The organism is Pseudodesulfovibrio sp. 5S69 (assembly GCF_037094465.1).
GTDB classification, from domain to species: Bacteria; Desulfobacterota; Desulfovibrionia; order Desulfovibrionales; family Desulfovibrionaceae; genus Pseudodesulfovibrio; species Pseudodesulfovibrio methanolicus.
The window spans coordinates 3,128,426-3,243,768 of record NZ_CP146609.1; the positions used below are offsets into that span (position 1 = coordinate 3,128,426).

Sequence of the window (115,343 nt, forward strand, 5' to 3'; positions counted from 1 at the left end):
ACCCTTTCTCCTGGACCTGGCGTCAATCATGTCCGCCTACGTATTCCTGCGCATGGACGGCGTTCCCGTTCCCGGCTTCCGGTCCGGGGCGGTCCGTATGGTCCTCGCCCTGAGCGCATGGCTGTTCATCGTGTTCGCCCGGGTCGTGGGCCGCGCCAACTTCGGGCAGTGGTCCCCGGCTGTGGAAAGCGCGGGTCTGTCCCTGCTCATCGTCCTTTTCCTGGCCGCCATGCTCCTGGCCATCGTGGACCTGTTTACCGGCTTCGGCACACTCCTGCCGCACCGTGCGCCGAAGCTGCGCGGGCTCGCCCTGGCCGCAGCCCTGGTCCTGTCCGGCATCGCCCTGGTCCAGGGCATACGCGCCCCGGTCGTCACGGAATACGAGGTCGCCCTGCCCGGCCTGCCCGAAAATCTCGACGGCCTGGTGGTGGCCATGGCCTCGGACCTCCACGTGGGCACTCAGGTGGGCCCGGACTGGCTCAAGGCCCGCGTGGACCAGATCATGGCTCTCAAGCCGGACATGATCGTGCTCCCCGGCGACATCGTGGAGGGCCACTCCCGGCGGCTGAACGAACTTCTGCCCGCCCTGCACGGCCTGCACGCGCCGCTCGGGGTGTACGCAGTACCGGGCAACCATGAGAACCACGGCTCCCCGGCGAGAGCTCTGGGCGTGCTTGCCGAGGCGGGCATCACGCTCCTGATGGACGGCCGGGTCTCGCCGGCGCCCGGACTGGTGGTGGCCGGCGTGGAGGATCTCAGCTCCATCCCCTGGGAACGCCGCCATCTCGACCCCGTGGCCCTGGCCCTCGGGAACCGCCCGGCCGGAGCAGTCATCCTGCTCTCCCACACCCCGCGACGATACGAGCAGGCCGCGTCCCTCGGGGTCGGGCTGATGCTCAGCGGACACACCCACGGCGGCCAGGTCTGGCCCTTCAATTATATGGTGCGGTTTTCCTATCCGCTGGTGGAAGGAAGATTCGGGATCGGCCCCATGACGCTCATCGTCAGTCGTGGGGCGGGATCGTGGGGGGCGCGCATGCGTCTGTGGAAGCCGGGAGAAATCCTCAAGATCACCCTGCGTGCGGACTGATCGCGCCCGGCGCCTCATGGCCGGACGCGATGCAAGGGGCCGCTCGGTCATCCGCAGCCAAGGAGCGCGCGCTCCATGGCCCGGGGCTCTTCGGCATGGGCCGGGGACGCATCTTCTCCCCTGGCCAGGCCGGACACCGCCAGATGGCGCTGGATGGCCTGCTGTTCCTTGAGCCAGTTGGGAGCGATCTTGCCGCTCTCCACGGCCAGGATGGTGTCGCCCAGGAACAGGGCCTCGTCCAGGTCATGGGTCACGTGCAGGATGGGAATATTCAACTCGCTCTTGAGCTCCTTCAGGCAACTGCGCAGGTTGCGCCGGTTGGCCACATCCAAGGCCGAAAACGGTTCGTCCAGGAGCAACAGGACCGGGTCGCGGGCCAGGGCCTGGCAAAAGGCCGCCCGCTGGCGCTCGCCGCCGGAGATGCCCGACGGCCTGCTCGATTCCAGATGGCGGATGCCGAACATGGACATGAGCTCGTCCACCCGGCCCTCGTCGGACGCGGCAAAGGCCACATTCTTGCGGATGGTCAGGTGCGGGAACAGGGTGTAATCTTGGAAGACCAGGCTCAGGCCCCGCTTGCGCGCGGGCACGAATATCCGCTTTTCGGCATCGGCCCAGACCGTGTCCCCAAAGGTGATTCTTCCCCCGTCCGGACGTTCCAGTCCGGCCAGCAGCCGGACCAGAGTGGTCTTGCCCGCGCCCGAGGGTCCGATCACCGCCGTGAGTTCGCCGGGGGCGCAGGAGAAGGAGAGGTCGAGGTCGAAGTGTTTCAGCCGTTTGGTCATATCGACGTTGAGCATTATGCACGCCTCGCATTAATCTTGTTGATTATCAGAAGCACCGCGAAGCAGACGGGGATCAGGGCCGCCGACATGCGGAAAGCGTCGTCGAAGCGCAGGGCCTCGACCGCCTCGAAGATGGCCACCGAGGCCACCTGGGTCTGACCGGGGATGCTGCCGCCGACCATGAGGATGACGCCGAACTCGCCGAGGCTGTGTGCGAAGACCAGGATGGACGCGGCGGCCAGGCCGCCCATGCAGTTGGGCAGGACGATGCGGAAGAAGGTGGACAGCGGGGACAGCCCCAGGACCGCCGCGCTCTCGAGCAGCCTCGGGTCCAGCTTTTCCAGAGAGGCCCGCAGGGGCTGGACCGCGAACGGCAGGTTGAAGACGAGCGAGGCCAGGAGGATGCCCGTAAAGCTGAAGACCAGCCGGTTCCCGGTGACGTCCTCCCACAAGCCGCCCAGGTAGCCGCGAGGCCCCATGACCACGAGCAGAGCGAAACCGAGAACCGTGGGCGGCATGACCATGGGCAGGGTAACCACGGCGTCGAGGAGGCTCTTCCCCTTGAACCTCCCGAAAGCCAGCAAGCTGGCCATCGGGGAGGCCAAGATAGGGATGAGCAACATGGTCCAAATGGCCAGTTTGGCCGAGAGGATCAGTGGTGTCCAATCCATGAGCTATTTATATCCGTACTTGAGCTTCATCGCCTGCACCTCGGGGGTGGCCAGGAACTTGACGAACTTGGCGGCCGCATCGGCATGAGGAGCGGACTTCAGCACGCAGGCGGCCTGGATGACCGGCGGGGCTTCGTCGACCACGGTGAAGCAGCCCTTCTTGCCCGCGTCGGTGAAAACGGAGGAGTAGGCGCAGAAGCCCACGTCCGCGGAACCGGTGGAAGCGAACTGGAAGGCCTGGGAGATGGACTGGCCGAAGACCAGCTTGGGCTGGACCTTGTCCCAGATGCCCACAGCCTGCATGGCCTTCATGGACGAGGTGCCGTAGGGCGCGGTCTCGGTGTTGGCGATGGACACGCGCTTCACGGCGTCGTTGACCACGGTGGCCTTCCAATCGTCGCCACAGAAATTCTTGTCGCTGGACCACAGGACCACCTGGCCCTTGGCGTAGACGAAGGGCTTCTCGGCCAGGCCGTCTGCAAAGAGCTTGTTCGGGCGCTTCTCGTCGGCGGCCAGGAAGATGTCGAACGGTGCGTCGTTGATGATCTGCCCGTACAGCTTGCCGGTGGAGGCGTAGGTCGCCTGAGCCTTGAGGCCGGTGGCCTTTTCAAAGGCCGGGATGATCTCCTTCATGACCGGGGTGAAGTTGGCCGCCTGGGCGATGAACAGGTCCGCTGCGAACGCCCCCGAAGGAACGAGAAGGCAAAGGACAAGTACCAGTGAAAAAATGCGTTTCATGTCGACTCCTGAGGTAGGTTTTCTAGTTTGAACCGGTTTTGGGAACGTGAACTTTGAATATGAACATCCGCACACTTCGGACAAGCGTGTCACGCAAACTCCAAAAAACGTGACAATCATTCGGCGACCGCTTCCGGCCCCTCCGAGCCGCCGCCCGTCCAGATGGAAAAAAATCAAAAAAATGCTTGCCAACCGCACGGTTCTCTTATAGACAATCTCTTCCTGACCGTGCCGAAGTGGTGGAATTGGTAGACACGCATGGTTCAGGACCATGTGGTCTTACGACCGTGGAAGTTCGAGTCTTCTCTTCGGCACCAGAATGAAACAGGGCCGCGACCAAACAGGTTGCGGCCCTTTTTCCGTTGGCAGGCCCCCGAGGAGATGGACAGGTAATGGGAATTCGGATACATGCCTGCGACACGGTGATCAGTTAGCATTCTCGTCAGCGTGGCGGGATGCGGGCCCGCTGCCGGTTGGCATATCGTATGTCCGGAGCCCGCTGCCAAAGGCCATTTGCCAGGTGCACGAGGCAGGACCGTTTCATCACCTTTTTTCATGCCAATGCCATCGTTCCCGTATAGTATTGCACGGAATCGGACGATACCGCTGTTGCCGTGACATTCAAATACGTTGGGGGTCCAATGTTCGCCAATTTGAGCTTGAAGGTTAAAGTGCTGGCCCTGGCCCTGCTCGGACCGGTCATCGTTGCCGTGGTGCTGTCCGTCCACCAGGCCATCCAGATCCGCAACGACGCCGAGAAAGGCATCGTCCAGCAGAGCCGCGCGCTCATCCTCATGGCCGAGGCCGCCCGAAACGAAATGGCCAAGAAGCTCAAAATGGGCATCATCGTGCCCTTCGACCAGCTCGACACCCAGGACAAGCTCCTGGAGTCCATCCCGGTCATCACCGCCATCAACATCGCCAAGCAGCAGGCCAAAAAGCTGAAATACAACTTCCGGGTCCCCAAGGTCGCGCCGCGCAACCCGATCAACAAGCCCACGCCCTTCGAGGAGAAGATCCTGGCCGAACTCAAGGCCAAGGACCTGGTCGAGAAGGTCGTCATCGAAGACAACGCCATCCACTATTTCCGGCCCATCCGCCTGACCAAGGAATGCCTTTACTGCCACGGGGACAAGCGGGGCGACCGCGACCCGGTCGGCGGCGTCAAGGAAGGCTGGAAGGAAGGTGAGATCCACGGCGCGTTCGAAATCTCGACCCCCCTGGACGAGGTCAACGCCAGCGTGGCCAAGGCCGAGCTCTACGCCGCGCTGGAGACCGTGGCCGTGCTCCTGGCCGTGGGCATCCTGGTCTGGGTCCTGGTCAAGCTGATCATCGTCGGCCCGCTTTTCCGCATCCGCACCTATGCCAAGGCCGTGGCCAAGGGCGACATCGATGCCCGGCCCGAAGGAAACTTCGCCGCCGAGTTGGGCGTGGTCAAAGAGGCCATCCAGACCATGGTCGGCAACCTCAAGGCCAAGATGTTCGAGGCCGCCCAAAAACAGGATGAGGCCGAACACGCCCAGGGCGTGGCCGAAAAGGCCATGGAAGAAGCCAAGGCCCAGGAGGCCAAAACCAACGCGCTGTTGACCACCATGCAACGCATCGCGGGCGAGGCTTCGCTCATTGCCGAGCAGGTCACCTCGGCCGCCGACGAACTCTCCTCCCAGGCCGAGCAGGTCAGCCGGGGTGCGGACGTCCAGCGCGACCGCACCACCCAGACCGCCACGGCCATGGAGGAGATGAACGCGACCGTCCTCGAAGTGGCCCGCAACTCCTCCAACTCCGCCGAGTCCGCGTCCAACGCCCGGACCCAGGCCCAGGAAGGGGCCAAGGTCGTACGCGAGGCCATCGACGCCATCCGCGAGGTCCACGACCTGACCGCCACCCTCAAGCAGTCCATGGGCCAGCTCGGCAACCAGACCACGGACATCGGCCAGATCATGAACGTCATCGAGGACATCGCCGACCAGACCAATCTGCTGGCGCTGAACGCCGCCATCGAGGCCGCCCGCGCGGGTGAGGCCGGGCGGGGTTTCGCCGTGGTCGCCGACGAGGTCCGCAAGCTCGCCGAAAAAACCATGGCCGCCACCAAGGAGGTCGGCAACGCCATCCAGGTCATCCAGGATGCCGCCTCCGCCAACATCCGCAGCGTGGACCACGCGGCCCTGGCCGTGGAGCAGGCCACCGACCTGGCCAACCGGTCCGGCGAGGCCCTGGAATCCATCGTCAATTACGCCGACGACACCTCCGGGCAGGTCCAGTCCATCGCCACTGCGGCCGAGGAACAGTCCGCGGCGTCCGAGGAGATCAACCGGGCCGTGGAAGACATCAATCTCATCGCCACCGAAACCGCGGAAGGCATGAACCAGTCAGCCGAGGCCATCAACGAACTGGCCCGCCTGTCCAACCAACTCCTCAAACTCATTGAGGAAATGAACGCCCACTAGTTCGGCCGCACGACCGGCAAAAACGAGGCGCGGGGCAGATTGCCCCGCGCCTTTTCTTTTTTTTCCGGAAGACGGCCTTCTCAGGGAGCGGCCTTGACGCGTTTTCGCCAGTCGCTCAGGCCGTACCCGTCGAGCAAGCGCGCCAGGCGTCCCGACGCCCGCAGTGCCTTCATGCCCTTGTCGAACAGAGCCGCATACCTCACGGACATCGGATCGGCGGGCGAAAACGCGATGTAGAGCTTTACGTGGTCGCCGTCATAGCCCGCGTACTCGATGGAGCCCAGGAAGCCCTCGGAGTGGGCGATATAGCAGACGACCTGCGCATCGTCCGCGACGACATCCAGCCGCCCCTCCAAATAGCTGGAGGTTGTGCAGAGCGGGCTTCTCCCGGCTCGCCCGGTAGATGTCGATCTCCTTGCTATGGGCGTCGTAGAAGGCCTCTATATTCGGGGCCAGGCCGTATCCGGCGGGAATGCCGAGTCGCCTGCCGAGCAGGGACCTCGGCCCCATATACCGCCAGGGATCGCCGGTCCTGACGAAAAAGGCGAAGTAGTCCATGCCTATTTCCTCTCTCGGAAAGACAAACCCCTCGGCCTCTTCCCGGTCCGCGCCGATGACCGCCGCGACATGTCCCCGGCGGGCCTCCTCCAAGGCACGCTCCCAGCCCATGATGCGATAGTCGACGGCTATTCCGGCCGGTTCGAAGATGGCTCGCAGAATGTCCACGGTGTAGCCCTCGCGCCCGTCGCCGGGACCGCAGTTGTACGGGCACCATTCGTCCGAAGCCACGATGAGCGATTCGGCCCATGCGCCGGAGACACTGAAGAAGGCCGTTGCCAGGCAGAGGAGAAACACCAAGGAATACATGGTGCCACTATCCTCCGCGCCGCCGCGGAGGGAAATTATAAAATCGCCGAAAGGGCGACTCTCTCCCGCGGCCATATCCGCTTGTCATCGCCCGCACGTTTCATTATGATTCACAATCTGGCGAACCGACGTGCAACACAGGGGAATTCCATGGCCATAGCCGACCCGGCCGCATTGATACGGAGTCTTTCGAACAAGCAGGGGCTTGCCGCCCTGCTGGACGTGTTGCCGCTGGCCGTGGCCATCATGGATCGGGACGGAACGCTCTTGGCGGTGAACCGGAACTACGAGTCGCTGACCGGGGTGACCGGCGAGCGGGTGCTGGGTATCCGCTGCCTGCACGCGTTGCGCTCGGACTACTGCATGCGCAACTGCCCGGTGCTGGCCGGGTGGACGGACAAGCGCACCCGGACCCTGGAGGCGAACATCATCAACCGCGACCGGGAGAAGGTCAGCGTGCACCTGACGCTCGCCCCGTTGGTGGCGGAGGACGGCTCCATCCGGGGCGTCATCGAGACTTTGATGCCCGCTTCGGTGCACGTCCTGGACGAGATCGTCAGCGGGGTTTCGGGGCTGGGCGAGTTGGTCGGGCGCAGCCCGGAGGTGCGCAAGATCTTCGCCATGACCCCGTCCATCGCCCAGACGGATTCGCCGGTGCTGATCACCGGGGAGACGGGCACGGGCAAGGACATGCTGGCCGAGGAGATTCACAAGGAGTCGGACCGGGACGGCCCCTTCGTCAAGGTCAACTGCGGCGCGCTGCCCGTGCCGCTGCTGGAGGCCGAGCTGTTCGGCCACGCCAAGAACGCCCTGCCCGGTGCGGACCACGCCAAGCCCGGCCGGTTGCGCATGGCCCACGGCGGCACGCTGTTCATCACCGAGATCGGGGACCTGCCCCTGCCGTTGCAGACCAAGCTGCTCGCGTACATGGACGACCACGCGGTCCGGCCCATCGGCTCGACCAAGGTGGTCCACACGGACGTGCGCATCATGGCGGCCAGCCACTACGACCTGGAGGACATGGTCCGGCGCAAGCGGTTCCGGCGCGACCTCCTCTACCGGCTGAACGTCATCCGGCTGCACCTGCCGCCCCTGCGCGAGCGGGGCGAGGACCTGCTCCTGCTCCAGGACCACTTCCTGAAGATGTTCCAGGTGCGCTACGGCAAGAAGGTGGACCGTTTCTCCAAAAACGTGGAGACGCTGCTGCGCTCGTACGAATTTCCGGGCAACATCCGGGAGCTGCGCAACCTGATCGAATACGCGGTCAACTTCTGCGACACCAACGTGGTCCGCATGCGCCACCTGCCGGGCTACATGCTCCACGGGCCGAACCTGCCCGAAACCCTGTCCGTGCCGCCCAGGGCGGCGGAATCGGGGGCGGTCCGCGCTGCCCCGCCCGAGCGCTGGGAGGATGTGCAGCGCAAAATGATTCTGGAGGCATTGGTCAAGACCGGCGGGCGCAAGACCAAGGCGGCCGAGCTGCTCGGCTGGGGCCGCTCCACCCTGTGGCGCAAGATGAAACACTTCGGCATCGAATAGGCGGCCCCCCATGGAAAACATCCTCATTCCCCTGATGGACAACGAACTGTCCCCCCGCTTCGACCTCGCCCCGGAGGTGCTGATCATCTCCATCACCCGCGAGACCAGCGCCATGGGCACCCTGAGCGAGCGGGTCATCAACTTCGAGGCCCCGTCCGCCGAGGCCATGTACCGGCTGGTCATGGCCGAAAATATCCAGACCATCATCTGCGCGGGCATGGAGAAGGAGGTCTTCGAATTCCTCAAGCGCAAGGGCGTCAAGGTCGTGGACAACGTCTGCGGCCCGGTGGACCCGATCCTCGAAGCCTATCTTGCCGGCCGGCTTTCGCCCGGCCAAAACTATTTCTGACCCGTCATTACGTTCCGTTTTGTTTCATTATGGCACAAATCTGTGTTCCAAAAGAGTTCCAAAACGTTTCAATTCGTCCTTGCGAAAAGTTTCACGTGATACGCTTGACGCAAGGAACCAATTGCTATCTATAGGAACGCGGACCAGATGATCGTTTCAGGTCACGAACTTCGTTCGTGCCGCGTCGATGGGGGTCGATGCCGATCCGACGGTCCGAGGCCGTGTTCACCGCAAGACGCCCCGTTTCTTGGCAGAGCGGGCGCCTCAGCCATGTGCCAACCGTACTTCTTGGGAGGAAGAATTACATGAAAGTCAAAGAACTGATGACCCCGGTGAGCGCCTACCAGACCCTGGGCCTGGACGCCACGCTGGGCGACGTCGCCGCCATCCTGAAGCCCGGCAGCCACCGGGACATCCTCATCGTCAATGAACAGGGCGCCTTCGCCGGGGTCCTGACCATGTCCGACATCATCACCGCGCTGGAACCCAACTACAAGAAACTCTTCAAGAAAGACCTCGCCAGCGACACCCTTTCCAACCGCTACGTCGCCGAGCAGTTCAAGGAATTCAATCTCTGGTCCGACACCCTGACCAACATCTGTGCCCGGGGCATCAAGATCAAGGTGACGGACGCCATGCACGTCCCCGAGGAAGGCCATTACATCAATGAGGACAACGACATCGAATACGGCGTGCACATGTACATGATCGGCACGCCCCAGCCGCTGATCGTCCGCAACGACGGCCAGGTCACCGGCGTGCTGCGCATGTCGGACGTCTTCAAGGAAATCATCGGCCGCATGCACACCTGCGCCCTGGCCGACTAGGCCTTCGGTCCAACGAGGAGACAATCATGGAGACAGCACGTACCGCAAAATCCGCCTTCGATTGGAAACGCCTGGTGTTCATGCTCACGGGCGTCCTGCTTTTCGCCATCGTCTACTACAGCGCGCCCTGGCCCGATGCCATCGACCCCATGGGCGAACACTTTCCCCTGTCCGTGGAGGCCAAGGGCGCCATCGCCGTGTTCCTGCTGGCCGGCACCTGGTGGGTCTTCGAAGTGGTGCCCATCGGCATCACCTCGCTGATGATCGGCATCCTCCAGGTCATGTTCCTGATCCGCCCGGCCAAAGTGGCCTTCAAGGACTTCATGGACCCGTCGGTCCTGTTCATCTTCGCCTCCATCATGATCGGCCTGGTCTTCACCAAGACCGGCCTGACCAAGCGGCTGGCCTACAAGATGCTCGACATCGTGGGCGAGCGCACCTCGATGATCTACCTCGGCGTGTTCGTGGTCACCGCCGCCCTGACCCACATCATGGCCCACACCGCCGTGGCCGCGACCATCTACCCGCTGCTGCTGGCCATCTACGCCCTGTACGGCGAAGGCGACCGGCCGACCAAGTTCGGCAAGGGGCTGTTCATCGGCATGGCCTACGTGGCCGGCGCGGGCTCCATCGTCACCCTGCTCGGCGCGGCGCGCGGCGCGGTGGCCCTCGGCTTCTTCAAGGAGATCGTCGGCGTGGACGTGGGCTTCTTCGAGCTGACCTACTACATGGCCCCCATCGGCTGGGCCATGACCTTCCTGCTGTGGGGCTTCTTCATGATCGTGTGCAAGCCCGAGAAGGACCGCATCCCCGGCCTGCGCGAAAAGGCCCGCGAGCTCAACGCCAAGATGGGCGGCCTGACCCGCAACGAGATCCTGGCCGCCATCATCGTCGCCTCGGTCATCATCATCATGTCCCTGCGGGCCTTTGTCCCGGCGCTCAAGGCCGTGGACAAGACCGCCATCATCCTCTGCTCCTCGGTCCTCTTCTTCATCTTCAAGATTCTGGACCTCAAGGACCTTGAAGACATCCCCTGGAACATCATCCTGCTCTTCGCCGGGGCCATGTCCATCGGCTTCTGTCTGTGGGAGACCGGAGCGGCCAAATGGATGGCCGTCAACTGGCTGGTCATGTTCCAGGACGCCAACTGGTTCGTCTTCGTCATGTCCATCGCCTTCTTCGTGATGATCATGACCAACTTCATCATGAACGTGGCGGCCATCGCCATATCGCTCCCCGTGGCCCTGGTCATCGCCCCCTATCTGGGCGTTGCCCCCGAAGTCATCCTGTACGCCTCGCTGGTCATGGCGGGCATGCCCTTCCTGCTCCTGGTGGGTGCGGCGCCCAACGCCATCGCCTACGATTCCGGCCAGTTCACCACCGGTGAATTCTTCGGATGGGGCATTCCGGCATCCCTGCTGCTCATGGTCCTGGTCGGCGCCGCCATCCTGGTCATCTGGCCGCTCATGGGCATGCCCATCACCCTCCCGGCCGGAGGCTAGACTGTCCGGGATGCATTCCGTAGTTACCACGACGGCTGCCGCGCCCGCGCGCGGCAGCCGTTTGTGCAACAACCTCCAAACAGGGTGAGCCACATGGAAAAACTCGAAGAACTGTTCGATCACATAGCGTCAAGGGTGAACGTCAACCTCAAGCCCATGGGCATCGACGTCCGCTCCATCCTCCAAAACTCCGTGCCGCGTGAACGCCATATCCTCTATTATGCGTTCTACGCCCTGACCGAAGACCATCCCATCAGCTTCAAATTCAAGAACTCCAACCTCGCCGGGACCTACTTCCTGGGCAAGACCCTGGTGGACAGCTCGGTCCTGTACAAGTCCAACGTGCGCGGCGACGAGCTCAAGCGCAAGGGCGACGTGGTCGAATTCAACGGGGTCAAGACCAAGCTCTTCTACGACGAGGTCATCCGGATCATCAATTCCTACCTGGTCAAGACCCTGGTCCACAACAACTCCAAGAACCCGGAGACACCCGAGGTCTTCCGCATCCTCAATTCGGCGGCCATGCACTACTCCAACATCCACGGAACCACGCTCGAAGGCGTCTACCTCGGGGCCTTCGCCACCGCCGACCTGTCCATCATGCACAACTGCGTCATCGGCGACTACGCCTACGTACAGGCGGGCGACCTCTCCCGGCTGACCGTGGCCCCCGGCCGCGTGTGGATCAAGTCCGGCGACCTGTTCGAGTTCGACTACCTCTATCCCGAGGGCGTCATCGAGCAGTACGTCAAGCTGGACGAAAACGGCCGCCTGACCGGCAAGTTCGTAGACTACGTGGACGAGTTCAAGGAAGACTTCGTGCCCATCTACTCCACGGCCCGCCCCGAGACCGAATTCGACGTGCCGGAAACCGCCTATGTCTCCCCCTACGCGGTCCTCAAGGGCCAGTGCGAGGTGGGCGAGAACGCGCTCATCGTGCAGCGCGCCCACGTGGAGGACTCCTACATCGGCAAGGGCTCCAACGCCCAGGAGAACTGCTACATCAAGAATTCCGTGTACGAGGGCGACGACGTGACCGCCCACGGCGGCAAGGTCATCTGGACCAACGCAGGCAAGAACGTCTTCGTGGGCTTCAACTCCTTCCTGCACGGCACCCAGGCCTGCCCCATCACGGTCGGCCGCGACTCCATCGTCATGCCCCACACGATCATCGACCCGGTGGAGTGCATCGAGATCCCCCCCAACTCGGCGGTATGGGGATACGTCACCCGGCAGGCCGACCTCAAGACCCAGTCCATCGACCTGGACGAGTTGTCCAAGATCACGGACATCACCCTGGGCAACGCGACCTTCAAGGGCGACGGCAAAGCTTTCGTCGATGCGTTCAGACACCGCATCGACCATATACGCGAAGAAAACGGCGCATACTTCGACGGGTCGGACAAGACCCGCGGACATGCCCAAAAGACTCGGGACGCAGCCTTCAATATCCTTCAGCCCTTCCAATCGGGCCCGGATGCTGGCATGTACCCGACAATGACCATCGGGGACTAGATCTTGCCTTCGAGACAGATCCCGGCAATCCAACATCAGGAGTAACCGAACATGCCTCAGACTCTGACCCAGGCCTTTAGCAAAAACTTCCTCGGCAATGCGCCCAACTGGTACAAGATGGCCATCATGATCTTCCTGATCATCAATCCCATCCTCATGCTCACGGCAGGGCCGTTCATCGCGGGCTGGGTCCTCATCGCCGAGTTCATCTTCACCCTGGCCATGGCGCTCAAATGCTACCCGCTGCCTGCGGGCGGCCTGCTGGCCATCGAAGCCGTGATCATGGGCATGACCTCGCCCCGGACCGTCTACCATGAGGCCCTGACCAACTTCCCGGTCATCCTGCTCCTGATCTTCATGGTCGCGGGCATCTACTTCATGAAGGACTTCCTGCAATACACCTTTACCCGCATCCTCACCCGGGTGCAGTCCAAGATCATCATCTCGCTGCTCTTCTGCTTCGCGGGCGCGTTCCTGTCCGCTTTTCTGGACGCCCTGACCGTCACCGCGGTGATCATCGCCGTGGCCTACGGCTTCTACAACGTGTACCACCGCTTCGCCTCGGGCAAGACGCCCACTTGCTCCCACGACCTGTGCGACGACGTCGCCATCAAGGAGCATGAGCGCGCCGACCTCAAGGAATTCCGGGGATTTCTGCGGAATCTGATGATGCACGGCGCAGTCGGCACCGCGCTGGGCGGCGTATGCACCCTGGTGGGCGAGCCCCAGAACCTGCTCATCGGCGAGGTCATGGGCTGGCACTTCGTGCCCTTCTTCCTCAACGTGGCCCACGTCTCCATGCCCGTCCTGGTCATAGGCCTGCTGACCTGCATGACCGTGGAGAAGTTCCACCTCTTCGGCTACGGCGCGAAGCTGCCGGGCAACATCCGCTCCCACCTGCTCGAAACCGCCATCGAGATGGAATCCAAGCGCGGCTACCAGGGCAAGGCCCAGCTCATCGTCCAGGCCCTGATCGGCGTCTGGCTCATCCTCGCCCTGGCCTTTCACCTGGCCGAGGTCGGCATCATCGGCCTGTCCGTCATCGTCTTCCTGACCGCTTTCAACGGCTTCATCGACGAACACCAGCTCGGACCGGCCTTCGAGGAGGCCCTGCCCTTCACCGCCCTGCTCGTCGTCTTCTTCTCCATCGTCGGCGTCATCCACGACCAGCACCTGTTCGCCCCGGTCATGCACCTCGTCCTCGGCCTTGAGGGCCAGGCCCAGCTCGCCGCCTACTACACGGCCAACGGGCTGCTCTCCATGATCTCGGACAACGTCTTCGTGGCCACGGTGTACATCTCCGAGACCAAGCTGCACTTCGTCCAGCTCCTGGCCGCCGTGCCCGGCGTGACCGACGCCGGCGCCCTGATGGACAAGCTGACCGACCCGCTCCTGGCGCGCACCGACGTCATCGCGTCCCTGCCCGCAGGCATCCAGGACCAGGTCTCCAAGATGATGACCCACTTCGACCACCTGGCCGTGGCCATCAACACCGGGACCAACATCCCGTCCGTGGCCACCCCCAATGGACAGGCGGCCTTCCTCTTCCTGCTGACCTCGGCGCTCGCCCCGGTCATCCGCCTGTCTTACGGCCGCATGGTCGTCCTGGCCCTGCCCTACACCATCACCATGTCCATCACCGGCCTGGCCGCCACCTACTTCTTCTCCTGGTAGCCACCGGCCCTACGACAAGCAGACAGGGCCCCGCGCTTCGGCGCGGGGCCCTTTTTTGCGCGACCCCCATCCCGATATTGCGCAAAGGGAAGAGGACATGCCCCCGATCGCGCAACGATTCGATCAAAGGATAACCGCAGGAATCCGCGGACGGATTTGACACGACCGGTGGAGGTCTGTTCGGATAGGCCTTCACGCCCCGAAGGGATTCGGCCCACCGGCGGGCCGCCCTCCGCCAACCCGCTGCGCGCCCGCAGCCCGAAACAAGGAGAAGGCATGCCCCACATGTTCGCCAACCGGCCGAGGCTGTACAATCCCCTCCGAGACAGCGAAGACGCCGAGGCACAATTCAGGTGGGCGACCGTCAACGCCGTGTTGTACAAGGCGGGCGGGCTGGTCTTCATCCTCGGCAGCGTCCTGTTCTTTCCGAGCCTGCAACGGTACTCGGACATCGGGGCCTGGACGTTCCTGGCCGGCTCGCTGCTCTATCTGGTGGTCACGGCCCATGACTACTTCGAGGTCCGGCGCAACTGGCGGCGCAAGGACGAGCACACGCCCTACGACGTGCTGGAGCGCGTGGCCGCGTCAGGCTATCTCCTGGGGACGCTGCTGTTCACGGTCGGCAGCGTCCTCTTTCTCAACACCGTGGACCGAACCGCCGCCGGGGCCTGGTGCTTCATCCTCGGCAGCCTGCTGTTCGTCGTGGGGTCCGGGATCAACATCCTGCAGATACTGCGCTCCGACAACATCGTCACCATGCAGCTCATGAACCTGACCGCGGTAAGCTTCGTGGTGGGATCGGTCCTGTTCATGGTGGCCTCGATCCCCTACCTGTGGGACTTCCAGGCCCAGGCGGACCGAGTCCACATGTTCCGCTTCCTGGCCTGGCAATATCTGGCCGGGAGCGTCCTGTTCTTCATGGGCGGCGTGTTCGACTACCGGCGCGCCTGCGTTCTGGTGCGGGAGACGTTGGAGGCGATCGACGAGGAAGACTAGGCGGGACGAAGGAAACCACCGGCCGGGAACGCCGAAGACCCGCCCGCGGAGTAGGTCCGAGCGCGCGCAAAAAAAGGCGCACCCGCCATGCTGGTGGCGAGTGCGCCGGAGAGTCCGTTTTTTCGGACACGGTGGCCGCCCGGGCTGTCACGGCCCGGTCCGACCGGAATTGCTAGTCGTCCAGTTTGGGCGAGCTGTCCAGATGTTCCTTGCACAGCCAGACAATGGACTGGCTGTCGGTATCGAAGTGGGGGCTGACGCCGTGCGTGGCGCCGCAGACCGCGCACCTGTACTCGTTCTCGCACTTCGGATAGCACTCGATGGAGTTGAGCATCTGGTTGAAACGGCTGATGATCGGGAACATGGGATGGTCCGCATGCCGCTTTCGATCCTTGCTGTTCAGCTTGCCGTTGTCGTTTACCTTGACGGTAATCATACGGGAGCGGTTGATGAGCCCTTCCTTCTTGTTCATAACCACTTTGGTCGGCTCTTCCCAGCGGCAAATGATCCGCTTCCGCTCCTGATCAAAACGCATGGACATGGCATCCTCCTTGGCGCGGCCGTCCTTCCCTCTCAAGCCGCGTGGGTTCGGATTCACCCCTTGTGCATCGGCCCGGCGGAATCGCCGCGGCCGAGCCTTCTCAAATTACGTAGTCTACTGCCTTGCGGCCGGAGGCCACCTTCTTCACGAAGGCGACGCAGGCCTGATGCTCGGGGTGATCCTGATAGTGGTTCAGGGCATCCACATCGTCGTGCTCCGAACACAGAATCACGTGGCACTCGGGGTCGGCGGCCACGATGTCCGCGCTGACCTCGATATGCCTGAGGCCCTCGATACGCCCGGCGAGCGCCTCCAAAATTTCCTTCATCTTCGCGCCGTTTTCTGCTGCCGTCTGGCCTTCGGCTTCATCCTTCAACGTCCACATGACGATATGTCTGACCACTTGAACTCTCCTTGAAATGTAACAATTCAGACAGTATAGACAAAACGGCGTACGATAGACACTTGTTTACACAAATCAGAATAAACACTGTTTACCATTTTGTCACCCCAATTCTCGGAAATATATCATTCCCTTGACCATATTCCCGGGAGATGGTGAGGCTCCCGGAATGCGCCGCCTTGACATTGCAACGCAAAGGCCCAACCTTTGCATGCATCTTGGCAACGCCATTTGCCAGACTTTCATATGCACAAGAAATGCCAAAAAGAGCCACCATGCGTAAAATACTCTACTTGACCCTGCTGCTTTCCTGCCTCTGCATCCTGCCCGCCAGGCCGGTGCTCGGCGCGGTCGAGAAACCCAAGAAAAGCGTCCTGTGCCTGAACTCCTACCACGACGGCTACCAGTGGTCCGACGCCATCATGCGCGGCATCCGCTCCATCCTGGAAAACAGCCACTACAAGATCGACCTCCAGATCGAATACATGGACGCGAAGCGGTACAACTACGAAGACGTGACCCGCATGCTCCTGCGGTTGTACAAGGAAAAGTTCAAGAACGAGAAGTTCGACCTGATCATGACCTCGGACAACGACGCCTACTCGTTCGCCACCCAGTACCGGGACATCCTCTTTCCCGGCGTCCCCCTGGTGTATTGCGGCGTAAACTTCCTGAATACCGACGACACGGACTCGGACAACGCCACGGGCGTCATCGAGAGCTTCGACCTGTCCAAGACCCTGGACGTGGCCCTGCGCCTGCATCCTGACAAGCGGCACATCACCGTGGTCGGTGACTCCTCCACGGCCGGGGCGGCCATCAAGCGCCAGGTCCAGAGCCAGCTCGCGCGCTACAAGGTCCCCCTGGTCGCCGAATACTGGACCGACATGTCGCTCAAGAACGTCCTCGACCGGGTGGCCCACCTGCCGTCGGACACCTTCCTCTTCTTCATCCCCTACTACCAGGTCATCGACGGCCGTTTCCTGACCGCCGAGGAGGCCATGCAGGCCATCTACACCCGGTCCCCGGTGCCCATCTACACAGCCTGGGAGTTCCTGGCGGGCAGCGGCGCGGTGGGCGGCAACATGCTTTCCGGCTACCTGCACGGCCAGCGGGCCGCCGAGATCGCCCTGGAGATCCTGGACGGCAAGAGTGCGGACGACATCCCCGTGTACCGCGAGACCACCGGGCACTACATCTTCGATTACAAGGTCATGCAGCGGCTCCACCTGGATATGGCCCTGCTGCCCAAGGACAGCCACATCATCAACGCGCCCAAGGCGTTTTACGAGCTCTCCAAGGAACTGTTCTGGACCATCATGGTCAGCTTCGTCCTGCTGGTCCTGGTGCTCATCTTCCTGATCCTGACCATGCTGGAACGGCGCAAGGTGGAGCGCAAGATCAAGGATCAGCTCGCCTTTCAGGAAACCCTCATGGACACGGTCCCGCAACTGGTCTCCTGGAAGGACGCCGACGGACGCTATCTCGGCACCAACCGGGCGTTCTCGGAGTTCTTCGGCCTGGAGCACGGGCCGGGCATCGTCAACCGGACCACGTACGACGTCATCGCGGACCTGGACTACGCCTCCTGGGCCTCGGGTGCCGACCGGTCCGTGATCAACAAGGGCCAGGCCTTCCGCAAGGAGCGCCGCAAACTGGCCGACGCCGAGGGCAATCCGGCCTGGATCGAGGTCACCAAGGTGCCCATCAACGACCGCTCCGGCCAGATCGTGGGCGTGCTCTCCATGGCCGACAACATCACCACCGAGCTGAACCTGGAAAAGCAGTTGCTGCAATCCCAGAAGATGGAGGCCATCGGCACACTGGCCGGCGGCATCGCCCATGATTTCAACAACATCCTGACCAGCATCATCAACTCCACCGAGCTGGCCGTGGGCGACCTGGACCCGGAATCCATGACCACCAGAGATCTGGAGCGGGTCCTCAAGGCCGCCCGGCGCGGCGGCCGGGTGGTCAAGCAGATCCTGGCCTTCAGCCGCCCCTCCACCGAAGGGTTCCGGCCCACGGACGTGGGCGCGGTCATCGCCGAGGCCATCGGGCTCCTGGAATCCTCCATGCCCCGCAAGATCGAGGTCCGCTCGCTCATCAAGGAGAACCTGTCCTGCGTGCACGCGGACCCGACCCAGATTCACCAGGTGGTCATGAACCTGTGCACCAACGCCTTCCACGCCCTGCGCCGCACGGGCGGAACCATCGAGGTCCGCCTGGACCAGGCCGAGGTGTCGAACGAGGACGCCGAGATCCTCGGGCTGCATCCGGGCGAATACGTCCGGCTGGCGGTGGAGGACAACGGGCCGGGCATCCCTCAGGACATCGTGGACAAGATATTCGACCCGTTCTTCACCACCAAGGACAAAACCGAGGGCACCGGGCTCGGGCTGGCGGTCGTCCACGGCATCGTCCGCAGTCACAAGGGCGGCCTGCGGGTGGACCCGCGCGAAGGCGGCGGCACGACCTTCTCCATCTACCTGCCCAAGGGCGACGAGGACCTGTGCGGCGACGTGGACCTCTCCGGGGTGCCGCACAATCTCGGGGCACACATCCTCTTCGTCGAAGACGACAGCGACCAGCTCCAGACCACGCCGCGCCTGCTCGAAACCATGGGGTATGTCGTGGAGGGCCAGGAGAGCCCGCTTGCGGCACTGCGCCGGGTCAACGACATGCCCGGCGAATTCGACCTGGTCATCACCGACTACGACATGCCCGGCATGAGCGGGACCCAACTGGCCAGGCGGCTTGCGGTCATCGATCGCGAGCTGCCCGTGATCCTCATTTCCGGACGCGAGGACGCGGTCTCCGCAGCCGCGGACTTGCCGAACATCCGTCTCGTGGTTATCAAACCCTATGACAAGCAGGATTTGTCCCGAGCCATCAACACGGTGTTGAGCAACCAAAAACAAGGGGAGTGACGTGGCGGAGATACTGATCATAGATGACGACCTCGACGTCTGCGAGACCATGGAGAGCCTGATCACCAGGCTGACCCATGAGTGCACCTCCGCTCATACCCTGGACTCCGGGCTGCGGTTGATGCACAAGAGGGCCTTCGACGTGATCTTTCTGGACGTCCGGCTGCCCGACGGCAACGGGCTCGACATCCTGCCCGACATCATGGCCCTCCCCGACCCGCCCGAGGTCATTATCCTGACCGGCAAGGGCGACCCGGACGGCGCGGAGTTGGCCATCCGCGGCGGGGTCTGGGACTACCTGCTCAAGCCGTCCAGCATTCGCGAAATCTCCCTGACCCTGGGCCGGGCGCTCAAGTATCACGAGGAGAAGCGCGGCCGGGACGGCGACCGCGGCCTGGAACTGAACGGCGTGGTCGGCGACAGCCCGATCATCAAAGTCAGCTTCAACCTCCTGTCCCAGGCGGCCCGGTCCGAGACCAACGTGCTCATCACCGGCGAGACCGGCACGGGCAAGGAGCTGTTCGCCTCCACCATCCACGCCAATTCCAAGCGCAAGTCCGGCAACTTCGTGGTCGTGGACTGCGCCGGGCTGACCGAATCCCTGCTGGAGTCCACCCTGTACGGCCACCGCAAGGGGGCCTTCACCGGGGCCCAGAGCGACCGCATCGGGCTGGTCAAGCTGGCCGACGGCGGAACCCTGTTCCTGGATGAGGTGGGCGAGATGCCGCTGTCCATGCAGAAGGCCTTTTTGCGCGTCCTGCAGGAACGGACCTTCCGGCCGGTGGGTGACACCCGCGAGCAGACCAGCGACTTCCGGCTGGTGGCCGCCACCAACCGGGACCTGGACGAAATGGTCGAAAAGGGAACATTCCGGTCGGACCTGCTGTATCGTCTCAAGACAATGCACATCCACCTGCCGCCGCTCAGGGACCGCCCCGAGGACATCAAGGCCCTGTGCACCTACCGGGTCAGCCAACTCTGCCGTCAGTACGGCATGCCGACCAAATCCTTCGGCTCGGACTTCAACCCGGCCCTGGAGAGCTACGACTGGCCCGGCAACGTGCGCGAGCTGTTCAACATCCTGGAACGGGCCGTGGTCACCTCGGGCAACGAGAAAACCCTCTACGCCATGCACCTGCCGCGCGAACTGCGCATCCAGATCGCCAAGGCCCAGATCGAACGCATGACCAATGCGGCGCCCGAAGAGGAGCCCCCCGCGCCCTACGCGCAGCCTGTCCAAAAAATCGGACAGGACATCTTCGAGGACATCTTCGAGCAGGAGCTGCCCACCCTGCGGGACTTCAAGAGCACCGCCGAGAAGGTCTACCTGGGCGAACTCATCCGCCAGTGCGACGGCGACCTTCCCCACATTCTCGAGGTCTCCAAGCTCTCCCGTTCCCACTTCTACGGCCTGCTCAAGAAGTACGGCCTGTCCCTCTAGGAGCCCCCATGGCCGACTTCGATTCCTATTGCGACTTCTGCGCCGTCCGCGACAAGGACGACGTGGACCGCGTCTACCACGACACCCGGTACGGGTTTCCCATCACCGACGACACCGAGCTCTTCGCCCTGTTGGTCATGGAGATCAACCAGGCCGGGCTGAGCTGGCGGACGATCCTCAACAAGGAACAAAATTTCCGCAGCGCGTACGACGGGTTCGATATCCCCACCGTGGCCGCGTACGGCGAATCGGACCGCGCCCGGCTCCTGGACGACGCGGGGATCATCCGAAACCGCCTCAAGGTCAACGCCGCCATCCACAACGCGAACGCCATCCTCGACCTGCAACGGGAGCACGGCTCGTTCAAGAACTGGTTGGACGCCCACCATCCCCTGGACAAGGCGGACTGGGTCAAGCTTTTCAAAAAGCGCTTCAAATTCGTGGGCGGTGAAATCGTGGGCGAATTTCTCATGAGTTCCGGCTACCTGAAAGGAGCGCACGTGGAGTCCTGTCCGGTCCACGAAAAGATCCTCAAGGCCGGACCGGCCTGGGCCGGAGCCACCGCACGGTGACCCCTGAATAAGCCCGTATTCCGGCATATCCCGGCCTGTCCTTTTTTTTGGACAGGCACTTTTTTGGCCCCATCCCGCCAGCCTCGGACAAAAAGAGTCCATGGTCCGGGACATTATCATGTCCAGAACGTGCATTCCGTCCTATTTTTCAGACTGCCCGCATTGCCGGAATCGCTTCCCTTCGAGCGACTATACCCATAACTAGTTGCAATTCCGGTTGATTTAAATTTTCACAAAGTTGGCACGGTTGTTGAGTAAGCCCTGTGTCTTCAAATGAACGGGTCCGCTCGGCGGACGCCAATAATTCAGACGACCACCAATAGGAGAAGAATCGAATGTCCAAGATGAAAACGATGGATGGCAACACCGCCGCCGCATGGGTGGCCTATGCCATGAGTGAAACCGCCGCCATCTACCCCATCACGCCCTCGTCCACCATGGGCGAGATCGCCGATGAATGGGCCGCGCAAGGCCGCAAGAATATTTTCGGGCAGACCGTCGAGGTCCGCCAGTTGCAGTCCGAGGCCGGTGCCGCGGGCGCCGTGCACGGCGGCCTGGCCGGCGGCGCGCTGACCACGACTTTCACCGCCTCCCAGGGCCTGCTCCTGATGATCCCGAACATGTACAAGATCGCGGGCGAACTGCTGCCCTGCGTCTTCCACGTGTCGGCCCGCGCCCTCGCGGCCCACGCCCTGTCCATCTTCGGTGACCACCAGGACGTCATGGCCTGCCGCCAGACCGGCTTCGCCATGCTCGCCGCCGCCTCCGTCCAGGAGGTCATGGACCTCTCCCTGGTGGCCCACCTGTCCACCATCGAGGCCAGCGTGCCCTTCGTCTCCTTCTTCGACGGTTTCCGGACCTCCCACGAGATCCAGAAGATCGAGACCATCGACTACGACGACATGAAGCCCCTGCTGAACATGGACAAGGTGGCCGCCTTCCGCAAGCGCGCCATGAACCCGGAACACCCGGACGTTCGCGGCACCGCCCAGAACCCGGACATCTATTTCCAGGGCCGTGAAGCCTCCAACTCCCACTATGAGGTCATCCCGGCCATCGTCGAGGAGTACATGGCCAAGGTCTCCGCCCTCACCGGCCGCGACTACAAGCCCTTCGACTACGTGGGCGCCGCCGACGCCGAGCGCGTGATCATCTCCATGGGCTCCTCCTGCGAGACCATCGAGGAAGTGGTCAACCGCCTGGTCGCCGAGGGCGAAAAGGTCGGCCTGATCAAAGTCCGACTGTATCGCCCGTTCTCGGCCAAGCATTTCCTGGCCGTGCTGCCCGAAACCGCCAAGTACGTGTCCGTGCTCGACCGCACCAAAGAGCCGGGCGCCCTGGGCGATCCGCTGTACCAGGACATCAGCACCGTGTTCCTGGAACAGGGCAACGGCCCCGTCCTCACCGCCGGCCGCTACGGGCTGGGCTCCAAGGAGTTCACCCCCGCCATGGCCAAGGCGGTGTTCGACAACATGGCGGCGGACGCCCCCAAGCTCCACTTCACCGTGGGCATCGAGGACGACGTCACCAATGCCTCCCTCGTCACGACCGGGACCCTGGACACCACCCCTGAAGGCACCGTCCAGTGCAAGTTCTGGGGTCTCGGTTCTGACGGGACGGTGGGCGCCAACAAGCAGGCCATCAAGATCATCGGCGACAATACCGACATGTATGCACAGGGCTACTTCGCCTACGACTCCAAGAAGTCCGGCGGCATCACCATCTCCCACCTGCGCTTCGGTGACGAACCCATCCAGTCCACCTACCTGGTCACCGCGGCCGACTACGTGGCCTGTCACAACCCGAGCTACGTGCACCTGTACGACGTGCTCGACGGCATCAAGGACGGCGGCACCTTCGTGCTGAACTGCGCCTGGACCGCCGAGCAGATGGACAAGGAGCTGCCCGCCTCCATGCGCCGCACCATCGCGGAAAAGAACCTCAAGTTCTACACCGTGGACGCGGTCAAGATCGCCGGCGAAGTGGGCCTGGGCGGACGCATCAACATGGTCATGCAGACCGCCTTCTTCAAGCTGGCCGACGTCATCCCGTTCGACCAGGCCGTCGCCCTGCTCAAGGGCGGCATCGAAGCCGCCTACGGCAAGAAGGGCCCGAAGATCGTCGAGATGAACTGCGCCGCCGTGGACAAGGCCTCCGACGCCATCGTCGAGATCCCGGTCCCGGCCGCCTGGGCGACCCTGGCGGACGACGTCAAGGCCGACGTCGACGAGCCCGATTACGTCAAGAACATCATGCGCCCGGTCCTGGCCCAGAAGGGCGACGACCTGCCGGTCTCCGTCTTCTCCGAGGACGGCACCGTGCCGCTGGCCACCTCCAAGTACGAGAAGCGCGGCGTGGCCATCAAGGTCCCCGAGTGGATCATGGAAAACTGCATCCAGTGCAACCAGTGCGCCTTTGTCTGCCCGCACTCCGCCCTGCGCCCGGTGCTGGTGACCGAGGACGAGATGAAGAACGCCCCGGCCGCCTTCGCCACCCAGGACGCCAAAGGCAAGGACGTCAAGGGACTCAAGTACCGCATGCAGGTCAACACCATGGACTGCCTGGGCTGCGGCAACTGCGCCGACATCTGCCCGGCCAAGGAAAAGGCGCTGGTCATGAAGCCCATCGCCACCCAGACCGAAGAGCAGGTGCCCAACTTCGACTTCACCGAGACCGTGTCCTACAAGGACGCCTTCAAGCGTGATTCCGTCAAGGGCTCCCAGTTCAAGCAGTCCCTCATGGAATTCTCCGGCGCCTGCGCCGGTTGCGGCGAGACCCCGTACGTCAAGGTGCTGACCCAGCTCTTCGGCGAGCGCATGATCATCGCCAACGCCACGGGCTGCTCCTCCATCTGGGGCGCCTCCGCTCCCTCGACCCCCTACTGCACCAACCGCGACGGCTTCGGCCCGGCCTGGGGCAACTCCCTGTTCGAGGACGCGGCCGAGTTCGGCTTCGGCATCGAGATGGGCGTGAACAACCGCCGCAAGACCCTGGTCGCCAAGTGCGAAGAGGCCCTGTGCGGCGCCCCCGCCGACGTCAAGGCCGCCCTGGAAGGCTGGCTGGCCGCCAAGGACGATGCCGAGGCTTCCGCCGAGGCGGGCGAGGCCCTGAAGGCCGCTCTCGAAGGGACCTCCGACGAGAACCTGAAGGCCATTGCGGCCGACGCCGACCTGTTCACCAAGAAGTCCGTCTGGATCTTCGGCGGTGACGGCTGGGCCTACGACATCGGTTACGGCGGCGTGGACCACGTGCTGGCCTCCGGCAAGGATGTAAACATCCTGGTCATGGACACCGAGGTGTACTCCAACACCGGCGGACAGTCTTCCAAGGCCACCCCGCTCGGCTCCATCGCCAAGTTCGCGGCCGCGGGCAAGGGCACCGGCAAGAAGGACCTGGGCCGCATGGCCATGACCTACGGCTATGTGTACGTGGCCTCCGTGGCCATGGGCGCCGACAAGCAGCAGATGCTCAAGGCCTTCAAGGAGGCCGAGGCCTACAAGGGCCCGTCCCTGATCATCTGCTACGCCCCGTGCATCAACCAGGGCATCAAGAAGGGCATGGGCAAGACCCAGCTCGAACAGAAGCTGGCCGTGGCCTCCGGCTACTGGCCCCTGTACCGCTTCAACCCCGAACTCACCGAGCAGGGCAAGAATCCGTTCACCCTGGAGTCCAAGGCTCCCGACGGAACCCTGCAGGAGTTCCTGTCCGGCGAAAACCGCTACGCCATGCTGGAGCGCTTCCATCCGGAGCTGTCCAAGGCGTTCCGCGAGAAACTGGAAAAGGACTACGCCGATCGCTACGCCATCCTCACCTATCTTGCCGATGCCGATTACGGCAAGGGCGAGATGGGCGAGCCTGCCGCCTGCGAAACCGGCGTGTCGGCCGAAGCCCCGGGTTCCGGTGAACCCTGTGACGACGGCAGATAATAGTTAGAGGCATGTGCGGGACGGGGTTGTTGCGGAGGCTTCTGCCTGACCCGTCCCGCACATCTGTTGAAACCGTGAGGGTCGCCCCTCACACCCATGGAGGTTTGTTTAATGTCTATTGAAGTGCTCGCGTTAATCGCGCTGCTGCCCATCCTGGTGGCGCTCGTGCTCATGGTCGGCCTGCGCTGGCCCGCCACCAAAGCCATGCCCCTGGCATGGCTGACCGCCGCAGCCGGCGCGGTCCTGGCCTGGAGCCTGCCCGTCGCCTATGTCGCCGCCCTCACCCTGCAAGGATTCGTGACGGCCATCGGCATCCTGATCATCGTTTTCGGTGCCATCCTGATTCTCCGCACGCTGCAGCATTCCGGCGGCATGGAGACCATTCAGCACGGCATGCAGAACATCACCCCGGACCGCCGCATCCAGGCGATCATCATCGGGTACATGTTCGCCGCCTTCATCGAAGGCGCCGCCGGTTTCGGCACCCCGGCCGCCCTGGCCGCTCCGCTGCTGCTCTCCCTGGGCTTCCCGCCCCTGGCCGCAGCCATCATCTGCCTGGTCTTCAACTCCTTCCCTGTGACCTTCGGCGCGGTCGGCACCCCGGTCGTCCTGGGCCTCAAGTTCCTGGCCCCCAGCGTGGACGCCGCAGTCAAGTCGGGCGCCGCCGTGAACTTCTCCAACATGGGCGACTTCATCATGGTCGTCGGCCAATGGGCCACCCTCATGCACCTGGCCATGATCTTCATCCTGCCGATCTTCATGCTCGGTTTCATCACCCGCTACTTCGGCCCCGAGCGTAGCTGGAAGCCCGGCTTTGCCGCCTGGAAGTTCTGCATCTTCGCGGCCGTGTCCTTCTCCGTGCCCTACCTGATCTTCGCCTGGATGGTCGGTCCCGAGTTCCCGTCCCTGATCGGTGGTCTCGTCGGCCTGGGCATCATCATCGTCGGCGCCAAGAGGGGCTTCTGCATGCCCAAGACCTCCTGGGACTTCGGCGACTCCTCCAAGTGGGATCCCGAATGGACCGGTTCCGTGTCCGCGGACGCCTCCGAGTTCAAGGCCCACATGAGCCAGTTCAGGGCTTGGTTGCCTTACATCCTGATCGGCCTCATCCTGGTCGTCACCCGTATCCCGCAGCTCGGCCTCAAGGCCATGCTGGCCAGCCAGGCGATCAAGTTCACCGCCATCCTCGGCTTCAAGTCCGTCAATGCCTCCATCGCCTACCTGTACCTGCCCGGCACCATTCCGTTCATCCTGGTCGCCCTGCTGACCGTGTTGATCCACGGCATGCCCGCCGAGAAGGTCAAGCTCTCGTGGGTCCAGGCCATCAAGACCATGAAGAACCCGACCATCGCCCTGTTCGCGGCGGTCGCCCTGGTCTCCATCTTCCGCGGTTCCGGCATCGCCGACGCCGCCCTGAACCCGCACTCCTACCCGTCCATGCCTCTGGCACTGGCCAAGGCCGTCGCCGCCTTCACCGGCAACGCCTGGCCCATGTTCGCCTCCTTCGTGGGCGGCCTCGGTGCGTTCATCACCGGTTCCAACACCGTTTCCGACCTGCTCTTCGCCGAGTTCCAGTGGGGCGTCGCCTCGCAGCTCGAGCTGCCGCGCCAGATCATCGTGGCCGCGCAGGCGGTCGGCGGCGGCATGGGCAACATGATCTGCATCCACAACATCGTTGCCGCCTGCGCCGTTGTCGGCCTGTCCGGCATGGAAGGTGCAATCCTGAAGCGGACCGTATGGCCCTTCCTGCTGTACGGCGTCGTCGTCGGCATCGTGGCCTCGCTGATGAGCTTCGTGTTCCTGCCCAACCTGTTCTAACATTAGGAGATCAAAAGGGAGGCGGGCCGTTCGTCCGCCTCCCCTTGGACCAACCCGAAGAAGTGTCAAGCTGCTTCACCCCATTACGAAACAAGCCCCGGAGGACCCCCGGGGATCATAATTTTTCTTAGGAGTCGATCATGACCAAAGAAGCTATTATCAAAGAATTTGAAGCCATAGCCGGCGCCGACAACGTTATGACCGGCGAGACCGACCGTCACGCCTATTCCTATGACGCCGCCGTCCTCGACTCTGTCATGCCCGCACTGGTGGTTCGTCCCACCACCAGCGAAGCCCTGGGCGCCGTGACCAAGCTGTGCAACGACAACGGTCTGCCCCTGACCGTGCGCGGCGCGGGCACCAACCTGTCCGGTGGCACCATTCCCCATCCCGGCGGCGTGGTGGTCCTGACCAACGGACTGAACCGCATCCTCGAAATCAACGAGGCCGATATGTACGCCGTGGTCGAACCCGGCGTGGTCACGGCCCAGTTCGCGGCCGAAGTGGCCAAGCGCGGCCTGTTCTATCCCCCGGATCCGGGCTCCCAGGCCGTGTCCACCCTGGGCGGCAACGTGGCCGAGAACGCGGGCGGCCTGCGCGGCCTGAAGTACGGCGTTACCAAGGACTACGTCATGGGCATGGAATTCTGGGACGTCAACGGCGAGCTGATCAAGTCCGGTTCCCGGACCGTCAAGTGCGTCACCGGCTACAACCTGGCAGGCCTGATGGTCGCTTCCGAGGGCACGCTGGGCGTGTTCGACAAGATCATCCTGAAACTCATTCCCCCGGCGAAGGCCGCCAAGTCCATGATGGCCGTGTTCCCGTCCATGAAGGCCGCCTCCGAGACCGTGGCCTCCATCATCGCCAACAAGATCGTCCCGGCCACCCTGGAGATGATGGACAACTTCACTATCCGCACGGTCGAGAACTTCCGCGGCGCAGGTCTGCCCGTGGACGCCGCCGCCCTGCTGCTCATCGAGGTGGACGGCCATCCCGGCCAGGTCGCCGACGAGGCCGCTGTTGTCGAACGCATCTGCAAGGAGAACGGCGCCACCGAGCTGCACGTCGCCAAGGACGCCGCCGAGCGCGACGCCGTCTGGCAGGCCCGCCGCGACGCACTGCCCGCCCTGGCCAACCTCAAGCCCACCTGCGTGCTTGAGGACGCCACCGTGCCCCGCTCCAAGATCCCGGCCATGATCGAGGCCCTGGAAGAGATCGCCAAGAAGCTCGACCTGACCATCGGTACCTTCGGCCACGCGGGCGACGGCAACCTGCACCCCACCATCCTGACCGACAAGCGCGACAAGGCCGAGTGGGAGCGCGTGGAAAAGGGCATCGACATGATCTTCGACAAGGCCCTGTCCATGGGGGGCACCCTGTCCGGCGAACACGGCATCGGCCTGGCCAAGTCCAAGTACCTGGCCCAGGAGACCTCCAAGGGCACCCTGGCCTATGCCCGCCGCATGAAGTCCGTTCTCGATCCCAAAGGCATCCTCAACCCCGATAAGATCGTCGGCGCCGAATAGGTGATACCATGGCCGATATCCATAAACTCGCACAAATGTTCAAGGAACTGGACGACCAACTGGTCGGGTGCATGCGTTGCGGCATGTGCCAGGCGGTCTGTCCGATCTTCAAACTGAGCGGCAAGGAAACCGACGTCACCCGGGGCAAGCTGGCCCTGCTCGACGGACTGGCCTCCGAGATGCTCACCGACCCCGAAGGCGTCAACGAGAAGCTCAACCGCTGCCTGCTCTGCGGCACCTGCCAGGCCAACTGCCCGTCCGGCGTGTCCGTCATGGACATCTTCCTCAAGGCGCGCGCGATCATGACCGGCTACTTCGGCCTTTCCCCGGCCAAGAAGGCCATCTTCCGCGGCCTTCTGAAGAACCCCAAGCTGTTCAACGCCCTGACCGAGATGGGCGCCAAGTTCCAGGGGATCTTCACCAAGAAGGTGGACGACATGCTCGGTTCGAGCTGCGCCCGGTTCAACGCACCGATCATCGCCGACCGGCACTTCAACACCCTGGCGAGCAAACCGTTCCACAAGATCGTCCCGGAGCTGGACACCCCGGCCGGAGCCTCCGGCCTGCGCGTGGCCTTCTACGTGGGCTGCGTCATCGATAAGATCTACCCCCAGGTGGGCGAGGCCATCCTCAAGGTTCTCAAGCACCACGGGGTGGGCGTGTACCTGCCCGCGGGCCAGGCTTGCTGCGGCATCCCCGTCCTGTCCAGCGGCGACACCGACACCTTTGACACCCTGGTGGGCATGAACGTGGACCGGCTCAAGGACGGGGAGTTCGACTACCTGGTCACCGGCTGCGCCTCCTGCACCTCGACCATCAAGGAACTGTGGCCCCACATGTACAAGGGCGATTCCTCCCGTACGTACGACATCGGCGTGCTGGCCCGGAAAACCATGGACATCAGCCAGTTCCTGGTGGATATATTGAAAGTGGAACCCAAGGAGCTTGCAGGCGGGAAAAGTGTGACCTACCATGACCCCTGCCACTTGAAGAACTCCCTGGGCATCACGGCCCAGCCCCGGACCCTGATCAAGGCGGCCGGGTGCGACTTCAAGGAAATGACCGACGCGGGCACCTGCTGTGGCTGCGGCGGAAGCTTCAATATCGCCCACTACGAGCTGTCCAAGGAAATCGGCAGCCGCAAGGCGGACAACATCATCGCGTCCAAGGCCAGCGTGGCTGCCACCAGCTGCCCGGCCTGCATGCTCCAGATAACGGACATGCTATCGCAGAAAGGAGCCGACATGAGCGTCAAGCATGTCATCGAGCTCTATGCCGACTCCTTATAACGGATAACCAACGGCAAAACACAAGGAAAAGACCATGTCCAAGAACCTGTACGTGAGCGCCACCGAAGAACGCAGCGGCAAGTCCGCCGTGGTCCTCGGAGTCATGCAGATGCTCACGAGGGAACTCCACAACGTCGCCATCTTCCGGCCCATCATCAATGATCCGGGAGAAGGGAAACAGGACCACGACATCGCTCTGATGATCGATCACTTCAAGCTGTCCATTCCCTACGAAGACACCTACGCCTACACCCTGAAGCGGACCCGCGAGTTGATCAACTCCGGCCAGCACGCCCTTGTGCTCGAGAACATTCTCAACAAGTATAAGACGCTGGAGGAGCAGTACGACTTCGTGCTCTGCGAAGGAACCGATTTCAAGGGCAAGGACCCCGCCTTTGAATTCGACCTCAACGCGGACATCGCCGCCAACATCGGTGCCCCCATGCTGGTGGTGACGTCCGGCCGCGAGAAGGCCCCGGAGGAAGTGGTCAACATATCCCAGACCACCTTGGACACATTGGCTGAAAAAGGCGTGGACTCCCTGGCCTGCATCGTCAACCGCGCGCCCGAAGGCATGACCGACGAATTGGTCCGCCACATCGAGCGCAAGGGCGGCCAGGAGCCCATGCCCGTTTACGTCATCCCCGAGGACGAAGCGCTGGGCAAGCCCAGCATCAACGACGTGCGCCGCTGGCTCGACGCCGACGTCCTCTACGGGCACTCCGGTCTGCAGGCGCTGGTCGACAACTACGTCGTCGCCGCCATGCAGATCGGCAATTTCCTCCAGTACATCCGGCCCGGCAGCCTGATCATCACCCCCGGCGACCGCTCGGACATCATCCTGTCCAGCCTGGCCTCCCGGCTGTCCAGCTCCTACCCGGACATCGCGGGCATCGTCCTGACCGGCGGCCTGGACGTGTCGGTCAACGTGCACCGGCTCATCGAGGGCTGGACCGGCGTGCCGGTCCCGGTGCTGTCCGCCAAGGGCCACACCTACCAGACCGTACAGGAGCTCAACTGCCTGTACGGCCGCATCGAAGCCGACGACTACCAGCGCATCGCCACCGCGCTCGGCGGCTTCGCCCAGCACGTGGACGTCAGCGAACTGCGCGACCGCGTGGTCGAGAAGCGCTCCACCAAGGTCACGCCCAAGATGTTCGAGTACTCCCTGATGGACAAGGCCTCCCGCAATCCGCAGCGCATCGTCCTGCCCGAGGGCGTGGAGGAGCGCATCCTGCGCGCCGCCGACATCATCCTGCGCCGCGGCGCGGCCGAGGTCATCCTGCTGGGCAACGTCCAGACCATCAAGGACAACGCCTCCAAGTACGGCGTGGACATCTCCGGCGCGCAGCTCATCGACCCGACCGACTCCGACCTGCTTGATCCGTTCGCCGAGGAATACCTGGAACTGCGCAAGCACAAGGGTCTGATCGCGGAGCAGGCATGGGACCGCATGGCCGATCCGACTTACTTCGGCACCATGATGGTCCACAAGGGCTTTGCCGACGGCATGGTCTCCGGCTCCATCAACACCACGGCGCACACCATCCGGCCCGCCTTCGAGTTCGTCAAGACCAAGCCGGGCAGCTCCATCGTGTCGAGCGTCTTCCTCATGTGCCTCAAGGACCGCGTACTGGTCTACGGCGACTGCGCCGTGAACCCCAATCCCGACGCCCGGCAACTGGCCGAGATCGCCCTGGGCTCCGCCGAGACCGCCAGGATCTTCGGCGTGGAGCCGCGCGTGGCCATGCTCAGCTACTCCACCGGCTCGTCCGGCAAGGGTGAGGACGTGGAAAAGGTCAACGAGGCCACCAAGATTGCCCGCGAGCTCCTCAAGGAGCGCGGCCTGGACATCCCCCTGGAGGGGCCGATCCAGTACGACGCGGCCATCGATCCGGATGTGGCCCGGGTAAAGATGCCGGACTCCGACGTGGCCGGAAAGGCAACCGTATTCATCTTCCCGGATCTGAACACCGGCAACAACACATACAAGGCAGTGCAGCGGGCCGCCAACGCCGTGGCCATCGGCCCGGTTCTCCAAGGCCTGAACAAGCCGGTCAACGACCTGTCCCGCGGCTGCACCGTTCCCGATATCGTCAACACAGTCGCCATCACGGCCATCCAGGCCCAGGCGGAAAAAGGTGAATAGATGAAAGTTCTCGTGATCAACTCAGGCAGTTCCTCCATCAAATACCAGCTCATCGACATGAGCGATGAATCCGTCATGGTCTCCGGCCTGGTGGAGCGCATCGGCGAAGAAGTGGGCAGCCTGACCAACAAGACCTTCCCCGGCACGGACAAGGAGGTCAAAACCGAAATCGAACGGCCCATCCCCACTCACGGGGTGGGCCTCGAAATGTCCATCGACCTGATCTGCAAGGGCGAGAACGCCGTCTGCGCCATGGACGAGATCGACGTTGTCGGCCACCGCGTGGTGGCCGGCGGCGAAAAGTTCAACGTGCCGGTGATCATCACCGAGGACATGTGGCCCGATCTGACCGAGACCGAGCGGCTGGCTCCCCTGCACAACCCCGCCAACCTGGGCGGGGCCAAGGACGCCACCAAGCTGTTCCCGGGCGTGCCCCAGGTCCTGGTCTTCGACACGGCCTTCCACCAGACCATCCCGCCCCATGCCTTCATGTACGCCCTGCCGTACGAGTACTATGAGGAGGACCACATCCGCCGCTACGGTGCGCACGGCACCTCCCACAAGTACGTGGCCAACGAATGCGCCCGGCTCATGGGCAGGCCCGTTGAGGAAATGAATCTGATCACCATCCACATGGGCAACGGCGCGTCCATGTCGGCCGTCAAGAACGGGCTGTGCGCCGATACCTCCATGGGACTGACCCCGCTCGAAGGGCTGGTCATGGGCACCCGTTCCGGCGACGTGGATCCCGCGGTGCACAACTACCTGGCCGTGAACCGCGGCCTGGACATCGCCGCCATCGACAACATCCTGCACAAGGAATCCGGCCTCAAGGGGCTGTGCGGCATGAACGACATGCGCGACATCCACGCGGCCGTGGAAAAGGGCGACGAGCGCGCCAAGCTGGCCCTGGACGTCCAGACCTACCGGACCCGCAAATACATCGGCTCCTACATGGCCGTGCTGGGCCGAGTGGACGCAATCGTCTTCACCGCCGGCATCGGCGAGAACGACGACATCGTCCGCGCCGAGACCATCAAGGGGCTGGAGCCCTTCGGCATGAAAATCGACCCCGAAGTCAACGGGACCCGGTCCAAGGAGGCCCGCAGGATCAGCACCGCTGACAGCGCCGTGGCCATCTGGGTCATCCCGACCAACGAGGAACTGGCCATTGCCCGCGAGGCCATGGCTCTCGTCAAGTAACCCGACCCGTTGCGGCGGCCCGGCAGGGCCTGGGGTCAAACATACATGGAGGTAGGTACCATGCCTTCCAAGGAAGACCTGTACCAGTTATTCGTGGAAAAGGCGGAGCTCGTCTCCGCCAAGGTGACGACCATCGCCCATGAGGACGATGCGCTCAAATATGTCATCAACCTGTGTGGCGAGAAGGAGGCCTGCCAGCTCCTGGTCAGCGGCTGCGAAGCCGACCTGTCCGACAAGGCCGAAGCGCTCTGCGAGACCAAGCAGAAGAAGGTCATTGCCGCGCCGGGTCTGAACGCGGACCTGTACAAGAAGCTGGCGGCTCAGGCCAAGAAGGCCGGGTTCGAATGCATCGACAAGGGCATGCGCGACCACCTGGCCGGCGTGGACATCGGGTTCACCTACGCCGAGTACGGCATTGCCGACACCGGTACGCTGATGCTCGACTGTCCCAGCGAGGAGCTGCGCCTGGCCACCATGGTCAGCGAGTTCCACGTTTGCGTGCTGCCCAAGTCCAAGATCAAGGCCAACACGTACGCCGTGGAAAAGATGATGCTGACGAGGATGAAGAAGACGCCGGACTACCTGGCCTTCATCACCGGCGCCAGCCGGACCGCCGACATTGAGCGCGTCCTGGCGCTGGGCGTTCACGGCCCCCTTGAATTGCACATCCTGATCCTGGAGGACTAGCCATGCAGAAAGCTCACAACCTCAAAGAATACCGCGAAGAGCTCCACGAGACGCTGGACAACGACTTCCTGCGAACCACGCTCGACAACTTCGCCATCGCCTACCGCGCGGGCCGGGCCAACGCCTTCAAGGGCATGGACGTCCGGGGCCTGATCCAGGAGATCGCCGACTCCAAGGACGCCGCGGCCCAGAACGCCGACGCCCTGTACAAGGAGTTCAAGGCCAACGCCGAGGCGGCTGGGGTCCACGTGCACTTCGCCAAGGACGGCGACGAGGCCAACCGGATCATCACCAAGATCGCCAAGGACGCGGACTGCAAGAAGATCGTCAAGTCCAAGTCCATGACCGCCGAGGAGACGCTCCTCAACCACGACCTGGAGGACGCCGGAATCGAAGTGACCGAGACCGACCTGGGCGAGTGGATCATCCAGCTCAGGCATGAGGGCCCGTCCCACATGGTCATGCCGGCCATCCACCTGTCCCGCTTCCAGGTGGGAGACCTGTTCACCGAGGTGACCGGCAAGAAGCAGGACACCGAGATCGAGAAACTGGTCAAGGTGGCCCGCCGCGAGCTTCGCCAGAAGTACGTCGAGGCGGACATGGGCATCTCCGGCGCCAACTTCGCCATCGCCGAGACCGGCGGCATCGGCATCGTCACCAACGAGGGCAACGCCCGGCTGGTGACCACCCTGCCCCGCGTCCACGTGGCCCTGATGGGCATCGACAAGCTCCTGCCCAACCTGCGGGACGCCCTGCGCATCCTCAAGGTCCTGCCGCGCAACGCCACCGGCCAGCAACTGACCTCCTACGTGACCTGGATCACCGGCAACAACGAATGCCTGGCGGCCGAGGACGGCAAGAAGGAAATCCACTACGTGGTCCTGGACAACGGCCGGAGCGAGCTGATCAAGGATCCGCTCTTCTCCCAGGTCAACCGTTGCGTACGCTGCGGCGCCTGCGCCAACGTCTGTCCGGTTTACCGGCTGGTGGGCGGCCACAAGATGGGCCACATTTACATCGGCGCCATCGGCCTGATCCTGACCTACTTCTTCCACGGCAAGGACAAGGCCAAGAACCTGGTCCAGAACTGCATCAACTGCGAGGCATGCAAGGACGTCTGCGCGGGCGGCATCGACCTGCCGCGACTGATCAAGGAGATCCACGCGCGCATCCAGGACGAGGACGGCCATCCGCTGCCCAGCTTCCTGCTCGGCAAGGTCATGCGCAACCGCAAGCTGTTCCACACCCTGCTGCGCACCGCCAAGTGGGGCCAGAAGCCCGTGGCCGAGAAGGACGGATTCATCCGCCATCTGCCCATGATCTTCTCCAAGGAGCACAGCTTCCGCGCCCTGCCGACCATCGCCGAGACCCCGTTCCGCGACTGGTGGAAGGAGAACCGCCCCGAGGTGGAGAATCCCAAGTATCGCGTGGCCCTGTTCTCTGGCTGCGTCCAGGACTTCGTCTACCCCGAGCAGATGCAGGCGGCCGTGGACGTGTTCGCGGCCAATGGCGTGGCCATGGAATTCCCGGAGAAACAGTCCTGCTGCGGCCTGCCCGTGCAGATGATGGGCGAGACCAAGGCCTCCCGCGACGTGGCCGCGCAGAACCTGCGCGCCTTCGAACCGGACGCCTACGACTACATCGTCACCCTGTGCGCCTCCTGCGCCGCGCACCTCAAGCACAACTACCCGAAGCTGGTCATGGACAAGCCGTCGCTGAAGCTCCGCGCCGACGCGTTCTCGGCCAAGATCATCGACTACTCGTCCTTCGTCAACGATGTGCTCAAGGTGGAGGCAAAGGACTTTACGCAGTCCGGCGAAAAGGCTACCTATCACGCGCCCTGCCACTTGTGCAGGGGCCTGGACGTGCACGAAGCGCCGCGCCAGCTCATCGAAAAGAGCGGCATGGAGTACGTGGAGTGCGCCGAGGAAGAGGTCTGCTGCGGTTTCGGCGGCACCTTCTCCATGAAGTTCCCGGAGCTCTCGGCCGAGCTGCTCAAGAAGAAGCTCGACAACGTCGAGGCCACCGGGGCGGACACCCTGCTGACCGACTGCCCCGGCTGCATCATGCAGCTTCGGGGCGGACTCAAGCGCCGGGGGTCCAAGGTCCAGGTGAAGCATGTGGCCGAGGTCATGTCCAAACACAAAAAATAACCGGCGTTGCCGGAACATTTGAGGCTCTCAGAAGGTAAGGACCGCAATCCGTAGAAGCACCCACACCCTGCTTCCTCCTGAACGAACCGGCCTCAATCGGGTTCTCCGCCCAACCCACGGGCGGAGAACCCTCCTTATTTCAAGCCACGGGATGGCAACAATGTTTCAGAACACCCCCTTTTGCTTCAAATTGTCCATCGGCCTCTACGGGGCGACCCTGCTCGTCGCGGCCGTGGTGTCCGCCGTCTGTTTCTTTCTCTTCGGCACGTCGTCCATCAGCATGCCCGCCGTGGCGGCCATGCTAGCGGCCTTCACCCTACTGGGCGTGATTATCATGTGGCTCCTGTACGGCGCCCTGGTCCGCCCGGCCGCCGTGCTCTCCGAGTTCACCGGGCACATGCTCAACGAGGAGTACGGCCTAGCCGACTCCGACGCCCTGGCCGCGACGGTGCCGGGCCTCGGCGCGCAGGTGGGCGAACTGGCTTCGCGCTACAAGGAACGCCTCGGGTTCGCCCGTTCCATCCTGCACGGCCTGCCCATCCCCTGCGCCATCGTGGACACGAACCAGCGGCTGACCTACCTGAACCGCGAATGCCTGGACATGCTCGGCTCCCGCGAGCAGCCCGAAGCCTTCTACGGCCGGATGATCTCCCAGATATTCTACAAGGACGATCGGCGGTCCAAGATCGCGGACTGCATGGCCGACGACACCCGCGACATGGACGTGGAGGCGGTCTTCAAGCACGCCGACGGCAGCGACATCAACGTGCTCATCAATCTCTTCCCCCTGCACGACGTGGAGAACAAGGTCATCGGCGGCTGCTGCCTGTACCTGAACACCACCGAGCTCAAGCGCCACGAGCGAGAGATCCTCACCCAGAACGAACGCATTTCCACCGCGGCCCGCGAGGCCACGGCCGTGTCCGAGCAACTGGGCGAATCGTCCAGGATGCTCGAAGGGCTCGTTGCCCAGGCCCGCCAGGGGTCGCGCGAGCAGACGGACCGTACCACGGAGACCGCCGCAGCCATGGAGGAGATGAACGCCGCTGTGCTCGAAGTCGCCCGGTTCGCCCAGGAGGCGGCCCGCGACGCCAGCGACGCCAGCGAACAGGCCCGCGAGGGCGAGGCCGTGGTCGGCCAGGTCATCGAGGCCATCGACGAAGTCTCGGAGCACGCCTCGGGACTCAAGCAGTCCATGGAGCACTTGGACCACCGTGCCGAGGAGATCGGCGTGGTCCTCGGCGTCATCGAGGATATCGCGGACCAGACCAACCTCCTGGCCTTGAACGCCGCCATCGAGGCGGCCCGCGCAGGAGAGGCCGGACGGGGCTTCGCCGTGGTCGCGGACGAGGTCCGCAAGCTGGCCGAGAAGACCATGAACGCCACCAGCGAGGTCCACGCGGCGGTCAAGGGCATCCAGGAGGTGGCCAGGCAGAACGTGCAGGCTACCCAGACCGCCGTGGACTCCGTGACCCGGAGCACCGAACTGGCCGGACGCTCGGGCGAAGCCCTGGCCTCCATCCTGTCCACCACACGGGGCACGGCCGACCAGGTACACTCCATCGCGGCCGCCGCCGAGCAGCAGTCCTCGGCCAGCGAGCAGATCAGCGCGGCCACCTCGGACGTCACCCGGGTCTGCGAGGAAACCGACGAACTCATGGCCGAGGCGTCCAAGGCCATCGACAACCTGGCCGAACTGGCCCGGCACCTGACCGCCGTGGTCGGCGAAATGAAATAATCCTGTCCGGCCAAGGGCATAAGAAAAGCCCCCTTGGCTTCGGCCAAGGGGGCTTTTCTCTCAAAAACAGCCTCGCAGCTATTTTACGGCGTCTTTCAGGACCTTGCCGGGCTTGAACTGGGCGACCTTGCAGGCCGGGATGTTCAGAGCGGTGCCGGTGCGGGGGTTGCGTCCGGTGCGGGCCTTGCGCTCGCTCACGCTGAAAGTGCCGAAGCCGGTCAGGGTCAGTTTATTGCCGGCGGCCAATTCTTCCTGAATAGTCTCCAGGATGGCATTCATGGAGGCCTCGGCCTGGGCTTTGGAAGTGCCGATCTTTTCAGCGATCTTCGCTACGAGTTCAGCTTTGGTCATAAAAAACTCCTATAGTGGTTTATTGATACTATTTACATATGACACGCAAATACGTCTTTATGTCATACACTCTCGCCAAGGATATGGGAAGCCAAAAAAGCGCTGCCCACGGAAAGTTCATACACAAAACCGGGAAGCTATGCCACCACTTCGCATGAATTTCAACTGATAATATAACAGGTCGGGAATGCGCTTTTCAGGGCCTCCATGACACGCTCCGCCTGGTCGCGTGACTTGAAGCTCCCGGCCTGGACGATGTGCAGGATCTGGCCGTCGCGATCAACCACGGAGATGTTCGCTCCGCTGTAGCCCTGGGCCAGCAATTGCCTGTGCACGCGCAACGCATTGTCGCGCACGGCAAAGGCTCCGACGCGGACACTGTAGAGCTTGCCGGGCGTATCCGCAAGTCTCGTGGGCACGATGGTCGTATCCAGGGAGGTCACCCGGACCCGGGCCACGCCGGTCTGTACGGTGCCGAGCTTCCTGGCCGCGCCGTAGGACAGGTCGAGGATACGTTCGTTCACGAACGGGCCCCGGTCGTTGATGGTCAGGATCACGGTGCGGTTGTTCTCCAGGTTGGTCACCCGCACCCGGCTCCCCAGGGGCAGGGTCTTGTGGGCCGCGGACACGCCGTACATGTTGTAGGTCTGCCCGTTGGCCGTCTTCCTGCCATGGAAGTCCGCGCCGTACCAGGAGGCCAGGCCTACCTCGTCGTAGCCCGCGGCCGACTTCAGCGGATAGTAGGTCCTGCCCAGGACCGTGTACGGCTTGGTCTTGGCATCATACCGGCCATTCTTGGACGGCGGCGCGGAATAGACGTGCTGCGGATAGGGATTGACCGTACCGCACCCCGCCAGGGCCAGCAGGGCCGCCAGAGTGAACAGGGCTGTGAGATGACGCATGCTTCCTCCGTTTGCCCGAAGCAGGGAACGGGAGATTGTCTCGATTTTCTCTAAAAACCGTAGAGGAAGTGGGCGCAAAAAGCAACGGCCCGCCGCGCATCGTCACACACGGCGGGCCTTGATGGAGATCGGGCCGGTCAGGACCGGTGCACGTAGCGCGGCTTGACCATGTTCTCGGGCTTGAGGATGTCGTCCAACTCCTCGCGGCTGAGGTAGCCCTTTTCCAGGACGATTTCGTACACGGCCCCCCCCGTTTTCATTGCCTCCTTGGCAATCTCGGCGGCCTTCTCGTAGCCGATGTACGGATTCAGCGCCGTGACCAGGCCGATGGAGTGCTCGACCATCTCGCGGCACCGCTCGCGGTTGGCGGTGATGCCCAGGACGCACTTGTCGGCCAGGGTCAGGCAGGCGCGGCGGAGCATGTTCATGGACTGGAACAGGGAGTAGCCGATGACCGGTTCCATGACGTTGAGTTCCAGTTGTCCGGCCTCGCAGGCCATGGTCACGGTCATGTCGTGTCCCACCACGGTGAAGGCCACCTGGTTGACCACCTCGGGGATGACCGGATTGACCTTGCCCGGCATGATCGAGGAACCGGGCTGCATGGGCGGCAGATTGATCTCGTTCACGCCGCAGCGCGGGCCGCTGGAGAGCAGGCGCAGGTCGTTGCAGATCTTGGACAGCTTCACGGCAGCCCGCTTGAGCACGCCGGATAGCTGGACGTAGGCGCCCGTGTCCTGGGTGGCCTCCACCAGGTCCGGGGAGGAGACCAGTTGCAGGGTGGTCAGTTGGACGAGCTTTTCCGTGACCGTGCGGGCATAGTCCGGGTGGGAGTTGAGCCCGGTGCCGATGGCCGTGGCCCCCATGTTGATCTCGTGGACCAGGGCCTGGGCCTCGTCCAGCCGCTGGATGTCCTCGCCGATAGTTACGGCCCAGGCCGAGAACTCCTGGCCGAGCGTCATGGGCACGGCGTCCTGGAGTTGGGTGCGGCCCATCTTGATGACGTCGGCGAACTCATCGCCCTTGCGCCTGAAGGCCTTGCGCAGATAGTCCATGGCGTCGACGAGCTCGCGGATGTCCAGAATCAGGGCGATGTTCAGGGCCGACGGATAGACGTCGTTGGTGGACTGGGACATGTTCACGTGGTTCAACGGATGGAGATGCTCGTACTCCCCCCTGGCGTGGCCCAGATGCTCCAGGGCTCGGTTGCAGATGACCTCGTTGGCGTTCATGTTCGCCGAGGTGCCCGCCCCGCCCTGGACCACGTCGACCACGAACTGGTCGTGCAGCCTGCCGTCCAGGATGTCCTCGCAGGCCCGGCAGATGGCCCGGCTCTTGTCCTCGTCCAACAGCCCCAGGGAGGCGTTGGCCTCGGCCGCGGCCATCTTGATGTAGGCCAGGGCGTTGATCATCCGGGGGTAGTGGGACATGGGGATGCCCGAGATGTGAAAATTGTCCAGGGCGCGATGGGTCTGGACGCCGTAATAGGCGTCTTCGGGCACGGCCGCTTCGCCGAGGCTGTCGTGTTCAATCCGCATTTTGGTCATGGATTTCCTCCCTTAATGAAAACGGTGCGCGGACCAGTACTCCACGTCCGGGCTGATTTGCAACATGCCGGTCTCCTGGGCCAGCTCCACCAACAGCACGCAGACGAACCGCCGACCAGCAGCCAGCCCAGCCGCCGTGTCCGGGAGCCGGGCGCGCCCCGGCGCACGAGCAGCACACCGGGCAATATGCCGAACAGTGTGCCCACGCCGAACCCGCCGACCACGTTCAGGGCCTTGAGAAAGATGTCCGGATAGAGGGCTCCGATACCCACGGGCGGCAGAAAGGTCAGCAGCCAGATGGCCGTCCCGTTGCGCACCCGCTCGCCCGCCACGTCCTTGAGAAAGGCGGTCAGGGCCACGCCCGTGGCCATGTACGAGGTGGTCATGGCGACCACCGCGAACCCGATGGAGGCGTCCACGAACAGGGGCGATTTGATGAGTTGGTTGAGGGGCACGGTGGCGGGCACCCCGGCCTTGAAGGCCGCAATGATGGACACGCCGTCCGCCGACTCCATGGGCAGGGTGATCATCACGGCCACGGTCCACAGCAGGGTCATGAACGCGCCGATGCCGGACCCGAGCCAGATGGCCCTGGTGATGGCCCTGCGGTCGTGGTTCAGCGTCCGGCACAGGGTCGGGACCACGTTGTGGAAGTTGAAGGCCGTGACCAGGATGGGTAGCCCCGAGGTGAAGAAGGTCAGGTCCCCGGCCGACAGGTCCGCCCTGCGGAAATGGGGCACGACCAGGACCAGCAGAGCCCCGAACAAGAGCCACATGACGGTCGTGAGCACGGCGTTGGACCGCCGGAGCACCGCGCTGCCGAAGGAGGCCAGGAGCGTGGCCGCGCAGAAGTAGATGAGCAGCCAGCCCCACTCCGGGATGCCGAGATCGCAGGAGCCGGCCGCCACCGAGGCGACCCCGGCCAGGTAGGCCGTGAGCAGCCCGTACAGGATGACCAGGTTGGCGGCCACGGAGAGCCATTTGCCGCAGGGGCCGAGCACGGCCTCGAAAAAGGTGGGCAGGTCCGCGCTCTCGTTCTCCCGGAGGAACGGCTGGCGGGCGATGACCAGGCCGGTGGAGGTCATGATCCCACATGGCCAGGGCCCCCAGCACGGCGGGCAGGAATCCCGAGGGGCCGAGGTTGACGGGCAGGGCCAGGATGCCCGCCCCGACCATGTTGCCGGTGACGATCAACGCCGTGGTCGCCATCCGGCCGGCCGAAGGGACTCCGCCGCCCACGGGGCCGTCCGCCCCACCCCGATCGATCCTGCTGCTCAGCATCCTGCCATCCTTTCTCCGAACCGGCGCGAACGGCCTGTACGGCGGCATTTCCGGCCAATTTTCGGCGACGATATTACCATTGCAATATCCATTCAAACATGTAAAGCATCGGCATGCCTTCGCTCGCCGCCATCCTGAGGGCTTTTGCCATTGTCCTTGCCTCGACCTGCCTTTCCGCGCTTCCCGGACATGCCCAAACCGGCACACCGGTGACCGTGACCGCCAACGCCCCGATCATCAAGGCGTACCGGGAAATCCTGTCGCGCTTCGACGGCGACCCCCTCAAGGTGACCCCGGACCTGCCGCCCGGACGGTACGACCGGACCGCGGTCGAGATGGTCATCGTCGTCAGGGCCCTGCGCCTGGGCGGCCTGGACAGGCCCATCGCCTTCGTCAAGGCGAGCAATGCCCGGCGCGCCGTGGAGGAGGTCCTCTGCGGCAACGCGGTCATGACCGGCCAGCAGCTCGACGCCTCCGTGCTCAACGACTGGCAAGACATCAAGGACCTGTACCTCAGCGATCCCGTAACCCCTGTAAGCGAATTTCACAAGCTATTCTACTGTCTTCCGGAAAACAAAAAGGTGCTTGCCGCGCGCAGCGTGGAGGAATTGAACCGCGCCGGGCGCGGCATCATCGGCACGGTATGGGAAAACGACCGGCGGATCCTCAACGACATGGGGATCACCAACCTGACCCAGGCGCCGACCTTCCCGAGCCTGATCAAGATGATCCTGGCGGGCCGGGCGGACTGGATTCCCATGGAGGCCAGCAACCAGCCGGGCATGGAGAGGATCATGGAGGGAAGACGGTTCGTGCCCGTGCCGGGCATCCGCTTCTCGCTCATCGAGAGCCGCCATTTCATGGTCTCGCGCTCCGCTCCCGACGGCGAGGAGATTTTCACCGCCCTGCAAAAGGGGCTCCGGCAGCTTCGCCGCCAGGGATTCATCCGCGCCATGCTCGATGCCACGGGCTTCCACGAGACGGACCGGCTGGGCTGGCAAACCCTGAACCGGGACGCCGTGGACCGGTGCCGCGCCCGGTCCTCTTCCGCGAAATAGCCCGTCCCGCCCCGGCCCGAATGCCCGGCCTTTTCCCGGCCGACGCGAAATCTCCTCTTGCCAGCCGACCCGCTTTCGGTTAACCGCTTCCCTGCGCACTTGCGCCTATTACATATTATCGGAGAAACCATGAGCAACAAAGTATACAACAACGGACTTCGCAATATCGCCATCATCGCCCACGTCGACCATGGCAAAACCACCCTGGTGGACGGCATGTTCAAGCAATCGGGCCTCTTCCGCGAGGGCCAGGACGTGAGCGAGCGCATCATGGACTCCATGGACCTGGAGCGGGAGCGCGGCATCACCATCGCCGCCAAGAACTGTTCCGTCTCCTGGAAGGGCACCAAGATCAACATCATCGACACCCCCGGCCACGCCGACTTCGGCGGCGAGGTGGAGCGTTCCCTGTCCATGGCCGACGGCGCCATCCTCCTGGTGGACGCCTCCGAAGGCCCGCTCCCCCAGACCCGTTTCGTGCTGAAGAAGGCCCTGGAGCAGAATCTTTCCCTGATGGTGGTCATCAACAAGGTCGACCGCCAGGACGCCCGCCCGGACGAAGTGCTCAACGAAATCTACGACCTGTTCATCGATCTGGACGCGAGCGAGGACCAGCTCGACTTCCCCCTGCTCTACGCCATCGGGCGCGACGGCATCGCCATGGAGTCCCCGGACGAGCGCGGCGAGAACCTGCACATTCTCCTCGACATGATCGTGGACCACGTGCCCGGCCCGGTGCACGACCCGGACGAGCCCTTCCAGATGCTCGTCTCCGACCTGTCCTACTCCGACTACGTGGGCCGGCTGGCCATCGGCAAGGTCCACCACGGCGTGGCCAAGTCCAACGACCAGCTCCTGTGCATCGCCGACGGCGGCCGGACCGTGCCGCTCAAGGTGACCAAGCTCCAGACCTACGACGGCCTCCAGGTGGTCCCCACCGACACCTGCGAACCCGGCGACATCGTCGTCATCGCGGGCATCGAAGACGTGCACATCGGCGACACCATCTGCACCAAGGAAGACCCCAGGGCCCTGCCCCGCATCACCGTGGACGAACCCACCGTGTCCATGCGCTTCGGCATCAACACCTCGCCCCTGGCGGGCCAGGAGGGCAAGCTGGTCCAGACCAACAAGATCCGCGAACGGCTGCACAAGGAGACCCTGCTCAATGTGGCCATCCAGGTGGAGGACACCGAAGGCCGGGAAGCCTACCTGGTCAAAGGACGCGGCGAGTTCCAGATGGCCATCCTGGTGGAACAGATGCGCCGCGAGGGATTCGAGCTCTCCGTGGGCCGTCCCGAGGTCATCCTCAAGTACGAGGACGGCCAGAAGCTGGAGCCCATCGAGCACCTCTACGTAGACTGCGACGAGAGCTTCATGGGCATCGTCACCGAGAAGATCCAGATCCGCAAGGGCCGCATGACCAACATGGTCAACCACGGCACCGGCCGGGTCCGCCTGGAGTTCTCGGTCCCGTCCCGCGCGCTCATCGGCTACCGCGACGAATTCCTGACCGACACCAAGGGCACGGGCATCATGAACTCCTACCTCGAGGGGTACGGCGAATACCGGGGCGAGTTCACCTCCCGGTACACCGGCTCCCTGGTGGCCGACCGCTCCGGCAAGGCCGTGGCCTACGGCCTGTTCAACCTGGAGCCGCGCGGCCGCATCTTCGTGGTCCCCGGCGATCCGATCTACGAGGGCATGATCATCGGCGAGCACAATCGGGAAAACGACATCAACGTCAACCCGGCCAAGGAAAAGAAGCTGACCAACATGCGCGCCTCGGGCAAGGACGAGGCCGTGGTCCTCACCCCGGTCAAGCCCATGACCCTGGAATACGCCCTGAACTTCATCAAGGACGATGAGGAAGTGGAGGTCACTCCCGTGTCCATCCGGCTGCGCAAGACCGAGCTCTCGGCCCTGGTGCGGCATCGTGAGGAAGGGAAGAAGAAAAAGGGCAAGGAAAACGGCTAAAAATAACATAATGCCAACAGGAAAGGCTGCGTTTCGGCGCAGCCTTTTTTTGTGCCGAAGCCTTGGGGAGGGATGCCTCAACGACCGTTTTCGGTGGCCGAAAATGACCCGAAATCGCACCATAATGGTATAAATTGACTGAACAATTGACACATTGTTCAGAGGTGAGCATAATCTGCGATAGGTTACTGAAAACCGCATTCCAATCTTGCAAGGAGAGTGACAATGTCTTACCGCATCACCGCATTCATGGCCTGCCTGGCCATGGCCCTGGTCCTGCTCGTGGCACCTGGCGCCGCCCAGGCCGAGCCGTCCGGCAAACTGATCATCTTCCACGCGGGCAGCCTGTCCGTGCCCTTCGCCGCCATTGAAAAGAACTTCGAAGCCAAGTATCCCAAGGTGGACGTCCTGCGCGAGGCAGGCGGCTCCACCAAGATGGCCCGGCTGATCTCCGAGGTAGGCAAGCCCGCCGACATCATGGCCTCGGCCGATTACGTGGTCATCGACAAGACCCTGATCCCCAAGTTCGCCTCATGGAACGTGCGCTTCGCATCCAACCAGATGGTCCTGTGCTACACGGACAAGTCCAAGTTCGCCGATGAAATCAACTCGGACAACTGGGCCGACATCCTGCTGCGCAAGGGCGTGGTCTGGGGCCATTCCGACCCCAACCTTGATCCATGCGGCTACCGCTCCCTCATGGTCCTGCAACTGGCCGAGAAATTTTACAATCGGCCCGGCCTGTACGAAAAGCTCCTGGCCAACCGGCCCGAAAAGAACATCCGGCCCAAGTCCGTGGAACTCATTTCCCTGCTGCAGGCCGGGCACATGGACTACGCCTGGGAATACCTGTCCGTGGCCGTGCAGCACGACCTCAAATACGTCACCCTGGACAACCACCTGAACCTGAGCGACATGGCCATGAACGACTTCTACGCCAGCGCCAAGGTCCAGGTCACCGGCAAGAAGCCCGGCACCTTCATCGAGCGCACGGGCAAGTCCATCACCTACGGCATCACCAAGATAGACAAGGCCCCGAACCCCGAGGCGGCCGATGCCTTCCTGGCCTACCTGTTCGATCCCGAGGGCGGCCTGAAGATCCTCAAGGAAATGGGGCAGCCGCCATTCGTTCCGGTGCGCACCACCGCCGCCGGCATGGCCAAGATGCCCGCGTCCCTCAAGCCCCTGGTGACCGTCTCCGAATAACCCATGCCCGAAACGACCCTCCGGGGAGGGAGCGGCTTCATGCGCTCCTTCTCCGGCCGCATATTCCACGGATGGATGCTCGCCTCGGCGGCCCTGGTCCTGCTGTTCATCGGCCTGCCCATGCTGAGCACCCTGGCCAGCCCGACCTGGGACGTCTTTGTCGAGACTCTGGGCGACAAGGACGTCATGGCCTCGGTCTGGCTGTCCATGTCCACCTCGGCCACCGCCGCGGCCATCGCCTTCGTCTTCGGCACCCCGCTCGCCTACCTGCTCGCGCGCAACGAGTTCCCCGGCAAGAAGGTGGTCGAGAGCCTGGTGGATTTGCCGATCATGATCCCCCACCCGGTGGTGGGCATCGCCCTGCTCGGCCTGACCAGTCCGAACACCGCCTTCGGGCAGATGCTGCAATCCATGGGCATCGAGATCATGGGCACCACCACGGGCATCGTGGCCGTGCTCGTGTTCGTGGGCGTGCCCTTCTACGTGAACGCCGCCAAGTCGGGCATGGAGTCCATCCCCCGGCGGCTGGAGAACGTCTCGCGCTCGCTGGGGGCCGGGGCCGCAGCCACCTTTTTCCGCATCACCCTGCCCCTGTGCTGGCGCTACATGCTGGTCGGCATGATCATGTGCATGGCCCGCGCCCTGTCCGAATTCGGGGCTATCATCATCGTGGCCTACCACCCCATGGTCGCCCCGGTGCTCATGTACGAGCGGTTCACGGCCTACGGCCTGCAATACTCCCAGCCCGTGGCCGTCATCCTCATCCTGGTCAGCATGGTCTTCTTCCTGCTGCTCCGGACCCTGTCGCTGCCCAAGGGGAACAATTCGTGATCCGCCTGACCGACCTGACCCTCCGCTATCCCGGCTTCACCCTGGATCACGTCTCCCTGCACGTCCGGCCCGGCGAATTTTTCGCCCTCATGGGCTCCACCGGCTCGGGCAAGACCCTGGTCCTGGAGTCCGTGGCCGGGCTGACGAAACTCGACGAGGGAACCGTGGCCATCGGCGGCCGCGACGTGACCCGCCTGGCGCCCGAGGAGCGCAATGTCAGCCTGGTCTACCAGGACCACGCCCTGTTCCCGCACCTGAGCGTGCTGCAAAACGTCCTGTACGGCCAGCGCTACCACGGCATCAACAAAGAGGACGGCCGGCGCGAGGCCCGGGACCTGCTCGCCGCCCTGAGCCTGTCACGCCTGGAAAACCGGCGGCCCGAGCACCTGTCCGGCGGGGAGAAACAGCGCACGGCACTGGCCCGCGCCCTGGCCTGCCGCCCGGACGTGGTCCTGCTGGACGAGCCCCTCTCCTCCCTGGACCCCCAGTTCCGGGGCGAGTTGCGCCGGACCCTGAAAAACGTACACGAGACCACCCGGACCACCTTCCTGATGGTCACCCACGATTTCACGGACGCCATGATCCTGGCCGAGCGCGGCGCGGTCATCAAGGACGGCCGCCTGCACCAGCAGGACACGGTGGCCAACATCTTCCGCCGCCCGGCCACGCCGTTCACCGCCTCCTTCGTGGGCATGACCAACGTGTTCCCGGCCAGCTACTCGGAGGGATGCTGCACCTTCGCGGGGCACGCCTTCGAAGGTCTGCCCGAGTTGCCCGCATGGTCCTTGGGCTTCGCGGCCCTGCGGCCCGAAGACGTGTTTGTGGGGAGTGTCGAGGATTTCCCGAAGGACTGGCATGTCCTGCGGGGGACCGTGGAGCGCGTGGAGCGCGAGGGGTTCACCTGGACCGCCGTTGTCCGCTGCGGCGACCAGGCCGTGACCGCCCTGGTGGACCGGCACATGGTCCTCAGCCGGGGCCTGGAAAGCGGTTCGCAGGTGACCGTCGGCTTTGCCGGGGAACACCTCCACCACATGCCCGAAACGAACTAAGTCCGGCTCTGCACCGTGATATAGAGCATCAGCCCGCCCATGGTCAGCCCGATGCCGAGCCAGCCCATGAGGCCTGGCATGACGTGCCCCAACAGGATGGCTTCGCCCGCCAGGGAAAAGACCACCTCCATGGACTGGGTGCAGTCGGCCGCGGCCAGCTCGGCCGTGGAACCGGCCGTGTTCCGTGCCACCAGGAACAGGCTGGTGGCCACTACCCCCGAACAGGCCGCGACGATGGCCGTCTGGATCAACTGACCCGTGGACGGGGGCGGCGGCGCGGTGACCGCGATGAGTGCGAACCACAGGGGCAGCGAGCCGATGGTCAGAAGCAGCACCCGGCAGAAGGGATCGTCCATGGCCGGGTGGTCGATGTGCGGCAGGAACCGCTTCTCGCCCCGCCGCGCCTCCCAGACCAACTGGTTGCCGAAGGGATAGGCGAAGGCCGCCACCAGCACGGGCAGGGCACCCAGCAGGACCTCGTGCAGGCCGGACTCGGTGGCCTGCTCCAGGTTGATCAGGACCACGCCCGCGAAGATCAGCAGCGTCAGGGCCAGTGCCCCCAGCGGCACCCTGCGGCCGAAGCCGAGCAGGACCAGGGGGGCGGCCAGGATGGTGGTCTGCCAGGTGGCCGCGACGACCCAGCCCGGGGCGAAGACCGAACTGAAGGTGATCAGGGCGTAGAACACGCCGAACCCGACGCTCCCTGCAACCGTCCAGAACACCCAGTGCCGGGCGAAGAGCCGGACCGAGTCCGCGGCCAGCCGCCCCTTGCCCGTGGCCGCCAGCCAGCCGAAGAGCATGACCAGCATCCAGAAATAGCGCAGGGACGCGGACCAGACCCAATGCCCGCCCTCCAGGCTCATGGCCCGGTTGAGCACGAAGGTGGAGGAAAAGAAGAGCGCGGCGAGCACGCCCAGGAAGATGATGCGGAACATGGACGTGACCGGCTAGACGATAAACAGGTAGATGACGGCGCTGGCCATGATCACGCTGAACAGGACCAGTTCGGGGATCGCATAGAGATCGCCGGAGTCGAAGCCCAGTTCCTTTTCGAGGCGATAGTACCGAATGGCCGCGAAGATCACCAGCACCGGGCCGCCCACAAAGGCGAACTTGCCGAGCTCGGCCAGATCCGAGACCACCTGCGCGGGCGCGGCGGCTTTCTGCAGGGCCACGAAGGTATCGACCTTTTCCAGCAGGAAGCCGAAGGTCATGAAGGCCAGGGCCGTCCGGCACCAGGCCAGGAAGGTCCGCCGATTGGCCAGCCGGGTGCGCTTCACGGCCATGTCGCAGCGCTCGCGGGCCAAGACGTTGCGTTCGCAGGCCAGTTCGGTGCGCAAATCCTCGGAACGGTTGTCAGTCATCTGTTGCCTCCGCAGCACGACCTACCAGATTCTTTGCCGAATGTCCCGGCCCTGGCGTTGACATTGTCGCTTCAGCCGGTATTATCATCATACTTGTTACACACATACCGGGCAAGAATCGACCATGAAAGCACCCTTCGTCAAGCAATCGACCCGCGACTACTACCGCGCATGCCGCGAAAACGGCATGTCCCTGTTCGAATTCATCCACGGCTACGTCTACGGGCGGTGGTGCTACCACTACATCGGCCTGGCCGGGGACAAGGACCCGTGGTGGCGCTGGCTGTGGGTTCCGCTGGTCCTCATCATCGACCGGGTCCACCCGTTCACCGAGAACGACGCGCACCGCTCCGGAGACCCGGACCAGACCAAACCCACCTGGAGCGATGCCTACCACGGCAAGCCGCTGCCGCTGAACGAGGCCACCAAGCTGATCCGCCTCGACCGGCCGGTGAACACCGCCCTGCCCGAGACCGTCCTGCCCTACACCCGGGCGCGCGACCTCATCCTGGACAACCCGGAAAAGATCGTCCTCCTGGACTGCCCCTGCCGCGCGGGCATGAAGAACCCGTGCACGCCCACGGACGTCTGCATCCTCATCGGCGATCCCTTCGCCACCTTCATGCTCGAACACCACCCGGACAAGACGCGGGCCATCACCGCGGACGAGGCCGTGGCCGTGGTCAAGGCCGAGCAGGCTCGCGGCCACGTGTCCCACGCCTTTTTCAAGGACGTGGCCCTCGGCAAGTTCTACGCCATCTGCAACTGTTGCGCCTGCTGCTGCGGGGCCATGAAGGCCCACGCCATGGGCATCCCCATGCTCTGCTCGTCGGGCTACCTCGCCCAGGTGGACCAGGATTTGTGCACGAAGTGCGGCACCTGCGCCCAGAAATGCCAGTTCAAGGCCATCGGCTTCAACAAGGAAGGCGCCTACATCCGCGAGGACCGCTGCATGGGCTGCGGCGTGTGCACGTTGTCTTGCAGCAAGGACGCCATCACCTTGCGGCTGGCCCCCGAAAAGGGAGAGCCCCTCAAGGTCGACGCCCTGCATTAGCGGTTTAATCCCGAATCCCGGTATGCGGGCACGAAAAAAGGCGCTTGAAGCGCCTTTTTTCGTGCCCGTGGCTTGAATGCGTCAGGCCAGGGTGATGGTCAGCGGGATGATGTGGAGTTCGCGGGAGATTTCGCGGGTGTTGCCGAACTTCCAGTCGGCGGACGGGGCTCCGGCGGCCTGGGCCACGGCTTCGGCAATGCCGCTTACGTTGATGACCGGATGCCGGGAGAAGACCTGGGGCAGGCCGTAGGTCAGGTTGCAGGCCAGGCACTTGCCGGGGCGCTGGGTGAGCTTGAGCTCGAAGTCCAGGTCCTGGCCCCGGCTCCCCGCAAAGGCCAGGGCGATGTCGTAGCTGCCTTCCTCGGCGTCGCCGAACAGGGCCTCGAAAAACGCCTCGGTGCGCTCGGGCGGGAAGATGGCCTGCAAGGTGTCCTCGGTAAAGATATGGCCGTATGGGCTCATGAACGGTCCCCCAAAAGCAAATGGTTTGCTGGAACGCCTACTCGGGCAAGGCCACGTGTGTACCTAAAAACCCCGCACCGGGCAAGACTCTCCGGCGCGGGTTCCCTGGCATGGCTAAACGTAGAGGAAGAAGAGGGCCACCCCCGAGGCCAGGAAGACGAGGCACGGGGCCACCACCTTACGCCAGGTCCGGCCCAGGTCGCACTGGAAGTATTCGCAGGTCAGGATGAAGCAGATGTGGATGGGCGAGATCATCACGCCGGTGAAGCCGCAGAAGGTGGCCAGGACTATGTAGGGCACGGTCTGGTCCTGCATGCCCAGCGAGGAGAGCACGCCGAGCAGCAGCGGGAAGGTCGCGCCGACAAAGGCCACATTGATGCCCGCGACCATGCCCACCAGGAACGGCAGGAACGCGGCCGAGGCGAACAAGGCCGCGTCGCCGCCCGCCACACGTGCCATTTCCTGAACAACGCCCGCTCCCTGGAGAATGTCCTTGAAGATGAAGATGGCGCAGATGACCGAGATCATGGACCACAGGGAGCGCTTGGACAGCACCTTACGCAGAAAGTTCAGGCCGAGCTGGGTGTTCTGGACCATGACGCAAACCACGGCGGCGGCCAGGGCCGCGACCACGCCGAACTCGAAGGGGATGGACGGTGCAAGCGCGGCGATGGAGGTCTCAAGCCCGATGGCCCCGACGATGGCGATGAGCAGGGGCAGCCCTTCCCGGAGAGCCGCGGATTTGCTCCGGGTGGTCAGGGGCATGGGCACGGTCAGGTCCTTGGCGCCGAGCACGCCGGGCCGCAGGAAGAAGAACCAGCCGGTCAAAAGCATGATCGGAGTGGCGGGCCAGGTGTAGGAGACGAGGTCGATGATCTGGAGGTCGGCCAGAGCCAGGGTCAGGATGATGCCGGGATACAGCGGCCAGATCAACTCCCAGACGTGGCGGAACCAGTAATTGAGCACGGCCCGGTCCGAGTTGCTGATGCGCATGTCCTCGGACACGGTCTTGATCATGGGCGCGGAAAAGACCGCGCCGCCGGGCATGGGCAGCAGCCCGATGAGGGCGGGGAAAAAGACGAGCCGGAGCCTCGGGCTGGTCAGGAAGCCGGACAGGGCCTCCATGAGCCGCTTGGACTGGCCGGACCGCTCCATGGCGTCGCTCAGGATCAGGATGAGGCCGACGATGGCGGCCAGGAACAGGAACTTGTCCTGGGTCAGGGCCAGGGCGCCTGTCTTGACGATGGGCAGCACGCCCATGCCGAAGAGCAGCCCCATGGCCACGCCGCCCAGAAGGATGGACAGCCCCAGGCCGATGCGCAGGCGCATGCCCGCGAGCATGAGCAGAAAGGAGAAGAGGACCTTGAGAAAGGGAGCGAGAGTGACGAACAGCGAATCCATGCGAAAATTCCTTGTGCGTAGGGATGAAGACGGCGTCGGGGACCGGACCAGCTTCCGTTCTTCGGGATCAAAATGCAAGCAAAAGCCGCAGCCTTGTCCGGGACCGAGGAAGCCGGAAAGGATTCCGGCCCCTTGCCCGGACCGCCGCATTGCGTTACAGAGTATGTCGCAGGCAAGGTCTATCACCACGTAGAGACATGGATACGCGAGCATGAACAAGAAACAGATACGAGCCCACATTTTTTCCACCATCATCAGCAAGGTCGAGGAGCAGGACGAAAGCCGTCGGCTGGAGGCCCTGAACGAATTCCTGGCCGTGACCGGCACCGCAGGCAACGCCCCGGATCAGGTGGCCAGCCTGATTCCGCCCATCATGCACGAGCTCTACGAGAAGTGGATCACCCTGTTCATCGACCGGCTGCTCGAAACCGTGGATGCGAAGAACATCGAGCTGCTGTGCGACGGTTCCGACGACAACAACGCCGCCCTGGTCCTGGCCTACGTCATGTTCCTGGAGTCCGCGCGCATGGAGAAGCAGATCGACGAGGACCTGCGCCAGCACGGTATGAAGGGCACGGGGCAGGACGACATGGGCGACGTGGCCGCCAGCTACATCCGCGCCCAGATGGCCAAGATCGCCCAGCAAATGGGCGACGACGAGCCCAAGGGCAACTGCTGAGCGCCCTTTCCGGACGCGAAAACGCCCCGTCACCGTTGAGTGGCGGGGCGTTTTCGCGTCCGGGTCAGGGATACCCGCGATCAACCCACGGCGTCGCCGGACTCGGCAATGGCCTTTTCCACGGCCAGGGCGATGTCCTCGTCCGGGTCGGGCTGGTGGCTCTCGATGAGCCCCAGTTGGAGGTTGAGTTCGCGCATGACCTTCACGGCGGACGGGTTGAAATAGCGGGACCACACGGCCGGGGTCTTCTCCGGCCGCCCCAGACGGACCAGGGTCAGCCCGAGGTAGAGAAAGGCGTCCTGGTAGGTCTGGTCGATGCGCAAGGTCCGTTCGAACTCAAGCTTGGCCTGGCGGTACATGCCGAGCCGGTAGGAGCAGACCCCGAGCCGGTAGCGCACGTCCGCGTCGTTCTTGTCCTGTTCGATGCACTCCTTGTACTTGAGGCGCGCCCCTTCCCAGTTTTCGTCCACGTACAGTGCGTTGGCCGCCTTGACCACGTCGATGCCCCCGGCGGTCGAGGCCACGGGCTGGTCGTCCTCCTTCCTGATGCGGCGCACGGCCCCGAACAGGAAATTGCGGCGGGATTTGTCGATCTTCTTTTCGGCCATGTTTCCTCCGGTCCGCAGAATACCCGTTTCACCCGCATCGTCAAGACGGCAACCGGTTGCCTTTTCAGGCGGTTCATGGAAGATTCCTCCCCATGGACGAATTCTACGGCCGGACCGGCATGGTCCTCCATATAGACCTGACCACGGGCACGGCCACTCCCGAACACCCGGACGAGGCCGTCTACGGGCGGTATCTCGGCGGCCGGGGGCTGGCCGGGTACTACCTGCACCCCTTTGCCGACCGCGAATACACCGACCCGGAACTCCCCTTGCTCATCTTCACCGGCCCGCTGACCGGGACCGACTCGCCCACCTCCGGGCGCGGCACGATCCTGTCCCGCTCGCCCCTGACCGGGGCCGTGTGCGACGGCTCCATCGGCGGCGGCCTGCCCACCCGGCTGAAAAAGGCCGGATACGACGGCCTGGTCATCACCGGCCGCGCCGAGACGCCCTGCGGCATCGAGATCGACGACCACGACGTGCGCGTGGTCGAGACCTCCTTGTGGGGCACGGACTCGGACGCGGTCCTGCACGGGCTGGAACGGCAACTGCCCGAGGACACTTCGCTGGCCTGCATCGGCCCGGCGGCGGAGAACGGTTCGCTCCTCGGCTCGGTGGCCGTGGACCACCGCCACGGCGGCGTGCGCGGCGGACTCGGCCTGGTCTGGGCGGCCAAAAATCTCAAATATCTGACCGTGCGCGGCAGCGGCGAGGTCCGGGTCCACGACCCGGCGGCCCTCGCGGAAGCGCGCGAGGCCATCGTGCGCCTGACCATGGCCTCGCCCGTGCTCATGGGCGGCCACGGCTTCTCGCACTGGGGCACCGGGGCCCTGTTCGACCTGATCAACTCGCGGCGCATGCTGCCCACGGACAATTTCCAAAAGACCTTTTTCGAACAGGGGGCCGCAGTCAATGCCGCCGCCCTGGCCGAGCTGTACAAGCCCCGCGACCACGGCTGCCTCGGCTGCCACATCCACTGCCGCAAGATCGCCCGGGACGGACGCAGCCTGCCCGGCTTCGAAACCATGGCCCACTTCACCGCAAACGTGGGCAACGCGGACCCCGAATCGGCCATGGAAGCGGCGGACCTGTGCGGCAAGCTCGGACTGGACCCGATCTCGGCCGCGTCCACCCTGGCCTGCCTGCGCGAGATCACCGGCCAGGACTACACGGACAAGACGCTCCTCTCGACCCTGCGCGCCATGGCCGAGGGCGGCGACCTGGCCAAGGGCGCCCTCAACCTGGCCCAGGCGTGCGGCCGCCCGGAAGCGGCCATGACGGTCAAAGGGCTGGAGCTCCCCGCCTTCGACCCGCGTGGCGGCTACGGCCTGGCCCTGGCCTACGCCGTGTCCACCCGCGGCGGCTGCCATCAGCACGCCTACCCCATCAGCCACGAGGTCCTGCGCAAACCCGTGGCCACGGACCGCTTCACCTTCAGCGGCAAGGCGCGGATCATCAAGCTGGCCGAGGACACCATCGCGGCCTGCGACTCCATGAACGCCTGCCGCCTCATCTTCCTGGCCGCCGGGCTCGAAGAGTACGCCAAGGCACTCACGGCGGTCACCGGACAGGACTGGTCGGTCCAGTCCCTGCTCGAAGTCGGCGAACGGACCACCGTAAACGAGCGGCGCATGAACGCGGGAAACGGCTTCGACGCCACGGACGACGATCTGCCCGGGCGGTTTTTCACCGAGCCCGGGACTTCGGGCGGCGGCGTGGAAATCCCGCCCATAGACCGCGAGAAATTTCTCCAGGCCCGGCGCAACTACTACGCCGTGCGCGGGCTGGACGAGAACGGGGCCCCTACCACGGAAACGCTGCAACGGCTGGGGCTCGACCAATGAAGGCCCTCTGCGAAAAATACGCGGCCAAGCTGGCCGCCCAGGGACTGGCCTCCGGCACCGGGCCGGACGCGCCGTTGGTCGGCGGCCTGGACGCGGACCTGACCTGGAATCGCGAGGACCCGCGCACCGGCGAACTGGCCGGGCTGTTTTCGCGCCTGTCCATCAACTCCCTGGTGTTCATCCGCCCGGCCGAGCCTTACCGGACCATCCTGGACTTCCTGGCCGCGCGCAACCCGGACGGCATCCGGCCCGAGGACACCGAGACCCGGACTTTTTTGCACGACATCCCGGTCTGCGCCGACTTCACCGCCGAAGCCATGGCCGCGCAGCTCAAGCGGCGCAAGGTCATCGTGATCCCCGGCCAGGGCGTGGCCGCCTGCGGCACAGTCACGCCGGAACAGGGGTTCGTGTCCGTCTCATCACTGGTCTTCTCCTCCTTCGTGCTCTTCTTCTCGGACTACCTGAACCGTGCCCGGCGCGTCGAGTTGGACGACGAGTACGCAGACGCGTTCTCCCATGTGGTCCGGCTCCTGCCCGAGCCGCACACGGACCTGCCCGGGCTCGCTGCCGGGCCCTTCACCGACGAGGAAGGCGTAGTCGCGGCCATGGCCGAAGCGGGCCGCAAGGTCGTGGGCTACGGCCTGGTTGATTCGTTCTTCGGCAATATTTCCTACAAGCTGGACGAGACCGTCTATATCTCGCAGACCGGCAGCTCCCTGGACGAACTCGAAGGGTGCATCGATCCGTGCCCCTTGGACGGCTCCACCACCAACGGGTTGACCGCGTCGAGCGAGCTGTCCGCCCACGAGGACGTCTACCGCCGATCAAACTATGACTGCATCCTGCACGGCCACCCGAAATTCTCGGTAATCATGTCCATGGACTGCGAGCGCGACGACTGCCCCAACCGGGGCCACTGCCACATCCACTGCACCGAATGCCGGACCGTGGACGGCGTGCCCATCGTGCCCGGCGAGGTCGGCACCGGCCCCACCGGGCTGTGCCACACCCTGCCGCCCGCCATGGCGGCAAACGGCGCGGCCATCGTCCACGGGCACGGCCTGTTCACCGCCGGAAACAACGACTTCAACGCCCCCTTTGCCCGGCTCCTGGAGATCGAGAACCGCTGCCGGGACCTCTATTTCGACAGGCTGTCGCGCTATGCCTGATCCGAGCGCCCGCACCGGCCGTTCGTCGGACCGCGACTTCGGCCCCTTCCGGCCCGGCCCGGTACTGGCCTTCGTGCTCATCGTCTTCGCGGCCACCTGGGGAGTGGAAGGCGCACTCATCGCGGACGGCCTGCGCTTCGACGACCTGGTGGGCCAGTCCGCGCCCGCCCTGTGGCTCATGGGCGTCATGTGGATTCCCGGCCTGGCCGCGCTCCTCGTGCCCCTGCTCCTGGAGCGGACCTCCGTGCGGGGCCTGATCCCGGTCCTCTCCCTGCGCATGGGGTCCGTCGGCCCCTACTTCCTCGGCATCGCCCTCATTCCCGTCGCCTATGCCGTCATGTACGGCATTACATGGAGTGCCGGACTCTCCGGCTTCGACCCCGACCTGAACTCCTTATCCTCATTATCCGGCACACCCATCGGCCGCAACACGGCCCTCCAGGTCTTGCTGCCCCTGTCCATCTTCCTCGGCCCGCTAATCAATTTCGTCTTCGGCCTGGGCGAGGAACTGGGCTGGCGCGGGTTCCTGCTGCCCCGGCTCATGCCGCTGGGCAAACCCGCCGCCTACCTCATTCTCGGCCTGCTCTGGGGCCTGTGGCACGCGCCCCTGATCCTCGCCGGGCTCAACTATCCCAGCCAGCCTGCCCCCGGCATCCTGATGATGTGCCTCATCTGCCTGGCCTTCGGCGCGTTCCTCAACGAGATGACCCTGCACTACCGGTCCTCCATCCTGGCCGGATTCCTCCACGGCGCTGCCAACGCCCAGGGCTACGGCATCTGGGCCTGGATGTTCCCCGGCGCCCACCCGCTCCTCGGCGGCGCCATGGGCCTGACCGGCGTCCTCACCTGGACCGCCCTCACCTGTCTCACCATCACCGTGCTCCGCAGACTGCGGCGCGCCCAATAAGCCTCCGGCGGGGCCTCGCCGGCCGGGCGTCTCCGACGGCTTAAGAACCTTTTGAAAAAGGTTCTTAAGCATCTCCCAAACTTTTTATCTCCGCTTCGCGGGCGAGACTCCCCAAAGGCCCCATGCCTAATCCCCTCAACTGGAGCAATTCGGATGCGCGCAGCACCCGACAGCGGCTCTCTCTTCCGCCGCCAACTAGCACTCGGAATAGGCTTTCGAGAGTGAGTCAGCTGTGCATTTTCTTTCGGTGGGCGCTGACCGCAGCGTAGCCGTCTACGTGAGATCAGCGCCCGCCGGAAAAATGTGCAGATGGCCCGCTATCGGAAGCCGCCACGCACCATAAAAAAAGCCCCCTGCACGGGGGCTTTTGTAAATGTTGCCTACTGAGGTTGCCGAGTTACGGGCCTCTACCAAAGGACGTTGTTGTTAGCGGGTTGCCTTGAAACGCTGTCTAGGTTCACTAAATCATGCGGTTTGTCTGGCGTTGCCTGGAAACACTTCCTTTGACTTGATTCAACCATACACTCGTTACATGGCGGATGGCAATGGCTTGTTACGATTTTTTTACAGTTTTTCGAAATATTCCTTTTCCGCGCCGCACTGGGGGCAGACCCAGTCGTCGGGCAGGTCTTCGAACTTGGTTCCGATGGGGATATTGCTGTCCGGGTCGCCTTCCGCAGGGTCGTACACGTAGCCGCACGGGCATTCCCATTTGTCCATGGTCAGGTACCTCCGATAGGGTTTGTCGTTCTGCCCCATGCTACCGGAACGGGCCGGGGAAACAATGATTTTTCGCCACAGGAAGGTGAGGACAGGCCTAGAGTAGAGAGGCCTGATCGTCTTCCATGCGCATCTTGAGGTGCTGGTACGCCTTGGCCGTGGCCACGCGCCCGCGCGGGGTGCGCTTCAGGAAACCGCACTGAATGAGGTATGGCTCGTAGATGTCCTCGATGGTCCGGACCTCCTCGGCGCAGGCCGCGGCAATGGTCTTGAGCCCCACCGGGCCGCCGTTGAAGTGCTCGACCATGAGGGTCAGGATCTTGCGGTCCATGTTGTCCAGGCCGTACTGGTCCACGTCCAGGCGTTCGAGCGAGGATTCGGCCAGCTCGCGGCTGACCACCCCCGTGCCGTGGACCAAGGCGTAGTCGCGCACGCGCCGAAGCAGCCGGTTGGCGATGCGCGGGGTGCCGCGCGCCCTGCGGCCGATGGCCAGGGCTCCCTCGGGCTCCACCTCCACGCCCAGAATGGCGGCGCTGCGCTCCACGATACGCCCGAGCTCCTCGGGGGAGTAGAATTCGATACGGAAGATGCAGCCAAAGCGGTCACGCAGGGGCGAGGTCAACAGCCCGAGCCGGGTGGTCGCCCCGACCAGGGTAAACGGTTCGAGGTCGAGCTTGACCGTACGCGCGCCGGGGCCGGAACCGATGACCAGGTCGATCTGAAAATCCTCCATGGCCGGATAGAGCACTTCCTCCACGGTGGGCGGCATGCGATGAATCTCGTCGATGAACAGGATGTCGCCGCGTTCCAAATTGGTCAGGATGGCCGCCAGGTCGCCGGACCGCTCGATGACCGGTCCCGAGGTGGAGACCATGTTCACGCCCAGCTCCGAGGCCATGATCCGGGCCAAGGTGGTCTTGCCCAGGCCTGGGTTGCCGTAGAACAGGGTATGGTCCAGGGAGCGCTCGCGCTCACGCGCGGCCCGGATAAAAACGTCGAGGTTGGTGCGCAGGTCCACCTGACCGATGAAATCGGACAGTTTCCGGGGCCGGACGTTTTCCTCGGGAAGGGTGCATTTGCTCATGAGCGTGCCGCGTTGATCTTCTTGAGCACCGCGCGGATAGCGCCGGCGGCGTCGAGATCGGGTTCATCGTCGAAGGTTTCGAGAAGCATGGGCCGGATTTCGTCCTCACCGTAGCCCAACCCCTTGAGCCCCGCAAGGGCGTCCAGGTACTCGCCCTGCGGCCCCTGGGGCGCGCTCGGCGCCTTGCCGGTCACCGGGGTCAGCTTGTCGACCTTGTCCTTGAGATTCCAGAGGATCTGCTTGGCGGACTTGGGCCCGATGCCGGGCACGGTGGATAGGGTGGTCACGTCCTCGCGGAAGGCGATCTCGCGCAGGTGGGCCGCGTCGAACATGGACAGGATGGCCATGGCCTTCTTGGGCCCGAGCTTGTCGATGGAGATGAGCGTACGGAAGAGGTCCAGGTCGTCGGCCTCCAGGAAGCCGAACAGGTCGATGGCCTTTTCGGCCACCTGGGTATGGACGTACAGCCGCACCTCCTTGCCCCTGCCCGGCAGCTTGGCCAGGACCGACGTGGGCGCGGCCACTTCGTAGCCCACGCCGCCAGGGGTGAGCAGGACAAGTCCCTTCTCATCCGCCGAGAGCAGTTCACCCTGCAGGTATGCGATCATGGAAATCCTCCGTGCTGTGACTTTATCCGAATAGTGAACGTAATTCAAAGGGTATCCACCTTGACCAACCCCGCTGGTCATTTTATATTCAAGGCTGGATTTTTCGTCCTCCGTCCGCGAATCGTGGGTGGAACCAACCTGTAACGAGGAGCTCCCCATGAAAACAATCGCATATTACCTGCTGGCAGGCGCCCTGCTGCTCCTGGCCGCCTCCCCGGCCCTGGCCCAGGGCGAGGACCTGACCCAGGACGAACTCGTATCGCTGGTGGGCGAGGCCGTGGTTCAGGAGGCCGCCAACTCCTCGGAAGAAGTGGCCAAGGCCAAGGAAATCCTGGACGCCGTCCGCAACAGGAAGAAAGCCTCCCAGGAGGAAGTGGCCGCGGCGCAGATGGAATACGAACAGGCCCAGGATCGATACCGCCGGGCCGAGTCCAACCTGGACAACGCCAAGGTGGACCAGCTCGCCCGTCAGTGCGGCAAGACCAGCGACCAGATTCGGGCCATGCGCGACTCCGGCATGGGCTGGGGCCGCATCGCCAAGGAGTGCGGCGGGCACGGCGTGGGCAAGGCCAAAGGCAAGGACAAGGGGATGATGCATCAAAACATGAATCAGAACATGAACCAGGACATGGACGCCATGTCCAAGGGCAAGGGGAAGGGAAAGGACAAGAAGCCCAAGAAGAAGTAGCTGCGGAAACACGCAACAAAAAGGCCCGCCCGGTGCTACCGGACGGGCCTTTTCCGCGTCCTGCCGAAAGATCAGGAGCAGGTCAGCTTGCGCATGCGCCGCTCGTTCAAGTGGCAGATGGCTATGGCCAGGGCGTCCGAGGCGTCCTCGGGCCAATCCGGCTTCTTGATGCCCAGGCAATGGGCCACCATGTAGGCCACCTGGGACTTGGGCGCGTTGCCCACGCCGACCAGGTTCTTCTTGACCTTGGAAGGCTCGTACTCGCCCATGGGGATGTTGTTCACGGCGCAGGCGGCCATGCAGGCACCCCTCGCCTGCCCGAGTTTGAGGGCCGACGAGGGGTTCTTGGAAACGAACACGTTTTCGATGGCGGCTTCCGCCGGCGCGTGGGCCCGGATCAGCTCCTGGAGCTGGCTGAAGATGACCCCCATGCGGGTGGCCATGTCCTTCTTGACCGGGGTGCGGATGGTGCCGGTGGCGACCAGCTCGGCCTTGCCCGAGAGTTCCCGGACCACGCCGTAGCCGGTGACCCTCGTGCCGGGGTCGAGCCCCAGGACGATCAGCCCTTCCGCCATGGAGCCTAGTCTTCCTCGTCGAACAGGTCGTCCGGCAGGTCGGCGTTCATGTAGACGTTCTGGGTGTCGTCGTTGTCTTCCAGGGCATCGAACAGGTTCATGACCTTCTTGCCCACGGCGGCATCCACCGGCACCAGGTTCTCGGGGACCTGGTTGAACTCGGCGGACTCGTACTCCATGCCCGCGTCGGCAAAAGCCTGCTGCACGGCCATGAAGTCGCCGGGCTCGGTGTAGACGATGAAGGTGTCGCCGTCCTCGACGATGTCGTCGGCCCCGGCCTCCAGCCCCGCTTCCATAAGCTCGTCCTCGGTGTATTTTTCACCGTTGAAGACGATCACGCCCTTGCGGTTGAACATGTAGGAGACCGCGCCGTTCTCGGCCATGTTCCCGCCGTGCTTGGTGAAGGCATGGCGAATTTCGGCCACGGTGCGGTTCTTGTTATCCGTGGCCACCTCGACGAGCATGGCCACGCCGCCGGGGCCGTAGCCTTCGTACATGACTTCGGCCAGATCGCCGCCGGCCAGTTCGCCGGTGCCCTTCTTGATGGCGTTGTCGATCTTGTCCTTGGGCAGGTTCACGGCCTTGGCCTTCTGGATGGCCAGGCGCAGTGTCGAGTTGTCGTCGGGGTTGCCGCCGCCCGCCTTGGCGGCCAGGATGATGTCCTTGGCGGCCTTGGTGAAAAATTTCGCCTTTTTGGCGTCCTGACGCCCCTTACGGTGCTGAATGTTCGCCCATTTACTATGTCCGGCCATATTTCCTCCTGAATATATCGCTATCGGTCTTAATTGCTGGTCGGTCCAATGTTCTACCCGTCAACGCCCTTAAAGCCAAGCGCAACGATGAAGATCTCCTTGCTCTCGGACCGGGAACTGTACGGTTTGAAATTCTTTATCTTCCCGAAATACGGGCGGATCTCGTTTCGGTAGTCGTTGATCTCACCGCCCTCGAAGATCTTCACGGCGAAGTTGCCGCCCTTCTTGAGGTATTTGCACGCCACCTCGAAGGCCCGCTCGCACAGCTCCAGCGAGTTGGCCTGGTCCGCGAACTTGATTCCGGTTGTCTTGGGGGCCATGTCGCTGATAATGACGTCGAACGGCGCGAGCGGTTCGATGGCCTCGAGCAGCTCGGGCGAGTCAGAGAACACGTCCGCCTGCAGAAAAGTGATATTGTCGGCAAAGGTGTGCTTGGTGGTCTGCAGGTCCACGCCGAGCACCCGCCCCTGCGGCCCCACCCGCTCTCCGGCGAACTGGGTCCAGGAACCGGGGGCGGCGCCGAGATCGAGCACGGTCTGGCCGCGCTTGAAGATCCCGAACCGCTTGTCCATCTCCTTGAGCTTGTAGACCGAGCGGGCGGCGTAGTTTTCCTTTTTGGCCCTTTTGAAGTATTTGTCCTGGTATTGTTTCATGGTATCGCTCCGTCAATGCGGCGTGGAGCGGTTAGTAGCCGAATCCGCCGGAAAAGCCAAGTGAACAACGTGCCCAGACCCCGACATATCTCCATCCGCGACGAACTCGGCCTGACCAAGTCCATGCCCGCCGACAAGACCCACTTCGAATGGCGGGTCAACCGCTCCCTGGACGAGGCCCCGGTGATCTTTCTCGGACTCGGCCCCGAGCCCGACAAGGTCCCGAAATGGTTCGACCTGCCGGACGACGAGACATTCTTCTACCTGGACTGCCCGGACTTCATCGGTCAGGTGGACGGCTGGCACGACCGCGTGCCCGCCAACTTCGAAGCCATGGCCCCCGAGGACTTCACCATCGCCTCGTCCGCCCGCGCCCACGTGGTCCGCTACCTGCCCGTACAGAAGGCCTTCCCGTCCTTCTACGGCCCGCTGACCGCCCGGCTGAGCCTGGCGGACCGCATCCGGCCGAAGCTTGCGCGCACCGTATGGCTGCCGGTCGGGGACGACGCCCTGCTCGTCGAGGAACTGGCCAGGGCCTTCATGGACGCGGGCTGGCGGGTGGTCCGCATCGACCACGAGTCTCTGGGCAAGCATCCCGGCAAGGTCTTGCCCGACTATCTGCAGGAGGGCGTGCCGGACCTCTTCTTCTCGGTCAATTTTCGCGGACTCGACCACTTCGGCCTGGGCCAGGCCATCCTGCACGAGGCCGGAGTCAAGGTGGCGGTCTGGATGGTGGACAACCCGTTCAACCTGCTCACCGCAGTCAAGACCGAGGCGTGGCGCGAGCTCAACCTGTTCGTCACGGACCACAGCTTCATCGGTCCGCTCATCGAAAACGGCGCAAGGAGGGTGACCCACCTGCCCCTGGCCGCCTCCCCGGCCCTGTTCGAGGCTGGCGGCACGCTGCCCGACCACGCCCGGGACATCGAGGGCAGGCTGGTCTTCGTGGGCCGCTCCCGGTTCCCGGACCGGGACAAATTCTTCGCGGGCGAGACCATGCCCGAGGACGCCGCCGAACTGGTCGCGGGCAGCGCCGGGCCGACCCGCTTCGACTACCACTGGTGGCGCGACCGGTTGAACGTCGATCCACTCTGGCCGGGCAACCGGGGCCGGGCCGTAGGCGCGGGCGCGGAATTCGCCTCGAATCTCTGGAAAAAGCGCTGCCTGAACGCGGCGGGCCGGATCGTCATCTTCGGCGACGACGGCTGGCGGGACCTCGACAACCAGGACGCGGACGTCCGCCCGGTGGTGGACTACTACGCCCACCTGCCCGCCCTGTACCGGAGTGCGGGCGTGGTCCTCAACGTCACCGGCATGCAGCTCCCGGCCGGGCTGAACCAACGCAACTTCGACGTCTGGTGCGCGGGCGGCTTCCTGCTGACCGATCTCCACCCCGGCCTGCAAATCTTTCCGGACGACCTGGTCGAGGCGATCACCTATTCCCGCCCCGACGACATCCACGATCTGGTCATCCGCCATCGCGAGGAGACCCCGAAAAAATGCGCCCTGCGCCGAGCCTGGAGGGAATGCATCCTCCTGGACCACACCTACCGAAACCGGGTGGAAACCATTTTCAAGGCAATGAATCTTTTATCCGCTCAAAAGGCTTGAGCTTCATCCCGAAAAGCGGTAACAACGCTCCACCAACGGGGACGTAGCTCAGCTGGGAGAGCACTGCCTTCGCAAGGCAGGGGTCGAGAGTTCAAATCTCTTCGTCTCCACCAAGACAACGAAAAGCCCCGCCGTGAAAATCACGGCGGGGCTTCTTTTTGTGGTACGGCCGGGGGCGCCTAGTACGTGAAATTCCGTTCCATGATCCTCTGGTAGACGCCGTTCTCCTTCAGGGTGTCGAGGGCGTTCTGCCATTTTCGAATGGTTTGGTCCGGGACGTCCAGGGAGAAGGCGAGCCAGGCGGCGGAGTTGCCGAACTTGCAGTCCGTGCGCTCGAACTCCACGGGATTGAGGCCGGCCTTCTTGACCATATAGTAATAGGTACGCTCGCCCATGAGCACGAGATCCACGCGGTCCTCGACCAGTTTCCTGTAGCTGGACTCGTAGGTCGGTCCCACGTCGAGGTTGGTGAATCCCTTGGCGGCCAGAGCCTGATGGGTGTAGCCGTCCTTGCGCACGGCGATCCGTTCGACCCGGCGCGCGTCGTTCAGGTTCTCGATCCGCAGGGACGATCCCCTATGTTTGAAGAAATAGTCCCCCTCGCCGAAGATCGGGCCGACCCACTTGAAGAGCTTTTCCCGCTCCGGGATGCGGACAATGGCGAACAGGGCCTGCCGGGGCAGCTTCTGCGTCTGCTCATAACCACGCAGCCAGGGCGTCTCTTTCAGCGGGCTGTCGTCGCCCACGATTTTCTGGATCTCCAGGACCATCTCGGGAGCCACACCCCACAGCTTGCCCTGATCGGCATAGACCAATGGGGGATAGACAATGGCTTGCATGTTGAAATCGCCGCCAAAGGCCGCCACCGGCAGAAACAGTGTCAGGCACAGGCCCAATACGATAATTCTCTGCACGAACTCTCCCACGTTGTAGCTAAACAGGTGTTCACCATATACGAGGCGTTAGGCAGTGTCCATTATCGACTGAGAACACCCTGTCGCCCCCTGGGGGGGCCGGCGCTGTCCCGATCTGAATCGCACAGCATAGCGCCTCCACTCCAGACCCGCTCCGGAACTTTTTTATGAAAATCAATCATATCAGACGCAAGCAGGGACGACTTTTTGATGACATCCCGCAGGGAATGGGCTAAATCCGAAAATAAGATTCAATGTTGCATCAAAACCGGCAGGAGTGCGGCGTGGCCGAGACCAATCCCGTGGACATCCCCTTTCATTGCATCCTGAACCACCTGAACGTAGCGGCCCTGGCCGCGGACTCTTCCGGGCTCATCGCCTATGCCACGCCGTGCGCGGAGCAGACCTTCGGGTTCGGGCCGGGGCGCATGCACGGCCTGCCCATGGCCGAGGTCATGCCCGAGGCATTCGTCAACGGGCAGACGGCCGCGAACCTGGAGATGCCCGACGGCACCCTGAACGCGGTCTCGCGCAGCCCCATCGTCATGAACGGCGAGACCGTGGGCAGCCTGCTCACCCTCCAACCGGAACCGGCCCCGGATCGGGTGGCGCGGACCGCGACCTACCGCACCCTGGCCGAACACATGGAGGCGGTCTTCAACGCGTCCAGCGACGGCATCTGGCTGACCGACGGTCACGGCGTGGTCCTGAACATCAACAACGCCTCGGAGAGCCTCAACTCCATCTCGGCGGACGAGGTCATCGGCAGGCCCGTGGCCACCCTGGTGGAGAACGGGACCATCGACCGGTCCGCCACCCTGGAGGTGCTCCGCAAGAAACGACGGGTCTCGGTCCTGCAGGAGGTCACCCGCACCGGGCGCCAGCTCATTGTCACCGGCACGCCGACCTTTGATGCGGACGGCAACATCCGCCTGGTGGTCCTGAACGAGCGGGACATCACCGACCTGAACGAGCTGCGAACCACCCTGGCCCAGACCCGCAAGGCCAAGGAAAAGGCCGAGGCCGAGTTGACCGGCATGTCCCTCATGGAACTCAAGAAGAGCCATGTGGTGGCCGAGAGCCCGGCCATGCGCAAGGCCATGGCCACAGCCCAGAAGCTGGCCCAGTTCGAGACCTCGGAGATCCTGCTCATGGGCGACTCCGGCACGGGCAAGGGGCTGCTGGCCAAATTCATCCACGACACCAGCCCCCGGCGGGGCAAGCCGTTCATCCAGGTCAACTGCGCGACCCTGCCCGAGACCCTGTTCGAGGCCGAGCTGTTCGGTTACGAGAAGGGGGCCTTCACCGGCGCGTCCGAACAGGGCAAGTCCGGCCTGTTCGAGCTGGCCTCCGGCGGGACCTTCTTCCTGGACGAGGTGGGCGAGATCCCCTTGGATATGCAGGCCAAGCTGCTCAACTGCCTGGACGACCACATGTACTACCCGCTGGGCGCGAGCAAGCCCAAGCGCATGGACTGCATCATCGTGGCCGCCACCAACCGCGACTTGGAGGCCCAGGTGCGCAAGCAGGCCTTCCGCCGCGACCTGCTCTACCGCCTGAACACCTTCACCGTGCGCATCCCGCCCCTCAGGAAGCGGCCCGAGGACGTGTTCGAACTGATCAACCACTACCTGCGGCAATTCAACGCCGCCTTCCGCACGAACAAACGCATCGGCCCGGCGGGCATGAAGCTGCTCCAGTCGTACCCGTTCCCGGGCAACGTCCGCGAACTCATCGGCATCATCAAGAAGGCCGTGGTCATCTGCGAGGACGACCTGCTCGACGACTACCTGCGGGAGCTCTTCGACAACACCGAAGACGCCGTGATGGAAAACGGCACCCTGCCCGAAGAAGTGGCCCGGCTGGAGCGCCGCATGCTCCGCCAGGCCATGGAGGCGTGCTCCAACACCCGCGAGATGGCCGGATTCCTCGGCGTCAGCCAGCCCACCGTGGTGCGCAAGATGCAACGGTACAAGCTGAACAATTCCTGATTCGTTTTTGAATCAATCCGATTCGCGAAATAGCATATTTAACAGTATTGTCATTTTCTCCACTGTATTAACGGAGGTAAAGACGGTGTCTGACTTTTTTGCAACGCGAAGGACATTTTTACCGCCACATCATCCGATCGCTGGAACCATCAGAACATTATTGTTAATTTTTGATTTGATTTAATTATGAATCATATTTTTATCACCTGTTTTCAATAGGTTAGTAAAATCGTGTGATTTATTTTTGAATCAAGAAGCAAACGGACGGGCCGTGTATTCTGCATATAACCATTTGTAATAAATTGATTATTGCAACTCGGACCGGCGTTTGCTTTATGAGAGACGGTTTTCGACTTCAACTCTTACAATATATTTGGTGGATACATCATGACCAACAAGGAACTGCAACAGAGAAGAGAGGCGGCCGTCCCCAGGGGGGTCTCCAATGCCGGCCCCATTTTCGCGGCCGGCGCCCAAGGCGCGACGGTCACCGACGTGGAAGGCAAAGAGTTCATAGATTTCGCGGGCGGTATCGGCGTGAACAACGTGGGCCACTGCCATCCCAAGGTGGTCGAGGCCGTGCGCGAGCAGGCGGGCAAGCTCCTGCATTCCTGCTACCATGTCTTTCAATATGAGGGATACGTGGCCCTGGCCGAGAAGCTCAACGCCCTGACCCCAGGCGACCACGCCAAGAAGACCGTACTGGTCAACTCAGGGTCCGAGGCCGTGGAGAACGCGGTCAAGGTGGCCCGCCGGGCCACAGGACGACCGGCCGTCGTGGCCTCGGCCTCCGGTTTCCACGGCCGCACCCTGCTGGCCTCGACCCTGACCGCCAAGGTCATGCCCTACAAGGCCGGGTTCGGGCCCTACGCCCCCGAGGTCTACCACATCCCCTACGCCTACTGTTACCGCTGCCCCGTTGGCCGCTCCTATCCCGGGTGCAAGATGGAATGCGCCGAACTGCTGAAGAAGAGCTTCGTGGACATGGTCAACCCCGAGAGCGTGGCCGCCGTGATCCTGGAGCCCGTGGCCGGCGAAGGCGGCTTCGTGGTCCCGCCCAAAGAATATTTTCCGCGCATCAAGGAGATCTGCGACGAATTCGGCATCCTGCTGATCATCGACGAGGTCCAGTCCGGCATCTGCCGCACCGGCACCCTGTTCGCCATCGAGCAGTGGGACGTAATCCCGGACCTGCTGACCTCGGCCAAATCCCTGGGCGGCGGCACGGTCATCTCGGCCTGCACCGGCCGGGCCGAACTCATGGACGCGCCCCAGGTGGGCGGCCTGGGCGGCACCTACGGCGGCAACCCGGTGAGCTGCGCAGCGGCCCTGGCCGTGCTCGACGTGGTCGAGAGCGAGAACCTGGTCGCCAAGTCGCAGACCCTGGGCGCCAAGGTCCGCGCCGCCTTCGAGGATCTGGCCGGGAAGTATGCGTGCATCGGCGACGTGCGCGGCCTGGGCTCCATGCTGGCCATGGAGCTGGTCCACGACAGGACGGTCAAAACCCCGGCCCCGGACATCGCCAAGGCCCTGGTCGCCAAGTGCCGCGAGGATGGCCTGATCATCCTGTCCTGCGGCCACTCCGGCAACGTCATCCGTACGCTCATGCCCCTGGTCATCACCGATGCCGAACTGGAAAAGGGACTGTCCGTCCTCGAAGCGGCCTTTGCCGAAGTGACCAAGGGGTAACATTCGGTGCACGGCATTCACGGACGCATACTCTTCATCGATGTCTCCGAGCGGACGTTCTCCATCGAGCCGCTCGGGGACACCGGCCTGCCCCTTCCCGGCGGCAAGGCGTTGGGTACGCGCCTGCTTCTCGAACACAACCCGGCCGGGGTAGACCCGCTCTCTCCCGACAACCGGATCGTCATCGCCACGGGCCCGTGCAGCGGCACGCCGACCTGGGGCTCCAGCCGGTACGGCGTCTTCTCCAAGTCGCCGCAGACCGGCTTCTACGCGGAATCCTACTCCGGGGGCAGAACCCCGGAGGCCATCGACCGGGCCGGTTTCGACGCCATCGTCGTAACCGGCGCGGCCGACGCGCTGACCGTCCTGTCCATCCACCCGGACGGTTGCGATTTTCACGAGGCCCCGCAGCTCAAAGGGCTCGAAACCTATGCCGCCGAGGACGCCCTGATCCAGGACTATGCCCCCAGGGGCGAGGGCTACGGCCGCCCCGGGGCCATGGTCATCGGCCCGGCGGGCGAAAATCTGGTGGCCTTCTCGGTCATCGAGAACGACTACTGGCGCAGCGCCGGGCGTTGCGGCCTGGGCGCGGTACTCGGCGCGAAGAGGATCAAGGGGCTGGTCTTTGCCGGGGACCGCAAGCGCCGGGTGGCCGACCCCGAGGGATTGAAGGCCTTTGCCAAGGCATTCCGGACCGCCAACGGCGACTCCCCGGCGGTCAAGGCGTACCGGGCCCGGGGCACCACCCAGATGGTCGCCCTGATGAACACCGTGGGCGCCTTTCCGAGCCGCTACTGGTCGGCCGGAAGTTGCGACCACTGGGAGCGCATCAGCGGCGACGTCTTCCACGAACAGCACGAGGTCACGCCTCACGCCTGCCTGAAGTGCTTCATGGCCTGCGGCCGCAAGGCGCGCATCAAGAGCGGCCCGCACAAGGGCCTGACCATCGAGGGTCCGGAGTACGAGACCATCTACGCCTTCGGCGGGCTGTGCATGGTCCGCAACATCGACGAGATCGCCCACCTGAACGACCTCTGCGACCGTCTCGGCCTGGACACCATCTCGGCGGGCAACCTCTGCGCCATGGTCGCCGAGGCCTCCAGCCAAGGCCGCCTGGACGCCCCCCTGACCTACGGCGACGCGGCCACCATCTCCGCCCTGCTGGAACAGATCGCGAACCGCGAGGGGCTGGGCGACGTCCTGGCCGACGGCATCGTCAAGGGCGCGGCCAGCCTGGGCCTGTCCGACATGGCCGTGCACGTCAAGGGCCTGGAGCCCGCCGGATACGACCCCCGCGTGCTCAAGGGCATGGGGCTGACCTACGGGACCTCCCCGCGCGGGGCCTGCCACCTGCGGACCACCTTCTACAAGGCGGAACTGTCCGGGATGATCTCCTCGGACGCCGTGGAGGGCAAGGCGGACCTGCTCATAGATTTCGAGGACAGGCTGGTCGTGTTCGACTGTCTGATCCTGTGCCGCTTCTACCGCGACATGTACGACTGGGCCACCCTGGTCCGTCTACTCGCGCTGATCACCGGAGAATCCTGGGACGAGACCTCCCTGCGCCGGGCCGCGTCCCGCGTGGTGGACGACACCCGGCGGTTCAACGTCCGCGAGGGACTGACCCCGGACGACGACCGACTGCCCAGAAAGCTCCACGAAGCCCTGCCCACCGGGCAGGTCATAACCCGGGAGGAGTACGCGCTCCTTCTCAATGAATACTATCGCCTGCGCGGCTGGGATGAATCGGGCGTACCGCCTGTCCCGGCTGCCGAATAGGAGGAAAGATATGACCCTTGAAGCGTATGCCGTCCACAAGAGCTACGGCGACGTCCAGGCCCTGAAGAACGTCGACCTGACCGTCCAGAAGGGCGAGCTGTTCACCCTGCTCGGCCCGTCCGGCTGCGGCAAGACCACCCTGCTGCGGATTATCGCCGGACTGGAACAGGCGGACTCGGGATCGGTCTTCCTCAACGGCCTGCCCATCACCCAGAAGCCCGCCAACGAACGTCCGGTGAACACGGTCTTCCAGAGCTACGCGCTGTTCCCGCACATGACCAACGCGGACAACGTGGCCTTCGGCCTGCGCTCCCAGAAGATCCCGGAGGGCGACATCCGGACCAGAGTGAACAAGATTCTCGAAATGCTCGAACTGACCGGTTTCAAGGACCGCTACCCGGACCAGTTGTCCGGCGGCCAGCGACAACGCGTGGCCATGGCCCGCGCCCTGGTCTGCGAGCCCGAACTGCTCCTGCTGGACGAGCCCATGTCGGCCCTGGACGCCAAGCTGCGCACCCAGTTGCAGGTTCAGCTCAGACGGTTGCAGCAACAGTTGAACAAGACCTTCATCCTGGTCACCCACGACCAGGACGAGGCCCTGACCGTATCCGACCGCATCGCGGTCATGAAGGACGGCGAGGTCCTGCAGCACGGCTCGCCCCAACAGATCTACGACCGCCCCAACTGCCGCTTCGTGGCCGAATTCATCGGCACGGCCAACATCCTCGAAGCCGAGCGGCGCAACGACCTGATCGTCACCCACGCGGGCAGGCTGGTCGTGCCCTCCCCGCCCCAGTGGAAGCGCGGCGCCCTGGTCATCCGGCCCGAGGGCATCGTCCTGCGCGACCAGGAGCCCGAGACCAACGGCGTCCTGGCTACGGTCACCGAAACCTTCTACCGCGGCAACTTCCTGGACATCACCCTGGACCCGGCCGGCCTGCGCATGCGCTGCGCCCCGCACAAAAAACTCCAGGTGGGCGACAAGGTCTGGGTCGAACTGCTCAAGGACGCACTGGTGGCCATCGATGACTAGCGAGCAACAGAACGACACCCGCATCTGGTACGGCGAGCTGACCACCCGCTCGGCGCTCAGGCGGCGCGGCCTGCTCCAGGTCTCGCCCGGCCTGTTCTGGATCCTCATTTTCCTGACCGTGCCCGCCCTGGCGCTCATCGCCCTGTCCTTCGCCACACGCGGCGGCTACGGCGAGATCGAATGGATATTCACCTTCGAAAATTTCTCCCGGCTGGCCGGGTACGGCATGTTCGGCTGGAGCCCGGACTACCTGATCATCCTGGCCCGCTCCCTGTGGGTGGCCTTCGTGACCACCACGATCTGCACGGCGCTCGCCTTCCCCCTGGCCTTCTTCATCGCGCGCAAGCCCAAGTCCACCCGGTACGTCTGGCTGACCCTGGTGATCATCCCGTTCTGGACCAACCTGGTCATCCGCACCTACGCCTGGCAGTTGGTCCTCTCCCCGGACCTGCCCATCGCCAAGTTCGCGGCCGTGCTCGGGCTGATCCCGGCGGGCAGTCCGCTCTACCCGTCCGAGTTCGCCGTGTACCTGGGCATGATCTCCGCCTTCCTGCCCTTCGTGGTCCTGCCGCTTTACTCCAGCGTCGAGAAACTCGACTGGTCCCTGGTGGAGGCGGCCTACGACCTCTACTCCAACCGGCGGCGGGTGTTCATGCAGGCCGTCCTGCCCCAGACCCTGCCCGGTCTGTCCGTAGGGGCCATCCTGACCTTTGTCCCGGCCATGGGCATGTTCCTCATCCCGGACTTCCTGGGCGGGGCCAAGTACATGCTGGTCGGCAACCTGATCCAGCAGCAGTTCGGCAAGAGCCGCGACTGGCCCTTCGGCGCGGCGGTTTCCCTGGCCCTGATGGTCCTGACCCTCGTCGGCCTGTTCGTCTTCCGCCGGAAGGGCGAAAAAATGGAGGTGGTCTAGGATGCAGACCCGACGCAAGCCGATCCTGATCCCGGCCCTGGCCCTGGGCACCCTGGCCTTCCTGTACATCCCGCTCATGGCCGTGGCCTCGTTCTCGGTGAACAACTCCCGCTTCGGCCTGACCTGGCACGGCTTCACCTGGAAATGGTACCTGGAACTCTTCCGGAACGAGCAGATCCTCGAAGCCGTGGGCAACACCCTGTTCCTGGGCCTGGTCTCCACGGTCATCGCCACGGTGGTGGGCACGGCCCTGGCCATCGGCATGAGCCGGTTCCCGTGGTCCAAGAAGACCTCGGCCTTCTTCGAATTCAACCTGTACATGCCGGTCATCACCCCGGAGATCGTGTTCGCGGGCGCGCTGGTCATCGCGTTTGCCTCCCTGCGCTACTTCTCCTCGGCGTTCGAGCCCGGCATGCTGAACATGATCATCGGCCACGTGACCTTCCAGGTGGCCTTCGTGGCCCTGGTGGTCCGCTCGCGCCTGGCGGCCTTCAACAACGAGATCGAGGAGGCCTCCCACGACCTCTATGCCTCCAGTTGGTACACCCTGCGCAAGGTCATCCTGCCCATGCTCACGCCGGGCATCGTGTCCGGGGCCATGCTCGCCTTCACCCTGTCGCTGGACGACTTCATCATCAGCTTCTTCACGGCCGGCCCCACCTCGGTGACCCTGCCGCTCTACATATACGCGGAAGTGCATCGCGGCATCACGCCGAAGATCCACGCCCTGTCCACGGTCGGTCTGCTGGTGACCATCATACTGGTCATCGCCTCGCAAAAAATATCAAACAGTTTCAATGAAAAGGAGAGAGATGATGCGTAAACTGCTGCTGGCCATCCTGATGGTCCTGGTCATGGTGCCGTCCGCATTCGCGGCGGAGGAAATGCGCCTGCTCATCTGGAGCGAATACATGCCCGAGGATTTCCTGACGGATTTCGAGCACGACACGGGCATCAAGGTGCGCGTGGAGTACTATGAATCCATGGAGGAGATGGTCGCCAAGCTCCAGGCGGGCGGCAAGAACCAGTATGACGTGGTCGTCCCGTCCGACTACATCATCCCGGCCATGATCAAACTGAACCTGCTCAAGGAGCTGGACCACTCCAAGCTGCCCAACCTGAAGAACCTCGAAGCGACCTTCATCAACCCCGCCTGGGACAACGGCAACAAGTACACCGTGGCCTACCAGTGGGGCACCCTGGGCATGATGTACCGCAAGGACAAACTCAAGGACTTCGACGGCTCCTGGTCGGTCATGTTCGACCCGGCCAAGCGCCAGGGCCCGTTCATCTTCATCGACTCCATCCGCGAAATGCTCGGCTGCGCACAGTGCGCCATGGGCATGGACGTGAACACCACCAACAAGACGGAACTCAAGCAGCTCCTCGACAAAATGCTTGAGGCCAAGAAATCCGACTACTTCGCCGGATTCGACGTGGGCACCGGCGGCCGCTCCAAGGTCGTGGCCGGCACCGCCGTGGCCGCCATCGTCTACAACGGCGACGCCCTGCGCGCCGTGGCCGACAACCCGGACACCTGCGGATTCGTGAACCCCAAGGAAGGGACCATCGGCTGGGTGGACAACATGTCCATCCCCATCGGCGCCCCGAACCCGGACCTTGCGTACACCTTCATCAACTGGGTGCTCGAGCCCAAGGTCGGCGCCAAGCTGTCCAACTGGACCCAGTACGCCACCCCGAACGAGGCGGCCTACCCGTACATCACCCCCGAGGACTTCAAGAACCCGGCCATCTACCCGGAGAAGGCCTACATGTCCAAGATCCAATTCATCAAGGACCTGGGCACCGACAACAAGATGTACGACCAGATCTGGACCATGGTAAAGACCCGTTAATCATCCAACCCGGCGGCCGGGGGACCATACCCCGGCCGCCCTACTCATCATGCTAGACCATTATTTGCTGACAAACGGAAACATCATCACCATGGACGGCCGGGAATCCCGCGCCCAGGCCATGGCCGTAGAGAACGGCCGCATCCTCCGGGTCGGCTCGAACCAAGACATGGCCGACCTCGCCGAGGCGGGCTGGCCCGTCACCGATCTGGAAGGCCGGACCGTGCTGCCCGGCTTCATCGACACCCACCAGCACCTCGGGCTGACCGGCCAGGTCCTGAACGGCATCGACTTCCAGGGGACCAAATCCCTGCAAACCGTGTTCGACAAGGTCGGGGAAACGGCCCAGTCCGCCGCGCCCGGTGCCTGGGTCCTCGGCTACACCCTGAACGATTTCTCGCTCAAAGAAAAACGGATGCCCCTCAAGGAGGAGCTGGACGCGGTCTGCGCCGACCATCCGGTCATGATCGTGCACTCCTCCTGGCACATGTGCGCCCTGAACTCCCTGGCCCTTGAGATTTTATCGCCGCCCGCCGACCTGCCGGGCATGGACCTCAAGCCGGACGGCGAACCCACCGGCGTGGTCCGCGACCCCGGCGCGCCCGATTTCATCTTCCCGGCCGTGTCCTCGCGCACCCCGGAGGAGGTCAAGCTGACGAGCTTCCGCAAGGCATGCGAGGCGGCGTTGAAACAGGGCATCACCACCCTGCATTGCCTGGAGGGCGGCGGCTTCGGCCCCGGCGACACCCGCATCGTCCATGACAACCTGGACAAGCTCCCGGTCAACGTGGTCCTCTGGAACCAGGTCATGGACGTGGACGAGACCGTGGGCATGGGGCTCACGCGCATCGGCGGGTGCATCTGCGCGGACGGGGCCATCGACGCCTACACCGCGGCCCTGTTCGAACCGTACTGCGACCAGCCCGGCAACTGCGGCACCCTGAACTTCACCCAGGAGGAGATGGACGAGTTCGTCCTGAATTCACACAAGGCCGGGCTCCAGGTGGCCGTGCACTGCGAGACCGACAAGGCCATCGAACAGGTCCTGTCCGCCATGGAGAAGGCCATCGCGGCCTTTCCGCGCGACGACCACCGCCACCGCATCGAGCACTGCGAGATCCCGACAAGGGATCAGGTGGAGCGTATGGGCCGGGCAAAAATCCTTGCGGGCATGCAGCCCGCCTTCATCCATTACCTGGTTGACATGGAAGACTACGAGAAGCGGTTCGGCTGGGACCGGCTGCGCTGGATGCACCCCTACCGGACCATGCTCGACAACGGCGTGATCATGACCGGCGGATCGGACTGCCCGGTCACTCCGCACGGTCCGCTCGTCGGCATCCAGACCGCCGTGCTCCACCCCATCAAGGAGGAGCGCCTGACCCCCATGGAAGCCATCCGCATGTTTACCGTCGACGCCGCCTACAGCGCCTTTGACGAGGCCAACCGCGGCAGCATCGAACCGGACAAGATCGCCGACCTGGTGATTCTGAGCGCCGACCCGACCGAGGTTCCCCCCGAGTCCATCCGCGAGATCAAGATCGTCAAGACCATCGTGGAGGGCAAACCGGTGGAGGACCCGCGAGACGGTCCCGCGGCCTAGCCGCCCTCATCCCCCGACCGAAATCCCGAAGCATCACCAGTAAAAACGGAGTGGAATCATGACCCGCAACATCGACGAAGCGTTTAAGGAAGCAATCGAATTCATTGATATTATTACGAAGCCTGTGGGCACGGTTTCCCTTGAGGAACGGCGCAAGATCGCCACCGAGACCGTGGAGAACTTCCGCGACTACATCAACAAGGGCTTTCTGGAGTACCGCAAGTCCGTGACCGAGGCGGGCGAATTCGCCGTGACCGAGTGGATGGGCCAGGGGTCCATCCTCAAGGACGCCCTGGACCGCGAGTTCATCGACATCCTCGGCGGGTTCGGCCTGTACAGCTACGGCATCCGCCACCCCAAGATCGTGGAGGCGGTCAAGGCCCAACTCGACCGCTCGCCCCAGTACTCCCAGGAGATGCTCGACCCCCTGCGCGCCAAGCTCGCCCGGGTCATCGCCAAGCTGACCCCCGGCGACATCCAGTACGGCTTCTTCGCCAACTCCGGCACCGAAGCCGTGGAAGGGGCCATGAAGCTGGCCAAGTTCTACACCGGAAAGAAGGGCTTCATCTCCATGCTCAAGGGCTTCCACGGCAAGACCCTCGGCTCCCTGTCCCTGATGGGCAAGAACGACTACCGCGCCCCGCTCCTGCCCCTGCTTGAAGGCATGCGCCACGTGCCCTTCGGTGACGTGGCGGCCGTCGAGCGCGAATTGAAGTACGCGGCCGCCGTGGGCGACGACATCGCCGCCGTGGTGGCCGAGCCCATCCAGGGCGAGGCCGGCGCCATCGTGCCGCCGGACGATTTCTGGCCCGGCCTGCGCGAGGTCTGCGACAAGTACGGCGTGCTGCTCATCGCGGACGAAGTCCAGACCGGCTTCGGCCGCACGGGCGAGATCTTCGGCGTGGACCACTGGGACGTGGCCCCGGACATCATGTGCTTCGGCAAGGCGCTCGGCGGCGGCGTGGTGCCCATGTCCGGCTTCTTCTCCACCCCCAAGATATGGGAGGTCATGGAGCCCAACCCGTTCATGCACACCACCACCACGGGCGGCAACCCCATCGCCTGCGCCTCGGCCCTGGCCGCCATCACGGTCATGCACGAGGAAAACCTGCCCGCCCAGGCCGCCGAAAAGGGCGAATACGTGAAGAAACGGTTGCAGGAGCTGTCCGAGCGGCACCCCGGCATCCTGGACAAGGTCACCGGCAAGGGGTTGCTCATCGGCATGCACTTTGTGGACGACGAGATCGGCTACCACGTGGCGTCGGGCCTGTTCGCGCGCGGCGTGATCACGGCCGGAACCCTGACCAACGCCCGGTGCATCCGCTTCGAGCCCGCCTTGAACATCCCCATGGAACTGCTTGACGAGGCCCTGAACAAAATGGAAGACGTCTTTAAATCGCTGCCCAGCAGCTAAGGAGGATTCCCATGAGCTCGACAGACATGAAGCTTTGGATCAACGGCCAATGGACCGACGCCGCCGATGGCGGCGTAATGGAAGTGGAGAATCCCGCAACCGGCGAAACGGTCGCCACCGTGGCCAAGGCCGGGGAAAAGGACGTGCTCAAGGCCGTGGCCGCGGCCAAGACCGCCTTTGACGACGGCCGCTGGTCCGGGCTGACTCCGGCCGAGCGCTCAAGGTGCCTGTGGAAGCTGGCCGACCTGCTGGAGAGCCGCATGGAGGAATTCGCCCGGGTCGAGTCCGAGGACACCGGCAAGCCCTACGAATTCCTCAGCCTGGGTGCGGACCTGCCGTTCTGCATCGACAACCTGCGCTTCTTCGCCGCCGCCGCGCGCGACACCGGCGGCCACCACGCGGGCGAGTTCGCTCCGGGCTACACCTCCATCTACCGCCGCGACCCGGTGGGCCCGGTGGGCCAGATCGCCCCGTGGAACTACCCCCTGCTCATGGGCGTGTGGAAGCTCGGCCCGTCCCTGGCCGCAGGCTGCACCGCCGTGCTCAAGCCCGCCAGCCTGACCCCGCGCACCTCGCTCATGCTCGGCGAGATGACCGCCGAGGCGGGCATCCCGGACGGCGTGGTCAACGTTGTCGCGGGAAGCGTCGGGCACATCCTGACCAGCCACCCGGACATCCGCATGGTCTCCCTGACCGGCGCAACCGAGACCGGCAAATCGGTCATGAAGAGCTGCGCCGACACGGTCAAGCGCGTGCACCTGGAGCTGGGCGGCAAAGCCCCGTGCCTGGTCTTCAGCGACGCGGACATCGACCTGGTGGCCGAGAAACTGTCCCTGGCCGCCTTCTGCAATTCCGGCCAGGACTGCACCGCCGCGACCCGCATCATCTGCCACAAGTCCATCGAAAAGCAGGTCTGCAACGTCATGGCCGAGGCCATGAAGAAGGTCGTGGTCGGCGATCCCTTCGATTCCGCGACCATGATGGGCTCGATGATCTCCGGCCGCCACCTGGACATGGTCTCCGGCTTCGTGGAGCGCGCCCGCGCCGACGGGGCCACCGTGCTCTGCGGCGGGCAGAAGATCGATAGACCCGGCCACTTCTACGAGCCCACGGTCATCACCGACGTGCGCCAGGACTCCGAGATCGTCCAGCAGGAGGTTTTCGGCCCGGTCATCACCATCCAGACCTTCGACGACGAACCCCAGGCCATCAAGATGGGCAACGACGTGGTCTTCGGCCTGGCGTCGTCCGTGTTCACCCGCGACGTGGCCCGGACCATGCGCGTGTCCAAGGCGCTGGAATTCGGCACCGTGTGGGTCAACGACCACCTGCCCCTGGCCTCCGAGACCCCGCACGGCGGGTTCAAGCAGTCCGGTTTCGGCAAGGACCTGTCCGCCGAGGCCGTGGGCGACTACCTGGTGACCAAGCACGTGATGATCAACACCGGCGCCTAGCACCGGCGACCGAACCTTCAACCGCCTGCCCGAGGCAGGCAGAGAACGACATGGCGAACACCCCCGTTACCCCCGTCCGCGTCCCGGTCCGTGCACCGGCCTGCGACGGGCTGTACATGCCCGGCGAATGGGCCGAGCACGAGGCCACCTGGATGATCTGGCCCTGCAAGCCGTCGGCCTGGCCTTTCGGCCTGGAAAAACCCCGGCTCGCCTATGCCGAGGTGGCCAAGGCCATCAGCCGGTTCGAGCCGGTCTACATGATGTGCCGCCCCGAGCTCATGGACCAAGCCAAAGCCCTGTGCGGCGACGCCGTGACCCTGGTGCCCATGGACACCCGCGACTCCTGGGCACGCGACTCGGCCCCGACCTTCGTCGTCGACGGCAAGGGCGGCGTGGCCGGCGTGGACTGGGTCTTCAACGACTGGGGCCACATCGCCCGCTACGAGGGCAAATACGACGAGCCCATGGCCCAGGCCGTGCTCGAACACCTGTCCATGCGCCGCTACGCCGCGCCCTGCATCATCGAGGGCGGCGGCATCCACGCGGACGGCGAGGGTACCCTGCTGACCACCGAACAGGTCCAGTTCGACCCCCGGCGCAACGCGGGCTTCTCGAAAAAGGACTTCGAGGACCTCTTCGCCGCCTACCTGGGCACGGAAAAGGTCGTCTGGCTCGGCAACGGGCTGGAGGACGACGAGACCAACGGGCACGTGGACATCCTGGCCTGCTTCGCCCGCCCCGGCGTGGTCATGGTCCACGACTGCACCGACCCGGACGACGCCAACCACAAGGTCTCGCAGGACGCCATCCAGCGCCTTGAGTCCACCACGGACGCGCGTGGTCGGTCCTTCGAGATCATCCGCATGCCCCAACCTGCGCCGCGCTACAACGGCGACTGGCGCATGGACCTGAGCTACATCAACTTCTACATCGCCAACCGGGGCATCGTCATGTCCTCCTTCGACGACCCCATGGACGCGACGGCGTACAAGCTGATGTGCGAGGCCTTCCCCGACCGCGAGGTGATCCAGCTCCCGTGCCTGGACATCTTCGCCGGGGGCGGCGGCATCCACTGCATTACCCAGCAGCAGCCCAAGGGCGCTCCGCTGCCGGTATTTTAGGAGCAAGACATGACCAAGACCACCCTGGCCGTCACCCAGATGGCCTGCTCGGACGATCTTGCCGCCAACGTGGACCGGGCCGAATCCCTGGTCCGCGAGGCGGCCGGGCTCGGCGCGCAGATCATCCTCTTGCAGGAACTCTTCGAGGGGCCGTACTTCTGCAAAAAGCAGAAGTTCGAGTACTTCTCCCTGGCCCACGAGGCGCGCCTCGACGACCCGCTCCTGGCCCGGTTCTCGGCCCTGGCCAAAGAGCTCGGCGTGGTCCTGCCCGTGTCCTTCTTCGAGCGCGCGGGCAAGGCGTACTATAATTCCATGGCCATGATGGACGCGGACGGAACGATGCTCGGCCTGTACCGCAAGACCCACATCCCGCAGGGGCCGGGCTACGAGGAGAAGTACTACTTCAACCCCGGCGACACCGGCTTCAAGGTCTGGGAAACGGCCTTCGGCAGGGTCGGCGTGGGCATCTGCTGGGACCAGTGGTACCCCGAGTGCGCCCGGTCCATGGCCCTCATGGACGCGGACGTGCTGATGTACCCCACGGCCATCGGCTCTGAACCGACCATGCCCGACTGCGACTCCATGCCGCACTGGCGGCGCACCCAGCAGGGCCACGCTGCGGCCAACATCCTGCCGGTCTGCGCGTCCAACCGCATCGGCACCGAGACCGACGACGACGTGACCATGACCTTCTACGGCTCGTCGTTCATCACCGACCCCATGGGCGAGCTCATGGCCGACGCCGACCGGACCATCCAGGGCGTGTTCACGGCCGAGGTGGACTTCGACGAGATCCGCAACTTCCGCACCGGCTGGGGGTTCTACCGCGACCGGCGGCCCAGGCACTACCACACCCTCCTGACCCTCGACGGCCACACCCCCGCCGACTAGGGGAGGAAATCCCGCGAATAAAAAGGGCGCCCGGTTTGACCGGGCGCCCTTTTTGTTGAAAATCAGATTTTGAAAGCCGCTTCGCGGCGATAGTCGGATGATTTCGCCTCCGGCGGGCAGGGGCTCGCACCCCTGCACCCCATACGTTGGGTTGAATCGTCCCCGTTATTGCCTGCTCCGCTTTCTCACAGCAGGCATTGCAACCCGCCCATGCACCACAGGCAGTGGCCGCAGGGGATGGTCGCGCCCAGGCAATCGCAGTCGAAAGGAAGCGGCGCGCCCTTGATGTCGTCGCACGGCACGAACGGGCAATTCGAGCAATAGGGATACTCGTATTCCAGCACCTGCCGGCGGAAGTCCGCGTAGTCCGCGCCCTGCCAGATGTCCACCAGGTCGCGTTCGCGGATGTTGCCGAACAGCCACGGGCGGACCACCTTACGGCCGCCGTCCAGGTGGCAGGCGTATTGGTGCCACAGGAACTGGCACGGGCTGACGTCGCCCAGCGAGGTGACGAAGGCCGTGCCGTCCTCCAGGAAATGGCAGCGCCGTTCATCCAGGGCCTGAAGCGGCGGCAGGCGCACCTCCATCCCGGCGCGCCCCGCAGCGTCCCCGGCCTGCCGAAACAGATGCGCCAACTCCTGCTCCGCCCCGGCACGGTTGCGCCGGTCCCATTCGAGCAGGTGGGGCAGGTGAACCCACACGCCCGACGCCTCGGCCTCACGGAGCAGCCCCTTGACCAACTCGTGCAGCCGCTTCTCCCGGTCCGTCTTGACGAACTTCCAGGCCACGCCGTGCTGCTCGTGCAGGTCGAGGCCCTCCCCCTGCGCCCTGGCCTGCCACTTCTCGAACAGGGCCGTGGCCGTCGGCGTGTTGGGGTTGAACAGGGACTGGTCCTGCATGGACTGGTCGTAGGGCAGCACGTGAGAGACGATGACGAAATCCAGACCGAGTTCCCCGGCCCAGCGCACCACCAGAGGCAGTTGGTCGGCGGTGTCGCGCATGAGCACGAGTTCCACCCCCAGGCGCAGCGTACGGTTGTACCGCTCCCCGGCCTGGCGCAGCAGGCGGAAGGCGCGCTCCAGGCGGGCCGCGCCGGTCCCGCCGTGCAGCTCGCCGTCGCCGTGGGGTTGCCCGTGGCCGCCCATCTCCAGGGTGTCCACAGAGATGCAGAAGGTGTCCACGCCCGCCTCGACCAGCCGGTCGGCCCGTTCCTCTGTGACCAGCAGCCCGTTGGTCTGGAAGCCGATCCAACCGGACTCGGGCATGGTTTCGCGGGCAAAGGCGGCCATGCCGGGCAGGTCGGGATTGAGCAGCGGCTCGCCGATGCCGTTCAGGACCAGCGCCTCACAACGGGCCAAGGCGGGCGAGAGCCGCTTGAAGGCCTCAAGATCGAGATCGGTTTCGGGAATGCGGCTGTCCGGGGCGGACTTGACGCACATGGCGCAACGCATGTTGCAACGGGTGGTCACCTCCACCTGGAGCCTGGACGGGAACAACGGCTCCGGCCTTGGGGCGGCGGGAGTCGGGGTTGGTTGAAGACGATTCATGGTCGGCGGTTCCATCGGGTTGGGTCGGGGGAAACGCCTGTATACGGCAAACCGATCCCGCCGTCGATATCCCTTTGCGGGAAGGAAAGATGTCCTACGACCGGACAGTGTCCGACAACCCCTCCACCGAGGCGTCGATGAATTCGTCCAGGGTGGCCCCGTCCGACTCGCCGATGAGCCGGTTGACCTCGTGGCCGCGGTGGAACAGCAAGAAGGTGGGCGTGCCCTTGACCGCGAAACGGTCGGTGGCCGTGTCCAGGTAATCCGCGTTGTACAGGAAGCACCTGACGGCCCCGCCGTGAGCCCGACAGGCCGCTTCCAGCACCTTCACCTGGCCGGAGTATTTCTCGTTTCTCTTCAGGAAGGCGACCAGGAGAGGTCCCTCACCGCTCTGCAATTCTATATCAACGGCTTGTGGCTCAATGGTCTTGATCGTGCGCATGCTTTCGCTCCTCGCCGGGTCGCGGACACAAAGGTCCGCAGTCCGGGCTTGCCTTGGAACATAGCAGGGAGCGGGCCGCGTTGCATTACATCAACTCGTTAGTATGGTTATAAATCCGCATGGGCGACGGGCACTTGAAGCCGGACCCGGAAAGCGGTCTCAACCGTCCAGGCCCCAGGCCTTGAGCTTACGGTACAGGGTGGCCCGGTGGATGCCCAACCGGCGGGCGGCCTGAACCTTGTTGCCTCCGCACTCGCCGAGCACGGCCAGGATGTCCTCCCTGCCGGGCCTGTGCAACGAGAACGACGCCGGGACGCCCTGCTCGACAGCCGGGGCCGGTTGTTCCGGGACGCCGCTGCGGATCTGGTCCACCAGGTCCTTGCGGATGTGCCGGAGCTCGATGGTCTTGCCCGGGGACAGAATGCAGGCGTGTTCCAGGGCGTGCTTGAGTTCGCGCACGTTGCCCGGCCAGGAATAGGTCAGGAGCAGGTCCATGACCTCCTCGGACACCCCGTCGAAATGCTTGCCGAAGTTCTCCGCGAACATGGACAGGAAGTGGTCCGTCAGCATGGGGATGTCCGGCTGCCGGTCCCTGAGCGGCGGCAGGGTCACGGGCATGACGTTGAGCCGGTAGTACAGATCCTCCCGGAAGGCCCCCCTGCGCACGGCATCGCGCAGGTCCGCGTTGGTGGCCGCAATGATGCGCACATCCGCGGTGCAGGTCTTGGACTCACCCACCCGCTCGTATTCCCGACTCTCCAGAAAGCGCAGGAGCTTGAGCTGGAGCATGGGCGAGATGTCGCCGATCTCGTCCAGGAACAAGGTGCCGCCCTGGGCCGCCTGGATGCGCCCGACCTTGTCCCGAACCGCGCCGGTGAAGGCCCCGCGCACATGCCCGAACAGCTCGCTTTCGAGCAGGCTCTCGGACAGGGCCGAGCAGTTGACTTTGATCAGCGGCTTACCCGCGCGCACCCCGCCGTAGTGCAGGGCCTCGGCGACCAGCTCCTTGCCCGTGCCCGACTCGCCCAGGATGAGCACGATGGAATCCAGGGACGAGAGTTGTTCCAGGAGCTGGTAGATGTCCTGCATGGGACCGCTGCGCCCGACGATCCCCCGGAAGCCGTGCCGCTGCTGCAACTGTTTTTCCAGGTCCGCGATGTGGGAAATGTCGCGCACGACGAGCACCGCGCCCGCGTGTTGCCGGTCCTTGTCCACCAGGGGCGAACAGTTGATCTCGACCATGCGCTCGCCCATGGCCGGGGTCTTCAGCTCGATCTCGTAGCCGCGCACCGGCTTGTCCGTCTTCAGGACCTGGCGCAGCACCTGGACGCACGGGTTGCCGTCGTCCCCGACCACGTCCTCGAGCCGACGCCCCCTGGAGCGCTCCTCCGCGAACCCGAACAGACTCTTGGCCGCGCTGTTGGTGGCGATGACCGACAGTCCGGAGTCCACGGTCAGGATGGCATCCGGGATGGAGGCGAAGGTGGCCTCCAGATTCAGCCGGTACTGCTCCTTCTCCTGGGTGGCCTGGGCCAGGGCGCTCTCGGCGGCCTTGTGTTCGGTCTCGTCGCGACCCACGGCCTGAATCTCCACCACCGACTTCCGGTCGTTGAGCACAGCCCGGTGGGTCCACGATATCCAGCGCTCCTCCCCGTCCGAGCGGACCTGCCGGACCTCCATGTCGAATACGGGCCGGGCCGGGTCGAAGCGGTCCAGCCATTCGGTCAGGACCCGCCGGTCCATGGAGCCCATGGAGGAAAAGAAATCTCTGCCCAGGACGTCCTCCTCGTCCTGGCCCACGAACCGCTCGAAGGCGTTGTTCACGAACGTCAGCTTGCCGTCCGGCCCGTAGCGGCAAATCAGCTCGGTCTGGTCCTCGACCACGGCCCGGTACAGCCGCGCGCCCTCGCGCAGGGCCTCCTCCACGATCCTGCGCCGGGAGATGTCCTGGGCGTAGAGGATGCACACGTCCCGCCCGGCGTTGGTGAAATAGCTCATGACCAGCTCCACGGGGAGCGAAGAGCCGTTCTTGCGCTTGAGGTAATCGTAGGAGACCCGCTTGCCGCCCTGGGCCATGGCCGCCATGAACTGCTCCGGGTGGGCGACCAGGTCCTGGACGGCCAGACCGCGTATCTCGGCCTGATCGTAACCCAGGGCGCGGCAGGCTGCGTCGTTGCATTCCATGACCGTGCCCCGCTCCCGGTCCACCAGGACGATGGCGTCCGTGGCCCCGGCAAAGACGCTGCGATACTGCTTCTCGCTTTCGGCCAGCCCGACTTCGCCGCGCCGCCTGGTGGTGATGTCCCTGATCGAGACCACGAACCCGGACAGGGTGTACCCCTGCAACACGGGCCGAACGCGGGTCTCCAGGACCATGCCGCTACGGTGCTCCTCGATCCGGGCCGTCTCGCGGGTGGTCCGCGCCTTGGCGATGGCTCCCTCGTGCAGGTTGGACACGGCGTCCGAAAACAGCGAAGGATAGGACTGCCCCGTGCACTGGCCCACGTCCCGGCCGAGCAGGCTCTCCACCGGCCCGCTGCACTCGATGACCGAGGCCTCCTCGTCCAGCAGGAAAATGACGCCCTCATCGGCGTTGAGCATGGATTGCAGGAAGGCCTTGGCCGCGGACAGCCGGGCCTCCTGGAGCGTGGCCGTGGACCGCAGCTCGTTCTCGGCCAGGCCGAGGCGGACGAGCATTTCGAGTTGGGAGCGGACCACGGGTTTTTGCAGATAGGCCATGGCCCCGCAGTCGCGGGCCAGCCGTCCGGGGTCGTCGATGGCGGCGGCGATGAGCAGGATGACCGGGGTGACCAGGCCGAGCCGGGCCGCCTCGTGGACCAGGGAGCCGCCGTCGTCCTCGTCGCCGTGGGCGGCCAGGACCAAAGCCGGGCTCCGGCGGGCCATGAGCGCGGCCGCGGAGGCCGGGCTGGAGGCGGTCTCCACCCCGTAGCCCCTGGCTTCGAGGATGTCCTTGATCAGCGCGCGTATGGAGGCGTCGCCGTCGGCGACGAGAATGGTCGAGCTCACCGGCATATCTCCTGGAATGACTCATACATCACTTGCCCGTCGAAAACCAGCCCCGTGCCGCCGCGTTCCGTTTTTGGCTGTTCATTTCCCTTTTCTCGGTGTATAGCCCAGGTCATGGTGGAGTCTTTTCCATAACCTAGGAGGATAGTATGTCATCTTTTACCGAAGCAGATCTGCCCGTCGATGTCCATCATGGAGAAATGATTACCCTTGCGGACGGAACCACGGTCAGGTTCGAATCCAACGGGGAGGCCAAGGATATCATGATCAATGATGGCTTTGCGGCCGCCTGCACCCTGTTCCCCGGCAACGATTTCATCGTCGAAACCGGCAACGGCAACTACAAGGTCACCTGTGATTTCGGTGACGTCATGCACGTCGAAAAGGCCTGATTTCATGGCCGCGCCCGCCTCGGCGAGCGCGGCCCCCGTTCCTTTTCCATCCCCCTTTCCCTTCCCGCCCGGTTTCGTGCTGGGCCACTTCTAACGCCGATGACACGGCGGCCATTGTCTGCTATCCGTTAATTCTCAACGTCCACCAAAGCCGCATATCGCGCCAAAAGGAGGGGAAGGTCAGCCATGGCCAAGATACTGATCGCCGAAGATGACCGCATATCCCAGAAACTCGCCGCCAAGATCGTCAAGGAACTGGGCCATATCGTCTTTGTCAGCCCGCACGGGAAGCACGCCTATGAGACCCTCATGGCCAACAACGACTTCGATCTGCTGCTGACAGACATCATGATGCCCGAAATGGACGGTCAGCAGCTGATCAAGACCCTGCGCGGCGACCAGCAGTTCAACGACCTGCCGATCATCATCATGTCCGCCGTGGTCGGCATCAGCGACATCTCCAACCTGCTCAAGCTCGGCGCCACGCTGTTTCTGGCCAAGCCGCTGGAACGGGAGGAGCTCCAGAACTACATCACCCGCTGTCTCGACACGGACGGCAAGTGCCTGCACAACTGATCCGGGCCGGGCTCCGCGCGAAAGCCGCCGCCATCGGCTTCCATTCCGGGACAAAAATCGCTACACCCGTGAGGGACGCGCCCCTTTTCGGGCCGCGCCGCATCGCCCAAACACAACCCACGGGAGCGAAATGAAAATCCTGCTGCAATCCTTCTTCGCCTGCGCCCTTCTGATGCTGCTGGCCTGCCCGGCGGCCCACGCCCAGGACCCGGAAAACACCCTGTACATGGACCTGGCCGACGGCCGTGTGGTCATCGAGATGCGCCCCGACCTGGCCCCCAAGCACGTGGCCCGGATCAAGGAACTCGTGCGCATGAAATTCTACGACGGCAACGTCTTCCACCGGGTCATCGACGGCTTCATGGCCCAGACCGGCGATCCCACGGGCACCGGCCGGGGCGGCTCCGGCCAGACCCTGCCAGCCGAGTTCAGCAACGTTCCGTTCAAGCGCGGCACCGTGGGCATGGCCCGTGCCTCGGACGCGGACAGCGCGGACAGCCAGTTCTTCATCTGCTTCGCTCCGGTCCCGTCTCTCGACGGCCAATACACCGTCTGGGGCCAGGTCACATCCGGCATGGAGTTCGTGGACAAGATCAAGAAGGGGACTGGCCAGAACGGCAGGGTCAGCAACCCGGACAAGATCATCCGCCTGCGCGTCGCCGCCGACGTACAATAACGAGCCCTCCGGGAAAGGAGCGGCCTTCGGACGAAGTCCGTTCCTTTCCCTCTCCCCCCTTCCCCGCCCGATCGGCCGACCGCGCGAACCGGATACCCGGCCCGCGTGCACCCCGACATCCCCCCGACCCTGCTCGACGACGTCTCCCGCCTGCAACAGGTGCTCAGCAACATCGTGGGCAACGCCGTCAAGTTCACCGACCGCGGCGCCATCGAGGTGGACGCCCGCCCCATGCCGCAGACAAGGCCGCACGAGTGCCGCGTGCTGTTCTCGGTCGCGGACACCGGGATCGGCATCGGCGACAAGGCCCTGGAAAGGCTGTTCGCCCCGTTTACCCAGATCGATTCCAGCCTTTCCCGCCAGTATCAGGGAGCCGGGCTGGGGTTGGCCATCACCAAGCGCCTGACCACGCTCATGAACGGGGTCATCGCCGTCGAAAGCAACGAGGGACTGGGATCGACGTTCTACGTCAGCATCCCGTTCGGCCTGGAGGACGCGGATCAGGCCTGTACGCCCGAGCCCGCATACAGCGCCGGGGATGGCGCTGCCTCTCCGCTCCGGGTGCTGGTCGTGGAAGACGATCCCGTTAACCTCATCACCGCCAACAAGATCGTCAAACGTCTGGGACATGAGGCGGTGTCCGCCATAGACGGGCAAAAGGCCCTGGAGGCCCTGCGCAAAACGTCTTTCGACCTCGTCCTGATGGACGTGCAGATGCCGGTGATGGACGGAGTGGAGACCACGAAACGCATTCGCAGCGGTGAGGCGGGCGAGGGGAACAGGCGCGTGCCGATCATCGCGATGACCGCGTATGCCATGCTGGGGGACAGGGAGAAATTTCTGGCCGCGGGCATGGACGACTACCTGGCCAAACTCGTGGACATCGAGAGCTTCCGGACCGCGCTTGCCAAGACGGCCGGGACGTAGGTCCCGCTCCCGCACTTCCCGGCGCGCCCCCGGCACCGCCCCCACGCTACTGGTCGGTATACAGGAATCGCTTGATCTTCTGGGTGGGCGTTTTCTCGAAGGGCTCGATCTGTTCGACCACGCGGTTGAGCCGCGCGAAGGAGGAGACCTTGGAATTGACGTCCTTGTGGATGTCGTCGAGGATCTTGCGCACCCTGTCCCGGACCTCGGACTCGATCAGCTTCTTGACATCGAACTGCTCGTCCAGGGCCTCGTAGTTGAGGTGGATGCGGGCCACCAGCCTGCCGCCGGACTCAAGGACCAGGGACTCCTGGACGTAGTCGTTGGCGTTGATGATGGACTCCACTTCTTCGGGGTAGATGTTCTCGCCGCTGGGCCCGATGATGACGTTCTTGAGCCGCCCCTTGAGATAGAGGTAGCCGTCCTCGAACTTGCCCAGGTCGCCGGTCCGCAGCCAGCCGTCTTCGGTGAAGGTCGCCTCGGTGTCGTTGGGGGCCTTGTAGTACTCGCGCATGATGTTCGGCCCCTTGGCCAGGACCTCGCCCTCGCCCGTCTCCGGGTCGGGCTCGTCGATCTTGAGCTCCACGCCGGGGATGGCCGGGCCTATGGCCTTGAAGCGCTGTTCTTCCGGGCTGACACCGGCCAGCAGCGGGGCGGATTCGGTCATGCCGTACCCCTTGGCGTAGGGCACCTTGGCGTCGATCAGGAACAACTCCACCTCCGGGGCCAAGGGAGCGCCGCCGATGCACAGGCAGCGCAGGTCGCCGCCGAAGGCCTCGATGAGCTTCTTGCCCGCCACCTGTGAGAGCTTGCGCCGGGTCACACCGATCTTCATCAGCCCGCGTGTCACGCCCGAGCCGGTCAGCTTTTTCTTGATCCGGCTCTTGTATATCTTCTCAATGATCAGCGGAACCACGTTCATGATCGTGGGTTTGACCTTCTGCATGGCGGGCAGCAGCGTCTTGGGGGTCGGCGGCTTTTGCAGGTAGAAGACCGAACTGCCGGAATAGAGCGGGATGACCAGCCCCACGGTGCATTCGTAGGTGTGGGCCATGGGCAGCACGGACAGAAAGCGGTCGGTCTCGAGGACCGGAATGGTGTTGATCCCGGAAATACAGTTCTGGACCAGGTTGCGGTGGGTCAGGACCACGCCCTTGGAGTGGCCGGTGGTGCCCGAGGTGTACAGGATGGCGGCCACGTGGTCCCCGGTCAGCTCAAAGGGCTTGCCGGTCTTCCAGTCGATGAAGCGGCGGGCCGAGGCGCTGAACCACTCCACGGTCTCCTTGTAGGAGTCGGAGAATTTCCCCATCGTCTCCCGCGCGCTGTCGCTGAACTTGTTCATGCGCTCCCGGGCGGTCTCGGACAGCTTCTCCCTGGCCACCTCGCCCAGGTGCTCAACCCGCTCGCGAGCCGCCTCGGCGAACTGCTCGATACGCTCGCCCGCGTTTTCCAGGGCCTCGCGATAGGTCGTCCGCGTGCCCTCCTCGTCCTCCATGGAGAAGTCGTCCATGACCATGATGGTCTCGAGGTTGGGGAAATTCTCGCTTTCGACCTTGTCCATGTAGCGGCGGGAGGCGACGACCATCTTGGCCTCGGAGTGGCGCAGGATGTGCTGCACCGCGCTGGGGTGGAACTCCTGGAGGATGGGCACCACAATGGCCCCCATGGTGGTCGCGGCAAAGTAGGCGATGGCCCAGTTGGGCATGTTCTCGCCGATGAGGGCGATCTTGTCCTCGGGCTTGATGCCGAGGCCGCGCAGCACGGTCTGCAGTTCTTCCACGCGCTCGCCGAACCGGCCATAGGTCATGGGCTCGCCGTCCACGAACGACAGCGCGGTCCGCTCGGCGTACCGCTCCACGGAACGGCTCAGCAAATCCTTCAAGGTCATGTCGACAGTCTCGCTCACACACCCTCCCCGATGAACATGAGACAAAAGCGGGCCACCGCGGCGCGCCAACATGGCATATCACGTTACGGGAGAGCGTCAAGCGCGGGATTGGGACAATGGGCGGACCGGGCGGGATCAGCCCAGGGCTGCCTCCACCACCTTTTCGGCGTGGATGCGACAGGTGTCCAGGGTGGGTACTTCGGTATCGCCCGGCCGGACCAGCAGGCCGATCTCGGTACAGCCGAGGACGACCGCCTCGGCCCCGCGCGCGGCAAGCCCCTCGATGATGCGCACGAACTCGGCGCGGGAGCCGTCCAGGAACAACCCCCTGCACATCTCGTCGAAGATGACCCGGTCCACCAGGCTGCGGTCCCCGGCGTCGGGCACCAGGACCTCGAAGCCATGCTCCTTGAGACGGCCCACGTAGAAGTCATCCTCCATGGTCAGGGCGGTCCCGAGCAGGGCCACCCTGGAGAAGCCGCCCGCGCGGGCGGCCTCGGCCGTGGCGTCGGCGATGTGGACAAGTGGCACGGAGACCGCCGCCTCAACCTCGGGGGCCACCTTGTGCATGGTGTTAGTGCCGATGACCATGAGTTCGGCCCCGGCGTCCTCCAAGGTACGGGCCGCGTCGGCCAGATGCCCACCCACGGCCGCCCAGTCGCCTGCGAGCATCTGCTCGCGCAGGGGGGCGAAGTCCACGGAGTTCATGAGGATGCGGGCCGAATGCAGGCCGCCCAAGCGCGCCTTCACGGCCTCGTTCATGAACCGGTAGTATTCCAGGGAGGATTCCCAACTCATGCCGCCGAGGAGTCCGATGGTCTTCATGATCCGCTCCTATCCGATGAAGTAGCGGCCCGCCGCCACCAGGGCCATGCCCAGTGCCACGGTGCCGAAAAATGACTTGGTCCGCCAGGCCAGGATGAAGGCCGGGACGGCCGCCCACAGGAAGTAGTTGTCCGGGGAGACGTCCACGCCGCCGTCCTTGAGCAGCAGGGCCGGAAAGAGCATGGACGAGAGCACCGCGGCCGGGACGTAGGACAGCCAGCGGACCACCGGCTCGGGCAGGGTCCGGGAGGCCAGCGCCACCAGCGGGACCATGCGCGGGATATAGGTCACGGCGAGCATGCCCACGATTGTCAAAAAGACTATTTTCTGGTCCATGATTCTACTCCCGCGCCAAAGGTTGCGCCGATGACCGTGGCCAGGATGACCGACCACTGAGCCGCCCCGGCTTCATTCAGGACAAGGGCGAGCAGACCGCTGAACCCGGCCACCAGTATGTGCAGGCCGTTCTTCATCTGCATGACCAGCAGGGCGATGAACATGGCGGGCAGGGCGTAGTCTATGCCCAGCGGCTCCACGCTCGGGATGGACGCCCCGGCGAAATAACCGGCGAACGAGGCCAGCACCCAGGATATCTGGGCCAGCCCGTTGATGCCGAAGCAGGTGGTCTTGTTCAGGTCGCCGCGAGCGAAGCGTACCGAGTGCACGGCGAACGACTCGTCGGTGACCTCGTAGGCGAACAGGGCCAGTTCCCACTTGTTCCAACTCTTGAGGTTCGGAGCCAGCGACGCGCTCATGAGCAGGTGCCGCAGATTGACCACGAAGGTGGTGGCGATGATCGACACCGGGTTCAGGCCTGCCGCGAACATGGCCACGGCGATGAGCTGGGCGGACCCGGCGTAGACCAGGACCGACATGAGCACGGTGTTGAGCAGGGACAGCCCGGCCTGCTGGGCCAGGACCCCGTAGGCCGCGCCCACGGGCAGGTAGCCCATGACGATGGGCGCCACCTGCCGGGCGGCGGACATCATAGGCGAGCCGGTCTGTTCCCCGGCAAGGGCTTCGGTGGTCATGAAGAGCTTCTCTCCGATCGTTTTTCGGGCCATGGCCCGGTTAATCTGCGGTATCCGCGTCTTGCAGTAAAGCCGAATTTCTGTAATCGGTACAGATACAGTTCAAACAAAAATCATACGAAACAGATTCAGGTGAACCATGGAGACATACCGCTACCGGACTGTGGAGAAGAACGTCATGTCCATGATCGACGCGGGCGCGCTCGGGCTGGGCGACAAGCTGCCCTCCCTACGCTCCCTGAGCGCCAGGCTCGGGGTATCCGTGTCCACGGTCAATCAGGCATACCTGGAGCTGGAGCGTAAGGGTATCATCGAAGCCCGAGCCCGGTCCGGTTTCTTCGTACGGCACAGATCCAAGCGGTTGCCGCGCACCGAAACCGCACCCACGCCCATGGCCCAGCCCCGGCCGGTGACCCGCATCGGGCTGATACAGAGCGTGCTCGAATCCGTGGGCGCTGCCGACCGCGTGGCCCTCGACGTCATCGCGCCCGGCCCCCAGCGCATGCCGCTGAGGGAGTTGGGGCGCATAACGGCGGCCATGGTCCGGGCCGAGCCCGAGCGGGCCATGGGCTACGCGCCCATCCCCGGCGACCCGATGCTCATCCACCAGATCGCCTACCGGTCGATGGAATTCGGCATCCCGGCCGGGCCCGACGACCCGCTGATCACCTCCGGGTGCATGGAGGCCCTGTACCTCTCCCTGCGTTCCATCTGCCGCCGCGGCGACACCGTGCTCATCCAGTCGCCCACTTACTACTGCTTCCTGCAACTGCTCGAAACCCTGGGGCTGCGCGCCATCGAGGTGCCGTCCGACCCGGAACACGGGGTGTCGCCCCGGGAACTGGCCCGCGCGCTCAAGACCTTCGACATCGCGGCCTGTGTGCTCGCGCCCAACTTCAACAACCCGGATTCCAGCCTGACCCCGGACGAGGCCAAGCGGGAGATCGTCTCCATGCTGGCCGGGCGCGACATCCCTCTGGTGGAGGACGACGTATACTCGGACCTGCACTTCGGGCCCAAGCGGCCCGGCACCTTCAAGCAGTTCGACGAGAAGGGCCTGGTCCTGCTCTGCTCGTCCTTTTCCAAGACCATCGCGCCCGGCTTCCGGGTGGGCTGGATGCTGCCGGGCCGATACCGGCAGAAGGCCCTGGAGATCAAGGCCACCACCAACGTGTCCAGCTCGGCCCCGGCCCAGATGGCCATCGCCGAATACCTCCGCCAGGGCCGCATGGAGCGCCACCTCAAGAAGCTGCGCACGGACCTGGAACGGCAGATGGACACCATGCAGCTCCACCTGGGCCGCCACTTCCCGGCCGGGACCAGGGTGACCCACCCGGTGGGCGGCGCGGTTCTCTGGCTGGAGCTGCCCAAATCCGTGGACTCGGTGGAGCTCTTCTTCCAGGCCCGGGCCGAGGGCGTGGGCATCGCGCCCGGGGCCATCTTCTCCACCCAGGACAAGTTCGCCAACTACATCCGGCTGAGCTGCGGCTACCCGTGGACCGACGAAGTGGAACAGGGCGTACGGACCCTGGGCAGGCTGGCCGGGTCCATGTGCCGCCCCTGATCGGGGCCATCGCCATTTCCGACTTTACCCGGCACGCGCCCACGGGTATCTTCGCGCTCCCCATACCGGAGTAAGAACGACATGCGCCACATCGACCCGAAACAGAAATCCTACGGCTTTGCCGCCGCCCTGGCCGCCTTCTTCGGCTGGGGGCTCCTGCCCGTGTACTGGAAGTCCCTGATCACCGTGAACCCCTTCGAGATTCTCTGCCACAGGGTGGTCTGGTCGCTGATCTTCCTCGCCATGCTCCTGACCCTGCGCCGGGGATGGAAAGAGGCCCTCCTCCCGCTCCGGTCGCCGCGCGACCTGCTCATCCTGACCGGCAGTTCGCTGATGATCGGGTTCAACTGGCTGCTGTACATCTGGGCCGTGAACACCGGCCACGTCCTGGACACGAGCCTGGGCTACTACATCAATCCCCTGGTCAATGTGCTGCTCGGTTTCGTCTTCTTCCGCGAGCGCCTGCGGCCTCTGCAGATGGTCGCCATCGGCCTGGCCGCCCTGGGCGTGGTCAACTCCTTGATCGCCCACGGCCAGCTCCCCTGGATATCCCTGGCCCTGGCCGTGAGTTTCGGCCTGTACGGGCTGCTGCGCAAGATCGCCTCGGTGGAATCCCTGCCCGGCCTGTTCCTTGAAACCATGGTCCTCGGCCCCTTTGCCCTGGCCTACATCCTCTGGCTCCAGGCCCACGGGGCGTCCGCCCTGTTCCACCAGGGACTGCGCGTGGACGCGCTGCTCATGGGCGCGGGCGTGGTCACGGCCATGCCGCTCGTCGGCTTCGCGTTCGGCGCCCGGCGGCTGCAACTGACCACCGTGGGGCTGCTCCAGTATCTGGCTCCGTCCCTCGCCTTTCTGCTCGGCGTGTTCGTCTACGAGGAACCGTTCAACGCACGCAGCCTGCTGACCTTTGCCCTGATCTGGTCCGGCCTGGCCGTGTACACCGCCGAGTCCGTCATGGCCATTCGCGGCCAACGACGCCTGACAGGCCCCAAGTCGGCCGCCTAGTCCGCGCGCGCCGCCGTTGACAACAAGGCACATATCGTATATCGTCGATTGACGATAAAACAACCCCGGAGAGAGCATGTTCTTTAACCCGCCTCTACACAGCGACGACGAGGCATTTCTGGCCAACGTCTGTAAAGGTCTGGCTCACCCCGCCCGCATCCGCATCCTCAGGCAGCTACTGACCGAACACAGCTGTACCTGCGGGCACCTGGTCGAGGGGCTGCCCCTGGCCCAGTCCACGGTCAGCCAGCACCTCAAGATCCTTAAGGAATCCGGACTGGTGCGCGGCGAGGTGGAAGGCCCCCGGACCTGCTACTGCGTAGACCGCGAGACCGTGAGCCGATTCGGTCCGCTCATCCGGGCGCTCCTGGCGATCACCCCGGAGGCGGCATGACCCCCCGTGTTCCCAAGCCCGCCGAAGCATCCGCCCTCGACCCCCTGGGGCTGATGGCGCCCCTCGACGCCATCCCGCCCACCGCCTGCGCGCCCGACTCGCCCCAGAACGACGCCCCTTGTTGAGGCCCCAGGCCCGACCCCCGTGCCGGGGTCTTCGAAAAACCGGGATACGCCGTCGAGCCGTTCGTGGACGGGTTCGTGGACACGCCCGCCGGGCCGGTCCCGCGCGTGCGCACCCGCATGCTCCCGTCCGACCGGCTGGGCACGGCCCTGACCAGGCTGGGGGCGATCCGCAGCCGTTACAAGGTAGTGCCCGGCCTGTACTGCGTGGGAGACCCCACCCCGGATTCGCCGGTCCTGGTCACGGCCAACTACAAGCTGACCTTCGACGCGGTGCGCCGCGAGCTGGCGGGCATCGACGCCTGGCTGTTGGTCGCGGACACGCGCGGCATCAACGTGTGGTGCGCGGCGGGCAAGGGGTTGTTCGCCACCGACGAGATCGCCTTCAGCGTGAATCGGGCAAAGCTCCACCAGGTGGTCTCCCACCGCGAACTGGTCCTGCCTCAACTCGGGGCAACGGGCGTGTCCGCGCGCGAGGTCCGGAAGGGATGCGGCTTCAAGGTGGCGTGGGGGCCGGTGCGGGCCGAGGATTTGCCCGAATTTCTCGCTGACGGGAACCGGGCGGACCGGGACATGCGCATGGTCGCCTTCCCTCTGAAGGAACGGGCCGTGCTCATCCCGGTGGAGCTGTTCCTGCTCTGGAAACTCCTGGCCTGGACCCTGCCCGCGCTCTTCCTGCTCTCGGGCATCGGCCCGGACTTCTTCTCGCTGTCCGGACTCTGGCACCGGGGGCTCAACGCCGTGGCGGCCACCCTGTTCGGCGTCCTGGCGGGCTGCGTTGCGGTGCCCCTGCTGCTCGACCGGCTGCCGTGGCGCGCGTTCTGGCCCAAGGGCGCGCTCACCGGCGCCGCAGCCGGACTGCTCGCCGCTGCCCTGCTGCCCCTGCGCGGATGGCTCGAACCGGCCGCCGTCCTCCTGTGGACCGCGACCGTATCGTCCTACCTGGCCATGAACTTCACCGGTTCCACCCCCTACACCTCGCCCTCGGGCGTGGAAAAGGAGATGCGCCGGGGCATACCGCTCCAGGCGCTGGCCGGGCTCGCGGCCCTGATCCTGTGGCTAACTGCGCCGTTTCTCAAGTAAAGGAGGCCGTGATGAAAAATTTCCGCTACCTGGAAGGCGTGGCCACCCTGGCCCTGAATACGGACACCTGCATAGGCTGCGGCTCATGTGTGGAGGTCTGCCCCCACCGCATTCTCGAAATGCGCGGGAAAAAGGCCGCGATCCTCGACCCGGACGCCTGCATGGAATGCGGGGCCTGCGCGACCAACTGCCCGGTCCGGGCGGTCACGGTCACGCCCGGCGTGGGCTGCGCCTCCTACCTCATCTCGGCCTGGCTGCACCGGCTGACCGGGCGCAAGACCGACTCCGCCTGCTGCTAGAGCCCGAACCGGGACGGCAATTCATCCACGGTCATGACCGGGGCATAGGCCGCTTGCAGGGCGGCGAGGAACGCACCGTGCACCTGCGCCGCCGGGATGGTTCGGCCGCTGAACTCCAGGTCGCGGGTGGCCGACGCATCGGACAGAACCGCGCATTCGAAGCCGAGGTCCACGGCCGCGCGCACCCCGGCGTCCAGACACATGTGGGTCATCATCCCGGCCACGGCCAGTCGGGTCACGCCCGCCGCGCGCAGCAGTTCGAGCAGGTCCGTCTCCCGGAAGCTGTTGGGGTAGTGCTTGGTCACCACCAGCTCGCCGTCCCCGGGCAAAACCGAAGCGTGGATGTCCGCGCCCGGCGTGCCGGGCAGGAAAAAGGTCGCGCCCTCGTTGAGCGCTTCGTGGCGCACGTGGAACACGGGCAGTCCGCGCTCGCGGAACAGTTCAAGCGCCCGCGCCGCGCGGGCCGAGGCCTGAGGGGAACCGACGAGCTCCATGCGCCCGCCGGGAAAATAATCGTTTTGCAGATCGATGAGCAAAAGGGCCGTTTGCATGGGCACCTCCGTTTTGGGCCACAATAGCCGCCCGCCCCGGACACGGTCCAATCGATTTCCCCGATACAGACATCAACATATCCAATATTCATCACCTGAATGCTTGCTACAAAGCCCACACTGGGTTATGTATTGGATAATCAAACTATTAACCAATACGTATAGCACCGTTCACAAGCCCCATGACAAACGACACACCAGCCCCCAAACCCGACGCCCTGTGCGTCGTCTGGAGTTCCCCCGACCCCGAAGTGGCCGACAACCTGGTCTTCATGTACGCGCAGAACGCCCTGAACAGGAGCTGGTGGAAACAGGTCCGGCTGATCATCTGGGGCCCTTCGGCTTCGCTCGCGGCCCGCGACGAACGCGTCCGGGACCGGCTCCGGGAGATGATGGCCGACGGCGTGGAGGTCTGGGCCTGCCGGGCCTGCGCCGAAAACTACGGGGTGGTCGAGCCGCTCGAGACCTTGGGTGCGAACGTGCTCTATGTTGGTGAGCCCTTTACCGAAATGCTGAAAAACGGGTGGACGCAGTTGACATTTTGACCAGGCCCGCCCACACAAGACGGTAACCGGAGAAAAGAGAGACGAGAGTGACAAATATGCAGCCCACAAGGGACCACGGACAGATCAAGCCCGTGCACATCCTTATCGCCGAGGACTCGGAGAGCAACCAGATGCTCCTCTCCCTGTACTTCACCGATTCCGGCTATACCCTGGATTTCGCCGGGAACGGCCGCGAGGCCGTGACCCGCTTCAAGACCGGCTCCTACGGACTGGTACTCATGGACATCTTCATGCCGGTCATGGACGGACTCGACGCCACACGTGAAATCCGCAACTTCGAAAAGGAGCGCGGGATGCGTCCCGTGCCCATCGTGGCCGTGTCCGCCAACGCCTTTGCCGAGGACAGGAGACGCTCCCTGAAGGCCGGCTGCTCGGACTTCATGGCCAAACCGATCCGCAAGGCCCCGCTGCTCAAATTCATCGCCCGCACCCTGGAGGGGACAACCAGGCCATGACGCACCCCGACCTCCTCCGCAACATCCTCGCATTGCAGGAACCGGAAGCCGCGCTGGCCTGCCGGACGGAGGGGGGGGCCCCCGACAAAGCGCGCATCGTCGAAGCCAACAAGGCCGCCTGCGCCCTGCTCTGCCTGCCCCGCGAAGAGCTCCTGACCAGGACGCCCGGCGAGGTCATCACCAATTTCGCGGCCCTCGCCGAGGACGCGCCCGTGTTCGAGACCGGCTCCAGGCGCATCGAGCACACCCTGTGCGGGCCGGGCCGGGCCACGCCCGTGGAGATCCGTTCCCATGCCCTCGCGCTCGGCGACGACACCTTCTTCGTGATCATCCTGCGGGACATCACCGTGCGGCGGCGGCGGGAGATGAAATCCGACCTGGACGAGCAACGGTTCAAGACCCTGTACACCCTCTCGCGGATGATCGACCGCACCGAGGAGGAGATCCTCGACTACGCCCTGGTCCAGACCGTGTACATGACCGACAGCCGCATGGGGTACATCGGGTTCCTGGACGAGACCGAGTCCGTGTTGTCCCTGCGCCCCTGGGCGGTCCCCGACCTGGGTGAATGCACGGTGCACGACAAATCCCGGATATTCAGGATCGAGGGAGCGGGACTCTGGGCGGACGCCGTCCGGCAGCGCAGGACGATCATCACCAACGACTACGCCAATTGCCCCGGCAAGCGGGGCACTCCCGAGGGGCACGTGCCGCTCGTCCGGCACATGAGCGTGCCGGTCATGGAGAAGAACCGCATCCGGATGCTGGTCGGAGTGGCCAACAAGGACGAGGACTACACCGAGTCCGATGCGGTCCAGCTCTCCCTGATCATGGACGGGGTCTGGCACATCATCCAGCGCAAACGCATGGAGACGGACCTCATTCGAGCCATGCACGAGGCTCGGCAGGCCGACCGGGCCAAGAGCCAGTTCCTGGCCAACATGAGCCACGAACTACGCACCCCCCTGAACGGCATCATGGGCATGACCCAACTGCTGCTGGGCACCGAGGGGCTCACCGAAGAACAAACGGAATACCTGACGCTGAGCCTGGACTCGAGTATCCAACTGTCCGGCGTCCTCTCCTCTCTGCTCGATCTTTCCAGCATCGAATCCGGCGGCACCGGGCTGAACCGCGTGGACTTCGACCTGCCCGACATCATCCATTCGGCCGTCGCCCCCCTGCTCCCCCAGGCCGAAGTCAAGGGGCTGCGCCTGCACTGCCGACTGCCCCGCGGCCTCCCCGTCAAGGTTCACGGCGATGCGGAGAAACTCCGCCAGATCCTCATCAACCTGGTGCACAACGCCGTGAAATTCACGCAGAGCGGTTCGGTCTCGGTCACGGCGTCCTGCACGCCCCTTGCCCACGTTCCGGACAGGATCGAGCTGTGCGTCTCGGTCTCCGACACCGGCGTGGGCATCCCCGAAAACAAGCTGGAGTCGGTGTTCGAGAGCTTCATGCTCGGCGAGGAATACATGACCAAACGCTACAGCGGCGCGGGGCTGGGGCTGACCATCTCCCGCAAGCTGGCCGAGATCATGGACGGGAGCATCGAACTCCGAAGCAGACCGGGCGAGGGCTCCGTCTTCACCCTGACCCTGCCCCTGCTGCACCGGCCGGAACGAGACGGCGGCTGTACGGAAGAGGAGAAGGCCGGCCTGGCCCTGAACATCCTCCTGGTCGAGGACGAGGAGGTCAACGCCCTGGTCACCTCGCAGTTCCTCCGGAAGCACGGACACGAAACCACAGTGGTGGACAACGGCCAGCGCGCCATAGATGCCCTGATGGACGGCGGTTTCGACCTGGTGCTCATGGACGTGCAGATGCCGGTCATCAACGGCATGAAGGTCACGGAGATCATCCGCTCGGGAGCGGCCGAGGGCATTGACGCCGACATCCCGATCATCGGCCTGACCGCCTTTGCCGACGAAGCCGACCGCAGCCGCTTCCTCCTGGCGGGCATGAACGGGGTGGTGACCAAGCCCTTCAACGCCGAGGAACTCCTGGACGCCGTGTGCAGGGCGGCGATCTCGAAAAGGGCTATTTGACCAGCGGCAGCCCCTGCCCCTGCCAGTCCCGTATTCCTCGCGACATATGCAGGACATGAGTGAAGCCGAGCCGCCCGAAGACCTTCATGGCCCGCGCGCTGCGGTTCCCGGACCGACAATAGACGAGATAGGCCGCGTCCCGATCGAGCCCCTCCAGCCGCTTGGCGAAATCCGACGCCATGAAATCGATGTTCCGCGCGCCCCGGATGTGCCCTTCGGCGTATTCGGCCGGAGTCCGAATGTCGAGGATGCGGATGTCCGGGTCGGCGGCCAGTTCGGCCTGGGCCTGGGTCGCGCTCAACGCCGTGACGCCGTCAGGTTCGCCCTGCCCGTACTGCCGGTAGAAGAAAAAGACCACCGCCACTGCGGTCAGGATGAGAGCGATATATCTTGGATTCACGTGGGACCTCCCGATCGGTTGCCGAAAAAAGGCCGCACCCGGAACAGGTGCGGCCTCCGTTCATTCATATCCGCCCGAATCAACCGAGCAATTCGTTGACTTTCTTCATGATCGCGAACGCATCGCCCACGTAGAGCACGTCGCACTTGCCCTGGGCCCAGCCGCAACCGGCGTCCAGGTTGATGGCCCTCCGTTCCTTGATGAAACGCCAACCGACCACGTGCGGCTCCTCGCCGTGGCAGCAGGTGGACAATCCCTTGGGATGGCGCGGGGTCGCGCCGGTCTGCCCCACCTGATGCATGTGCGTCAAAAACGAGATGACCGCGCCGCCCTCGCCCGAGATGTCCACCAGGGACTTGGACGAGCCGAGCGAGGCCTTGGTGGCGTCCAGGAAGACGCGGATGGTCTCCTCGGCCTCGGGCACGTGCGTGGCCCCGTCGGCCTGCTTCTTGGTCCAGCCCGCGCCCGCCACGAAGAGCAGGTCCGCGTCGGGGCGGATGGTCTGCTGGTCTTCGGAGGCGCACTCCATGCCCGCCACTTTGGTCCGCACGGAGGACACGTCCACGCTCAGCGCCTCCACGTCCGCCGCGCCCGCGCCGTCAAAAGGCTCGGCGCAGCCGGAGTCCAGGGTCAGCACCCAGGGACGCTCGTCGCGCGTCAGAGTGCCTTCCATGCGCTGGCGGTAGAACCACCGCTTGGCCACAGGCTTGCCGTCCTCGGCAGCCAGGCCGGACAAGTGGGTGTCCACCCGGCCGTCCAGGCGGATGGCCAGGCCGGGCAGGGCCCGGCTGAAGCGGGACGTGGCCGGAGCCACCACCACCTCGGGCGAGCACGCCTTGGCGATCGCCTCGGCGGCGGTCAGGTCGGAAGCGTAGCGTCCGTCCGCGAACTCGGGACCGGACACGGCGTAGAATTTGGCATCGCAGCCGCCGATGGTCCCGGCGGCCTCGGCAACGTCCGCGCCGATGAGCCCGACCACCAGGTCGGAACCCATGCCGTCGGCCAACGCCTTGGCGGCGGTCAGCGTTTCCAAGGCGGACTTGTGCAGGGAATTGTCGCATTCGGTGTGTGCAAGAAACAAAACTGTCATGGCGATTCCCCCTAACCCTTGATCCATTCGACGATTTCTTTGGCCATCTCATCCACCGGCACGTCCTTGACGATGCGGGTCTCGCGGCGCTGCTTGGGCAGCTCCACCGAGGAGAATTTCAGGCTCGTGCCGGACAGATCCGCGGGCTTGGCCTGCATCAGCGCGGGCATGTTCTTCTGCATGTTCTGCATGCCCACCTGCGGGTTGTTCGGCGGCTCGGGCAGCTCGCCCGTGGCCCAGCCGAACGCGGCGGGCGCGCCGTCCACCACGGACTTCTGGTACGCACCGCCCTCCACGCGCTCAAGCACCTCCAGGGAGCCGTCACCACCCACGGTGAGCTTGTCCACGCCCTGGAACTGTTCGGTCACGCCGAGCAGTTCGCCGACCATCTGGATGACCGCGCCGGAGCCGCGCGAAGCGGACTGCCAGCCGCCGAAGAGCAGCATCTTGGACCTGTCCAGCCCGCCTATGCCCTCGATCGTCTCGGCCAGGACCTTGGCGGTCTCATAGGCATCGGTGAAGCCGGAAGCCGAGCCGTCGGCCACGACCAACTGGAAGGGGGCCTTCTGGGACACGGACATCATGACCTGCTGCAACTTGGCCTTGGGGCCGAGGCTGACCAGCCAGACCTGGCTGCCCGGATTCTTGGCCGCCAGGTTCGCGGCCTCGAACAGGGCATGTCCGGCCCACGGGTCGAGCACGGCGGGAAGCATCATTTCGTTCTTCAGGGACGGCCCGGCAGGCCCGTCCTGGGGCGCGAGGGTCTGGAGCGGGTCCGGAACGATGGAACCGCAGACCACGATGTGGAATTCACTACCCATTCAATGTTCTCCTTGATTAGCGGCGGCAATCGCATTTCTCATGCCGTCCATTCAATGCCTTCGCCACCGCTGCGCGGGGATGCCTCCGGCGGCTTAAGAACCTTTTGAAAAAGGTTCTTAAGGATCTCCAAAACTTTTTATCGCCGCTTCGCGGGGTGCGTCCGCGCGAGTACGGCTCTTTTTTTTATGAACAACTTCGCCGAAGGCGACAACGGGGTTCCAAGGGGTCATAGCCCTTTGGCCGCCGGAGGCGAAATCACCGGTCCAATTCGCCGCAGGCGATTCGACCTTTTCCCCTCGCCGGGGAGGCGTCTCCGACGGCTTAAGAACCTTTTGAAAAAGGTTCTTAAAAATCTCCAAAACTTTTTATCGCCGCTTCGCGGGGTGCGTCCGCGCGGGTCTGGCTGTCTTTCCCAATGAACAACTCCGCCGAAGGCGACAACGGGGTTCCAAGGGGTCATAGCCCCTTGGCCGCCGGAGGCGAAATCATCTGTCCAATTCGCCGCAGGCGATTCGACCGATTTCTCCCGCCCTTCTTTATCCTAATTTTCCACGGAATGCAGCCCGCCGGACCCGGCCATGAACTTGACGTTGGTCCGCTCGGGGTCTTCGGGGTTGGACTTGCTGCAATTCCACATGCACGCCCCGCAGTGGACGCACTTCTCGCGGTCGAACAGCGGCACGCCGCCGTCGGGATTGGTGTAGATGGCCTGGCCCGAACACGCCTCGATGCAGACCTGTTCGCGGCAACCCGCGCACAGGGCCGTGTCGGCGAAGCGCACGTGGTCGCCGTAGCCGGGATTGGCCTGGACCTTGCCGCCCATGAGCAGGGCGTCCTGGTGGGAGACCAGCAGCTGGCCGTCCAGGGGGATTTCCGGCCAGCCCGCGCGATCCATGAGCGCATCGTGCAGACTCGCGCCCTTCTTGGCGCACTCGGCTCGGATGGCCGCGATCTCGCCCGCCGGAATGACGTCGCGGTAATAGTCCTCGACCGAAGGAATGCGGTCCTGGGGCTTGAACGCCTTGCCCGGCATGTTCAGCAGGCCGTTGGTCAGGCCGGTCAGGCCCATGCCCAGGAAGCCGGATATGACGGACTTGGTGAAGCCGTCGCGGGACTTTTTGGCCACCTCGGCCTCCTGTTCGACCCAGGAGGCGCGGCGGCGCGAAACATAGGTGTTTTCCAGGTTCTCTTTGGTGAACTCGCGGCCGGACCTGAGCAGTTCGAGCACGGCCTCGCCGAGTTGCACGCCCGTGGCCCAGGCCTCGTCCACGCCCGAGCCGGTCAGGATATTGGTCGAACCCGAGCCCTCGCCGATGCGGGCAAACCCGTCGCCGCACAGGATCGGCTCGCCGGCCTTGCCCGACTCGTTCAGGGACTTGGCGCCCCAGGAGCGCAAGGTGCCGCCCTTGAGCCCCTTCCACAGGTACGGGTGGAGCATCCAGTGCTGCATGTAGCGGTAGGCGGTGCGCACCGGATTGTCGAACCAGGACGGAACGAAGATGCCCAAGCTCGCGACGTTGCCGGGATAGACGTACAGGAAGCCGAATATCTCGGGCTCGGGATAGCCGATGGTGTGCAGCACGGTGCCCGGCTCCCAGGGGCAATCTTCGGGCAGGTCGACCACGCACTTCATGCCCACGGCCCACTCGCGCTGGTGGTTGCCTTCGGGCATGCCCAGCTTGCGGTTGAGCTTCTGGCCCACCGGGCCCACCGGGCCGTCGGCGACCACGGTCAGGGCGGCCTTCATGTCCATGCCGGGCATGTACCCGGCGTTCGGGGTGCCGTCCTTGTCCACGCCCTGGTCGGCCATACGCACGCCCTTGACCGCCGTGCCTTCCATCAAGGGCTCGGCCACAGGGCTGGACGGCCAGATCTGGGCCATGCCCGTGCCCATCAGGTTCGCGCCCACCCATTGGTTGAGCTGGCCGATGGAGAACAGCATGCCCGGATGCTTTTCCAAAAATTTCGGGATGAACGGTAGCTCATAGGCGTCGTCCTTCATGAACCCGCCGAGGACCTTGTCGGCCACCTTGAACAGGCCGGGCCTGCGGCTCGCGCCCACCGGGTCCTTGAGGAACAGGACCTTCTCCTCCCTGACATCGCAGGCCATGGGAATCTGGGACAGGTCCAGGTCCGGGAACGTGGCCTTGATGGCGCGGCCCTTGGTGACCACGCCCGACACGCCGAAGCCGATGTCGTCGGCCCGCTCGTAGCAGATGACCTGGGGCGGCATGCCCGGCATGGCCTTGGACTCGGCTACGGGCGTGCCGTCCTCGTTCATCAGCCCGCGCGTCAGGGTCGTCAGAAACCCGCCCGCGGCAGGGCCGAAGCCCACGCATACAATGTCCGTTTCCATCTCGACACGCGGCGTCTCGTCGCTCATGGGGTGCCTCCGGCGGCCGGGGGAAGGGGAGAGGAACCCTTTGAAAGGGCTTCCTCTCCCTTCCCCGGACCCCCATCCCCTCCCTCCGAAGCCTTTACGCCGCTTCGCGGGGTGTGTCGGGAGGTTGTTCAGGCGTATCCCTTCCCGGTCGCCTGTTGGGGGTGGGTTTGGTCGAAGTTCGTCATGCTCAGGACGCGGGATTCAGACCCGCGCCCCCCGCGCCGCCAATAATATCCATGGCTGCCCTCTCCCTTTCCAGCGGCGCGGCAACAAGAAGTTTTGGAAGGGAGAGCGCGAGAGGGAAACCTTTCTCAAAAGGTTTCCCTCTCGCATTGCCTTTATCTTGCTAGCCCTGCGGGTAGTCGAGGGCTTCGGGGATCATCACTTCGGCCAGGGCGTTGCCCGCACGGTCCTTGGCCAGACGGGAGCCGGCCAGGCACATGTCGACCGTGGCCTTGAGTTCGCGGAAGCGGACGAGCTCCGGCCGCGAGCACTTGGACTGGTCGCCCAGCGTGCCGTCCTGGGCGCATTCGTCCTTGGACTTCAGCTCGGGCTCGCACTTCTCGGCGATCCCGCCATCCGGGGTCGGGCAGCGGTTCCAGTTGAAACCGTAAACCAATTCGGAGCAGATGCGGGCCACTTCACCGGCGGCGCGGGCGGCCTGCACGTGGCACAAGTCCTTGTAGAATCCGGTCAGGTCGTCCAGCCCCTCGGCCAGGGTCATGGACATGGGGCCTTTCTCCATGAGCTCCATGACGTCGCAGGCCAGGAAGTAGGGGCCGAGAATCCAACCCAGCGCGTCGGCCATGGGGAAGGTCACGCCCTGCCGTTTGTTGTGGTAGAGCTTGCGGCCGTCCTGGTCCTTGGCCTCCTGGAGATGGCCCAGGGTCCACTGCCACAGCTCCATGGCCGCGGCCAGCACGTAGCCGCCCAGGCCGGGAACGTCCTGGCCCGCGCGGCGCATCTGCGTGATCCAGTTCTCCATGATGCAGCCGAAGATGTCGGAAGTCATGGTCATGGTCAGGTGGCGGCGCTGCACGGCCTCGGGGCCTTCGTAGGTGGCCTCGAGCTGGCAGTCGGTCCATTTCTGCATGAGGAAGCCGGGGCAGTCCTCGGTGATACCGTATCCGCCGACCAGGGCCACGGCCTCGCGCATCTTGTTGGCGCCCTCGCCCGTGTTCCAGAGCTTCACGCCCGGGTTGAGGACGCCCGCCAGGGCCTCCATGTAGGCGTACTGGACCAAGGTGTCGCTCAAAAGCTCGTTGTACCGGGCCTCGTCGCGCGTGCCCGCCGGAGCGTATTCCAGCTTGATGAATTCGCGGACCTGGTCGTGCAGCTTGCGCAGGACGGCCATCTGCTTGCGGATGGAAGTCACGCCCTCGGACTCGAAGTGGGCCTCCTTGGCTTTTTCGATGGGATCGAAGCGGTCGGCCAGGCGCGCGGCCGCGAAGGCCAGGGAACAGCCCGCTTCGCCGGCGGCCCAGACGTCCGCCAGACGCTGCAGGGCGTCCTCGTTGATCTGCAAGCCCTTGTCGTAGCGCGGCGAGCCTTCCTTGCAGGCGTCGCCGCCCCGGAAACGGTTGCGGTGGTACCGGATGACCGGCTCCACGGCGGAAAGCAGCTTGGCCGAGGTCATCAGTCCCACGGGGATGCGGGTGCGGTGGAAGACCGCGCCGATGATCTCGGAGTGGTTGTACTTGGGCACGATCACGCCGTCGACCACGTCATAGCCGCCGATGATGCGGGAAGCGGGCACCTTGAGGTTGAGCACGGGGTCGCGGGTGGACGAAAGCTGGTGGACCATCTTCAGCGTGGGCGCGCCGCGGTCGAAGGTGCCCTCGTCGCCCTCTTCGAGGATGACCATGAAGGTCCCCTTGATGCGCTCGTCGTTGGACTCCACGGCGGCGGTGACGAAGTTGGCGAAGTCCATGTTGGTGATGAACCGGCCGCGCTTGTCGACCTGAAGCATGGGCTCCTCGCCGTTGTTCCACTCGGCCACGGTGGCCTTGCCGCAGAGCACGCCGGTGTCCACGCCCACGTAGGGCAGCGGCTCGGTCAGGGCAAACGCCCCGCGCCAGATTTCGCGGTCCTCGCCCGGCTGGGGCGGGACGCAGGCGGACATGTACTTGTCGCGCTGCTCGGGGGTGCCCTTCTCGTGGATGGGGGCCAGGGCCAGGCAGGAGGCCAGGGAGGAGGTGGCCGCACCGGCGTCCACCCAGGCCAGTTCGAAGGCGACCAGGGCCAGGGCCAGGTTCTTGGGGCCCTCGATGAAGCCGCCCTGATGGGGATCCATGAATAATGCGGTCAATCCGGCCTGGTCGAAAGCGGTCAAAAGCTCGCCCTTCTGCTCGGTCCATTCGTGCGTGTCGCGCGCCCCTTCGGCCACCAGTTTGGCGACGGTGGTGCGGGCGATGGAACGGGCGCTCTGCACGGACATCTGGAGATCGAACCGCTCGGCGAAACGCCACATGATCTGACGGACATCGTCTCCCGGAAGGGTACGAAGTGTATACATAAGTGTCTTCCCTAAAAGGTTGTTTATGGACTGGGGATTTCAGTTATCAATAATAGTCGGGGACGATAGGCCATTGTCCCTGGTGAGTCAAAGTCTTTTTGCCCCTTAAACAAGTGTTTCAGCGGCTTCCCGGGCGTTCCGGACCCGTTTTCGCCCCCTCAGAACCGTTCTCTTCCGAGGATTCCGGAAATGCGGATTCCCGGTGCTGGAATCCCGCTTTGACTTCGCTTCCGATTCCCTGCACTATCGCGCCATCTCAGCAAGGCGGCAGAGGTGATGAGCCTAGAAATTCCGAACATACGAACCCTGGCCGGGGCCATAGGCGCCCTGTCCGAGGGTGCGCCCGGCGGCGGCCCCGGCATCGGGGAGCTGACCGCGGAGTTCATGACGTGGTGCGACCAGGCGCCCCACCCGGCCCACGACGAGGCCGTGCCCCAGGCCGAGGCCGTCCTGGCCCTGTACCGCTTGGCCGCCAACTCAGGCGACATCCACACGGTCCAGACCTGCCTCCAGGCCCTGGTCCGCTCGACCCGGTTCGGCCGGACCCTGTGCGCCCGCTGCATCAACGCCCACAACGCGCCCCTGCCCCGCCTGGCCCCCAAGGTGGCGGCCTGGCCCGCCCGTGACCGGCTGGCCCTGGTCCACGGGATGCTCAAGGATTTCCCCGGCGACATGGACCGCGAGACCCTGGCCTGGATCGAGGAGTTGCTCAAGCCGCTCATGGGCACCGACCCCGAGGAACTGGTCCCGTTCGTGGCCCGGCTCGGCGAACAGGACGAAGTCCTGGCCTTCCCGGTCCGGCAGGTCATCGTGGGCGGACTCTTCGGCCGCTGGATCAACTCCCGGCTGACCAACGGCGTGGAGGGCGCCGACCAGGAACAACTCTGCCAGGTCATCCGCGGCGTGGGCGACTCGGCCTACGGCGAGGTCCTGGCCAAGGCCGTGGACCTGGGCCGTCTCGAACCGGACGCGGCGCTCCTGCGGACCATCGCGGCCGTGGGCGAGGCGGGCAACAAGACCATCCTCGGCACGCTGCTCAAAATTCTGCCCAAGGCCGACGTCCGGCTCGCCGGGGCGTGCCTGGACGCGCTCATCAGCCAGGACCATCCCGCCATGGGCAAGCTGCTGGCCTCGGTCCGCTCCCGTATGCCGAGCATCCGCACGGCCGCCGTGTCCCGCGCCCCCCTGCTCGGCGACATCGGCTTCGTCCAGTACATCTCTTCCCTGCCCGAAGAACGCCGGGAGAACGCCCAGTTCGAAATGCTCGGCGCGCTGGAGGCGATCGCCCCGGACTTCGTGCGCAACGTGGCCGGGGACTGTCCGCCCAGGGGCACCATTTCCCCCCGCGTGCTGGAGGCCGCCCCCCCGTCGCCGCCCCATCGGGAGGCGCCCGCGCCGCCCAAGGCCGGTTTTCTCAAGGGGCTGTTCAAATCCAAACCCAAGCGCCTTCAGGACCTGTTGCCCAAGCCCGGCAACGTCCGCGACCAGGACCTGCCCGGCTCCGTGGTGGACGGCGCACAGTTGGAAAACCGCGAACTGACCGGGCTCGGCCTGGCCGGGTCCTCCTTCGCCCACACCCGGTTCTTCAAAGGAAAGCTGAACAACACCGACCTGGCCGACGGGACCTTCCGCGACTGCTCGGCGTCCGGCACCGAATTCCGGGAGGTGCGCTTCACCGGCACGGAACTCGCCGGCACCCGGTTCGAGGACTGCGTGTTCACGGACTGCACGTTCACGGGCGCGTTCCTGTCAGGCTGCACCTTCGAGGGGTGCCGGTTCCGACACTCGGTGTTCAGCGAGGCCGCCTTCCGCGACTGCAGGCTGGCCCGCACGGACTTCACCGCCTGCACCCTGGCCGGGAGCGCCCTGCATGGCTGCTCCGTGCGCTCCACCCGGTTCAATGCGTGCGACCTGTCCTTCGCCGAACTCATCGGCGACGAATTCCGGGGCTTGGAATTCCGCCACACTTGTCTGCACGCCCTGTACGTCCGGGACTGCGTGCTGCTGTCCCTGGAGCTGCACGGCTCGTTCGTGACCCGATCCATCATCAAGAATTCCGACGCCGGGCACCCGCAGTTCCTGGCCAACCGCCTCCGCCAAATGACCCTGTTCGCCAGGGAGACGGAAATGGGCACCCCGCCGAAGAGCCGGGAGACCGATCCGTTCCGGGCCCAGAAGGCACTGGCCGCGTGGTCCAGGGAGCTGACCTTCATGCGCCGGGAACGGCGCATGCTCGAAAACAACCGGCAGCGCATGCACCGAGCCATGGGCACCCTGTCCAGGGACCAGCAGGCCTTCCTGCGCATGCTCCCCATACTCCTGGACAGCGACCTGTTCGAGCGCCGCTACAATTTCGGCAACATCCCGTCCTCGCGGGTCTGGGGCTATTATCCCTGCCTGACCGACCTGGAACTGGCCAGAGAGCGGCTGGGGCTGGAGCCGGAGTTCGATCCCTCGCCCGAGGTGCGCATCCTGGCGGTCTACGCCATGGGCAGCCTGGGCACCGTGGCCCAGACATCGAGTTCGGACCTGGACTGCTGGGTCTGTTACGACGGCGACGTGACCATGACCATGGAGCACGGCCTCAAGCGCAAACTCGAAGCCATGTCCCTGTGGGCAGACAGCGACTACGGCCTGGAAGTCCATTTCTACCCCATGCGCATGGACGACGTGCGCGACAACCGCTTCCTGTCCGGGGACGAGGAGAGTTCGGGCTCGGCCCAGGTCCTGCTGCTCAAGGAGGAGTTCTACCGCACGGCGCTGAAGCTGGCGGGCAAGAACATCGCCTGGTGGGTCACTCCGGCCGGGGCCAGCCGCAAGATGTACGAGTCGTGCATCCGCGCGGCCAGGCGCTACCCCCTGTGCGGCAAGCCGCGCCTGGAGGACTTCGGCCACCTGGCCGAGGTGCCGCCGGCCGAATATTTCGGCGGGTCCCTGTGGCAGATGGTCAAGGCCGTCCACTCGCCCTTCAAATCCGTGCTCAAGCTCGGCCTGCTGGAGACCTACGCCGCGCCGGGTGCGTCCGCCCTGCCCCTGTGCGACCGCATCAAGCGCAACCTGATCCGCAACCGCCAGGGGCGGCTCGACACCGATCCGTACACCGCCCTGTATTCTACCCTGCACGATTACTATTCCGGGCGCGGAGAGGACAACGCCGCGGCCCTGCTCAAGGAGTCCTTCCGGCTCAAGGCCAACCTGTCGGACATCCCCCTGTTCATGAACCTGCCCACCCGGCCGGAGGACGAGTCCCTGATCTCGGTCCTGTTCGGCTCGGGCTACGTGGAGCCGGGCCGACTGGTCGAGACGCACCGCACCTGGCCGTTCGAGAAGTCCCTGCGCATGGGCTCGCACGTGCGCCGGTACATGGTCGACACCTACCAGCGCATCCAGGAGGGGCTGTCCGCGAACGGCCGGGCCAAGGGCAGGACCAGGGCCCTGGTCAACCCCGAGGACCTGACGCGCATGGGACGGCGCATCGCGGCCAACTTCGCGAGGAAGAACCACAAGATCATGCGCGTGCCGTTCATGGACACCCGTGAGAACGGCTTCCCCATTCTGCATTTCTCGGCGGAAAAGGCGCCGGGCAAACCGCCCGCCTGGACCGTGCGCGGGGGCGAGCGGGTGGAGGCCAAGCAATCCGCCGAGCATCTCCAGCTCCTGCACCGCAACCAGGACCCGGTGCACCTGCTGGCCTGGCTCCTGGCCAACCGCATCTACGCCCCCAAGAGCCTGTTGCAGGCGGACCGGACCATCGCGCCCATCGCCCTGATCGACCTGCAAAAGCTCATGGCCGCCCTGCACGACTTCTTTCCCTTTGCCGAGACCTTCGAGCCGGACATCAACGAGGGGCTGCGCGCCGAGGAGGTCGAGCGGGCCTTCTTCATCCTCAACCTGGCCGCCCCGCCCGAGACCGGTCGCATTGAGCAGGCCGCGGTGATCTACGCCACCAACTGGGGCGAGATGTTCTGTCGCACCTTCCTGCGGCCCGGCCAGATGTTCGAGCACGGGCCGACCCGCTTCCTGGCCGAAAAGATCGGGCAACCGCTGGCCGAAACCGTGCAACTGGGGCTCTTCATTCCCAAGGGGTCGCAATGCAGAAGAATCAGCCTGGCCTGAACGACCGGACCTGCTGGGCCGTGATCTTCACTTCCGTGCGCACGGACCGGGACGACGGCTACGCCGCGACCGCCGGGCGCATGCTCGAACTGGCCCGGTCCATGCCCGGCTTCCTGGGCGCGGATTCCGCCCGCGAGGAGGTCGGCATCACCGTGTCCTACTGGGACAGCCCGGAGGCCATCCGAGCGTGGCGCGAACACCCCGAGCACAGGGCTGCCCAGGCGCGCGGCCGCAAAGAATGGTACGCCTCCTTCACCACCCGCGTCTGCAAGGTGGAGCGCGAAAGCCGATTCCCCTGACCGACCCGCAAAATTTCCCTTTTTTGGCAATGCATTCGGAAGTCGATATCTCTTCACCATCGACAAACACTGACGAATGATATATGCCTGCTCTCCATCAACGCCGCATACAATTTTGTATTTCGGCGTTGATTTCGATTATTCCGTACTCCAACGAGCATATTTCAAAGGGAACTTTATGCGTAAATCTCTCATCCTGACGGCCGCCTGCCTGGCGGCCTTTCTCATGCCCGCCCTCGCCCTGGCCGCCGATCCGGCGGTGGTCGCGGCCAACGCCGAACACTGGGGGTTGCTGACCCTGATCCCGCCGCTGCTGGCCATCGCCCTGGCCTTTGCCAGCAAGAACGTCATCCTGTCGCTGTTCATCGGCGTGTTCTCGGGCTGTTTCATGCTCGAACTGGAGGGATGGGACGTGTACCACGCCCTGATCGGCGGATTCCTGCACCTGTCCACCCAAGTCCTGACCTCGCTGGCCGACCCATGGGACGCGGGCATCGTGCTCCAGGTTCTGGCCATCGGCGGGCTCATCGCGCTGATCTCCAAGATGGGCGGGGCACAGGCCATCGCCGGGGCGATCTCCCGTTGGGCCAGGACGCCGCGCTCCTCCCAACTGGCCGCCTGGTGCATGGGCCTGTTCATCTTTTTCGACGACTACGCCAACTCCCTGACCGTGGGCCCGATCATGCGCCCGGTGACCGACCGCCTGAACGTCTCGCGCGAGAAGCTGGCCTTCATCATCGACGCCACGGCCGCGCCCATCGCGGGCATCGCCCTCATCTCCACCTGGGTAGCCTACGAGGTCGGCCTGATCCGCGACGGCTACCAGACCATCGGCATCACCGGCAACGCCTACGGCATCTTCGTCCAGACCATCCCGTTCCGGTTCTACAACATCTACATCCTGCTCTTCATCCTCCTGGCCGTGTGGCTCAAGCGCGACTTCGGGCCCATGTATGCGGCCGAGATGCGCGCCCGGACCCACGGCAAGGTGCTCGGCGACAACGCCGTGCCCATGGCCTCGGACGAGGCCACCACCCTGGAACCCGCCTCGCACGTGAAACCGTCGGTCTGGAGCGCCATCCTGCCCATCGGTACCCTCATGGTCGCCGCCTTTCTCGGCTTCTACTTCAACGGCTACCAGAACCTCGACGACCCGGCCGTACTGGCGGCCGTCAACGCCTCGCCCCTGTCCTTCACCTCCATGCGCATCTGCTTCGGGGCCTCGGACGCCTCGGTGGTCCTGTTCCAGGCCGCCCTGATCGCCTCTCTGGTGGCCATCGCCATGGCCGTGATCCGCAAAATCATGCCCCTCAAAGACGCCATCGAGACCTTTGTCACGGGCATCAAGTCCATGAACATCACCGCGGTCATCCTGCTTCTGGCCTGGTCCCTGTCCGGGATCATGAAGGAACTGGGCACGGCCACCTACCTGGTGGGCGCGCTGTCCGACGCCCTGCCCGCGTACCTGCTGCCGTCGATCATCTTCATCCTCGGCTCGATCATCTCGTTCGCCACCGGGACCTCCTACGGGACCATGGGCATCCTCATGCCCCTGACCATTCCCCTGGCCTTCGCCCTGAACCCGGCCCCGGAGTTCGTGGTCCTTTCCGTGGGCTCGGTCCTGACCGGAGCCATCTTCGGCGACCACTGCTCGCCCATCTCGGACACGACCATCCTGTCCTCCATGGGCGCGGGCTGCGACCACATCGACCACGTTCGCACCCAGCTGACCTACGCCGTGGTCGTGGCAGGCCTGGCCATCGTCACCGGCTACCTCCCGGCGGGCCTCGGCCTGCCCGTCACCCTGACCCTGCCGCTGGGCATCCTGGCCACGGCCCTGGTCATCCGCTTTGCGGGCAAGAAGGTCGACGCCTGACCGGACCGCGCACGACACAAAAAACGCCCGGATCGGTTCTCCGATCCGGGCGTTTTCCGTTGCCACGGCCATGCCGCGCTAAAAACGGTAGCGGTAGTATTTGACGTCCACGTCCATTAGCGGAACCGTATCCGGGACCTCGGCCCGGCCCACCTCCGTGAAGCCGGATTTCTCATAGAAGCGATGCGCCGCGTGGTACACGTCCACGGTACCGAGAAATATCTCACGCACCCCGCGGGCCCTGGCCCGGTCGAGCAGGGTTCGCATGAGCTTCGCGCCCACGCCGCGTTCCCTGCCCCGGTACGCCTTCTTGACGAACATCTTGCGCAGGGCGCAGACCCCGCCGCCCACATCCTTCAGCGCGATGGTCCCGATGAGCTCGTCGCCCTCGAAGGCGAGCCAGAAATCGCCCGCGCCGTATTGGTAGTAGTCCGGGATGTCGCGCAGGTCCGGCTGCTTCGCGGCCGAGGTGGCCACGCCGAATTCCGCGATCTGGATATGGGTGATGAGTTCGACGATGGCGTCGGCGTCGTGCCCGGAGTACTCGACGATGCGCAAGACCTACGCCATCCGGGTGGCGACCCAGTCGAGAACCATGGTCGGGTTGACCGGGATCTGGGTGTTCAGGGCGTCCTGGGCCTGTTCGAGAACCAGGCCGATGCGCCGCAGGTCGGCCGGGCCGTAGGCCTTGGCCATGCCCGCCGAAAGGGGCGTGGAGCAGGCGCCGGACATGGCTTCGCGCAGCTCGCGCTGCATGCCGACGACCACGTCCATGGCCAGGTTGCGGTCCACCGCGCCGCGCACCTGGGTGCGCTCGAACCAGCCCCGCCCGGTCTGCCAGAAATGGACCAGGGCCGTGGTCCATTCGGTCACCTCGGGCGGGTTCACGCGCACATCCGGCCAGGACAGGGTGACCACCCAGGAGCGGGAGACCAGGGTCTCCAGGAGCCGCTCGCGCTGGGGCGCGGCCAGGACGAAGACGTTGCCGGGCCTCGGCTCCTCCAGGGACTTCAGCAGGGCGTTGGCCGCCTCGGTCATGAACATCTGGGCCTCGGCGAAGATGGACACGCGGTAGCCGTCGCCGTTGGGCGGCTGGCCCCAGGTGGAGCGCTTCTCGCGCACGGAGTCCACCTTGATCAACCCCTCGCGGCCGTCGAAGAACAACAGGTCGTTGAAGGCCAGGTCCGCGATCTGCCTGCACGCCGGGCACTGGCCGCAGGCACGGAACCGGACGCGCAGTTCAGACGCATGGCCCAATACAGGGCGAGGGCGACGCGGGATTCCGCGTCGCCCCCCTCGATGACGATGGATTGGGGCGGGTCGTGGGCGATGGCGTTGAGCCGCCGGACCGCGTGCTCCTGCCCAACCAGGGCGGCCAGCGGATCGTCGTGCAGCGTCATGCCCGCCACTCCCTAAAAGGTCTGTACCCGGTCCGGTCCGACCGAGACGATGCCGATCTTGACGCCGGAGATCTCCTCGACGCGCTTGAGATAGTTGACCGCGTTCCCGGGCAGGTCGTCCCAACTGCGCGCGCCGGAGATATCCTCGTCCCAGCCGGGCAGGGTCTCGTACACGGGCGTGACGTAGGCCATGCCGTTCTGTTCCTGGGGCGGGTAGGCGATGGTCTCGCCCTTGTACTCGTAGCCCACGCAGAGCTTCACTTCCTTGAGGCCGGACAGAACGTCGAGCTTGGTAATGGCCAACTCGGTGGGTCCGTTCAGCCGGGCGGATTCCTTGAGGACCACCAGGTCGAGCCAGCCGCAGCGCCGCTTGCGCCCGGTGGTGGCGCCGAACTCGTGGCCGTGGGACTGGAGGTAGTCACCGTCCGCGTCCAGCAGCTCCGTGGGGAACGGGCCGCTGCCCACGCGGGTGGTGTACGCCTTGACGATGGCGATGATCCGGTCGAGCTCGCGCGGCGAACAGCCGGAGCCCGAGGCCGCGTTGGCCGTGACCGTGTTGGAGGAGGTCACGAAGGGATAGGTGCCGTGGTCGATATCCAGGTGCGTGCC

At 64.5% G+C, this 115,343-nt stretch carries 99 protein-coding genes and 2 tRNA genes (1 of these 101 cut by a window edge); 62 read left to right on the plus strand and 39 right to left on the minus strand.

The window, feature by feature from the left end; all coding sequences use genetic code 11:
- Positions 1-28: 28 nt before the first annotated feature.
- On the plus strand, positions 29-1,090 hold the full coding sequence (locus V8V93_RS14975; RefSeq protein WP_338667401.1) for a metallophosphoesterase: 1,062 nt from the start codon (positions 29-31) through the stop codon (positions 1,088-1,090).
- A gap of 47 nt (positions 1,091-1,137) precedes the next feature.
- Here V8V93_RS14975 and V8V93_RS14980 read toward each other — a convergent pair whose 3' ends face one another.
- Genes V8V93_RS14980 through modA form a run of 3 tightly spaced genes read right to left on the minus strand, consistent with a single transcriptional unit; the run spans position 1,138 to position 3,284 of the window.
- The gene (locus V8V93_RS14980; protein ID WP_338667402.1) at positions 1,138-1,890 is read right to left on the minus strand and encodes an ATP-binding cassette domain-containing protein; all 753 of its coding nucleotides are present in this window, start codon (positions 1,888-1,890) and stop codon (positions 1,138-1,140) included.
- On the minus strand, positions 1,890-2,546 hold the full coding sequence (gene modB / locus V8V93_RS14985; protein WP_338667403.1) for a molybdate ABC transporter permease subunit: 657 nt from the start codon (positions 2,544-2,546) through the stop codon (positions 1,890-1,892). The genes V8V93_RS14980 and modB overlap by 1 nt, the downstream gene beginning before the upstream one ends.
- A 3-nt stretch (positions 2,547-2,549) precedes the next feature.
- Positions 2,550-3,284 (minus strand): molybdate ABC transporter substrate-binding protein, encoded by a 735-nt coding sequence (modA, locus tag V8V93_RS14990; protein WP_338667404.1) that lies wholly within the window; start codon positions 3,282-3,284, stop codon positions 2,550-2,552.
- 230 nt (positions 3,285-3,514) lie between these two features.
- On the opposite strand from modA, the gene V8V93_RS14995 reads away from it, so the two are divergent.
- Positions 3,515-3,601, plus strand: a tRNA-Leu gene (locus V8V93_RS14995).
- 324 nt (positions 3,602-3,925) lie between these two features.
- The gene (locus V8V93_RS15000) at positions 3,926-5,731 is read left to right on the plus strand and encodes a methyl-accepting chemotaxis protein (protein ID WP_338667405.1); all 1,806 of its coding nucleotides are present in this window, start codon (positions 3,926-3,928) and stop codon (positions 5,729-5,731) included.
- Positions 5,732-5,811: 80 nt separating this feature from the next.
- On the opposite strand, the gene V8V93_RS15005 is transcribed toward V8V93_RS15000, so the two are convergent.
- Complete coding sequence (locus tag V8V93_RS15005; RefSeq protein WP_338667406.1) at positions 5,812-5,940, minus strand: hypothetical protein; 129 nt, start codon at positions 5,938-5,940, stop codon at positions 5,812-5,814.
- A 46-nt stretch (positions 5,941-5,986) separates the two neighbouring features.
- A complete protein-coding gene (locus V8V93_RS15010) occupies positions 5,987-6,598 on the minus strand; it encodes a substrate-binding periplasmic protein (RefSeq protein WP_338667407.1) in 612 nt (203 codons plus the stop codon).
- A gap of 150 nt (positions 6,599-6,748) precedes the next feature.
- Here V8V93_RS15010 and V8V93_RS15015 point away from each other — a divergent pair, with 150 nt between their 5' ends.
- The 7 genes from V8V93_RS15015 to V8V93_RS15045 all read left to right on the plus strand — a co-directional run bounded on the left by V8V93_RS15015 (position 6,749) and on the right by V8V93_RS15045 (position 15,000).
- The gene (locus V8V93_RS15015; RefSeq protein WP_338667408.1) at positions 6,749-8,137 is read left to right on the plus strand and encodes a sigma-54 interaction domain-containing protein; all 1,389 of its coding nucleotides are present in this window, start codon (positions 6,749-6,751) and stop codon (positions 8,135-8,137) included.
- A 10-nt stretch (positions 8,138-8,147) separates the two neighbouring features.
- A complete protein-coding gene (locus tag V8V93_RS15020; RefSeq protein WP_338667409.1) occupies positions 8,148-8,486 on the plus strand; it encodes a NifB/NifX family molybdenum-iron cluster-binding protein in 339 nt (112 codons plus the stop codon).
- A gap of 305 nt (positions 8,487-8,791) precedes the next feature.
- On the plus strand, positions 8,792-9,313 hold the full coding sequence (locus V8V93_RS15025; protein WP_338667410.1) for a CBS domain-containing protein: 522 nt from the start codon (positions 8,792-8,794) through the stop codon (positions 9,311-9,313).
- A gap of 26 nt (positions 9,314-9,339) precedes the next feature.
- Entirely contained in the window at positions 9,340-10,815 is a 1,476-nt protein-coding gene (locus V8V93_RS15030) for an SLC13 family permease (protein ID WP_338667411.1), read from the plus strand.
- A gap of 93 nt (positions 10,816-10,908) precedes the next feature.
- Positions 10,909-12,330: a transferase gene (locus V8V93_RS15035; protein WP_338667412.1), complete on the plus strand. Its 1,422-nt coding sequence runs from the start codon at positions 10,909-10,911 to the stop codon at positions 12,328-12,330.
- Positions 12,331-12,381: 51 nt separating this feature from the next.
- Positions 12,382-14,004, plus strand: coding sequence for a sodium/proton antiporter NhaB (nhaB, locus tag V8V93_RS15040; RefSeq protein ID WP_338667413.1), 1,623 nt, complete (start codon positions 12,382-12,384; stop codon positions 14,002-14,004).
- 276 nt (positions 14,005-14,280) lie between these two features.
- Positions 14,281-15,000: a YrhK family protein gene (locus tag V8V93_RS15045; RefSeq protein ID WP_338667414.1), complete on the plus strand. Its 720-nt coding sequence runs from the start codon at positions 14,281-14,283 to the stop codon at positions 14,998-15,000.
- A gap of 172 nt (positions 15,001-15,172) precedes the next feature.
- Here the strand turns inward: V8V93_RS15045 and V8V93_RS15050 are convergent, their stop codons facing one another.
- Together V8V93_RS15050 and V8V93_RS15055 are read right to left on the minus strand one after the other, a co-directional pair.
- Positions 15,173-15,541, minus strand: coding sequence for a hypothetical protein (locus V8V93_RS15050; RefSeq protein ID WP_338667415.1), 369 nt, complete (start codon positions 15,539-15,541; stop codon positions 15,173-15,175).
- A gap of 100 nt (positions 15,542-15,641) precedes the next feature.
- Positions 15,642-15,944, minus strand: a complete 303-nt coding sequence (locus V8V93_RS15055; RefSeq protein WP_338667416.1) for a Dabb family protein — start codon at positions 15,942-15,944, stop codon at positions 15,642-15,644.
- Positions 15,945-16,219: 275 nt separating this feature from the next.
- Between V8V93_RS15055 and V8V93_RS15060 the strand changes: the two genes are divergently transcribed.
- The 12 genes from V8V93_RS15060 (at position 16,220) to V8V93_RS15115 (ending at position 37,376) form a co-directional block, all read left to right on the plus strand.
- Positions 16,220-18,874, plus strand: a complete 2,655-nt coding sequence (locus V8V93_RS15060) for a hybrid sensor histidine kinase/response regulator (protein ID WP_338667417.1) — start codon at positions 16,220-16,222, stop codon at positions 18,872-18,874.
- A gap of 1 nt (position 18,875) precedes the next feature.
- On the plus strand, positions 18,876-20,315 hold the full coding sequence (locus V8V93_RS15065; protein WP_338667418.1) for a sigma-54-dependent transcriptional regulator: 1,440 nt from the start codon (positions 18,876-18,878) through the stop codon (positions 20,313-20,315).
- 8 nt (positions 20,316-20,323) lie between these two features.
- Entirely contained in the window at positions 20,324-20,887 is a 564-nt protein-coding gene (locus V8V93_RS15070; protein WP_338667419.1) for a DNA-3-methyladenine glycosylase I, read from the plus strand.
- A gap of 335 nt (positions 20,888-21,222) precedes the next feature.
- Positions 21,223-24,813, plus strand: a complete 3,591-nt coding sequence (gene nifJ, locus V8V93_RS15075; protein ID WP_338667420.1) for a pyruvate:ferredoxin (flavodoxin) oxidoreductase — start codon at positions 21,223-21,225, stop codon at positions 24,811-24,813.
- A gap of 111 nt (positions 24,814-24,924) precedes the next feature.
- A complete protein-coding gene (locus V8V93_RS15080; protein WP_338667421.1) occupies positions 24,925-26,631 on the plus strand; it encodes an L-lactate permease in 1,707 nt (568 codons plus the stop codon).
- A 140-nt stretch (positions 26,632-26,771) separates the two neighbouring features.
- A complete protein-coding gene (locus tag V8V93_RS15085; protein ID WP_338667422.1) occupies positions 26,772-28,157 on the plus strand; it encodes an FAD-binding oxidoreductase in 1,386 nt (461 codons plus the stop codon).
- A gap of 8 nt (positions 28,158-28,165) precedes the next feature.
- Positions 28,166-29,446: a (Fe-S)-binding protein gene (locus V8V93_RS15090; protein ID WP_338667423.1), complete on the plus strand. Its 1,281-nt coding sequence runs from the start codon at positions 28,166-28,168 to the stop codon at positions 29,444-29,446.
- A 34-nt stretch (positions 29,447-29,480) separates the two neighbouring features.
- Complete coding sequence (gene pta, locus V8V93_RS15095) at positions 29,481-31,595, plus strand: phosphate acetyltransferase (RefSeq protein ID WP_338667424.1); 2,115 nt, start codon at positions 29,481-29,483, stop codon at positions 31,593-31,595.
- On the plus strand, positions 31,596-32,798 hold the full coding sequence (locus V8V93_RS15100) for an acetate/propionate family kinase (protein WP_338667425.1): 1,203 nt from the start codon (positions 31,596-31,598) through the stop codon (positions 32,796-32,798).
- A gap of 60 nt (positions 32,799-32,858) precedes the next feature.
- The gene (locus V8V93_RS15105; RefSeq protein WP_338667426.1) at positions 32,859-33,485 is read left to right on the plus strand and encodes a LutC/YkgG family protein; all 627 of its coding nucleotides are present in this window, start codon (positions 32,859-32,861) and stop codon (positions 33,483-33,485) included.
- 2 nt (positions 33,486-33,487) lie between these two features.
- Positions 33,488-35,638, plus strand: coding sequence for an L-lactate dehydrogenase (quinone) large subunit LdhH (ldhH, locus tag V8V93_RS15110; RefSeq protein WP_338667427.1), 2,151 nt, complete (start codon positions 33,488-33,490; stop codon positions 35,636-35,638).
- A gap of 160 nt (positions 35,639-35,798) precedes the next feature.
- A complete protein-coding gene (locus V8V93_RS15115; protein ID WP_338667428.1) occupies positions 35,799-37,376 on the plus strand; it encodes a methyl-accepting chemotaxis protein in 1,578 nt (525 codons plus the stop codon).
- A 78-nt stretch (positions 37,377-37,454) separates the two neighbouring features.
- On the opposite strand, the gene V8V93_RS15120 is transcribed toward V8V93_RS15115, so the two are convergent.
- The 4 genes from V8V93_RS15120 to V8V93_RS15135 all read right to left on the minus strand — a co-directional run bounded on the left by V8V93_RS15120 (position 37,455) and on the right by V8V93_RS15135 (position 41,261).
- Positions 37,455-37,727, minus strand: coding sequence for an HU family DNA-binding protein (locus tag V8V93_RS15120; RefSeq protein ID WP_338667429.1), 273 nt, complete (start codon positions 37,725-37,727; stop codon positions 37,455-37,457).
- 161 nt (positions 37,728-37,888) lie between these two features.
- A complete protein-coding gene (locus tag V8V93_RS15125) occupies positions 37,889-38,629 on the minus strand; it encodes a septal ring lytic transglycosylase RlpA family protein (RefSeq protein ID WP_338667430.1) in 741 nt (246 codons plus the stop codon).
- A gap of 137 nt (positions 38,630-38,766) precedes the next feature.
- Complete coding sequence (aspA, locus tag V8V93_RS15130) at positions 38,767-40,176, minus strand: aspartate ammonia-lyase (RefSeq protein WP_338667431.1); 1,410 nt, start codon at positions 40,174-40,176, stop codon at positions 38,767-38,769.
- Complete coding sequence (locus V8V93_RS15135) at positions 40,173-41,261, minus strand: aromatic amino acid transport family protein (RefSeq protein WP_338667432.1); 1,089 nt, start codon at positions 41,259-41,261, stop codon at positions 40,173-40,175. The genes aspA and V8V93_RS15135 overlap by 4 nt, the downstream gene beginning before the upstream one ends.
- A 309-nt stretch (positions 41,262-41,570) precedes the next feature.
- On the opposite strand from V8V93_RS15135, the gene V8V93_RS15140 reads away from it, so the two are divergent.
- The 5 genes from V8V93_RS15140 (at position 41,571) to V8V93_RS15160 (ending at position 47,578) form a co-directional block, all read left to right on the plus strand.
- Positions 41,571-42,515 (plus strand): hypothetical protein, encoded by a 945-nt coding sequence (locus V8V93_RS15140; protein WP_338667433.1) that lies wholly within the window; start codon positions 41,571-41,573, stop codon positions 42,513-42,515.
- A 129-nt stretch (positions 42,516-42,644) separates the two neighbouring features.
- Positions 42,645-44,492: a translational GTPase TypA gene (gene typA / locus V8V93_RS15145; protein ID WP_338667434.1), complete on the plus strand. Its 1,848-nt coding sequence runs from the start codon at positions 42,645-42,647 to the stop codon at positions 44,490-44,492.
- 225 nt (positions 44,493-44,717) lie between these two features.
- Complete coding sequence (wtpA, locus tag V8V93_RS15150; protein ID WP_338667435.1) at positions 44,718-45,698, plus strand: tungstate ABC transporter substrate-binding protein WtpA; 981 nt, start codon at positions 44,718-44,720, stop codon at positions 45,696-45,698.
- Between the two features lie 3 nt (positions 45,699-45,701).
- On the plus strand, positions 45,702-46,529 hold the full coding sequence (locus V8V93_RS15155) for an ABC transporter permease (RefSeq protein ID WP_338667436.1): 828 nt from the start codon (positions 45,702-45,704) through the stop codon (positions 46,527-46,529).
- Positions 46,526-47,578: an ABC transporter ATP-binding protein gene (locus tag V8V93_RS15160; protein ID WP_338667437.1), complete on the plus strand. Its 1,053-nt coding sequence runs from the start codon at positions 46,526-46,528 to the stop codon at positions 47,576-47,578. The genes V8V93_RS15155 and V8V93_RS15160 overlap by 4 nt, the downstream gene beginning before the upstream one ends.
- Here the strand turns inward: V8V93_RS15160 and V8V93_RS15165 are convergent.
- Both V8V93_RS15165 and V8V93_RS15170 read right to left on the minus strand, forming a co-directional pair.
- A complete protein-coding gene (locus V8V93_RS15165) occupies positions 47,575-48,513 on the minus strand; it encodes a multidrug resistance efflux transporter family protein (RefSeq protein ID WP_338667438.1) in 939 nt (312 codons plus the stop codon). The genes V8V93_RS15160 and V8V93_RS15165 overlap by 4 nt on opposite strands.
- Before the next feature lie 12 nt (positions 48,514-48,525).
- Complete coding sequence (locus V8V93_RS15170) at positions 48,526-48,942, minus strand: YidH family protein (protein ID WP_338667439.1); 417 nt, start codon at positions 48,940-48,942, stop codon at positions 48,526-48,528.
- A gap of 124 nt (positions 48,943-49,066) precedes the next feature.
- On the opposite strand from V8V93_RS15170, the gene V8V93_RS15175 reads away from it, so the two are divergent.
- Positions 49,067-49,996 carry a 4Fe-4S binding protein gene (locus V8V93_RS15175; protein ID WP_338667441.1) on the plus strand — a complete coding sequence of 310 codons (930 nt, stop codon included), beginning with the start codon at positions 49,067-49,069 and terminating at the stop codon, positions 49,994-49,996.
- Between the two features lie 81 nt (positions 49,997-50,077).
- On the opposite strand, the gene V8V93_RS15180 is transcribed toward V8V93_RS15175, so the two are convergent.
- Positions 50,078-50,458, minus strand: a complete 381-nt coding sequence (locus V8V93_RS15180) for a pancreas/duodenum homeobox protein 1 (RefSeq protein WP_338667442.1) — start codon at positions 50,456-50,458, stop codon at positions 50,078-50,080.
- Between the two features lie 114 nt (positions 50,459-50,572).
- A complete protein-coding gene (locus V8V93_RS15185) occupies positions 50,573-51,859 on the minus strand; it encodes a DUF401 family protein (protein ID WP_338667443.1) in 1,287 nt (428 codons plus the stop codon).
- A gap of 211 nt (positions 51,860-52,070) precedes the next feature.
- Here V8V93_RS15185 and V8V93_RS15190 point away from each other — a divergent pair, with 211 nt between their 5' ends.
- Entirely contained in the window at positions 52,071-52,538 is a 468-nt protein-coding gene (locus V8V93_RS15190) for a hypothetical protein (RefSeq protein ID WP_338667444.1), read from the plus strand.
- Positions 52,539-52,618: 80 nt separating this feature from the next.
- Here the strand turns inward: V8V93_RS15190 and V8V93_RS15195 are convergent, their stop codons facing one another.
- A complete protein-coding gene (locus tag V8V93_RS15195; protein WP_338667445.1) occupies positions 52,619-53,146 on the minus strand; it encodes a tetratricopeptide repeat protein in 528 nt (175 codons plus the stop codon).
- A 92-nt stretch (positions 53,147-53,238) separates the two neighbouring features.
- Between V8V93_RS15195 and V8V93_RS15200 the strand changes: the two genes are divergently transcribed.
- Genes V8V93_RS15200 through V8V93_RS15210 form a run of 3 tightly spaced genes read left to right on the plus strand, consistent with a single transcriptional unit; the run spans position 53,239 to position 57,066 of the window.
- Complete coding sequence (locus tag V8V93_RS15200; RefSeq protein WP_338667446.1) at positions 53,239-54,990, plus strand: aldehyde ferredoxin oxidoreductase family protein; 1,752 nt, start codon at positions 53,239-53,241, stop codon at positions 54,988-54,990.
- The gene (locus tag V8V93_RS15205; RefSeq protein WP_338667447.1) at positions 54,987-56,159 is read left to right on the plus strand and encodes a class II aldolase/adducin family protein; all 1,173 of its coding nucleotides are present in this window, start codon (positions 54,987-54,989) and stop codon (positions 56,157-56,159) included. The genes V8V93_RS15200 and V8V93_RS15205 overlap by 4 nt, the downstream gene beginning before the upstream one ends.
- Complete coding sequence (locus V8V93_RS15210) at positions 56,152-57,066, plus strand: type II CAAX prenyl endopeptidase Rce1 family protein (RefSeq protein ID WP_338667448.1); 915 nt, start codon at positions 56,152-56,154, stop codon at positions 57,064-57,066. Before V8V93_RS15205 ends, V8V93_RS15210 begins: the two co-directional genes overlap by 8 nt.
- A 564-nt stretch (positions 57,067-57,630) precedes the next feature.
- On the opposite strand, the gene V8V93_RS15215 is transcribed toward V8V93_RS15210, so the two are convergent.
- The 3 genes from V8V93_RS15215 to ruvA all read right to left on the minus strand — a co-directional run bounded on the left by V8V93_RS15215 (position 57,631) and on the right by ruvA (position 59,478).
- Positions 57,631-57,786 carry a rubredoxin gene (locus V8V93_RS15215; RefSeq protein ID WP_338667449.1) on the minus strand — a complete coding sequence of 52 codons (156 nt, stop codon included), beginning with the start codon at positions 57,784-57,786 and terminating at the stop codon, positions 57,631-57,633.
- Positions 57,787-57,883: 97 nt separating this feature from the next.
- Positions 57,884-58,870 carry a Holliday junction branch migration DNA helicase RuvB gene (gene ruvB / locus V8V93_RS15220; protein WP_338667450.1) on the minus strand — a complete coding sequence of 329 codons (987 nt, stop codon included), beginning with the start codon at positions 58,868-58,870 and terminating at the stop codon, positions 57,884-57,886.
- Positions 58,867-59,478: a Holliday junction branch migration protein RuvA gene (ruvA, locus tag V8V93_RS15225; RefSeq protein ID WP_338667451.1), complete on the minus strand. Its 612-nt coding sequence runs from the start codon at positions 59,476-59,478 to the stop codon at positions 58,867-58,869. The genes ruvB and ruvA overlap by 4 nt, the downstream gene beginning before the upstream one ends.
- Positions 59,479-59,635: 157 nt before the next feature.
- Between ruvA and V8V93_RS15230 the strand changes: the two genes are divergently transcribed.
- Complete coding sequence (locus tag V8V93_RS15230; RefSeq protein ID WP_338667452.1) at positions 59,636-60,166, plus strand: hypothetical protein; 531 nt, start codon at positions 59,636-59,638, stop codon at positions 60,164-60,166.
- 71 nt (positions 60,167-60,237) lie between these two features.
- Here V8V93_RS15230 and ruvC read toward each other — a convergent pair whose 3' ends face one another.
- From ruvC to V8V93_RS15245, 3 genes are read right to left on the minus strand one after another with little or no spacing between them, the layout of a single operon-like run.
- Entirely contained in the window at positions 60,238-60,741 is a 504-nt protein-coding gene (gene ruvC / locus V8V93_RS15235; RefSeq protein ID WP_338667453.1) for a crossover junction endodeoxyribonuclease RuvC, read from the minus strand.
- Between the two features lie 5 nt (positions 60,742-60,746).
- Positions 60,747-61,493, minus strand: a complete 747-nt coding sequence (locus tag V8V93_RS15240; protein WP_338667454.1) for a YebC/PmpR family DNA-binding transcriptional regulator — start codon at positions 61,491-61,493, stop codon at positions 60,747-60,749.
- Positions 61,494-61,546: 53 nt separating this feature from the next.
- The gene (locus tag V8V93_RS15245) at positions 61,547-62,146 is read right to left on the minus strand and encodes an RlmE family RNA methyltransferase (RefSeq protein WP_338667455.1); all 600 of its coding nucleotides are present in this window, start codon (positions 62,144-62,146) and stop codon (positions 61,547-61,549) included.
- Between the two features lie 69 nt (positions 62,147-62,215).
- On the opposite strand from V8V93_RS15245, the gene V8V93_RS15250 reads away from it, so the two are divergent.
- On the plus strand, positions 62,216-63,757 hold the full coding sequence (locus V8V93_RS15250) for a glycosyltransferase family protein (RefSeq protein WP_338667456.1): 1,542 nt from the start codon (positions 62,216-62,218) through the stop codon (positions 63,755-63,757).
- Between the two features lie 37 nt (positions 63,758-63,794).
- Positions 63,795-63,870, plus strand: a tRNA-Ala gene (locus tag V8V93_RS15255).
- A gap of 66 nt (positions 63,871-63,936) precedes the next feature.
- Here the strand turns inward: V8V93_RS15255 and V8V93_RS15260 are convergent.
- The gene (locus V8V93_RS15260; protein ID WP_338667457.1) at positions 63,937-64,671 is read right to left on the minus strand and encodes a substrate-binding periplasmic protein; all 735 of its coding nucleotides are present in this window, start codon (positions 64,669-64,671) and stop codon (positions 63,937-63,939) included.
- 284 nt (positions 64,672-64,955) lie between these two features.
- Here V8V93_RS15260 and V8V93_RS15265 point away from each other — a divergent pair, with 284 nt between their 5' ends.
- From V8V93_RS15265 to aguB, 12 genes are all read left to right on the plus strand, one after another.
- Positions 64,956-66,662 (plus strand): sigma 54-interacting transcriptional regulator, encoded by a 1,707-nt coding sequence (locus V8V93_RS15265; RefSeq protein ID WP_338667458.1) that lies wholly within the window; start codon positions 64,956-64,958, stop codon positions 66,660-66,662.
- A gap of 387 nt (positions 66,663-67,049) precedes the next feature.
- Positions 67,050-68,351, plus strand: coding sequence for a 4-aminobutyrate--2-oxoglutarate transaminase (gene gabT, locus V8V93_RS15270; protein ID WP_338667459.1), 1,302 nt, complete (start codon positions 67,050-67,052; stop codon positions 68,349-68,351).
- A 6-nt stretch (positions 68,352-68,357) separates the two neighbouring features.
- A complete protein-coding gene (locus V8V93_RS15275) occupies positions 68,358-70,130 on the plus strand; it encodes an aldehyde ferredoxin oxidoreductase family protein (RefSeq protein ID WP_338667460.1) in 1,773 nt (590 codons plus the stop codon).
- A 10-nt stretch (positions 70,131-70,140) separates the two neighbouring features.
- The gene (locus V8V93_RS15280) at positions 70,141-71,163 is read left to right on the plus strand and encodes an ABC transporter ATP-binding protein (protein ID WP_338667461.1); all 1,023 of its coding nucleotides are present in this window, start codon (positions 70,141-70,143) and stop codon (positions 71,161-71,163) included.
- Positions 71,156-72,076, plus strand: coding sequence for an ABC transporter permease (locus V8V93_RS15285; RefSeq protein WP_338667462.1), 921 nt, complete (start codon positions 71,156-71,158; stop codon positions 72,074-72,076). Before V8V93_RS15280 ends, V8V93_RS15285 begins: the two co-directional genes overlap by 8 nt.
- Before the next feature lies 1 nt (position 72,077).
- Complete coding sequence (locus tag V8V93_RS15290; RefSeq protein ID WP_338667463.1) at positions 72,078-72,899, plus strand: ABC transporter permease; 822 nt, start codon at positions 72,078-72,080, stop codon at positions 72,897-72,899.
- Positions 72,889-73,932 (plus strand): polyamine ABC transporter substrate-binding protein, encoded by a 1,044-nt coding sequence (locus V8V93_RS15295; protein WP_338667464.1) that lies wholly within the window; start codon positions 72,889-72,891, stop codon positions 73,930-73,932. The genes V8V93_RS15290 and V8V93_RS15295 overlap by 11 nt, the downstream gene beginning before the upstream one ends.
- Before the next feature lie 64 nt (positions 73,933-73,996).
- Positions 73,997-75,535: an amidohydrolase gene (locus V8V93_RS15300; protein WP_338667465.1), complete on the plus strand. Its 1,539-nt coding sequence runs from the start codon at positions 73,997-73,999 to the stop codon at positions 75,533-75,535.
- A 58-nt stretch (positions 75,536-75,593) separates the two neighbouring features.
- Positions 75,594-76,949 (plus strand): putrescine aminotransferase, encoded by a 1,356-nt coding sequence (locus V8V93_RS15305; protein ID WP_338667466.1) that lies wholly within the window; start codon positions 75,594-75,596, stop codon positions 76,947-76,949.
- Positions 76,950-76,960: 11 nt separating this feature from the next.
- Positions 76,961-78,403 carry an aminobutyraldehyde dehydrogenase gene (locus V8V93_RS15310; protein ID WP_338667467.1) on the plus strand — a complete coding sequence of 481 codons (1,443 nt, stop codon included), beginning with the start codon at positions 76,961-76,963 and terminating at the stop codon, positions 78,401-78,403.
- A 50-nt stretch (positions 78,404-78,453) separates the two neighbouring features.
- Positions 78,454-79,524, plus strand: coding sequence for an agmatine deiminase family protein (locus V8V93_RS15315; protein ID WP_338667468.1), 1,071 nt, complete (start codon positions 78,454-78,456; stop codon positions 79,522-79,524).
- Positions 79,525-79,533: 9 nt separating this feature from the next.
- Positions 79,534-80,415: an N-carbamoylputrescine amidase gene (gene aguB, locus V8V93_RS15320; protein WP_338667470.1), complete on the plus strand. Its 882-nt coding sequence runs from the start codon at positions 79,534-79,536 to the stop codon at positions 80,413-80,415.
- A gap of 185 nt (positions 80,416-80,600) precedes the next feature.
- On the opposite strand, the gene V8V93_RS15325 is transcribed toward aguB, so the two are convergent.
- The 3 genes from V8V93_RS15325 to V8V93_RS15335 form a co-directional block, all read right to left on the minus strand.
- Positions 80,601-81,962 (minus strand): radical SAM/SPASM family putative metalloenzyme maturase, encoded by a 1,362-nt coding sequence (locus tag V8V93_RS15325; protein WP_338667471.1) that lies wholly within the window; start codon positions 81,960-81,962, stop codon positions 80,601-80,603.
- Positions 81,963-82,056: 94 nt separating this feature from the next.
- Positions 82,057-82,404: a thioredoxin family protein gene (locus V8V93_RS15330; protein ID WP_338667472.1), complete on the minus strand. Its 348-nt coding sequence runs from the start codon at positions 82,402-82,404 to the stop codon at positions 82,057-82,059.
- Positions 82,405-82,563: 159 nt separating this feature from the next.
- Positions 82,564-85,431, minus strand: a complete 2,868-nt coding sequence (locus tag V8V93_RS15335; protein WP_338667473.1) for a sigma 54-interacting transcriptional regulator — start codon at positions 85,429-85,431, stop codon at positions 82,564-82,566.
- 149 nt (positions 85,432-85,580) lie between these two features.
- Between V8V93_RS15335 and V8V93_RS15340 the strand changes: the two genes are divergently transcribed.
- The 4 genes from V8V93_RS15340 (at position 85,581) to V8V93_RS15355 (ending at position 88,002) form a co-directional block, all read left to right on the plus strand.
- Positions 85,581-85,823 carry a hypothetical protein gene (locus V8V93_RS15340; protein WP_338667474.1) on the plus strand — a complete coding sequence of 81 codons (243 nt, stop codon included), beginning with the start codon at positions 85,581-85,583 and terminating at the stop codon, positions 85,821-85,823.
- 186 nt (positions 85,824-86,009) lie between these two features.
- On the plus strand, positions 86,010-86,399 hold the full coding sequence (locus V8V93_RS15345; RefSeq protein WP_338667475.1) for a response regulator: 390 nt from the start codon (positions 86,010-86,012) through the stop codon (positions 86,397-86,399).
- 130 nt (positions 86,400-86,529) lie between these two features.
- On the plus strand, positions 86,530-87,075 hold the full coding sequence (locus V8V93_RS15350) for a peptidylprolyl isomerase (protein WP_338667476.1): 546 nt from the start codon (positions 86,530-86,532) through the stop codon (positions 87,073-87,075).
- 105 nt (positions 87,076-87,180) lie between these two features.
- Positions 87,181-88,002, plus strand: coding sequence for an ATP-binding protein (locus V8V93_RS15355; protein ID WP_338667477.1), 822 nt, complete (start codon positions 87,181-87,183; stop codon positions 88,000-88,002).
- Between the two features lie 46 nt (positions 88,003-88,048).
- Here V8V93_RS15355 and V8V93_RS15360 read toward each other — a convergent pair whose 3' ends face one another.
- The 4 genes from V8V93_RS15360 to V8V93_RS15375 form a co-directional block, all read right to left on the minus strand.
- Positions 88,049-89,908 carry an AMP-binding protein gene (locus V8V93_RS15360; protein ID WP_338667478.1) on the minus strand — a complete coding sequence of 620 codons (1,860 nt, stop codon included), beginning with the start codon at positions 89,906-89,908 and terminating at the stop codon, positions 88,049-88,051.
- A gap of 117 nt (positions 89,909-90,025) precedes the next feature.
- The gene (locus V8V93_RS15365; RefSeq protein WP_338667480.1) at positions 90,026-90,715 is read right to left on the minus strand and encodes an aspartate/glutamate racemase family protein; all 690 of its coding nucleotides are present in this window, start codon (positions 90,713-90,715) and stop codon (positions 90,026-90,028) included.
- Positions 90,716-90,724: 9 nt separating this feature from the next.
- Positions 90,725-91,051 carry an AzlD domain-containing protein gene (locus V8V93_RS15370; protein ID WP_338667481.1) on the minus strand — a complete coding sequence of 109 codons (327 nt, stop codon included), beginning with the start codon at positions 91,049-91,051 and terminating at the stop codon, positions 90,725-90,727.
- Positions 91,036-91,746 (minus strand): AzlC family ABC transporter permease, encoded by a 711-nt coding sequence (locus V8V93_RS15375; RefSeq protein WP_338667483.1) that lies wholly within the window; start codon positions 91,744-91,746, stop codon positions 91,036-91,038. Before V8V93_RS15375 ends, V8V93_RS15370 begins: the two co-directional genes overlap by 16 nt.
- Before the next feature lie 139 nt (positions 91,747-91,885).
- Here V8V93_RS15375 and V8V93_RS15380 point away from each other — a divergent pair, with 139 nt between their 5' ends.
- From V8V93_RS15380 to hgcB, 5 genes are all read left to right on the plus strand, one after another.
- Positions 91,886-93,310 carry a PLP-dependent aminotransferase family protein gene (locus V8V93_RS15380; RefSeq protein ID WP_338667484.1) on the plus strand — a complete coding sequence of 475 codons (1,425 nt, stop codon included), beginning with the start codon at positions 91,886-91,888 and terminating at the stop codon, positions 93,308-93,310.
- Positions 93,311-93,391: 81 nt separating this feature from the next.
- Positions 93,392-94,315: an EamA family transporter RarD gene (gene rarD, locus V8V93_RS15385; RefSeq protein ID WP_338667485.1), complete on the plus strand. Its 924-nt coding sequence runs from the start codon at positions 93,392-93,394 to the stop codon at positions 94,313-94,315.
- A 76-nt stretch (positions 94,316-94,391) separates the two neighbouring features.
- Positions 94,392-94,709 (plus strand): ArsR/SmtB family transcription factor, encoded by a 318-nt coding sequence (locus tag V8V93_RS15390; protein WP_338667486.1) that lies wholly within the window; start codon positions 94,392-94,394, stop codon positions 94,707-94,709.
- A gap of 53 nt (positions 94,710-94,762) precedes the next feature.
- A complete protein-coding gene (hgcA, locus tag V8V93_RS15395; RefSeq protein ID WP_338670198.1) occupies positions 94,763-95,914 on the plus strand; it encodes a mercury methylation corrinoid protein HgcA in 1,152 nt (383 codons plus the stop codon).
- Between the two features lie 11 nt (positions 95,915-95,925).
- Positions 95,926-96,213 (plus strand): mercury methylation ferredoxin HgcB, encoded by a 288-nt coding sequence (gene hgcB / locus V8V93_RS15400; RefSeq protein WP_338667487.1) that lies wholly within the window; start codon positions 95,926-95,928, stop codon positions 96,211-96,213.
- Here hgcB and V8V93_RS15405 read toward each other — a convergent pair.
- Positions 96,210-96,764 (minus strand): cysteine hydrolase family protein, encoded by a 555-nt coding sequence (locus V8V93_RS15405; RefSeq protein WP_338667488.1) that lies wholly within the window; start codon positions 96,762-96,764, stop codon positions 96,210-96,212. The two genes, hgcB and V8V93_RS15405, sit on opposite strands and share 4 nt — an antisense overlap.
- A 182-nt stretch (positions 96,765-96,946) precedes the next feature.
- Between V8V93_RS15405 and V8V93_RS15410 the strand changes: the two genes are divergently transcribed.
- The 3 genes from V8V93_RS15410 to V8V93_RS15420 are packed head-to-tail and all read left to right on the plus strand — an operon-like array spanning position 96,947 to position 99,833.
- Entirely contained in the window at positions 96,947-97,309 is a 363-nt protein-coding gene (locus V8V93_RS15410; RefSeq protein ID WP_338667489.1) for a DsrE family protein, read from the plus strand.
- A 56-nt stretch (positions 97,310-97,365) separates the two neighbouring features.
- Positions 97,366-97,785: a response regulator gene (locus V8V93_RS15415; protein WP_338667490.1), complete on the plus strand. Its 420-nt coding sequence runs from the start codon at positions 97,366-97,368 to the stop codon at positions 97,783-97,785.
- A complete protein-coding gene (locus tag V8V93_RS15420) occupies positions 97,782-99,833 on the plus strand; it encodes an ATP-binding protein (RefSeq protein ID WP_338667491.1) in 2,052 nt (683 codons plus the stop codon). The genes V8V93_RS15415 and V8V93_RS15420 overlap by 4 nt, the downstream gene beginning before the upstream one ends.
- On the opposite strand, the gene V8V93_RS15425 is transcribed toward V8V93_RS15420, so the two are convergent.
- From V8V93_RS15425 to V8V93_RS15445, 5 genes are all read right to left on the minus strand, one after another.
- A complete protein-coding gene (locus V8V93_RS15425; RefSeq protein ID WP_338667492.1) occupies positions 99,826-100,233 on the minus strand; it encodes a rhodanese-like domain-containing protein in 408 nt (135 codons plus the stop codon). The genes V8V93_RS15420 and V8V93_RS15425 overlap by 8 nt on opposite strands.
- Before the next feature lie 79 nt (positions 100,234-100,312).
- The gene (locus V8V93_RS15430) at positions 100,313-101,323 is read right to left on the minus strand and encodes an electron transfer flavoprotein subunit alpha/FixB family protein (protein WP_338667493.1); all 1,011 of its coding nucleotides are present in this window, start codon (positions 101,321-101,323) and stop codon (positions 100,313-100,315) included.
- Between the two features lie 11 nt (positions 101,324-101,334).
- On the minus strand, positions 101,335-102,144 hold the full coding sequence (locus V8V93_RS15435) for an electron transfer flavoprotein subunit beta/FixA family protein (protein ID WP_338667494.1): 810 nt from the start codon (positions 102,142-102,144) through the stop codon (positions 101,335-101,337).
- A 542-nt stretch (positions 102,145-102,686) separates the two neighbouring features.
- Entirely contained in the window at positions 102,687-104,528 is a 1,842-nt protein-coding gene (locus V8V93_RS15440; RefSeq protein ID WP_338667495.1) for a 4Fe-4S ferredoxin, read from the minus strand.
- A 346-nt stretch (positions 104,529-104,874) separates the two neighbouring features.
- A complete protein-coding gene (locus V8V93_RS15445; protein WP_338667496.1) occupies positions 104,875-107,043 on the minus strand; it encodes an acyl-CoA dehydrogenase family protein in 2,169 nt (722 codons plus the stop codon).
- A gap of 276 nt (positions 107,044-107,319) precedes the next feature.
- Here V8V93_RS15445 and V8V93_RS15450 point away from each other — a divergent pair, with 276 nt between their 5' ends.
- From V8V93_RS15450 to V8V93_RS15460, 3 genes are all read left to right on the plus strand, one after another.
- Positions 107,320-111,159, plus strand: a complete 3,840-nt coding sequence (locus V8V93_RS15450; protein ID WP_338667497.1) for a class I adenylate cyclase — start codon at positions 107,320-107,322, stop codon at positions 111,157-111,159.
- The gene (locus tag V8V93_RS15455) at positions 111,135-111,458 is read left to right on the plus strand and encodes an antibiotic biosynthesis monooxygenase family protein (RefSeq protein WP_338667498.1); all 324 of its coding nucleotides are present in this window, start codon (positions 111,135-111,137) and stop codon (positions 111,456-111,458) included. Before V8V93_RS15450 ends, V8V93_RS15455 begins: the two co-directional genes overlap by 25 nt.
- Before the next feature lie 178 nt (positions 111,459-111,636).
- Positions 111,637-113,334 (plus strand): Na+/H+ antiporter NhaC family protein, encoded by a 1,698-nt coding sequence (locus tag V8V93_RS15460; RefSeq protein WP_338667499.1) that lies wholly within the window; start codon positions 111,637-111,639, stop codon positions 113,332-113,334.
- 78 nt (positions 113,335-113,412) lie between these two features.
- On the opposite strand, the gene V8V93_RS15465 is transcribed toward V8V93_RS15460, so the two are convergent.
- From V8V93_RS15465 to V8V93_RS15475, 3 genes are all read right to left on the minus strand, one after another.
- Positions 113,413-113,892: a GNAT family N-acetyltransferase gene (locus V8V93_RS15465; RefSeq protein ID WP_338667500.1), complete on the minus strand. Its 480-nt coding sequence runs from the start codon at positions 113,890-113,892 to the stop codon at positions 113,413-113,415.
- A 3-nt stretch (positions 113,893-113,895) separates the two neighbouring features.
- Positions 113,896-114,591 (minus strand): DNA polymerase III subunit delta', encoded by a 696-nt coding sequence (locus tag V8V93_RS15470; RefSeq protein ID WP_338667501.1) that lies wholly within the window; start codon positions 114,589-114,591, stop codon positions 113,896-113,898.
- Positions 114,592-114,746: 155 nt separating this feature from the next.
- Positions 114,747-115,343: the 3' portion of an adenylosuccinate synthase gene (locus tag V8V93_RS15475; protein ID WP_338667502.1), read on the minus strand. It continues 666 nt past the right edge of the window; the window shows 597 of its 1,263 coding nt (coding positions 667-1,263); its start codon lies beyond the right edge, outside the window — the gene reads right to left on this strand; the stop codon is at positions 114,747-114,749.

Coding starts and splice junctions, on each gene's coding strand:
- V8V93_RS14975 (WP_338667401.1), top strand. CDS start 29: ATGTCCGCCTACGTATTCCTGCGCATGGACGGCGTTCCCGTTCCCGGC.
- V8V93_RS14980 (WP_338667402.1), bottom strand. CDS start 1,890: ATGCTCAACGTCGATATGACCAAACGGCTGAAACACTTCGACCTCGAC.
- modB (WP_338667403.1), bottom strand. CDS start 2,546: ATGGATTGGACACCACTGATCCTCTCGGCCAAACTGGCCATTTGGACC.
- modA (WP_338667404.1), bottom strand. CDS start 3,284: ATGAAACGCATTTTTTCACTGGTACTTGTCCTTTGCCTTCTCGTTCCT.
- V8V93_RS15000 (WP_338667405.1), top strand. CDS start 3,926: ATGTTCGCCAATTTGAGCTTGAAGGTTAAAGTGCTGGCCCTGGCCCTG.
- V8V93_RS15005 (WP_338667406.1), bottom strand. CDS start 5,940: ATGTCCGTGAGGTATGCGGCTCTGTTCGACAAGGGCATGAAGGCACTG.
- V8V93_RS15010 (WP_338667407.1), bottom strand. CDS start 6,598: ATGTATTCCTTGGTGTTTCTCCTCTGCCTGGCAACGGCCTTCTTCAGT.
- V8V93_RS15015 (WP_338667408.1), top strand. CDS start 6,749: ATGGCCATAGCCGACCCGGCCGCATTGATACGGAGTCTTTCGAACAAG.
- V8V93_RS15020 (WP_338667409.1), top strand. CDS start 8,148: ATGGAAAACATCCTCATTCCCCTGATGGACAACGAACTGTCCCCCCGC.
- V8V93_RS15025 (WP_338667410.1), top strand. CDS start 8,792: ATGAAAGTCAAAGAACTGATGACCCCGGTGAGCGCCTACCAGACCCTG.
- V8V93_RS15030 (WP_338667411.1), top strand. CDS start 9,340: ATGGAGACAGCACGTACCGCAAAATCCGCCTTCGATTGGAAACGCCTG.
- V8V93_RS15035 (WP_338667412.1), top strand. CDS start 10,909: ATGGAAAAACTCGAAGAACTGTTCGATCACATAGCGTCAAGGGTGAAC.
- nhaB (WP_338667413.1), top strand. CDS start 12,382: ATGCCTCAGACTCTGACCCAGGCCTTTAGCAAAAACTTCCTCGGCAAT.
- V8V93_RS15045 (WP_338667414.1), top strand. CDS start 14,281: ATGCCCCACATGTTCGCCAACCGGCCGAGGCTGTACAATCCCCTCCGA.
- V8V93_RS15050 (WP_338667415.1), bottom strand. CDS start 15,541: ATGTCCATGCGTTTTGATCAGGAGCGGAAGCGGATCATTTGCCGCTGG.
- V8V93_RS15060 (WP_338667417.1), top strand. CDS start 16,220: ATGCGTAAAATACTCTACTTGACCCTGCTGCTTTCCTGCCTCTGCATC.
- V8V93_RS15070 (WP_338667419.1), top strand. CDS start 20,324: ATGGCCGACTTCGATTCCTATTGCGACTTCTGCGCCGTCCGCGACAAG.
- nifJ (WP_338667420.1), top strand. CDS start 21,223: ATGTCCAAGATGAAAACGATGGATGGCAACACCGCCGCCGCATGGGTG.
- V8V93_RS15080 (WP_338667421.1), top strand. CDS start 24,925: ATGTCTATTGAAGTGCTCGCGTTAATCGCGCTGCTGCCCATCCTGGTG.
- V8V93_RS15085 (WP_338667422.1), top strand. CDS start 26,772: ATGACCAAAGAAGCTATTATCAAAGAATTTGAAGCCATAGCCGGCGCC.
- V8V93_RS15090 (WP_338667423.1), top strand. CDS start 28,166: ATGGCCGATATCCATAAACTCGCACAAATGTTCAAGGAACTGGACGAC.
- pta (WP_338667424.1), top strand. CDS start 29,481: ATGTCCAAGAACCTGTACGTGAGCGCCACCGAAGAACGCAGCGGCAAG.
- V8V93_RS15100 (WP_338667425.1), top strand. CDS start 31,596: ATGAAAGTTCTCGTGATCAACTCAGGCAGTTCCTCCATCAAATACCAG.
- V8V93_RS15105 (WP_338667426.1), top strand. CDS start 32,859: ATGCCTTCCAAGGAAGACCTGTACCAGTTATTCGTGGAAAAGGCGGAG.
- ldhH (WP_338667427.1), top strand. CDS start 33,488: ATGCAGAAAGCTCACAACCTCAAAGAATACCGCGAAGAGCTCCACGAG.
- V8V93_RS15115 (WP_338667428.1), top strand. CDS start 35,799: ATGTTTCAGAACACCCCCTTTTGCTTCAAATTGTCCATCGGCCTCTAC.
- V8V93_RS15120 (WP_338667429.1), bottom strand. CDS start 37,727: ATGACCAAAGCTGAACTCGTAGCGAAGATCGCTGAAAAGATCGGCACT.
- V8V93_RS15125 (WP_338667430.1), bottom strand. CDS start 38,629: ATGCGTCATCTCACAGCCCTGTTCACTCTGGCGGCCCTGCTGGCCCTG.
- aspA (WP_338667431.1), bottom strand. CDS start 40,176: ATGACCAAAATGCGGATTGAACACGACAGCCTCGGCGAAGCGGCCGTG.
- V8V93_RS15135 (WP_338667432.1), bottom strand. CDS start 41,261: ATGACCTCCACCGGCCTGGTCATCGCCCGCCAGCCGTTCCTCCGGGAG.
- V8V93_RS15140 (WP_338667433.1), top strand. CDS start 41,571: ATGCCTTCGCTCGCCGCCATCCTGAGGGCTTTTGCCATTGTCCTTGCC.
- typA (WP_338667434.1), top strand. CDS start 42,645: ATGAGCAACAAAGTATACAACAACGGACTTCGCAATATCGCCATCATC.
- wtpA (WP_338667435.1), top strand. CDS start 44,718: ATGTCTTACCGCATCACCGCATTCATGGCCTGCCTGGCCATGGCCCTG.
- V8V93_RS15155 (WP_338667436.1), top strand. CDS start 45,702: ATGCCCGAAACGACCCTCCGGGGAGGGAGCGGCTTCATGCGCTCCTTC.
- V8V93_RS15165 (WP_338667438.1), bottom strand. CDS start 48,513: ATGTTCCGCATCATCTTCCTGGGCGTGCTCGCCGCGCTCTTCTTTTCC.
- V8V93_RS15170 (WP_338667439.1), bottom strand. CDS start 48,942: ATGACTGACAACCGTTCCGAGGATTTGCGCACCGAACTGGCCTGCGAA.
- V8V93_RS15175 (WP_338667441.1), top strand. CDS start 49,067: ATGAAAGCACCCTTCGTCAAGCAATCGACCCGCGACTACTACCGCGCA.
- V8V93_RS15180 (WP_338667442.1), bottom strand. CDS start 50,458: ATGAGCCCATACGGCCATATCTTTACCGAGGACACCTTGCAGGCCATC.
- V8V93_RS15185 (WP_338667443.1), bottom strand. CDS start 51,859: ATGGATTCGCTGTTCGTCACTCTCGCTCCCTTTCTCAAGGTCCTCTTC.
- V8V93_RS15190 (WP_338667444.1), top strand. CDS start 52,071: ATGAACAAGAAACAGATACGAGCCCACATTTTTTCCACCATCATCAGC.
- V8V93_RS15195 (WP_338667445.1), bottom strand. CDS start 53,146: ATGGCCGAAAAGAAGATCGACAAATCCCGCCGCAATTTCCTGTTCGGG.
- V8V93_RS15200 (WP_338667446.1), top strand. CDS start 53,239: ATGGACGAATTCTACGGCCGGACCGGCATGGTCCTCCATATAGACCTG.
- V8V93_RS15205 (WP_338667447.1), top strand. CDS start 54,987: ATGAAGGCCCTCTGCGAAAAATACGCGGCCAAGCTGGCCGCCCAGGGA.
- V8V93_RS15210 (WP_338667448.1), top strand. CDS start 56,152: ATGCCTGATCCGAGCGCCCGCACCGGCCGTTCGTCGGACCGCGACTTC.
- V8V93_RS15215 (WP_338667449.1), bottom strand. CDS start 57,786: ATGGACAAATGGGAATGCCCGTGCGGCTACGTGTACGACCCTGCGGAA.
- ruvB (WP_338667450.1), bottom strand. CDS start 58,870: ATGAGCAAATGCACCCTTCCCGAGGAAAACGTCCGGCCCCGGAAACTG.
- ruvA (WP_338667451.1), bottom strand. CDS start 59,478: ATGATCGCATACCTGCAGGGTGAACTGCTCTCGGCGGATGAGAAGGGA.
- V8V93_RS15230 (WP_338667452.1), top strand. CDS start 59,636: ATGAAAACAATCGCATATTACCTGCTGGCAGGCGCCCTGCTGCTCCTG.
- ruvC (WP_338667453.1), bottom strand. CDS start 60,741: ATGGCGGAAGGGCTGATCGTCCTGGGGCTCGACCCCGGCACGAGGGTC.
- V8V93_RS15240 (WP_338667454.1), bottom strand. CDS start 61,493: ATGGCCGGACATAGTAAATGGGCGAACATTCAGCACCGTAAGGGGCGT.
- V8V93_RS15245 (WP_338667455.1), bottom strand. CDS start 62,146: ATGAAACAATACCAGGACAAATACTTCAAAAGGGCCAAAAAGGAAAAC.
- gabT (WP_338667459.1), top strand. CDS start 67,050: ATGACCAACAAGGAACTGCAACAGAGAAGAGAGGCGGCCGTCCCCAGG.
- V8V93_RS15280 (WP_338667461.1), top strand. CDS start 70,141: ATGACCCTTGAAGCGTATGCCGTCCACAAGAGCTACGGCGACGTCCAG.
- V8V93_RS15285 (WP_338667462.1), top strand. CDS start 71,156: ATGACTAGCGAGCAACAGAACGACACCCGCATCTGGTACGGCGAGCTG.
- V8V93_RS15290 (WP_338667463.1), top strand. CDS start 72,078: ATGCAGACCCGACGCAAGCCGATCCTGATCCCGGCCCTGGCCCTGGGC.
- V8V93_RS15295 (WP_338667464.1), top strand. CDS start 72,889: ATGATGCGTAAACTGCTGCTGGCCATCCTGATGGTCCTGGTCATGGTG.
- V8V93_RS15305 (WP_338667466.1), top strand. CDS start 75,594: ATGACCCGCAACATCGACGAAGCGTTTAAGGAAGCAATCGAATTCATT.
- V8V93_RS15310 (WP_338667467.1), top strand. CDS start 76,961: ATGAGCTCGACAGACATGAAGCTTTGGATCAACGGCCAATGGACCGAC.
- V8V93_RS15315 (WP_338667468.1), top strand. CDS start 78,454: ATGGCGAACACCCCCGTTACCCCCGTCCGCGTCCCGGTCCGTGCACCG.
- aguB (WP_338667470.1), top strand. CDS start 79,534: ATGACCAAGACCACCCTGGCCGTCACCCAGATGGCCTGCTCGGACGAT.
- V8V93_RS15325 (WP_338667471.1), bottom strand. CDS start 81,962: ATGAATCGTCTTCAACCAACCCCGACTCCCGCCGCCCCAAGGCCGGAG.
- V8V93_RS15330 (WP_338667472.1), bottom strand. CDS start 82,404: ATGCGCACGATCAAGACCATTGAGCCACAAGCCGTTGATATAGAATTG.
- V8V93_RS15340 (WP_338667474.1), top strand. CDS start 85,581: ATGTCATCTTTTACCGAAGCAGATCTGCCCGTCGATGTCCATCATGGA.
- V8V93_RS15345 (WP_338667475.1), top strand. CDS start 86,010: ATGGCCAAGATACTGATCGCCGAAGATGACCGCATATCCCAGAAACTC.
- V8V93_RS15350 (WP_338667476.1), top strand. CDS start 86,530: ATGAAAATCCTGCTGCAATCCTTCTTCGCCTGCGCCCTTCTGATGCTG.
- V8V93_RS15365 (WP_338667480.1), bottom strand. CDS start 90,715: ATGAAGACCATCGGACTCCTCGGCGGCATGAGTTGGGAATCCTCCCTG.
- V8V93_RS15370 (WP_338667481.1), bottom strand. CDS start 91,051: ATGGACCAGAAAATAGTCTTTTTGACAATCGTGGGCATGCTCGCCGTG.
- V8V93_RS15375 (WP_338667483.1), bottom strand. CDS start 91,746: ATGACCACCGAAGCCCTTGCCGGGGAACAGACCGGCTCGCCTATGATG.
- V8V93_RS15380 (WP_338667484.1), top strand. CDS start 91,886: ATGGAGACATACCGCTACCGGACTGTGGAGAAGAACGTCATGTCCATG.
- rarD (WP_338667485.1), top strand. CDS start 93,392: ATGCGCCACATCGACCCGAAACAGAAATCCTACGGCTTTGCCGCCGCC.
- V8V93_RS15390 (WP_338667486.1), top strand. CDS start 94,392: ATGTTCTTTAACCCGCCTCTACACAGCGACGACGAGGCATTTCTGGCC.
- hgcB (WP_338667487.1), top strand. CDS start 95,926: ATGAAAAATTTCCGCTACCTGGAAGGCGTGGCCACCCTGGCCCTGAAT.
- V8V93_RS15405 (WP_338667488.1), bottom strand. CDS start 96,764: ATGCAAACGGCCCTTTTGCTCATCGATCTGCAAAACGATTATTTTCCC.
- V8V93_RS15410 (WP_338667489.1), top strand. CDS start 96,947: ATGACAAACGACACACCAGCCCCCAAACCCGACGCCCTGTGCGTCGTC.
- V8V93_RS15415 (WP_338667490.1), top strand. CDS start 97,366: ATGCAGCCCACAAGGGACCACGGACAGATCAAGCCCGTGCACATCCTT.
- V8V93_RS15420 (WP_338667491.1), top strand. CDS start 97,782: ATGACGCACCCCGACCTCCTCCGCAACATCCTCGCATTGCAGGAACCG.
- V8V93_RS15430 (WP_338667493.1), bottom strand. CDS start 101,323: ATGACAGTTTTGTTTCTTGCACACACCGAATGCGACAATTCCCTGCAC.
- V8V93_RS15435 (WP_338667494.1), bottom strand. CDS start 102,144: ATGGGTAGTGAATTCCACATCGTGGTCTGCGGTTCCATCGTTCCGGAC.
- V8V93_RS15440 (WP_338667495.1), bottom strand. CDS start 104,528: ATGAGCGACGAGACGCCGCGTGTCGAGATGGAAACGGACATTGTATGC.
- V8V93_RS15445 (WP_338667496.1), bottom strand. CDS start 107,043: ATGTATACACTTCGTACCCTTCCGGGAGACGATGTCCGTCAGATCATG.
- V8V93_RS15450 (WP_338667497.1), top strand. CDS start 107,320: ATGAGCCTAGAAATTCCGAACATACGAACCCTGGCCGGGGCCATAGGC.
- V8V93_RS15455 (WP_338667498.1), top strand. CDS start 111,135: ATGCAGAAGAATCAGCCTGGCCTGAACGACCGGACCTGCTGGGCCGTG.
- V8V93_RS15460 (WP_338667499.1), top strand. CDS start 111,637: ATGCGTAAATCTCTCATCCTGACGGCCGCCTGCCTGGCGGCCTTTCTC.